We start from the raw sequence: 83,615 nt of genomic DNA on the forward strand, positions 1-83,615 counted from the left end.
GAGGCCACCCCGGACCACGAGATCGGCGTGTACGAACTCCGCTACGACGAGGCGAGCGACACCTGGATGCTGTCGCGCGCCTGGGACTGAACCCGCCGGCGTCTCGTAGTGTTCACGCGTGATCAATACGCGGGTGGTCCTGCGGCCCGTCACGCAGGCGGACCTCGATCTCTTCGAGGCCGAGTTCTCAGGCCCCGAGGGGACCGGCGTTCACCAGTGGTTCGGGTACCGCAGCCCCGTCGACCTGCGGCGCCGGTTCGCCGAGACGGGACTGCTCACGCCGGACGGCGGCACTCTCACGGTCTGTGCAGAGGACGGCGACGTGGCGGGCCGGGTCGAGTGGTTCAAGAGTTCGTGGGGCCGTCCGGAGACGTCGTGGTGCTGGACCGTCGCGATCGGGCTGCGGCCGAGCTGCCAGGGCCGGGGGATCGGCACGGAGGCGCAACGCCTCCTGGTGGCCTACCTGTTCGACCACACGCGCGCCCAGCGGATCCAGGCCTTCACCGACAGCGGCAACCTCGCCGAACAGCGGGCACTGGAGAAGGCGGGCTTCGAACGGGAGGGCGTCCTCCGCCAGGCCCAGTGGCGCGCCGGACACTGGCACGACCAGGTCCTCTACTCGACGCTACGTCCCACAACGGTGGGTGACGAAGGTCGGGGTGCTGACAAGCCGTGAGAACGGCCCGCAGGTTCTGGATGGGGCGCCGGCGCTTACGCGGGCACCATGGCGCGGATCGCCTTGAGGGTCGGTTCGTCCTTCACGCCGGCGATCAGCAGGGTGGTCACGGGGGAGTCCAGCCACAGCTCCAGCCGTTCGCGGATGCGGTCCAGCGGGCCGAGCAAGGAGATGGCGTCGGCCAGGGCGTCCGGTACGGCCTTGACCGCCTCGTCCCGGCGACCCGCGAGGAACAGGTCCTGCACCCGCGCGGCCTCCTCGGCGTACCCCAGCCGGCCGATCAGGTCCAGGTGGAAGTTGCGGTCGCGGGCGCCCATGCCGCCGATGTAGAAGGCCAGCGGGATCTTGGCCACCTCCAGCGCGGCCGTCAGGTCGTCGGTGACGATCGTGGTGACGGTCGCGGCGATGTCGAAGCCGTCCGGGCGGTCGCGCAGTGACGCGCCGAAGACCGGTTCGATGCATTCGGGGTCGACGAACAGCGGCAGCCAGCCCTGGGCGATCTCGGCCGACAGCGCGACGTTCTTCGGGCCCTCCGCGCCGAGGTAGACCGGGATGTCCGGGCGCACCGGGTGCGCGATCGACTTCAGCGGTTTGCCCAGGCCCGTCACCCCGTCGCCCGCCCCGTACGACCGCAGCGGCAGCGGGTAGTGCGGGCCGGGACTGGTCACCGGTTCGGCGCGTCGCCACACGTCGCGCAGGATCTGGACGTACTCACGGGTGCGCGCGAGCGGACGGGCGAACGGCACGCCGTACCAGCCCTCCACCACCTGCGGCCCGGACGCGCCGAGCCCGAGCGTGAGCCGTCCGCCGGACAGCGCGTCGAGGGTCAGCGCGTGCATGGCGGTTGCGGCCGGGGTGCGTGCCGACATCTGCGTCACCGCCGTGCCCAGGCCGATCCGCGAGGTGCGCGCGCCGTACCAGGTCAGCGTGGTGAAGGCGTCCGATCCGTACGCCTCCGCGGTGAAGACCTGGTCATAGCCCAGGCGCTCGGCGGCGAGCACGGTTTCGGTGTCGTCAACGGGGTCCCGCTGCCAGTAGCCGAGGTTGATGCCGAGCCTCATGCGCACCTCCGGAAGAAGTAGAACGTGTTCCATTCAAACAGGAACAGACCGGCATACACCTGTCGAGGACGGATCGGCTGTGTGCGATGCTGTGCGTCGGCGGTACGCGGAGGAACCCGGTGAGACTCCGGGGCTGTCGCGCAACTGTGACCGGGGAGTTCGCCCTCACCGACGGCCACGGCGTAAGCCGGAAGGCCGAGGGCGGGTGACGATCCGGGAGCCAGGAGACTCCGGCCGCCACCTGCAGGCCACCTACGGGCGCGCAACCCGAGGAAGGACGAACACCGGGTGAACACCTACCCGTTCTCCGCCGTGGCGGGGCTCGAGGACCTCAAGCTCGCCCTGCTGATCAACGCGGTGTCGCCGTCGGTCGGCGGCGTCCTCGTACGCGGCGAGAAGGGCACCGCGAAGTCGACCATCGTCCGTGCGCTCGCCGGGCTGCTGCCGGCCATCTCCGCCGTGGCGGGCTGCCGGTTCTCCTGCGACCCGGACGCGCCCGACCCCGAGTGCCCCGACGGCCCGCACGACGACGCGGAACGGCACGAGCGCCCCGCCCGGCTCGTCGAGCTCCCGGTCGGCGCGTCGGAGGACCGCCTCGTCGGCTCGCTCGACATCGAGCGGGCGCTCACCGAGGGCGTGCGCGCCTACCAGCCCGGCCTGCTCGCCGCCGCGCACCGGGGCGTGCTCTACGTCGACGAGGTGAACCTCCTCCACGACCACCTGGTGGACCTGCTGCTCGACGCCGCGGCGATGGGGCAGTCCTACGTCGAGCGCGAGGGCGTCTCGGTGCGGCACGCCTCCCGGTTCCTGCTCGTCGGCACCATGAACCCCGAGGAGGGCGAGCTGCGTCCGCAGCTGCTCGACCGGTTCGGGCTGACCGCCGAGGTCGCCGCCACGCGTGACCCCGACGAGCGCGCCGAGGTCGTACGCCGGCGCCTCGCCTACGAGGCCGACCCGGCCGGGTTCACGGCCGACTGGGCGCGCGCCGACGCCGAGCTGGCCTGGCACATCCAGGCCGCCCGCGACCGTCTCCCCGAGGTCGTGCTGTCCGACGGCGCGCTGCGGCAGATCACCGCGGTCTGCGCGGAGTTCGAGGTCGACGGGCTCCGGGCCGACCTGGTGATGGCCCGCGCCGCGATCGCGCTGGCCGCCTGGCACGACCGCGGCGCCGTCACGCCCGCCGACGTACGCCTCGCCGCCCGCCTCGCGCTGCCGCACCGGCGGCGCCGTGACCCCTTCGACGCGCCCGGCCTGGACGAGGACCGGCTCGACGACGTGCTGGACCGCACCGGCGACTACGACACCGAGGAGGACCCCCGGCCCGGCTCCACCCGGCCGAAGCCTCCCTCGCCGCCCGTCCCCGAGCCCCGGCCGCCGGCCGAGGAGGACGGCTCGGAGATCACCACCGAGGACCCCGAGCCCGAGCCCGAACCGGAACCCGACCCGGACACCGATCCCGACGGCCCGGGTTCCGGTACGCCCCTGCCCGACGCGGTGGACCTGCCGGCCGAGGGGGCCCTGGTCGACATCGGCCAGGCGCTGTCGGGCAACGCGGCGTCCCGCGCCGACCGGCCGAAGACCTCCCCGGCCGACGCCGCCTACCGGCCGCGGCTGTTCGTCGTGCCGGGCATCGGCGAGGGCGCGCCCGGCCGCCGCTCCCGCTCGCGCACCCCGTACGGCCGTACGACCGGCGCCCGGCCGGGCTTTCGCACCGTGCACCTCGCCGGCACCCTCTTCGCCGCCGCGCCCCATCAGCGGTCGCGCGGGCGCAGCGGACCGGGCCTGGTGATCCGCGCCGACGACATCCGCGAACCGGTCCGCGAGGGCCGTGAGGGCAACCTCGTGCTGTTCGTCGTCGACGCCAGCGGCTCGATGGCGGCCCGGCGGCGCATGCGCGCGGTCAAGGGCGCCGTGCTCAGCCTGCTCCTCGACGCCTACCAGCGGCGCGACAAGGTCGGCCTGGTCACCTTCCGGGGGCGCGACGCCGAGACGGCCCTGCCGCCGACCTCCTCGGTCGAGGCCGGCGCGCGCCGCCTGGAGGACCTGCCGACGGGAGGCCGTACGCCGCTCGCCGCCGGGCTGCTGCGGGCCGCCGGCGTGCTGCGCGCCGAGCACCTGCGCGACCCGGCACGGCGCCCGCTCGTCGTCATCGTCACCGACGGCCGTGCGACGCACGGCTCGGTCGACGACGCACTGCGCGCCGCCACCCTGCTGCGGGAGGCCGCCTCGGTCGTGGTCGACTGCGAGAGCGGCCCGGTGCGCCTCGGCCTCGCGGCCCGGCTCGCCGAACGCCTCGGCGCCGAGCTCGTCCGCCTGGAGGACCTGCCCGCCGACGGCCTGGCCGGCGTCGTACGCGACCGGAGGGTCGCCTGATGCCGCGCGGCAGGCCCGAGAGCGTGCCGGACGACGGGCTGACCACGAGGCAGCGGCGGAACCGCCCGCTCGTGATCGTCCACACCGGCCAGGGCAAGGGCAAGTCGACCGCCGCCTTCGGGCTGGCGCTGCGCGGCTGGAACCAGGGCTGGCCGATCGGGGTGTTCCAGTTCGTCAAGTCCGCCAAGTGGCGCATCGGCGAGGAGCGCGCGCTGCGCGTGCTCGGCGCGTCCGGCGAGGGCGGGACGGTCGCCTGGCACAAGATGGGCGAGGGCTGGTCGTGGATCCAGCGGCCCGGCACGGAGGACGACCACGCCGCGGACGCCCGCGAGGGCTGGGAGCAGATCAAGCGCGACCTCGCCGCCGAGACCTACAAGCTCTACGTCCTGGATGAGTTCACCTACCCGATGAAGTGGGGCTGGGTGGACGTGGACGACGTGGTCGCCACGCTGGCGGCGCGCCCCGGCCACCAGCACGTCATCGTCACCGGCCGCGACGCCGACCCCCGGCTCCTGGAGATCGCCGACCTGGTCACCGAGATGGGCAAGGTCAAGCACCCCATGGACGCCGGGCAGAAGGGCCAGAAGGGCATCGAGTGGTGATCCCGCGGCTCGTGGTCGCCGCCCCCGCGTCCGGGAGCGGCAAGACGACCGTCGCCACCGGGCTGATCGCCGCGCTGGCCGCGCAGGGCCTCGACGTCTCGCCGCACAAGGTGGGCCCGGACTACATCGACCCGGGGTACCACGCGCTCGCCGCCGGGCGGCCGGGCCGCAACCTCGACCCGTGGCTGACCGCCGAGGACCTCGTCGAGCCGCTGTTCCTGCACGGCGCGCGCGACGCGGACATCGCCGTCGTCGAGGGCGTGATGGGCCTGTACGACGGCGCGGCGGGCGCGGGGGAGTTCGCCTCGACCGCCCACGTCGCCAAGCTGCTCGGCGCCCCGGTGGTGCTGGTCGTGGACGCCGCCTCCGCCGGCCGGTCGGTCGCGGCCCTCGTGCACGGCTTCGTGACCTACGACTCCGGCGTGCGGATCGGCGGCGTGATCCTCAACCGGGTCGGCTCGGACCGGCACGAGGAGATCTGCCGCGCGGCGGTGGAGGAGACCGGCCTGCCCGTCCTGGGCGTGCTGCGCCGTCACGACGACGCGGCCACGCCGTCACGTCACCTCGGCCTGATCCCGGCCGCCGAACGCCGTCCCGAGGCCCTCGCCACCGTCGAGCGCCTGGGCGCGCTCGTCGCCGAGGGCTGCGACCTGCGCGGCCTGGTCGCGCTCGCGAACACCGCCGGGCCGCCGGCCGCCGAGCCCTGGGACCCGGCCGTCGCCGCGCCGGCCGGGCGCGCGCGGATCGCCGTGGCGGGCGGCCCGGCGTTCACGTTCGGCTACGCCGAGAACGAGGAGCTGCTCGCCGCCGCGGGCGCCGAGGTCGTACGCTTCGACCCGCTGCGCGACACCGCCCTGCCGCCGGAGACCGGCGGAGTGGTGATCGGCGGCGGATTCCCCGAGACGTACGCCGCGGAGCTGTCGGCCAACGAGCCGTTGCGCCGAGCGGTCGCGGCGTTCCGCGGCCCGATCTACGCCGAGTGCGCCGGCCTGCTCTACCTCGCCCGGCGGCTCGACGACCTGCCGATGTGCGGTGTGCTGGACGCGGAGGCGCGGATGACCCGGCGGCTCACGCTCGGCTACCGGGAGGCGGTCGCGGTGCGCGACTCGCCGGTGGCGCGGGCCGGTGAGCGGGTGCGCGGGCACGAGTTCCACCGCACCGTCTGCTCGCGGGGACCGGACACATCGCCCGCCTGGCAGTGGTCCGCCGAGGGCCCGGATGGCTTCACCTCGGCGAATTGCCTTGCCTCATACCTTCATCTCCACTGGGCTGGGATGCCACAGATGGCAACGCGTTTCGTGGGGGCCGCCGCATGACTTTCGACGAGGGTGTTCTGCTGGAGACCGAACGACTGCTGCTGCGGCCGTTCGAAGAGGACGACGCGAAGGACGTCCTCGCCGCCAGCGAGGACGCGGAGATCCGGCGCTGGATGCCATGGGCGGCGACGCAGACGATGCAGACCGCCGTCGACTGGTGCACGACGCACGCCCACACCGACCCGGCGCGGGCGATGAACTTCGCCATCGTCGCCGACGAGCGGTTCGCCGGCTCGATCGGCCTCGGCCGTACCGACTGGGCCGACGGCCGCGCCGAGGTCGGCTACTGGATGGCGCCCTGGGCGCGTCGCAGGGGGTACGCGGTCGAGGCGACGTGCGGCGTGGCCGCGTACGCCTTCGAGAAGGGCATGCACCGCATGGAGCTGCTCGCCGCGGTCGGCAACGTCGCCTCCCAGGGCGTCGCGGAGAAGGCCGGCTTCACCCGCGAGGCCGTCCTGCGCGAGGCGATGCTCATCGGATCCGGGCAGCGCTCCGACGCCGTGCTGTTCAGCCTGCTCGCGAGCGACATCCCATGACCGAGCGAAGCGAGGGAATCAACGACGCGTCCCTGTGGTCACGCTCCCCGACGAAGGAGGGCTCATGACCGAGCGAAGCGAGGGAATCGACGACGCGTCCCTGTGGTCACGCTCCCCGACGAAGGAGGGCTCATGACCGCTTTCGGACCCGTCACGTTGCGTACCGAGCGCCTGGTCCTCCGGCCGCCCGAGGAACACGACGCGCCCGACTGCTTCGCCGCCGTCGACCAGGTCGTGCGGCGGTGGATGCCGTGGGCGCACGGCTACACGCTCGAGAGAGCACGCCAGTGGTGCACCAAGGAGGCGTTCCGCGATCCGCGGCGGGAGACCTCCTTCGTGATCGTGCCGGACCGCACCGGCCGGGCGGGCGGCGTCATCGGAATCAACCGGGCCGACTGGGAGACGGGCGTGGCCGAGACCGGCTACTGGATCGGGCCCGCCGACCGGCGGCACGGCTACGTCACCGAGGCGGTGCGCGAGGTGGCCCGCTACGCCTTCGACCTCGGCCTGCACCGGCTGGAGCTGCTCGCCGCCACCGGCAACCTCGCGTCGCAGCGCGTCGCCGAGCGGGCCGGCTTCACCCGGGAGGGCGTGCTCCGCAAGGCGCGTCCCACACCGGCCGGACGGGCCGACATGGTGCTGTTCAGCCTGCTGAAGGGGGAGCTTTGACGACCGCCTTCGCGCCCGTGACGCTCCGCGCCGGCCGCCTCACCCTGCGGCCGATCGACGCGGGAGACGTCGACGCCTACCTGACCGCCGTGGACGACGAAGTCCGCCGCTGGATGCCCTGGTCGGAGGACTTCACCAGAGAGAAGGCCGTGCGCTGGTGCACCGAGGAGGCCTCCGGTGACCTGTCGCGGGCGCTCAACCTGGCGATCGTCCCGCCGGAGACCGGCCGGCTGGAGGGCGCGGTCGGCATCGGGCGCGCCGACTGGGACACCGGTGTGGCCGAGACCGGCTACTGGCTGGGCCCGGCCGCGCGCGGGCGGGGTTACGCCACCGAGGCCGTGCGCGCGGTGGCACGTCACGCCTTCGGGCTGGGGCTGACACGCATCGAGCTGCTCGCCGCGGTCGGCAACGTCGCGTCACAGCGCGTCGCCGAGCGGGCCGGCTTCACGCGGGAGGGCGTGCTCCGCGAGGCCCGCCCCCTGCCCGGCGGAAAGATGGCCGACATGGTGCGGTTCCGGCTGCTGGAGGGGGAGCTGTGAGGCTCGTCGGCGTCGGGGTCGGGCCCGGCGACCCCGAGCTCGTCACGGTCCGCGGCGTGCGCGTGCTGCGCGAGGCGGACCTCGTGCTCGTCCCGGTGATGGCGCCCGACGAACAGGGCCGCGCCGAGGCCGTCGTACGCGCACACGCCGACAAGGCCGAACGCGTCGTCTTCGCGCTGAACGACCGGGGCGGGGTGACCGAGCGCCGCGCGAACGCGTGGGACGCCGCCGCGCGCCGCGTCGTCGAGGCCTTCGAGCAGGGCGCCCGTACGGTCGCGTTCGCCACCATCGGCGACCCGAACGTCTACTCCACCTTCACCTACCTCGCCCAGTCCGTACGCGAGCGCGCGCCGGGCGTCGAGGTGGAGACCGTGCCGGGCATCACGGCGATGCAGGACCTCGCCGCGCGGTCGGGCACGGTCCTCGCCGAGGGCACCGAGTCGCTCACCCTCGTGCCGCTCACCGGCGGCGCCGAAGGGCTGCGGGCGGCGCTGGCGACCGGCGACACGGTCGTGGCGTACAAGTTCGGCCGGGTCGCGGACCAGGTGCTGGCCGCGGTCGCCGACGCCGGACGGCTCGGCGGCGCGGTGTACGGCGCGCGGATCGGCCTGCCCGACGAGGACGTCCGACCGGCGCGCGAGATCACCGGCCCGGTGCCGTACCTGTCCACCCTGATCGTGCCCGGACGCCGTACGTCCCTGGGCGGGAAACTGAAGGCGGGAGAGTCATGACCAGTGGCCGGGTGGTGTTCGTCGGGGCCGGGCCGGGCGCCGCGGACCTGCTGACCTTCCGCGCCGCACGCGCGATCGCCGAGGCCGACGTGGTGATCTGGGCGGCGAGCCTGGTGCACGAGGACGTCCTGACGCACGCACGCGCGGACGCCGAGATCGTCGACTCGGCGGCCCTGCCGATGGAGGGGGTGCTGCCCTACTACGAGCGCGCCGCCGCCGAGGGACTCACCGTCGCGCGGATCCACTCCGGCGACCCGGCGCTGTGGGGTGCGCTGCAGGAGCAGCTCGACCGCTGCGCGGACCTCGGCCTGGCCACCGAGATCGTCCCCGGCGTGTCCAGCTTCTCCGCGGTGGCCGCGGCGGTCGGCCGCGAGCTGACCATCCCCGAGGTGGCCCAGTCGGTCGTGCTGACCCGCCTCGGCGGCGGCAAGACGCCGATGCCGCCGGGCGAGGAGGTGCGGGAGTTCGCCCGGCACGGTACGACGATGGCGCTGTTCCTGTCGGCGGCCCGGTCGCGGCAGCTCCAGGAGGAGCTGCTGGAGGGCGGCTACCCGCCGGACACCCCGTGCGTGGTCGCCTACCAGTGCACCTGGCCCGACGAGCTGATCGTGCGCTGCCGCCTGGACGAGCTCGCCGAGACGACGCGCGCGCACCGGCTGTGGAAGCACACGCTCGTGCTCGTCGGCCCGGCGCTGGAGGCGGGCGGCACCCGCTCGCACCTGTACCACCCGGGCCACTTCCACGGCCACCGGCGCGCCGACCCCGCGGCGCGGAAGGTGCTCCGCGGTGGCTGAGCGGGCGACGTTCGCCGCCGAGCCGCGCCGAGCGGGCCGGGGGAGTGGTGATCAAGGACGCGGACCACGATCCTGACGTGATTCACGACGATCGAACAGGCGGTGGGGGAGTCTGTGGACCTGAAGACACGAGGAGTACGCGTCGTCATCTCGGTGCCCGACGGCGGGACGGCGGCCGGTGCGGCGCGCAGGACGGCGAACGGACGGCCCGCCGTCCTCGGCGGGATATCGAGCCTCGGCACGGCCGGGATCGTGCGCCCGTTCTCGACGGCGTCGTGGCGGGCGGGCGTCGAGCGGGCGGTCGCGGTGATGGCCGCGCGGGAGGAGCGCACGCTCGTCCTGTGCGCCGGGAGCGGCACCGAGAAGGGCGCGCGGCGGCTGCTGCCGCAGCTGCCCGAGGTGTGCTTCGTGGAGGCCGGTGACTTCACCGGCGCGGCGCTGCGCGGGGCCGTGGAGCACGGCGTCACCCAGGTGGTGTTCGTCGGGACGGCCGGCAGGCTGGCCAGGCTCGCGTCCGGCGTGCTGACGACGCACTACACGCGCTCGAAGGCGGACACCGACCTGCTCGCCGAGATCACGCGGACGATGGGCGGCCCGGACGAGCTGGCCGCGCGGGTCGCGGAGGCCGGCGCGGTGCCGCACGCGTACGAGCTGTGGGAGGGCGCGGGACTGCTGGGCCGGGCCGGGCGCGAGCTGTGCCGCCGGGTCGCCGAGGTGGTGGAGCGCCTCACCACGGAGGCCGGTCGCACGATCGCCGCCCAGGTCGTCCTCGTCGACCCCACCGGCCAGCGCATGATCGCGATGTACGGACGGCTCAGCAGATGATCACGGTCGTGGGCTGCGACGGGTCCCCGCTGCCGCGCCGGGCGATGGACCGTCTCTCCGCCGCCTCGGTGGTGGCCGGGGGACGGCGGCACCTGGAGGCGGTACGCCCGCCGGCGCACGTCCGTCAGGTGGTCATGGGCGACGTCGCCGCGGCCCTCGACCAGGTCGGCGCGGCCGGTGACGCCGTCGTGCTGGCCAGCGGCGACCCCGGGTTCTTCGGCATCGTACGGGCCCTGCGCGAGCGCGGCCACACGCCGGAGGTGCTGCCCGCGGTGTCCTCGGTGGCCGGCGCGTTCGCGCGGGTCGGCCTGCCGTGGGACGACGCGGTGGTGGTGAGCGCGCACGGCCGCGACCCGCGTACGGCGGTGAACGCGTGCCGGGCCATGCCCAAGACGGCCGTGTTCACCGCGCCCGGGTACGGCCCGGCCGAGCTGGGCGCCGGGCTCGCCGGCTGGGACGTCACGCTGTACGTCGCCGAGCGGCTGGGCTCCGGCGACGAGCGGGTCACCCGGTGCGCGCCGGCCGAGGCGGCGGCGCGCACGTGGGCCGAGCCGAACGTCGTGCTCGCCGTACGCGAGTCCGCGTCGGCGGCGCGGACGCACAACCAGCCCGCCGCGCCGCCGCGTACCTGGACCGGAGACGGCTACCGGCACCGCGCCGGGATGATCACCAAGTGGGAGGTGCGCGCGGTCGCCGTGGCCCGGCTCCGCCCGACCCTCGGCATGCTCGTCTGGGACGTCGGCGCAGGCAGCGGCTCGGTCGGCATCGAGTGCGCCGCGCACCACGCCGCCGTCATCGCCGTCGAACGCGACCCGTCCGCCTGCGAGCTGATCCGCGAGAACGCCGGCCCGGGCGTGCGGCTCGTACGGGGCAGCGCGCCGGAGGCCTTCGACGGGCTGCCCGACCCGGACGCCGCCTTCGTCGGCGGCGGGGGGCTGGACGCGCTCGGCGGCGTGCTGGCCCGGCGCCCGGAGACGGTCGTCGCCACGTACGCCGCGGTCGACCGCGCGGCGCAGGCCCGCCGCGCGTTCACCGACGCCGGGTACACCGTCGAGGGCGTGCAGCTCGCCGCCTCGCGCTTCGCCGACCTCCCGGGCGGCTCGTTCCGCCTCGACGCGCAGAACCCGGTGTTCCTGCTGGCGGGGAGGCTCTCGTGATCGGGGTGGTCGCCGCCACCGCGGGCGGGCGTACGGCCGCGGCGGCGCTTCAGGCGGCCTGGCCGGGTGAGGTGCGGCTGCTGACCGATCAGAAGGCCGCCGACGCCCTGCGCGAGGCATGGCGCACCTGCGACGCCGTCGTGAGCTTCCTGGCCGTCGGTGCGACGGTGCGGGTGCTCGCGCCGCTGCTCGGCCGCAAGTCGACCGACCCGGCCGTCGTCTGCGTGGACGAGTCGATGGCGTTCGCGGTCGCCGTGCTCGGTGGCCACCACGGTGCGAACGTCCTCGCCCACCGGCTGACCGACGTTCTCGGTTGCACGCCGGTGGTGACGACGGCGAGCGACGCGAGCAACGTGACACCGCTCGACTCCTACGGCGCCGACCTGGGGTTCACCGTGCACAACCCCGGGTTGCTCGCGTATGTCGGCGCCGCGGTCCTGTCCGGGAAACCGGTGCGGCTGGAGGGCGCGGAGGGCTGGCCGCTGCCGCCGCTGCCCCCCAACGTCTCCCCCGAGGCCGCCGATGACGGTTACCGCATCCTCGTCACCGACCACGCCGAGATCGCTTGCATGTGTCACAAGGACTGGTTCGACGGCGCGCTCGTCTACCGTCCCAAGTCCCTCGTCGTGGGCGTCGGCTCGGCCCGCGGTGTCGCCGCACGTGAGGTGGCGGCGCTGGTCGACGAGGCCCTGGCCGTCGGCGCCCTGGCCCCCGAGTCGGTTCGGTGCCTGGCGACCGCCGATGTGAAGGCCGATGAAGAGGGCATCCTCCAGGTGGCGCGTGAACGCGGCTGGGAGGTGATCACGCATCCGGCCGGGGCGCTCGCCTCCGTGCCGGTGCCGAACCCCTCCGACGTCGTGCGCGCCGAGGTCGGCACTCCCAGCGTCGCCGAAGCCGCCGCACTGCTGACGGCCGGTCCACGGGCGGAGCTGGTCGTGGAGAAGCACAAGTCGGCGAACGCCACCGTGGCCGTCGCCCGGCTGCGGCCGCGCGGACGCCTCTCGATCGTCGGACTCGGCCCCGGCGCCCGTGACCTGCTCACCCCCCGGGCGGTCGCCGTGCTCCAGCGTGTCTCCGTCGTCGTCGGCCTGGACCAGTACGTCGAGCAGGTGCGCGACCTGCTCCGCCCCGGCACGCGGGTGCTCGCCTCGGGCCTCGGCCAGGAGGAGGAGCGGGCCCGTACCGCCGTCTCGGAGGCGACGGACGGCCGGGCCGTGGCGCTCATCGGCTCGGGCGACGCGGGGATCTACGCGATGGCCAGCCCGGCCCTGGAGTTCGCCGGGGACGACATCGACGTCGAGGGCGTGCCGGGCGTCACCGCCGCCGTGGCCGCCGCGAACCTCCTCGGCGCGCCGCTCGGCCACGATCACGCGTACATCTCCCTGTCGGACCTGCACACGCCCTGGGAGGTGATCGAGCGCCGCGTCACGGCCGCCGCGGAGGGCGACTTCACGGTGTGCTTCTACAACCCGCGCAGCCGGGCCCGCGACTGGCAGCTGCCCAAGGCGCTGAGCCTCCTCGCCGCCCACCGGCCGCCCTCGACGCCGGTCGGGTACGTGCGCAACGCCGGCCGCCCCGACGAGTCGGTCACGCTGACCACCCTGGCGGAGGTCGACCCCGCCCGGGTCGACATGTTCACGGTCGTGGTCGTCGGCTCCAGCCGCAGCCGCACGGTGGCCGGGCGTTTCGTCACCCCCCGGGGGTACCGATGGGCGTGACCGCCAGGCCCGGCCCCGTAGACCCCACGAGGAGAGCATGAGAACCATCCACCCCATCGAGGCGCGGTCCATGGAGATCCTGCGCTCGCGCGTCGACCTCACCGCCCTGCCACCCCTCACCCGGGCCGTCACCGAACGCGTCATCCACGCCAGCGCCGACCTGGACTACGCCACCGACCTGGTCACCGACGAGGACCGCCTCCGGCAGGGGCTGCGCGCGCTGCGCGACGGCGCGCCGATCGTCACCGACGTCGCCATGGTCGCCGCCGGGATCACCGCCCGGCCGGTGATCTGCTCGATCGGCGACGTGAAGGAGAGGCCCGAGGGCCTGACCCGCTCGGCGGCCGCGATCCGGCTGTCCTACGCCAAGGCGGGACCGGGCGCGGTGTGGGTCGTCGGCAACGCGCCGACCGCGCTGGAGGAGATCATCGCGTACGGCGTGGAGCCGACTCTCGTGATCGGCCTGCCGGTCGGGTTCGTCGGCGCCGCCGAGTCGAAGGCCGCGCTGCGCGCCAGCGGCCTGCCCGCCGTCAGCAACGTCTCGGAGAAGGGCGGGTCGGCCGTCGCCGCCGCCGCGCTCAACGCCCTGCTCTACTTCGAGGAGGGCGCGTGATCGAGCGGAGCGAGCCCACGCCGCTGCTGGTGGTCGGCCACGGGACGCGCGACGACGCGGGAGTGGCCGAGTTCCACCGGTTCGTCGAACGCCTGCGCGGGCGGCTGCCCGTGGACGTCGCCGGCGGGTTCATCGAGCTCTCGCCGCCGCCGCTGACCGACGCGGTCGCCTCGCTGTACGCCGCCGGGCACCGGCACGTCGCGGCGGTCCCCCTCGTCCTCGTGGCGGCCGGGCACGCCAAGGGCGACATGCCCGCCGCGCTGGCCCGCGAACGCGCCCGCCACCCTGGCCTGACGTACGCCTACGGCCGTCCGCTGGGCCCGCATCCGACGCTGCTGCGGCTGCTGGAGGAGCGCCTGGACGCCGTACTGGACCCGGCCGAGCGCGCGGACACCGCGGTGCTGCTCGTCGGGCGGGGCTCCACCGACCCGGACGCCAACGCGGAGGTGTACAAGGCGGCCCGGCTGCTGTGGGAGGGACGCGGCCTGTCCATGGTGGAGACCGCGTTCGTCTCCCTGGCGCGCCCGGGCGTGCCGGAGGGCCTCGAACGCTGCCGGCGGCTCGGCGCCCGCCGCGTGGTCGTCCTGCCGTACTTCCTGTTCCCCGGCGTGCTGCCGGACCGCGTGGCGGCGGAGGCGCGGGCGTTCACGGGCGCCGAGGTGCGCCGCGCGGAGGTGATCGGCGACTGCGAGGGGCTGGCCGACCTCGTGGCCGAACGCTACGAGGAGGCGCTGCGCGGCGACATCCGCATGAACTGCGACACGTGCGTGTACCGGGCGGCGATGCCGGGCTTCGAACACCGCGTCGGCGCGCCCCAGCGGCCGCACCACCACCCCGACGATCCCACCCACGTCCATGCCCACTGACCGGCGTCCGGCGCGGGGCGCGGCGGAGTGCCGGACGCCGATCAGTCCGGCTTTCGGTCGTCCTCAGGAAGCCACTACTGACGTTGATCTGCGGCATCACGGCGACGCCGAGGTCGGCCCCGGGCTGGTCGACCTCGCGGTGAACGTGCGGCAGGGCACGCCGCCGGAATGGCTCGCCGCCCTGCTGCGCGACAGCGTCGCCGGCCTCGCCGCGTACCCCGATCCGGCACGCGCCCGGCGGGCGGTCGCGCGCCGCCACGGGCGGGACGAGGACGAGGTCCTGCTCACCGCCGGCGCCGCCGAGGCGTTCGTGCTGCTCGCCCGCGTGCTGCGGCCCCGTCACGCCGTGGTCGTGCACCCGCAGTTCACCGAGCCGGAGAGCGCCCTGCGCGCCGCCGGCCACGACGTCGCACGCGTCATCCTCACCGGCGCCTTCCGGCTCGGCCCGGTCCCCGCCGGTGCCGACCTCGTGATGATCGGCAACCCCACGAACCCCACGTCGGTCCTGCACCCGGCGCGGGAGATCGCCGCCCTCGCCGCGCCTGGGCGGACCCTCGTCGTCGACGAGGCGTTCATGGACTGCGTCCCCGGCGAGACCGAGAGTCTCGCGGGCCGGCGCCTGCCCGGCCTGGTCGTCGTGCGCAGCCTGACCAAGACCTGGGGCCTGGCCGGGCTCCGCGCCGGGTACGTGCTCGCCGAGCCCGGACTCATCGCGCGCCTGGCCGCGGCGCAGCCGCTCTGGTCGGTGTCCACGCCCGCGCTGGTGGCCGCCGAGGCCTGCGTCAGCCCGCGCGCGGTGGCCGAGGCCGACGCGTGGGCCCGCGACCTCACGCTGGATCGCGAACGGTTCGCCCGGGCCCTGACCGGCCTCGGCCTGCACGTCGTCCCCGGGGCACGCGCGTCCTTCCTGTGCGTACGGGTGCCCGGTGGTGCGGGCGTTCGCGCGGCGCTGCGCGAGCGCGGGTACGCCGTGCGGCGCGGCGACACGTTCCCCGGCCTGGGCCCCGACTGGCTCCGCGTCGCCGTGCGCGACGAGGCGACGGTCACGGCCTTCATCACCGAACTGACCGAGATCCTTCACTGACCGTCAGGAGACTCATGGACCTCATCGCCGAGACGATCGCCGCGATCCGTCCACTGGACGAGGCGGCCATGAACGCCGCACGGGCGCACCAGGACCGGCTGACCAAGCCGCGCGGCGCGCTCGGTGTGCTGGAGGAGCTGTCGGTGCGCCTCGCCGGCCTCGCCGGCGCCTGCCCGCCGCCCATGCCCGAGCCCGCCGCCGTCGCGATCTTCGCCGCCGACCACGGCGTCCACGCCCAGGGCGTCACCCCCTGGCCGCAGGAGGTCACCGGCCAGATGGTGGCCAACTTCCTCGCCGGCGGCGCGGTGGTCAACGCCTTCGCCCGCCAGACCGGCGCCGACGTACGCGTGATCGACATCGGCGTCCGGACCGACCTGCCCGCAGCGGACGGACTGATCGTCCGCAAGGCCGCCCACGGCACCGCGGACCTGACCCGCGAGCCCGCCATGACGCCCGTCCAGGTGCGCGCGGCGGTCGAGACCGGCATCGAGGTCGCCCGCGACCTGGTCGCCGCCGGCCACCGCTGCCTGGTGACCGGCGACATGGGCATCGCCAACACGACCGCCTCCGCGGCCCTCATCGCCGCGTTCACCGGCCGTGCGCCCGAGGAGGTCACCGGCTACGGCACGGGCGTCGACGAGGCCACCCACACCCGCAAGGTCCAGGTCGTGCGCTCCGCGCTGGAGCGCGCCGGCCTCGGCGGGAGCGTGGGAAGCGGCTCGGGCGAGCGGAGTGGCGCTGGTTCGGCAAGCGGCTCGGGCGAGCTGAGTGGCGGGGGTCTGGGGAGCGAGCCGGGCGAACCGGTCGGCCCGCTCACCGTCCTCGCGGAGGTGGGCGGCCTGGAGCACGCGGGGATCGCGGGCTTCATCCTCGGCGCCGCCGCCGCGCGGGTCCCGGTCGTGCTCGACGGCGTGATCGCCGGCTCCGCCGCGCTGGCCGCCGCCGCGCTCGCCCCGGACGTACGGGGCGCCTGCGTCGCGGGCCACCGGTCGGCCGAGCCGGGTCACGCCGCGGCGCTCTCGCACCTGGAGCTGCGCCCTCTCGTCGATCTCGAGCTCCGGCTCGGCGAGGGCACCGGGGCCCTGCTCGCGCTCCCGCTGGTCCAGAGCGCGGTACGCGTGCTGCACGAGGTCGCGACCTTCGACTCCGCCGGTGTGGCGGACAAGGCGTGACCAGGGACGAGTACCTTGGTGGCTGAACATGGTGACGAAGAACCCGTGAAGGCCGGTGCCCGTGGCCGTGCCTGACCCGAGCCCGACCCAGGAGACCCGAGAGTTGCCCCCCTACCTGCTCGGCCTGCGCCTCGACGGACGCCGTGTCGTGGTCGTCGGCGGTGGACGCGTCGCCCAGCGGCGCGTGCCCGCCCTGCTGGCCGCCGGCGCCGAGGTGCTTCTCGTCTCGCCGGAGGTCACCCCGGCCCTCGAGGACCTCATCGCGCGTGAGGAGCTGATCTGGGAGCGCCGCCCGTACCGTACGGGCGACTGCGACGGCGCGTGGCTCGTCCAGGCGTGCACCGACGACGGCAAGGTCAACGCCGCGGTCGCCGCGGAGGCCGAAGGCCGGCGGATCTGGTGCGTACGGGCCGACGACGCGCAGGCGTCCGCCGCCTGGACCCCGGCGAGCGGCCGGGTCGGCGAGACCTCGGTCGCGGTGCTGGCCGGCGGGGACCCCAGGCGCGCCGCCGGCGTGCGCGACGCGGTCCTCGACGGCCTGCGCGACGGCGGCATCACCGCCCGGCACTCGCGCCGCAAGCCGGTCGGCGTCGCCCTCGTGGGCGGCGGGCCGGGCGACCCGGGCCTCATCACCGTGCGCGGCCGCCGGCTGCTCGCCCAGGCCGACGTGGTGGTCACCGACCGGCTCGCGCCGCGCGAGCTTCTCGACGAGCTGCCCGGCGACGTCGAGATCGTCGACGCGGCCAAGATCCCGTACGGCCGGTCGGTCACCCAGGAGCACATCAACGCCGCGCTGGTCGAGCACGCGCGCGCCGGCCGGTTCGTCGTGCGCCTCAAGGGCGGCGACCCCTTCGTCTTCGGGCGGGGCGCCGAAGAGGTGCTCCACTGCGTACGCGAGGGCATTCCGGTCACCGTGGTGCCCGGCGTCACGAGCGCGATCGCCGTGCCCTCCGCGGTCGGCGTCCCGGTCACCCACCGAGGCGTCGCGCAGGAGTTCCACGTCGTATCCGCGCACGTCGCGCCGGGGGACCCGGCCTCGACGGTCGACTGGGAGGCGCTCGGGCGCTCCCACGGCACGCTCATCCTCCTCATGGCCGTCGAACGGATGCGTGTGATCGCGGACACTCTCATGCGCTATGGTCGATCGCCGGACACACCTGTCGCGGTGATCCAGAACGGTACGCTGCAGAGCCAGCGGACGCTCATGGCGAGCCTCGCGACTGTTGCGGACCAGATGACGGCCAGCGGAGTACGGCCACCGGCGATCATCGTCGCCGGAGAGGTCGTCCAGGTGGCTCAAGAGATCGAATTGCTGCGAGCGGATATGGGGCGGCTCCGTGACACCCCCGGCTGATCAGGGCACCGCCAAGCACAGGGCGGCGTCCCTCCCACTCGACGAGGTCCTGGCCGAGCTGCGGGACCAGATCGCCTCCGTCCGGTTCGTCCTTGACGCGCCGGGCACCGAAGAGGCGACGACCACTCAGCAGGACCTGCTGAACCAGCTCGACGACTACGTGCTGCCCAGAGTGCGGCGCACCGATTCCCCGCTGCTCGTGGTGCTGAGCGGCTCCACCGGCGCCGGCAAGTCCACGCTGGTCAACACGCTCGTCGGCGCCCGGGTGAGCGCCACGGGCGTGCTGCGGCCGACCACGAGCAGCCCGATCCTGGTCTGCCACCCCGACGACGCCGACTGGTGGCTGGACGAACGCTACGTCCTGCCGGGGTTCGGCCGGGTGCTCGGCCCGGCGCCCGACGCCGTCGTCGGCGACCAGCTCGTGATCATGAAGAGCGAGGTGCTGCCGCGCGGGCTCGCGCTCCTCGACAGCCCCGACGTCGACTCGGTGTTCGAGGACCACCACGAGTTCGCCGCCCAGTTCCTGGCCGCCGCCGACATCTGGATGTGCGTGACGACCGCCGCGCGGTACGCCGACGCGCAGGTCTGGCGGCTGCTGCACCGGGCGCGCGACCACGGCGCCACCCTCGGCATCGTCCTGTCGCGGGTGCCCGAGGAGGGCGGCGAGGAGGTCGTGGCCCACTTCGCCGAGATGCTCAAGGACAACGGCCTCGAACAGGCGGCCCAGTTCACCATCCCCGAGACCAAGGTCTCCGGTGGCATGCTGCCCAAAGAGATGTCCGACGAGGTGCACGAATGGCTGACCGGAATCACTGAGGACGAAGATGGCCGCGCCGAGGTGATCAGGTCTACGCTTGGTAGCGTGCTGGACACCTTCCGTACGCGCGTTCCCGAGCTCGCGAAGCGGGTGGAGGAGCAGGTCGCTCTGCGCACGATGCTGCGCGAGGAGGTCGAGGCCGCGTACGCCGGGGCCCTGGCCGAACTCGACGAGGCCACGCGCAACGGCTCGTTGCTGCGGGGCGAGGTGCTGGCGCGCTGGCAGGACTTCGCCGGCACCGGTGACCTCGAGCGCGCCCTGCAGTCGCGGGGCGGCCAGTCGGGCCACCGGGGCGGGCGCCGCCGTCGCGCTCCGGCCCGTGTACGCGCGCTGAAGATGGCGTTGCGCAGCGGTCTGGAGTCCCTCGTGCTCGCGGCCGCCGAACGCGCGGCGGAGGACGTCGTGGCCCGGTGGCAGGACCGCCCGGCGGGAGTCAACCTGCTCAAGGGACGCGCCGAAGAGCTCGGACGCGCCTCCGCCGAGCTGCCCCGGCGCGCCACCCGTGCGGTCAGCGCCTGGCAGGAGCACATCATCGACCTGATCCGCACCGAGGGGGTCACCAAGCGGTCCGTGGCCAAGTTCGTCTCCTACGACGACGAGGCGCTGTCCCTGGTGATGATGGTGGGACTGTTCGGGTTCGGCACGAGCGACGCACCCGTCGAGGCGGGCAACAGCGCCGTGCCCCAGCGATTGCTCAAGGCGCTGTTCGGCGCCGAATCCTTGCGTAGCATGAGCGCCAAGGCCAGGGCCGACCTGCGCGGCCGGATCGGGATGCTCTACGACGAGGAGGCGATCCGGTTCGGGCAGGCACTCGACGGCGCCGGAGTGCCGGACGAGACCACACCGGTCCAGCTCTACCAGGCCACATACAACCTTGAGGTCGCCCGGTGAGCCATTGCCGGGTGCTTTCCCGACACGACGAGGAGCGCGACCGATGACGGCGACGACACCGCCGGTCTCCTCGCTTGAGGAAACCCAGACTCCACCGCGGCCCGCGGCGTCCGGCCTGTCCACCCGCCTGGACGTCCTCGACCGGCTCGTCGCCCTCGGCGAGGGCCGGGTCGACCAGTCGCTCATGGACGACGCGGCGGCGCTGCTCGCCCGCGCGGGCGAGCGCCTGCGGCTGTCCGGCGAGCACACGGTGGTCGCCCTGGCCGGTGGCACCGGTAGCGGAAAGTCATCGCTGTTCAACGCGGTGTGCGGCCTGGAATTGTCACCCACGGGCCTGCGCCGCCCGATGACCAGCTCGGCCCACGCCTGCGTCTGGGGCCTCGGCGGCGCCGGCCCGCTGCTCGACTGGCTGGAGATCGAGTCGCGCCACCGTTACGCCCGCGCCAGCGCCCTCGACGGCGATGGCCAGGTGGGCTCCTTGCAGGGCCTGGTCCTGCTCGACCTGCCCGACCACGACTCGATCCGCGCGGCGCACCTGGCCGAGGTGGACAAATACGTCAGCGTCGCCGACCTCATCGTCTGGGTCCTCGACCCGCAGAAGTATGCCGACTTCGCCGTCCACCGGCGCTACTTCGAGCAGCTCGCCGGCCACACCGGCGTTACCCTGATCATCCTCAACCAGATCGACCGCCTGGAGCCCGAAGAGGTCACCGAGTGCGTCAAGGACCTCCGGCGCCTGCTGGAGGCCGAGGGCATGGGCGGTCCGACCATCCTGACCACCTCCGCCAAGGCCGGCACGGGCGTCGAGGGCTTCCGCGAGGTGCTCGCCGACGCGGTCGCCGCCCGCCAGGCCCGGCTCGACCGCCTCGTCGCCGACATCGACCGCCTCGTCAAGCGCTTCGAGGGCCAGTACGGCGCCGACGAGCCCCCGGAGAAGGTCGACGACCGCCGCGCCGCCACCCTCGTCGAGGCCCTCGCGGACGCCGCCGGCGTCCCGGCCGTGGCGGAGTCCATGGAGAGCGCCTACTCCCTGCGAGCCCTCGACTACGTCGGCTGGCCGGTCGGCCGCCTGGCCGTGCGCATGCACTCCGACCCGCTGCGCCGCATGCGGCTGGGCGAGCTGCGCCAGGAGCTGCGCGCGGCCTTCACGACACCGGTGAACGCCCAGCAGGCGCACGTGGACAACGCCCTGCAGGAGGTGACGGAGGGGGTCGTCGAGGGCCTGCCGCCGTCGTGGCAGCGTTCGGTCCGCGAGGCGGGCCGGTCGAAGGCCGAACAGCTCCCGGAGGCACTCGGCAGCGCGCTGCGCGAGGCCGTGCCGAGCTTCAACCAGATACCGGCCTGGTGGTGGATCGTCCGCGCCTGGCAGTACATCCTCATCGCCGCCTCGATCCTGGGCCTGGTCTGGCTGGGCGGCGTGGTGGCCTACGGCGCGCTGAAACTCGGCCACGCACCGCTGAGCATCCTCGGCGACACGGGCGTGATCCCGTACGTGTGCCTGTTGATCGTCTGCACCCTGGGCCTGGGCGCCTTCACGTCCTCGGCCGCGCGCAACATGGTCGCCTTGTCCGCGTCCCGCCACAGCGAACGCCTGGAAGAACGAATGCGCGAGGGCATCAACACCTCCGCCCGCACGCTGGTACTCGACCCGGTCGAACGCGAGCTGGCCGTGTACAAGACCTTCCGCGAAGAACTCTCCACCGCCATCGGCCCGCTCGTCCACTGATCCGCTGATCCTGCGTATCCCCGGCGCGACGCCGGAGCGGCAGGCGCCGACGGCGTGTTGCGGGCGTGTGCTGTGTCGGCCGGGCGTGTGCTGTGTCGGCCGGGCGTGTGCTGTGTCGGCCGGGCGTGTGCTGTGTCGGCCGGGCGTGTGTTGCGTTGGCCGGGCGTGTGCTGTGTCGGCCGGGGCGTGCCCTGCGTTGGCCGAGGCGGGGAGGGGGCGTCCCGAATTCTCTGATTACTTCGAGTTATCCACAGGTTACGCAGGGGTCTGGTGGTGCCCACCCGATGTCCGTCACCGTGGTCGTACAAACCACATCGGCGGTAAGGGACCGCCACGGACAGACCGGAGGACCCCTTCGTGAACGAGGCAGTCGTCACCGTGATCGGCTTCGTCGCCCAAGACCCCATCTTCGAGGTTCTCGCGAGCGGCACGTCGCTGATGTCGCTGCGGATCGGCAGCACCCCGCGCCGCTATGACCGGGAGATCGGCCAGTGGCGCGACGACGACCCGATGTTCCTGACGGTCACCTGTTGGCGCGCGCTCGCCGACAACCTGCAGTCCTGTGAGCTCCAGCGCGGCGACCCGATCATCGTCACGGGCAAGCTCCGCATCCGCGAGTACGTCAAGGACGGCCAAAAGCGCTTCTCCGCCCAGATCGAGGCCACCACGGTCGGCCACGACCTCAGCCGAGGCGTGGCACGCTTCCAGCGCGCCCAGCGCTCCGCCTTCCCGGAAGACCGCCGCCAGGCGGACGACGTGGCCGACCGCTGGCTCGAAGCCGGCCTTGAGGAGGACGCCGAAGAGCTCACCCCCCAGATCGGCGACAAGTCCGACGACGTCAACGACACGGACGACGACGGCGACACGACCCCGTTCCGCGCCGCCGCCTAACCGACAACCGACCGCCGATCGGCTGCTGACCGACGAGCCGCCCGCCGGCTGTTGGCCGACCGCGGACCGACGGGCCGCCTGTCGACTGGTGGTCGGCCACCGATCCCCCGGCCGCCGATCGAACCGGCGGGCCGCTGACCGGCTGGTGGTCGGCTGCTGACCGACGGGCCGCCCGCCGGCTGTTGGTCGGCCGCGGATCGGCGGGTCGCTGACCGGCTGTTGGTCGACCGCCGATCGACCGGCCGGCCGCCGATCGAACCGGCCGCCGATCGAACCGGCGGGCCGCCGACCGGCTGTTGGTCGACCGCCGATCGACGGGCCGCCCGTCGGCTGCTGGTCAGCCGCGGATCGGTGGGGCGCTGACCGGCTGGTGGTCGGCGGCCGATCGACCGGCCTTCGGCTCCCGCCGCCGGTTCGACCACGGCGGTTCGGCCGTCGGCCCACCCGCCGGTTCCCGCCACAGCGGACCTGCCGATCCGATTGGCCCCGACGCGCCGATCTCGCTCGGCCCGACGTGCTGCCCGATCCCCAAATGGAGGGCTGTCGCTTATGTCGGTCGAGTCGCGTACCGGTGAGGTGGGCCGAGGCTCGCCCGGGAGGCCAAGAGGGCCGGGGGTGCTGGTGGTTTCGGCTGACCGGTGCGACGGAGGGGCGCGCGAAGGTCCCGAAGCCAGCCCTCTGTCGGCCGCCGGTTCCCGGGCGTAGCGGGTGCGGCCGATTTCGGTTTGCTTGGCGGGCCGGTCCTGGCTTGGACCGACGCGCTGTCTGATTCCCGAATGGAGGGCTGTCGCTTATGTCGGTCGAGTCGCGTACCGGTGAGGTGGGCCGAGGCTCGCCCGGGAGGCCAAGAGGGCCGGGGGTGCTGGTGGTTTCGGCTGACCGGTGCGACGGAGGGGCGCGCGAAGGTCCCGAGGCCATGTAGTGCCGTTCTCCTTTGGCGGGGGAGATGTTCTAGCCCTCTGCCGATCGTCGGTTCTGATCGTCGGTTCCGATCGTGGCTCCGGCGGTTGTTTCCGACCGTTGGCTGCGGCCGTGGGTTCTGGCCGGGCTGGCGCGTCGAGCTTGGTTTGGCTAGACGTGCCGGTCCTGGCTTGGCCCGACGTGCTGCCCGATTCCCGAATGTGGAGCTGTCGCCTATGTCGGTCGAGTCGCGTACTGGTGAGGTGGGCCGAGGCTCGCCCGGGAGGTCAAGAGGGCCGGGGGTGCTGGTGGTTTCGGCTGACTGGTGCGACGGAGGGGTGCGCGAAGGTCCCGAGGCCCACGTAGTGCCGTTCTCTTTCGGCGGGGGAGATGTTCCAGCCCTCTGCCGACCGTCCGTTTCGATCGTTGGCTCGGCGGTTGTCTCCGACCGTTGGTTCCGGCCGTCGGTTCTGGCCGGGCTGGCGTGCCGGGCTCGGTTCGCCTAGACGTGCCGGTCCTGGCCTGGCTCGTTGGGCTGATTCCCGAATGGAGGGCTATCGCTTATGTCAGTCGAATCGCATACCGGTGAGGTGGGCCGAGGCGCGCCCGGGAGGTCAAGAGGGCCGGGAGCGCTCCAGACCTCGGCCGACCGGTGCGGCCAAGGGGCACGCGGAGACTTCACTGCAGGCCAGAGACCTCCATCCGCGGTTTCCACGTATGGGAAGGGGGAGGCGATGCGAATCCGGCGAGGCGTCTCCTGGATCTGAGAGCCGAGGCCCCGGGGAGGGAGAGAGCCCCGGGGTGAGAGATCTGAGAGGAGGTGTCCCCGCCGGGGTTGGGAGCTGGAGCCCCAGGGGAGGCCTGGGGGCTGGAGTTCCCGGGGCAGAGCTGAGCGCAGCTGAGAAGTGAACCCCCAGCGGAAGTCTGGGGACTGGAGCCCCTGAGATTTAGGAGGTGGAGTTTCCCGGGCCATGACCAGGCGGGTGTCGTCGCCGTGGAGACGGGCCAGCGAACAACGGAGCGTGCGGAGCGTGGCCACCGCTCCCTCGGCGGCTGTGACGACGAAGCCCGGCCGGTCCCGGTCGGAGGTCAGGCAGAGAAACCTGCAGGTGAGGCCCGGAGAGAGACCCGGGAGAAAGGAAAGAGACCCGGGCGAGATCTGACAGGCCAAGGCCTGGGGAGAGGGGGTGACTTCCGGACAGATCATTCGGCCGCAGAGGGGGCGCCGCGCAGCGGCCCTGCGGCGGTGCGCCTGACGGTGCTCCGTGTCGCAAGGCCCGCCGCGCGGCGGCGGGCCCACGGAATGGGGCATCCGGCCGATGCCGCCGAGGTGCCGCGGCGCAAGGCCTGCGGTTTGTTGGTGTGCAGGGTCTGGGGTGTGCCGGCTGGTAGGGCCTGCGGTTTGTTGGTGTGCAGGGTCCAGGGCGTGCCGGCAGGTAGGAACTGCGTGTGTCCGTGTGCAGATCCACGGTTGGCTGGCAGGCAGGGGCTGCGGTTGTGTGCTGGCAGGCAAGGCGTGGTGGCTCGGCCCGGGTGGACGTTGGCCAGCGGGGTCGGGCGGGCGGCAGGGCGGCGGCCCTGTCGGCGTCAGATCCAGGAGACTCCGCGCATCCTGATTCCCTTTCCGGAAATGGTGCGTCCCACCCGGCGTCGGTCCGGACGGGGGTTACGGGGCACTCAGGGGGGCGATGAGCGCCTGCGGGCCTGAGCGTACGCCCTTCATCCGCCGGGCGTCCTAAGAAGGTACAGCTTTTCCCGCCCCCTCCGCACACATTGCAACTATCCTATTACTGAATGTGATTCGATGATGAGGTGAGCGCGGGCGGCTCTCAGCCAGAGGGTGGTCCCGACGTGCGGCTCTGGCCCGATCCGTTGGGGGAATGATGACGGCACTGCATCAGTCGGCCGCCGAGGACCGGGGCGACGTGACCAGAAAGCCTCCACGCTGGCCACTGTTGGCCCAACCGGCGCCGATCATCGCGTACGTCGTCGTGGTCGTGGGGCTGCACTTCGTCCTGATCGGCATGCTCGCCGCGCGTACGGAGTGGCGGCCGGCGGCGCTGCTGACGTTCGCGGCTCTGATGGGGGCCGGCGCGCTCTGCATCGAGGCCTCGCGGCGGCTCGGCATGCCCGCGGGCATCGGGCGTGACCTGCTCTCCGCCTGGTGGCTTCCCGTGGCACTGCTTCTGCCACCGGTGTACGCGCTGCTGATCCCGATCCCGATGCAGGCGTTGCTGCAACTGCGCGTACGCCGCACGCTGTTGCACCGGCGGGCCATCGTCTCCGCCGCGCACGGCCTGGCGGGCGCCACGGCCTCGGCGGCCTTCCACCTCGTCGTGCCCGACCCGCTTCAGGCCGGCACGCGGTGGCTCGTCGATCTCGAGGCCGTCCTCCCGGCGATGGTCGCCTGCGCCGTGCTGTTCACAGTGATCAACACGGCGATCGTGGCGGTGGCCGCGCACAGCTCCGCGCCGGGCTGCCGGTGGCACGAGCATCTGCGCAACCGCGAGCACCTGGTTCTCGACGTCGTCGAGCTCTGCCTCGGCGTTCTCGTCACGATCGCCTGCGCGCTCAGTCCCGCGCTGATCCTCGTCGCGCTGCCGCCGGTGATGCTGCTCCAGCGCAGCCTCATGCACCAGCAGCTTCAGGCCGCCGCGCGTACGGACGCCAAGACGGGCCTGCTCAACGCCGCGGCCTGGCAGCGGGAGGCCGACACCGAGATCGCCCGCGCCAACCGTACGGGCGAGTCCCTCGCCCTCCTGTTGATCGACATCGACCACTTCAAACGGGTCAACGACGCCCACGGGCACCTGGCCGGCGACCAGGTGCTGATCGGGGTCGCCGGCACGCTCGTCAGCCAGTTGCGCGAGTACGACGTCGTCGGCCGGTTCGGCGGCGAGGAGTTCGTCGTCCTTCTGCCGGGCGCCGACATTCTGGAGGGCTGCCGCGTGGCCGAACGCCTCCGCAACCGCGTACGCCGGCTGTCCGTGCCGGCCGACGACGAGTCGGTCACCGTCACGGTCTCGGTCGGCGTCGCCCTGTTCCGTACCCACGGCCAGGACCTCCTCGAGCTCCTCGCCTCCGCCGACCTCGCCCTCTACCGAGCCAAGAAGTCCGGTCGCGACCGCATCTGCCTCCCCGCGACCCAGAAGGCCTGAGCGCACGTAACATCGATCACACCGACAACAACCCGATCATTCGGCGGGCGCGAGGACCGACACGGCGGAAACGGCGGAGAAACGACCCCACGACATCCGCTCAGGCCGGTAAGGCCATCGCCCCGGAGGCCATAGGCTTGGGTGCATGCCGGAGTACATCTACACGATGCAGCGTGCCCGCAAAGCACACGGTGACAAGGTCATTCTCGACGATGTCACCCTCAGCTTCCTGCCCGGAGCAAAGATCGGTGTCGTCGGACCCAACGGCGCCGGCAAGTCCACGCTGCTCCGGATGATGGCCGGCCTCGAGCAGCCCTCCAACGGCGAGGCTCGGCTGATGCCGGGGTTCACCGTCGGCATCCTCCAGCAGGAGCCTCCGCTCAACGAGGACAAGACCGTCCTCGGCAACGTCGAGGAGGGTGTCGCCGAGACCAAGGCGATGCTCGACCGGTTCAACGAGATCGCCGAGAAGATGGCGACCGACTACTCCGACGAGCTGCTCGAAGAGATGGGCAAGCTCCAGGAGCAGCTCGACCACCGCAACGCCTGGGACCTCGACAGCCAGCTCGAGCAGGCGATGGACGCCCTCCGCTGTCCGCCTCAGGACGCGGACGTCACGAAGCTCTCCGGCGGTGAGCGCCGCCGCGTGGCCCTGTGCAAGCTCCTCCTCGAGGCGCCCGACCTCCTGCTCCTCGACGAGCCCACCAACCACCTCGACGCCGAGAGTGTGCAGTGGCTGGAGCAGTTCCTGGAAAAGTACGAGGGCACCGTCCTGGCCGTCACCCACGACCGGTACTTCCTCGACAACGTGGCCGGCTGGATCTGTGAGGTCGACCGCGGCCGTCTCGTCGGGTACGAGGGCAACTACTCCACCTACCTGGAGAAGAAGGCCGAGCGCCTCAAGGTCGAGGGGCAGAAGGACGCCAAGCGCAAGAAGCGTCTGGAGCAGGAGCTCGAATGGGTCCGCTCCAACCCGAAGGCCCGTCAGACCAAGAGCAAGGCCCGGCTCCAGCGCTACGAGGAGATGGCGGCCGAGGCGGCCAAGACCCGCAAGCTCGACTTCGAGGAGATCCAGATCCCGCCGGGCCCGCGCCTGGGCACCACGGTGATCGTCGCCGATCACCTCACCAAGGGCTTCGACGACCGTCTCCTGATGGAGAATCTCTCCTTCAACCTGCCGCCGAACGGCATCGTCGGCGTCATCGGCCCGAACGGCGTCGGTAAGACCACGCTGTTCCGCATGATCGTCAATGCCGCCGGCGCGGGCGCCCCGGAGGGTGTCACGGCGGACGAGAAGCCCGACGAGGGCAGCCTCAAGGTCGGCGACACCGTCAAGATCTCCTACGTCGACCAGAGCCGTGGCGGCATCGCCCCGGACAAGAACGTCTGGCAGGTGGTCTCCGACGGTCTCGACCACATCAAGGTCGGCCAGGTGGAGATGCCGAGCCGTGCGTACGTCGCGGCCTTCGGCTTCAAGGGCCCCGACCAGCAAAAGCCCGCCGGCGTGCTGTCCGGCGGTGAGCGCAACCGCCTCAACCTCGCGCTCACGCTCAAGCAGGGCGGCAACGTCCTCCTGCTCGACGAGCCCACCAACGACCTGGACGTCGAGACGCTGAGCTCGCTGGAGAACGCCCTGCTGGAGTTCCCCGGCTGCGCCGTGATCACGTCACACGACCGGTGGTTCCTCGACCGCATCGCCACGCACATCCTGGCGTGGGAAGAGGGTTCGAGCTGGTTCTGGTTCGAGGGCAACTTCGCCGACTACGAGAAGAACAAGATCGAGCGCCTGGGCGCCGAGGCGGCCCGTCCGCACCGCGTCACCCACCGCAAACTCACCCGCTGACCACGCACGCCGGACACCCGGCGGCACGATCGGGGGAGCGCACCGCGCCGCCCCGGCCGTGCCGCCGTCGGTGTTCAGCGTTAGCCGAGGTGCGCGAGCACGTTGACCACCGTGCCGCCCGGGTCCTCCACGAAGAAGCGACGTACGCCCCAGGGCTCGTCGGTGAGCGGATACACCACGCGTAGCCCGCGGCGTACGGCCTCGGCGTACGCGGCATCGACGGCTGCCGGTTCACCGACGTCGATCCCGAGGCGCGGCACAGCGTCCTCCACACCGCGTAGCGGGATGATCACCTGAGCCGTGGGGTTGTCCGGCGATCTCAGCCCGAGGATCGGATCCTCCATCGCGACCTCGAGCCCGAGCACCCCGACGTAGAAGTCCCGGGAGGCGGTGACGTCGTCCGTATCGGCGTAAGGGTGGATTCTCCTGATCACATGCAGCATCCTCCCCGTCCCCGCCTCCCCCTGGCTTGGACGAATGGGAGCCCCGCCGTACCCCGGCGGAGGCGAGGCAGGGAGACTTGGGACGACCTGTACGGCCTCGCGAGATGGATGATGCATGGTTCAGCCTGCCCTCGACACCGATCGGCGCGATGGGGTTCGCCGCCACATTCACGAGTTCCAGGTGCGGTTCGGCGACATCGACGTGCTCGGGCACGTGAACAACTGCCGCTACCTCACCTACCTCGAAGACGCGCGCGTGTCGATGTTCCGGCTCGATCCCGTGCGTGAGGGGGCGGCGCCGCTCAAGGGACTGGTCGTCGCCCGGCATGAGATCGACTACAAGCGGCCGCTGCTGTTCCGCCCGGACCCGGTCCGTGTGGAGACCTGGGTGACCGAGCTGCGTTCCGCGTCGTTCACGCTCGCGTACGAGATCCGGGACGACGAGCACCTCTACGTTCGCGCGTCGTCGGTGATCGTCGCGTACGACCTGGAGAACACCCGCTCCCGCCGGCTCGGCAAGGACGAGATCGCCTTCCTCACCGCCTACCAATGAGCGAAACGCCGCTGGCGACATTTCAGTAACAAACCCGACAGAAGTACCTCTTTACCCATTCTTGCCCGTAATGTCACGCCTGCCCATTGGCGCGATCACATAGGGGTGAGAATGCGAAGGGTCTCACGAGGGTTGCTGGCCGTGGCGCTCGCGGCGGGTCTCAGCGGTGTCGCGGGCACCGCGCACGCGGCGACCACCAAGGCGGACGACGACATTCTGGCCAGGCTCAAGGCGATCCCCGGCATGACGGTGCAGGAGAAGACCTCCACCCTCACCGGCTACCGGTGGTTCTGGCTGGACTACCGTCAGCCCGTCGACCACCGGCACCCGGACAAGGGCTGGTTCGAACAGCGCGTGCTGCTCGAGCACAAGTCCGACGACCGGCCCATGGTCCTTTACACCAGCGGTTACAACACTCCCGAGACGATGTTCCTGTCCGAGCCGACCGCGCTGGTCGACGGCAACCAGATCTCGGTGGAGTACCGGTTCTTCGACCCGTCGATCCCGCAGCCCGCGCAGTGGACCAAGGACACGATCTGGCAGGCCGCGACGGACGAGCACGTGCTCGTCAAGGCGCTCAAGACGATCTATCACGGCAAGTGGATCTCCACCGGCGCGAGCAAGGGCGGCATGACCGCCACGTACCACAAGCGCTTCTATCCGAACGACGTCGACGGCACGGTGGCCTACGTCGCGCCGAACGACGTGAACAACAAGGACGACAGCGCGTACGACCGGTTCTTCAACACGGTGGGCACCGACCCGAAGTGCCGTACGGACCTGCAGGACCTCCAGCGCGAGCTGCTCAAGCGCCGCACCGAGATCGAGGCGCGGATGACCGCCGCCGCGCAGGAGGCGGGCTACACCTGGAACATCGTCAAGTCCGTCGACGTCGCCTTCGAGAACTCGGTGATGGACTTCGAGTGGGCGTTCTGGCAGTACCACCTGCAGGCGGAGTGCAAGGACGTGCCGCCCACGACCGCCTCTACCGATGAGATCTACGACTACTTCGACCTGGTCTCCGGTGCCCTGACCTACACGGACCAGGGTCTGCAGCAGTTCATCCCGTACTACTACCAGGCGGGCACCCAGCTCGGCTGGCCGTCGCCCAGCTTCAAGTACCTGCACCCCCTGCTCCGCCACGAGAGCACCTACCAGCCGCGGACGTACGTCCCGCGGGACATCCCGATGACGTTCGACCCGAACGCCATGAAGGACATCGACCACTGGGTGCGGACGAGCGCGACGCACATGGCGTTCATCTACGGTCAGAACGACCCGTGGGGCGCCGAGCCGTTCCGCGTCGGTCCGCACGCCCGTGACTCGAAGGTCTACGTGTCGCCGGGCCAGAACCACAGCGCCCATCTCATCGCGACGCTGCCGGCCGCACAGAAGGCGGAGGTGACCGCCGACCTGCTCCGCTGGGCCGGTGTCTCCTCGCCGGCGCAGCAGGCCAAGGCCCTCGTCGGCCCGCAGGTCACCGAGGACCCGATCCTGGCGCAACACCCGCGCCTCTGATCCGCCGGGAAACCCCCGCCGAGACGCTTGGGTTCAAGAGGTCGTCGCAACACCTCAGGTGAGGAGTTGCGGTGGGCTTCGAGGTCCGGGGTGACCGGTCCCCGCAGGGGCGCAGGAAGTTGTCGCGGGAGCGGGCGCACTACCTTGCTCTGGTGGCGCAGGGGTTGAGTAACAGCCAGGCGTGTCGTGTGGTGGGTGTGAACCCGCGGACGGGGCGTGAGTGGCGGAACGGGCGGCCGGTAGGCCGGGTGAAGAGGCCTCGGCCTCCGGCGCGGAAGGTGCTGGTGGCCGGGGCCTCGTCGCGGTTCTTGACCGAGGACGAGCGGATCGTGATCGCTGACCGGTGGCGGGCGAAGGTCTCGATCCGGGCGATCGCCGCTGAGCTGGGCCGTGCGCCCTCGGCCATCAGCCGGGAGATCGTGCGTAACGCTCATCCTGGCAGTGGTGACTACCGGCCGCACGCGGCCCAGGCCCGTGCCGATGCCCGGCGGCCGCGTCCCAAGGGCGGGAAGATCTCAGCCTGTCCGCGGTTGCGGGAGACGATTCAGGGCTGGCTAGAGCTGGAATGGAGCCCGGAGCAGATCAGCCGTAGCCTGCGGGTCCAGTTTCCGGACCGGCCGGAGATGCACGTGTCGCACGAGACCATCTACCAGGCCCTGTACCTCCAGGGCCGCGGCGAGCTACGCCGCGAACTCACCCGTGCGCTGCGGACCGGTCGCACCTACCGCAAACCCCACAAGCGACGTGACCAGCGCCAACCCCGGTTCACCGCCCCCATGGTCATGATCAGCGACCGTCCGGCCGAGGCCGCCGACCGGGCGGTTCCCGGCCACTGGGAAGGGCGACCTGATCATCGGCAAGAACCAGGCCTCCCAGATCGGCACGCTGGTCGAGCGTGCCACCCGCTACGTCCTGCTCGTCCATCTGCCCACCGACCGGGCCGCCGAGACCGTCCGCGACGCCCTGGCCGCCACCATGCAGACACTCCCCGCCGAGCTGAAGCGATCACCGACCTGGGACCAAGGCAGCGAGATGGGCCTGCACCACCAGTTCTCCATCACCGCTGACCTGCCCGTCTACTTCTGCGACCCGCACTCGCCCTGGCAGCGCGGCAGCAATGAGAACACCTATTGGTGCAGGGTGGCACTGCTGGGGCTTCTTCGACGGGAGAGGCTCCGGTCGGGCCGCTGGGTGACTCGGAGAACACGTGCCGGAAGGCGATGGTGACCGTGGGGATCGACCCGCACAAGCATGTGCACGTCGCAGTGGCCATCGGTGCCGACGGCCGGCGCATCGGCAAGCCGCTGACCGTCAAGAACGACGGCCTGCTGATCACCGCCCTGCTTCGGTGGGTCCGGTCGATCACCAACGACAGGGCCATCACCTGGGCCATCGAGGACGGCCGTGGGTTCGCCCGCCGCCTCGCCGATGGACTACTGCTCGCCGGCCATGAGGTGGTCTGGGTTCCCACTCGCCTGACCGCCGCTCACCGCAAGCTCCACGCCACCACCGGTGCAAAGTCTGACCTCATCGACGCGATTGCCGCCGCCCACGCCGCCATCGCCACCCCAGGCCTCGATCGGCACCGCATCGACGAGCAGGTCCGCGAGCTGCGTGTCCTGGTCGACTACCGCACCGACCTCATCAAGCGCCGGACCATGGTGATCAACCAGCTCAAGGCGCAACTACACATCTGGCTCGATCACACCCCGGGTGATCTTGCCAGGCCCAAAGGGCTGACCTCGCTCGCCAAGCTGCTGGACACAGCACATATCGGCACACACGTTCGCCAGGCCCTCATCAGCATGGCCACCGAGATAGCCGACCTCAACGAACGCGTCCGCGACCTGGACACCACCATCAAGGAACTCGTCACTCCGCTGGCCCCGACACTGCTGGAGATCACAGGGATCAGCCACATCTCCGCAGCGGTCCTGATCGCCGAGATCGGAGACATCACCCGCTTCTCCAGCTCTGCCAAACTCGCCCGCTACACCGGCTGCGCACCGATCCCGGTCTACTCCTCCGACAAGGAGCGCCACCGCCTTCACCGCGGCGGCAACCGCCGCCTGAACAGCGTCCTCTACACCGCGGCCATCGTCCAAAAACGCTTCCATCCCGCCGCCCAGGCACTCCTGGCCCGCCACGAACCGACCAAAGGCGCCCGCGGAGCACGCCGGGTCCTGCAACGACACCTCATCGACGTCATCTACCGGGCCATGACGGCCGATCGAGCCACCTGGCAACACCACATCACCCGGCACCAGCCCGCCGCTTGACATAGAAGCATCAACGGCCTGCTCCGCCAGTACTTCCCCAAAGGCACCGACCTGTCCGTCCACAGCACCGAACACCTCACCGCCATCGCCGCCCGCCTCAACGGCCCGCCACGCAAAACGCTCGACCGGGAAACCCCAGCCGAGCGTCTCGCTAAGCTCCTGGCAACAGCCAGTTGATCAACTTGTGTTGCAACGACCCCTTGAAAGCACCGACGCCTCGGCGGGGGCTTCTTTCACCCCGCAGTTATCTCGATATCTGAGACGTTAGTATCGCATTATGAACAGGCGGTGGTTGATCCTCATTGTCGGGCTGTTCGCGATGATCGCCGGATGCGCGTACCAGTACGGCCTTCCCTACCTGATCCCGGCGCTCCGGGCGGACCGGGGACTCTCCCTGCGCGACGCGGCGACGCTCATCTCCTGCCCCGTCGCCGGGCTGCTGATCGCGCTGGCGCTCTGGGGGATCGCCGCCGACCGCTGGGGCGAGCGGATCATCCTCTCCATCGGCCTGACCGTCGCCGGCCTCGCGCTGCTGGCCGCCACCACCGTGGCGAGCACCCCGGCGCTGGGCGCCTGCTTCTTCGTCGCCGGCGCGGGCGGCGCGTCGATCCACGCGGCCAGCGGCCGGCTGATCCTCGGCTGGTTCGCCGCGCACGAGCGGGGCCTGGCCATGGGCGTACGGCAGACGGGGCAGCCGCTCGGCGTCGGGCTCGCCGCGCTGACTCTGCCGCCGCTGGCGGCCCACGCCGGACTGCACGGCGGCCTGTACCTGCTGGCCGGCTGCTGTTTGGCGGCCGCGCTCCTCGTCGGGGTGCTGGTCCGCGACCCCGAGCGGCCGGAGGCGGGCGACGACGAGCATCGCGGGCGGTCGCCGTACCGCACGCCGGTGCTCTGGCGGATCCACGCGGCGAGCGCGCTGCTGGTCGTGCCGCAGTTCGCGGTGTCCGCGTTCGCCCTGGTCTACCTGGTCGACGCACGCGGCTGGGACGCCGCGACGGCGGGCCGGGTGCTGGCGGTCGCGCAGGTCGGCGGCGCCGTCGCGCGGCTCGTCGTCGGCCACTGGTCCGACCGGGTGGGCAGTCGCGTACGGCCCATGCGGACGCTCGCCGTGGCGATCGGCGTCATCGTGCTCGTGCTGGCGGTGGGAGCGCTGTCCGGCTCGGCCGCCGCCACCGCCGCGCTGCTCGCCGCCGCCGTGCTCACGGTGACCACGAACGGGCTCGCCTTCACCGCGGTCGCGGAGTACGCCGGGCGCTCGTGGGCCGGGCGCGCCCTCGGCATCCAGAACACCGGCCAGAACCTGCTGGCCGCGGCCACCCCGCCGGTGCTCGGCACGCTCGTCTCCGGCACGGCGTACGGTACGGCGTTCGCCGCCGCGGTGGCGTTTCCGCTGGTCGCCGCGCTGCTGGTGCCCGGCTGTCTCGGCACGGGGCGACCGGTCGCGGCGGCCGAGGCCGGCCTCGACCGCTCGTAAGCTCTCAGAGCCCGCACGCCCCTATCCGCGCGGGCTCTCAGTCCGGCGTGTTGATCAGGCTGTTGGCGGCCATGACCAGGTAGTCCCAGAGCATCTTCTCCAGCGGCTCCGGGAGGGCGATCTCGTCGACCGCGTCGCGCATGTGCGCCAGCCACGCGTCATGCTGGGCGCGGCCGATCGTGAACGGCACGTGCCGCATCCGGAGCCGGGGATGGCCGCGCCGTTCGCTGTACGTGCGGGGGCCGCCCCAGTACTGGATCAGGAACAGCCGCAGCCGTTCCTCCGCCGGGCCGAGATCCTCTTCGGGGTACAGCGGGCGGAGCACCGGGTCGGTCGCGACGCCCTCGTAGAAGCGGTGGACGAGCCGGCGGAAGGTCTCCTCGCCGCCGACCGCCTCGTAGAACGTGACTTCATCTGCCATGGCGCGCCCCACCCTACGCGGTGCTGAGCGCGGCCATGTTCACCCCGGCGGAGTCGAACGCCTTCTTCACGCGTTCGCGCAGCTCACGCGCGACATCCGACTGCCGGCCCGGCGCCGTCTTGCACACGACGCGCACCACCATGCCGTCGCTGGACAGCGCCTGGACGCCCCACACCGTCGGGTCGTCGATGATCATCTCGTCCCAGGGCGGGTCGATCGCCATCGCGCCCGCGGTCTCGGCCAGGAGCGTGCGGACCTTGTCCAGGTCGACGTCGTACTCCACCGGAACGTCGAGCACGACGCGGGCCCAGTTCTGCGATTCGTTCCCGACCCGCTTGATCTCGCCGTTCGGGACGTACCAGACGACGCCGTTGACATCGCGCAGCCGGGTCGTGCGCAGTGTCACCGCCTCGACCGTGCCCTTGGCCGAGCCCACGTCGATCACGTCGCCCACGCCGTACTGGTCCTCCAGCAGCATGAACATGCCGGTGAGGAAGTCCTTGACGAGGTTCTGCGCGCCGAAGGCCACGGCCACGCCGATGATGCTCGCGCTGGCGAGGAACGGCGTCACGTCCAGGTGCAGGTAGCGGAGAACGTTGATCGCGGCACTGCCGAGGATGATGATCGAGGCGACGCTGCGCAGCACCGAGCCCATCGTCTCCGCGCGTTGCCTGCGGCGTTCGCTGACCAGCACCGGGCTGCCGTCGAAGACGGTGCGGGTGCGTTCGCGGAGGCGTTCGGGCATCGTGCCCTCGGCCATCCGGAGCGTGATCCGAGTGATCAGCCGGTTCACGATGCGGCGCAGGAGCAGGGCGATGGCGATCGAGATGATGATCTTCAGCGCCAGGGTGAGGGGTGTGTCGATCCAGTTGCTGTATGTGCTGGTGACGTCGCCGTTGTGGCTGATGTTCCAGGTCAACCGGCAGGCCGAGGTGATCGGCTTCCGGCAGTAGGTCCCGGGGTCGCCCTGGTCCGCGAAGAAGATCATGGGAACAGCGGAAGACGCGAGCACAGAAAGAACCCTCCCCGGTCGGCCCTCGGGGACCGCCTAGCCTGCGAGCGTCTCCGATGTTAGGCGAACAGGAGGACCCGGACGGCCCGTACGGGTGTGCGCCATCTCATGCCGGGGCACGTGCGGATGCCGGGCCGTCCGTGGCGGAGCCCGGCGGTCTGTGGTGTGCGGGTCCGTGGGGGCCGGTCGTGCCGGCCGTCCGTGGCGGAGCCCGGCGGTCTGTGGTGTGCGGGTCCGTGGGGGCCGGTCGTGCCGGCCGTCCGTGGCGGAGCCCGGCGGTCTGTGGTGTGCGGGTCCGTGGGGGCCGGTCGTGCCGAGCCGTCCGTGGCGGAGCCCGGCGGTCTGTGGTGTGCGGGTCCGTGGGGGCCGGTCGTGCCGGCCGTCCGTGGCGGAGCCCGGCGGTCTGTGGTGTGCGGGTCCGTGGGGGCCGGTCGTGCCGGCCGTCCGTGGCGGAGCCCGGCGGTCTGTGGTGTGCGGGTCCGTGGGGGCCGGTCGTGCCGGCCGTCCGTGGCGGAGCCCGGCCGTCTGTCGTGTGTGGTCCCGCGGGACCGGTCGGTCCGCGCCACCGGCCGCGGTCCCGCGGGACGCGTTCCCCCCTCGAACGCTGCCTCGGAAGCCCCAGGGCCCCCCGACCGTGACGCGTCCCCCTCGAACGTGTCTCGGAGCCCTCCGAGGCCACCCCCCTAGCCGTGACGCGACTCCAGCACTCGCGCCACCTTCATCGCGGCGCCGTGCGGGTCGTCCACGACGTGCAGCGGCTCTCCCCAGGACCACCAGAAGTACCAGGACGGTTGGTCGGCGGCGCCGGGTGCCGGCGCGCACATGACGTTCTCCGACAGGCTCGCCGCCTCCGGATTGACCACCCGGCAGAAGGCCGGTCCGGAACGGGAGCGGATTACTTTGGCGACCAGACCCCGGTCGGCTAACTCGCGTACGAGGCCTTCGAGGTATCCGACCCGGCGTTCATCCGGCATCACCGTGACTTCCTTTCACGTTATGGACGCACGCGGCTACGCGCAGCGAGAATCGCAAGGTCGTCAGGGAGGGTCAAGGAACACCGGCGGCTCCCGGCGCACGATCATCTGACGCGGCGGAACGATTCTCCACCGGTGCATCACGAAGCTGCGCCGCGATCGCAGCGTCTCATGCAATCTCATGGTGATTAGGTTGGCGGAAGGCGACGAAAGCGTTACGCTGCGTACGCTCGTTGTCTCCCTCACGTAGCCGGTCGGCTCCTTCCCCCCGAGGAGGCCGGAGATGACAGAACCCGAGAAGGTCGGTCCGCCGAGGAAAGAGGCGGATCTGGCTCGCCAGATCCGTGCCCGCGGGCTCGCCCTCGGTCACGCGCCTCCGCAGATCGCCAGGGAGATCTACGAGGTCTGCGCGCCGATCCACGGCACCAGCCAGATCAAGGCGCAGCGCCTCGCGCACGGCATCGCGCTCTCCGACATCGTGGCCCAGGTCCGTGCCCTGTACGAACTCGAAGGCCGGCCGCCGCCCAAACTGGGCGAGACGCTCCTGTCCGCGTACGAGAGCGGTTACAAGCGGCCGGGCCCCGCCTATCTGCACGATCTGTGCCGCGTCTACCACGCCGAGCCCGCCGACCTCGGGTTACCGGGGCCTTGCGTCTGCGGACGCCCCCATGCCCGTCTCCTCGAGCCCGGCGTCGTGCTCCCACCCGACACGCTACTCATCGACCGTGACCGGACGACATCACGACAACCGTTCTCCGTGCCGCCCATCGCCGGGGTCCAGTACCGCGCCGAGGACCCCCGCGGCGGTGCCGGAGAGGAGGAGGAGACAGTGCTTCGGCGAACCCTTCTGCAGATCCTGGCCGGGGCGGGCGTGGCGCTCGATGGCCAGATCCTGGGCGCGGTGGACGGTGTCCGCCGCAAGATGGACGACACCCTGGTCAACGCGTCGGTCTCCCCGACGATGCTCGACCAGTGGGAGGAGACCGCGCTCGGCTACGGCAAGCAGTACACCTCGACGCCGCCGCTGCGCCTGCTCTGCGACGTCCTGCTCGACTTCAGCGAAGTACGCCGCATGTGCGAGCAGCGGCAGCCCATCGAGCTCCAAGAACGCCTCTGCCGGCTCGCCGCCCAGCTGTCCGGGCTGGCCGGCGCCCTGATGATCAACCTCGGCGACCATCGCCTGTCCCGCTCGTTCTTCCGTACGGCGCGCACCGCCGCGGACGAGACCGGCGACCGGAGCCTGCGGTCGTGGGTGAGCGTGCGTGAGGCGCTCGTGCCGATGTACTACGGCGACCCGCGCGAGTCGCTCCACCTGGCCCGGCGCGCGCAGGACCTCGCCGGCCGCACGCCGAGCGCCGCCGCCGCCATGGCCCCGATCGTGGAGGCCCGCGCGCTCGGCATGCTCGTCAAACGCGGCCGCACCGACGCCGCCGGCAGCGCCAAACGCGCCATCGCGCGCGGCCAGGCCGTCTTCGGCCAGCTCGGCAAGGAGCACGTGGCCGACACGGCGTTCGGCTACACCGAGCGGCAGCTGGCCTTCCACATCGGCGACACCTACACCAACATGGGCGACCACACCCACGCCGAGGAGGCCCTGCGCCGGGCGCTCACGCTCTACCCCTCCACCTCCGAGCTCGACCGCACCCTCATCTGGCTGGACCGCGCGACGTGCCGGCTGCAGAAGGGCGAGCCGGAGGAGGCGCTGCGCACGGCCAGGGAGACCGTGCTCGCGCTGTCGCCGGGCCAGTTCACCGACATCATCGCCCAGCGCGCCCGTCAGCTCGTCGGAGCCGCCGTCGCGCAGTACGGCGAGACCAGTGAGGCGAAGGAGTTCCGCGCGGCCCTGGCGTCACCCACCAGGAGCGGCACCGTCGAGAAGCAGACCTGATCGATGGCACGCGTGCTCGACGCCGGCGCACCGAGGCGCCGGCGTCTCGACCCCCCTGTCTGGACCTTCTGCACCATGCGCATCCGCCGCTACGCGCCGGCCGACCACGCCACGGTCCTCGCCCTCCACCGGGAGGGCCTGGCCCAGGTCGGCCTGCGGCCCGGCGACGGCATCTACTACGACGACGACCTGGCCGACGTGGAGGGCGTCTACCTGCGGGCCGGCGGTGAGTTCCTGGTCGGCGAGGTCGGCGGAGAGATCCGTGCGATCGGGGGCCTTCGCCGGGTGAGCGACCGGGTCGCGGAGATGGTCCGATTACGGGTGCGTCCCGACCAACAGGGCCGGGGGTACGGCGCGGCCGTGGTGACGGTGCTGGAGGAGCGGGCGGTGGAGCTGGGCTACCAGGCCTTACAGGCGGACACCACGGTGAAGCAGCCGGTCGCGATGGAGCTGTACCGCTCGTCGGGCTGGCACGAGCTCGACCGCCGGGTCACCGGCCCGACGGTCACCGTCTATTTCGGCAAACGCCTTACTCGCTGACCACGGCGGTCAGCCGCAGCCGCAAGCGCCTCCGCAGCAGCCGCCGCCGGCGTTCGGCGGGGCGGACGCCCCGCCGGTCACCGCGACGGTGGACAGCAACTTGACGGTGTCGTCGTGCCCGTCCGGGCAGGTGGCCGGGGCGGAGGCCTCGGCCATCGGGCGGCTCAGCTCGAACGTCGAACCGCACGCGCGGCAGCGGTAGTCATAACGTGGCACCCGCACAGGATACGTCGGGTGCCGGACACGCGGTCAGGCCGCGGGTTCGCGGACGTAGGGCGCCCACTGGGGGTCGCCGTCGTGGACCAGGCCGATGAGGCGCCAGTGGGCGCCTCGGGGCACGGCGGGCGTGACGGGCAGCTGCCAGCCCAGCTCCTCCAGCAGCTTGTCCGCCTTGCGATGGTTGCAGGGTGTGCAGGAGGCGACGCAGTTCTCCCACAGGTGCTTGCCGCCACGGCTCCGGGGGATCACGTGGTCGATCGTCTCCGCGCGCCGGCCGCAGTAGGCGCAACGGTAGTTGTCGCGCCTCATGAGAGCCGCCCGGGTGAGCGGCACCCGTTGTCGGTAGGGGATCCGCACGTAGCGGAGCAGCCGGATCACCGACGGCATCTCGAGCACCACGGTCGCCGAGTGCAGGCACGCACCCGAGACGTCGTGGTGGACGATCTCCGCCTTCTCCCGCAGGACGAGGCAGACGGCACGTCGCAGGGGCAGCGTGGTCAGTGGCTCGTAGGTGGCGTTGAGGAGCAGTACCTGTCTCATCAGACGGCCTCCGGGACGCAGGCGCCGGTCGCCCCGCGGGGCACGCTCCAGCGCGCCTCGAGACGAGGCTCGACAATCTTCAGCACCAGCGCACCCGCCACGAGGACCTCCTCACGGGTGATACTCGAACTGAAATCAGTGTGGCCGCTGAGATGCGGATTTCGCTACCCCATAAGACCGCAATCGCTGTAAAGGGGTCTTGATCCTGGATCGGTCCGCGAACGTCCGGGGCGGGTCACCGGGCCGCCGCGCCGACCCCGGTGACGCCCTGGGCGCCGGGTCCCGCGACGCCGGCGTCCACCGGGGACGGATCGCCGATCCCGGGGCGGACGCTCGGCGTCTCCCGCCACGTCACCTGGGCGTTGACGCGCAGCGTGCCGCCCGTCGCGGGCACCGTGGTCCTGATCCAGCCGCTGCGGCTCTCCCCGGGCTTGATCGAGTCGAACCGGCAGACGATGTCGCCCGCCTGACCGGCCGCGCACGGCTGGGAGACCCCGACGATCTTCTGGCCGGCCGAGACCCGATGGGTCGCGACGACGGTGTCGGCGCCACCGACACCCTTGTTCGTGAGCACCCAGTGCCAGGTGACGCCCGAGTCGGCCTTGGCGATCTCCGGATGCCCGTACTCCATCCGCAGGTCGGCCGCCGGCCGCGGAGCCGCGTACGCCGGCGTCCGGGCCGCCGGGACGGCCCCCGTGGCGGCCAGCGCCGGAACCGCGATGAGCGCGATGTGGCCTCTCATGTCCAACCCCCCCCGATCGACATGCACCGCCCAGGCTACGGCTCCCCGGACCCGCGGGGCCTTCCGGCGCCACCGGTGTCCGTCATCGTTCGGTCACGAACGCCCCGGGCGCCGGTCACCGCCCGGCCACGGGGGAGCCGCCGCGTACGGTCGCAGGGAAACGGCGGGTCGGCCCGGCCAGTATCGACAAAAGCCCTGGTGTCGAACATTTGGCGCTAAACCGCTATGCCGCGTCCTGTCCCGCCCGCCGACCTCATAGAGTGCGTCCATGAGCGAGCGGAGCGAGCGAATCGACGAACACAGCGCCTCTGGTCCCTCTTCCGACGAAGGAGGGCTCCCGAGCCGACAGCCGTACCCGTCCGCTCGCCGTGAGGACCTCGTCGAGGAGATCCACGGTCACCGCGTACCCGACCCGTACCGCTGGCTGGAGGACCCGCACGGCGAGGAGACCAAGACCTGGCTGACGGAACAGGACGAGCTGTTCCACCGCGAGGTGGACGCGCTGCCCGGCCGCGACCGCCTGCGCGCGCGCATCCGCGAGCTGCTGGGCGCGGGCACCGTGAGCACGCCCATCTGGCGCGGTGAGCGGCAGTTCTTCATGCGCCGTACGGCCGAGCAGGAGCACGCCGTTCTCTACACGGTCGACCCTCCGGCGCACGAGGGGGAAGAAGGCACCGAGCGGGCGCTCATCGACCCGATGGCGCTCGACCCGACCCACACCACGACGCTCGACCACTGGCAGCCCGACAAAGAGGGCCGGCTCCTCGCGTACCAGCTCTCCCACGGGGGCGATGAGGAGTCGAAGCTTTACATCATGGACATCGCCATCGGCGAGCGGGTCGAGGGGCCCATCGACCGGTGCCGCTACACCCCGGTCGCATGGCTGCCCGGCGGCGAGGCCTTCTACTACGTACGGCGCCTGCCCACCGACCAGGTGCCCGCCGGCGAGGACCAGTACCACCGCCGCGTCTACCTGCACCGGATCGGCACCGACCCGGAGACCGACGACGTGATGATCTTCGGCGCGGGGCTGGAGAAGACCAACTACTACGGCGTCTCGGTCAGCCGCGACGGCAACTGGCTCACGCTGTCGGCCTCGCAGGGCACCGCGCCGCGCAACGACCTGTGGATCGCCGACCTGCGCACCTCGCCGCTGGAGGCCCCCGAGCTCACGGCCGTGCAGGAGGGCGTCGACGCGGAGACCGGCCTCTACGTGGGCCGCGACGGCCGCGCGTACATCTTCACCGACCGCGACGCCCCCCGCAGCCGCCTGTGCGTGACGGACCCGGCCTCGCCGTCGCACGAGACGTGGCGCGACCTGATCCCGGAGGACCCCGAGGCGGTCCTGTCCGACTTCGCGATCCTCGACGACCTCGACCGGCCGGTGCTGCTCGCCGGCTGGACCCGCCACGCGCTCAGCGAGATCACGATCCACGATCTGGAGACCGGGACGCGCATCGGCGAGGTGCCGGTCCCCGGCCTCGGCACGCTCGGCGGCATCAGCGAACGCCCCGAGGGCGGCCACGAGGCGTGGTTCGTCTACACCGACAACACCACGCCCGTCTCGGTGCACCGTTTCGACGCGCGGACCGGCGAGCTGTCCCTCTGGGCGTCGGCGCCGGGCGCGGTGGAGGTGCCCGACGACGTCGAGACGCGGCAGGTCACCTACACCTCCTACGACGGCACCGAGGTACGGATGCTCGTCGTCGCGCGCTCCGGCGGCGAAGGGCCGCGCCCGACGATCCTGTACGGCTACGGCGGCTTCAACATCCCGCTGACCCCGGCGTACTCCGCCACGACGCTCGCCTGGGTGGAGGCCGGCGGCGTGTACGCCGTGGCCAACCTGCGCGGCGGCTCGGAGGAGGGCGAGGAGTGGCACCGGGCCGGCATGCTGGACAAGAAGCAGAACGTCTTCGACGACTTCCACTCCGCCGCCGAGAAGCTGATCGCCGACGGCTGGACCACCCCGGACCGGCTGGCCGTCTCCGGCGGTTCCAACGGCGGCCTGCTGGTCGGCGCGGCGATCACCCAGCGGCCGGACCTGTACGCCGCCGCGGTGTGCTCCGCGCCGCTGCTGGACATGGTGCGGTACGAGAAGTTCGGCCTCGGCCAGACGTGGAACGTGGAGTACGGCTCGGCCGACGACCCCGAGCAGTTCGAGTGGCTCTACGCCTACTCGCCCTACCACCGCGTACGCGAGGGCGTCGCCTACCCGGCCACCCTGTTCACGGTGTTCGAGAGCGACACACGGGTCGACCCACTGCACGCGCGGAAGATGTGCGCGGCGCTGCAGCACGCGACCTCGGACGCCGCGCGGCCGATCCTGCTGCGCAACGAGGCCGACGTCGGCCACGGCTCCCGCGCGATCAGCCGCTCGGTCGACCTGAGCGTCGACACGCTGTCCTTCACGGCCGCCCACACGGGGCTGGTGATCGGCAGTGCCCCCTGACGTCGATCGGGTGCTGAAGCTGCTCGCGTCGCCCCCGGCGCGTCCGGACGTCTCGCGTGGCTATCTGGACCTGCTGGGGGAGGAGGAGACCCACGACACGTTCGCGCAGCGGCTGATGCGCTCCTCCGGGCTGCCGCGGATCTACGAGCAGGCGTGGCGGCCGGTCGTCTTCGGACTCGCCAAGGGCGGCCTGCTCGGGCCGAGCACGGAGCAGGAGTACGCCCTGGCCCGCGCGTGGCTGGACCTGGCCGCGACACCGGGCGCGACCGTCCTGGACGTGGCCTGCGGCCCGGGCAACGTGACCCGTGCGCTGGCGAAGGGTGTCTCGGGGGGCGTCACGGACGGCGGCCTCATGATCGGCGCCGACGCGTCGGCCACGATGCTGAGCCGCGCCGTGGCCGACACGCCTCCCTCCGCACCGGGAACGGCGGAGGTGGCGTACGTCCGGTGCGACGCGGTGGACCTGCCCTTCGCCGGGGCGACCTTCGACGCGGTGTGCTGCTACGGCGCCCTGTACCTGTTCGCGGACCCCTGGGCGGCGCTCGCGAGCATGGCCCGGGTGCTCCGCCCGGGCGGGCGCCTGGTGGTGCTGACGACACACCGCCCGGGACTCCCGCTCCTCGGCGCCGGTTTGGGCGCCCTCAGCGGTGCGACGGGCATCCGCATGTTCGGCCCCCGGGAGCTCACCGATGGCCTGACGGCGGCCGGCTTCTCGGTCGTCCGCCGCAGGACCTACGGCCTCATGCAGTTCATCGGGGCGGTCCGGGGCGGGCCGGTTCCGGGGCCGTCGCGGGGCGCCTCGCCCGATCGCGGGGAGCCGAGCGAACCCACCGGGCCGCCGCGGTCGCGCTGAGGAGCAGCGCGGCCGCGGCGATCGCCAGCGACAGCCGCAGCCCGTGACCGAGGTCCCCGGCGACCAGCCCGCCGAACAGGGCCACCCCGACCGCGCCGCCGACCTGCCGGGCCGTGTTCAGCTCGGCCGACGCCACCCCGGCGTGCCCCGGCTCGACCGTCTCCAGCACCGCGCTGGTCATGGCCGGGACGACGGCGCCGGCCCCGATGCCGACCGGCACCGTGGCGAGCCAGATCACCGGGTTCGAGGCACCGGTCCCGGCCACCAGCAGGGTCAGCAGTCCTCCCGCGAACAGGAGCTGGCCGCCGATCATGGGCGCCCGCGGGCCGAGCCGCGCGGTCAGCCGGCCGCCGAGCATGTTGGACCCCATCGCGGCGATGCTCATGGGCAGGAAGATCAGGCCGGTGGCCAGCGCGGAGTCGCCCCGCTCGTTCTGCAGGAAGAGGCTCAGCAGGAAGACGATGCCGTAGTACGCGAAGTTCTGGGCGAAACCGGCCACGCTCGCGGCGGAGAAGACCGGGCGAGCGAACAGCCGCATCGGCAGCAACGGCTCCGATGCCCGCCGCTCCCACCACACGAAGAACACGCCGCAGGCCACGGCCGTCGCCAGGGCCGCCGCCACCGGCGGCGACGCCCAGCCGAGCCGGCCGGCCTCGATGAACCCGAAGGTCAGCCCGCACAGCGCCAGGACCACGGCGGTCTGGCCGGGCAGGTCCAGCGGGCGTCCCCGGGCCGCCGGCGTGGCGTCCGCCCGCGACGTCATCAGCAGGCCGACCCCGCCGATCAGCAGGTTCACCAGGAACAGCGACCGCCATCCCAGCGAGGCGAGGAGCAGGCCGCCCAGCACGGGCCCGGCCGCCACCGCCGCGCCGCCGGCCGCGGCCCACACTCCGATGGCCCTGCTCCGCGCGGACGCGTCCGGGTAGGCGTGCCGGATCATCGCCAGCGACGCCGGCAACTGCACGGCCGCGCCGAGGCCCTGGACGAACCGCGCGGCGATGAGGACGCCCGGCGTCCCGGCCAGGCCACAGGCCAGCGAGGCGAGCACGAACAGGCTCAGCCCGGTGGCGAACGCGCGCCGTGCCCCCAGCCGGTCGCTCAGCGACCCGCCGATGAGCTGGAACGCGGCGAACATCAGCGTGTAGCCGTCCACCACCCACTGCAGCCCGGTAAGGCCCGCTCCGAGCCGCCGGCCGAGCGTGGGCAGCGCGACGTTCACGATCGTGGCGTCCAGGCTGACCATGAGGAAGCCGAAGGAGGCGGCGAACAGGGTCGTACGCGCCCGTGACGGGGCCGCGACGACGGGATGGATCACGGTGCTCACCGCACCAGGTTCGGCGGTGCGCCGAGCGGAGGCAACGGATGAGGGTGCACCTGACAGGGCTACCCTGGCGGTCGGCGACGACGGAGGAAGGACGGTCGGGGACGTGGCCGGGCGGAGTCCGCGGGCGCACGAGATGGGTGCGTTCCTGCGATCACGGCGGACGCGGCTGACCCCCGGTGAGGTGGGCCTGCCGGACGGCGGAGTCCGGCGCACGCCGGGGCTCCGCCGGGAGGAGGTCGCGCGGCTGGCGGGGGTCAGCGAGGGCTACTACATCCGCCTCGAACAGGGCCGCGCGCCGCACCCGTCGGCGAGCGTGCTCGGCGCGCTGGCGAGGACGCTGCGGCTGTCCGCCGACGAGCGCGGGCACCTGTTCGCGCTGGCCGGCGAGGCGGGCCCGGAGCCCGAGCGGGCGCCCCTGGCGACGGGCGCCCACCGGATGCTCGAACTGCTGTCCCCGCCGACCGCGGCCTATGTGATCAACGGGCGAAGTGACGTGCTGGCCTGGAACGACACCGCCGCCGCGCTGTTCGGGCACCTGGTGGAGGGCGCGCGCCCGCCCAACAACGTGCGCTATGTGTTCACCGACCCGGGCGCCAGGGATCTCTTCGTCGACTGGCCCGCGATCGCGGCGGACTCGGTCGCTCACCTGCGCGCGGCCGCCGGGCACCGCCCCGACGACGCCGAACTCGCCGAACTGATCGCCCGGCTCCACGAGGTCAGCGCCGACTTCCGGCGGCTGTGGGCGGCACGCGGGCTGCGCCACAAGACCGGCGGGCGCAAGGAATTGAATCACCCCGTGGCGGGCCGGATGTCACTGGAGTACACGGTGCTCGCCGCCCCGATGGACGCGGGGCAGCGGCTGGTCGCCTACACGGCCGCACCGGGCTCGGCCTCCCACACGGCGCTGACCCGTCTGGGCGAGCCGTCCTAGGCCTGGCAGCCCCCGAGCTGGGAGATGTCGCGCGCGGCTCCCGTGGCGGCCGAGGTGGCCATCACGGCGTACGCCTGGGGCGCCACGCTCACGGCGGCGCCGGTCGCCGATTTCTCCGATGAGTAAACCTTTGTGAGGTCGCCGCTGTCTGAGTAGATGGGGCGGTCCTCGTCCCTCTCGTTCACAGCGGGATCGTTCTCATCGGAGAGTGAGAGTCACAGGTGAAGACCAGCATGACGATCGCCGTCACCGGAGTCGCCGCCCTCGCCGCAGTCGCCGCCATGGCGACGTCCGCGCAGGCCGCGACCCCGGGTGCGCAGCCCCACGCCTGCTCGTTCACCGCGGATCGGCTCACCGTCGCGTTCGCCCACCCGTACGAGACGGGCGACGGGCTGGACCAGCCGCTGTCCGTCACGGCCGACGGCGATCAGACCTGCGTGCTGACGGGCCGCGCCAAGATCCGGCTGCTCGACGAGAACGGTAAGACGCTTCCCTACCGGTTCCGCAAGGGCGCCGACGGGGTCACCACCGAGGTCGGTCCCGGCGAGCAGGCCGTGTTCGACCTGACCTTCGCGACGGGGAGCGGCGACCACGCGCGCCCGTCGAAGATCCGGATAACGCTGCCGGACGGCGGCGGAAGCCGCGTCATCGACTGGAGCTCCAGCACTCCCGCCGCCAAGACGATCACGGTCGACGGCTTCCGCCCCTGGCTCGACTGACCGGAGCCCGGCCGGTTACCGCTAGGACGCGCCGCCGAGCTGGGTGATGTCGCGGGCGGCGCCCGTGGAGGCGGAGGTGGCCATCGCGGCGTACGCCTGGAGGGCCACGCTCACCGGGCGGCGCCGGTCGCGGGGACGGTAGGAGCCCAGGTCCTTCAGCAGGCGCTCGCGGCGGGCGCGAAGCTCGTCGGCCGGCACGTCGAGGCGCAGCTCGCGGCCCGGGATGTCGATCACGATGCGGTCGCCGTCCTCGACCAGGGCGATGTCGCCGCCGCCCGCCGCCTCCGGTGAGGCGTGCCCGATCGACAGGCCGCTCGTGCCGCCCGAGAAGCGGCCGTCCGTGATCAGCGCGCAGGCCTTGCCGAGGCCACGGCCCTTGAGGAACGACGTGGGGTAGAGCATCTCCTGCATGCCCGGGCCGCCCTTGGGGCCCTCGTAGCGGATCACGACCACGTCACCGGGCTTGACCCGGTCGCCGAGAATGCCCTCGACGGCGTCCTCCTGGCTCTCGAACACCACCGCGGGGCCCTCGAAGCGCCACAGCGCCTCCTCGACGCCGGCGGTCTTGACGACCGCGCCGTCCACGGCGAGGTTGCCGTAGAGCACGGCCAGCCCGCCGTCCTTGGTGTAGGCGTGCTCGACGTCGCGGATGCAGCCCTCGGCGCGGTCGAGGTCGAGCGACTCCCACCGGTTGTTCTGGGAGTACGGCCGGGTGGTGCGCACCCCGCCGGGCGCGGCGTGGAACAGCTCCGTCGCCTCGGCCGACACGCTGTCGGAGCGCACGTCCCAGGAGTCCAGGAACGCCCCGAGCGAGTCGCCGTGGATCGTGTGGACCGTACGGTTGAGCAGGCCCCCGCGGTCGAGCTCGCCCAGGATGGCCGGGATGCCGCCGGCGCGGTGGACGTCCTCGATGTGGTACTTCGCGGTGGCCGGCGCGACCTTGCAGACGCACGGCACGCGGCGGGACAGCTCGTCGATCTCCTTCAGGCCGAAGTTCACGCCCGCCTCGCGGGCCGCGGCCAGCAGGTGCAGGATCGTGTTGGTCGAGCCGCCCATCGCGACGTCGAGCGCCATGGCGTTCTCGAACGCGTCGCGGGTGGCGATGTTCAGCGGCAGCACCGAGTCGTCGTCATCGGCGTAGTAGCGCTGGGCGATCTCCACGACCCGCCGGCCGGCGTCCTCGAACAGCTTCTTGCGGTCGGCGTGGGTGGCCAGCACCGTGCCGTTGCCGGGCAGCGCCAGGCCGATCGCCTCGGTCAGGCAGTTCATGGAGTTGGCGGTGAACATGCCCGAGCAGGACCCGCAGGTCGGGCAGGCGTTCTCCTCCATCTGCGCGAGCGTGTCGTCGGAGACCGACGCGTCGGCGGAGGCGATCATCGGGTCGATCAGGTCGAGCTTGGTGGTGCCTTCGACCGGCTTGCCGGCCTCCATCGGGCCGCCGGAGACGAACACGGTGGGGATGTTGAGCCGCATGGCCGCGATCAGCATGCCCGGCGTGATCTTGTCGCAGTTGGAGACGCAGATCAGGGCGTCGGCGCAGTGCGCGTTGACCATGTACTCGACCGAGTCGGCGATGAGCTCGCGGGACGGCAGGGAGTAGAGCATGCCGCCGTGACCCATGGCGATGCCGTCGTCGACCGCGATGCTGTTGAACTCACGCGGCACCCCGCCCGCCTCCTTGACGGCGGCGGCGACCACCTGGCCGACCTCGCGCAGGTGGACGTGGCCCGGCACGAACTCGGTGAAGCTGTTGGCCACGGCGACGATGGGCTTGCCGAAGTCCTCGCGGGCCACACCGGTGGCCCGGAGCAGCGCCCGTGCGCCCGCCATGTTCCTGCCGTGTGTAACCGTTCGTGACCTCAGCGGCGGCATGACCTCTCCATCCCTTGTGCTCAGACTCCGATCGTACGGGGTAGGAGCACAGGGCTGAGACAGTACGTCTTACATGGCGGGCACAACGAGGACGGTCATGACACTCGATCATCTCGTCTACGCGACTCCTGACCTGGAGGAGAGCGTCCGGCAGCTCGGCAAGCTGACCGGCGTACGGCCGGTGGAAGGCGGGCCGCATCCGGGCCTCGGCACGCGTAACCACCTCCTCGGCCTGGGCGAACTCCGCTATCTGGAGATCATCGGACCGGATCCGGAGCAGCCGGAGCCCGAGGGGCCCCGGCCGTTCGGCATCGACGAGCTGACCGAGCCGCGGCTGGCCGGCTGGGCGGTACGGGCCGCCGACATCGAGGCGCGTGTCGCGCGCTCCCGCACGCTCGGCTACGACCCGGGCCCGATCGAGCCGCTGTCCCGCCGCACCCCGGACGGCGAGGTGCTGCGCTGGCGGCTGACCTATCCGTACGAGGCCGTCGTGCCGTTCCTGATCGACTGGGGGAGGACGCCGCATCCGGCGCGCCACCTGCCGGTCGTGCCGCTGACGGCGTTCGGCGCCAGCCACCCCGAGCCCGCGCGGGTACGCGAGCGGCTGGCCGCCCTCGGCGTCGAGCTGGACGTGCGCGAGGGCGAGCCCGCGCTGGTCGCGATGCTCGGCGGCACCACCACCCTGACCTGAGGAGCTCGGTACTTCCGCAGCGTGAGACTGATCGGCATCCGGCGCTCCGCCTCGGACGCCGCTCAGTCCTCCGTCGGATACTTCGGCGGAAGCACCCGCTCGGCGGCCTCGTAGATGTCGTTGATGTCCGCCGAGGACAGGATCTTCGGGCGCCGGCGCAGGTAGTTGCGGGCGCGGGTGCCGGCGTACACGTCGACGTCGCGGACCATCAGGACCTTCCAGGAGATGGCCGGGCCGTAGATGGCGAGCGAGGGCTGTACCGGCACCTCCTTGCCGAGCTGCTCGCTGATCAGCTTGCTGGCCTGCTCGGACTCCCAGCGCGCCTCGTCGAGGCGCTCCTTCTTGTTGAACGGGCCGAGGAACAGCTTGCGGTGCGACATCGCGCGCACCGGCAGCCGCTTGTCCCACTTTTCGGAGTCGACCGCGTACACGCCGGTGGGTCCGATCACCAGGTGGTCGATCTGCCCGTCGCTGACGCCCTCGTCGTCGCGCGGGACGGCGCGGGCGTGCAGGGTGCGGTAGCCGGCCTTCTCCATGCCGCGCAGCTGCCGCTCGGTCTTGCGCTCGGCGACGGACGGCTTGCGCCACGCCTCGACGCTCGACTCCTTGCGGTTCTTCAGCACGACGTCGGCGACCACCACCGCGATGGCGACGAGGAGGCCGACGGGAAGGTTCACCAGCAGCGCGAACAGCAGCCCGAGGGCCAGCGCCCCGACGGACCGGCGGATCCACCTCTGGACCTGGGGATCGCCGATCATGTCGCCGTACGTTTCCTGCTTGGGGCGCTCGCGTTCGAACGGATCTTGTCCTTCGGAACGCTGGGATGCGTCATCCTGCTCGCGTGTGGAGGTCTGGGTGGATGTATCCCGCTCCACAGGGGCCATTTCCGACACTCCCTGCTCGATCGACGGCACCGAACATGATCTTCCTTGAGGAAGGGTAACGAGGCTTTGCGCCGAGTGCCTAGTCGTGCCATGTCGACAGTTTTGTCCCCCTGAGTCGTTGATTAGCGCGGTTGTGGCGAGGGTAGATTTCGCATCATCCCCCACGGTGGCCGTGCAACTTTCGGTGGGCGTACCGTCTTCACTTGTGACCCAGATTCATGACCTCAGCGCGCGCGAGCAAGCCGCTGCGATCCGTGACCGCGAACTCTCACCCGTCGACGTCACCGAACACTACCTGAACCGCATCGACCGGCTGGGCGATCAGGTGGGCGCGTTCGTGACGGTGACCGCAGATATTGCGCGTGAGCAGGCAAAAGCCGCGGAGAAGGCGGTCGCGCAGGGCGACACGCCGCCATTGCTGGGCGTGCCCGTGCCCATCAAGGACCTCAACATGGTGAAGGACGTGCCGATGACGCTCGGTTCGGCCGCCTTCGACGATTTCACGGGATTCGCCGACGACAACGTCGTCACATCGCTCCGTGACGCGGGCACGATTCTGCTGGGTAAGACCAATACGCCGGAATTCGGACTGCCCTGTTACACCGAGAACGACGTCGCGTCTCCGGCGCGTACTCCCTGGGATCTGTCCCGGTCCGCCGGCGGGTCGAGCGGGGGAGCCGCCGCCGCGGTCGCCGCGGGCCTCGCGCCGATCGCCCAGGGCAGCGACGGCGGCGGGTCGATCCGGATCCCGTCCAGCGTGTGCGGGCTGTTCGGCATCAAGCCGACGCGCGGGCGGGTCAGCCACGGCCCGATCGTGCCCGACCTGGCCGGGCTCGCCACGAACGGCCCGATCGCCCGTTCCGTACGCGACGCCGCGCTGATGCTCGACCTCATCGCCGGGAACCGGCCGGGTGACATGTATCACGCCGCGCCGCAGGAGGGCACCTTCCTCGAGGCCGCCGACCGCGCGCCCGGCCGGCTGCGCATCGGCCGCAGTATGGCCTCGGCCGTGCCCGGCGCGGAGATCCACCCCGACTGCGTGGCCGCCTACGATGCCACCACCGAGCTGCTCACCGAGCTGGGCCACGAGGTCGAAGATCTCGACATGCCGTGGGGCGCCGACCTGGTGCCGCACTTCGAGACGCTCTGGGCGGCGATGGCCACGCTTACCCCGGTGCCGCCGGACCGCGAGGAACGCCTCCGGCCGCTCACCCGCCACCTGCGCGAGCGCGGCAACGCCATCACCGCGCCGGAGCTGTTCATGGCCCAGGGCGCGCTACAGCTCGCCGTGCGCCTGGCGATGCCGGTCGCCGAGCAGTACGACGTGATCCTGCACCCGACGCTCGCGCAGCCGCCGGTGCCGATCGGCTACTTCGACGACGTCGATCCGGCCGAGAACTTCGAACGGCAGAAGCGCTTCACGCCCTTCACCTCGATCTACAACATCACCGGCCAGCCGGCCGTCAACGTCCCGCTGCACTGGAGCGACGACGGCCTGCCGATCGGCGTGATGCTCGTCGGCCGGATGAGCGACGAGGCCACCCTCATCTCGCTGTCCGCCCAACTCGAGGCCGCCCGCCCCTGGGCCGACCGGCATCCGCCGATGTGGGACTGACCGCCGGTTCGAGGCGGTTCCTCGGGGCATCGTGGAGACCGTGAACGACCTCACCGCACTGGCCGCCGCGTACGGCGTCGAGACGTCCTACACCGACTGGCGGAGGCGACCGGCCGACGTCCCGCCCGACACGATCAGGGCGGTGCTGACCGCGCTGGGCGCGGACGTCTCCTCCCCGGCCGCCATCCGCTCCGAGCTGGCGCGGCTCGACCACGAGCGGCGCACACGGCTGCTGCCGCCGGCGCTGGTCGCCTACCCGGGGGAGATGCTGGCCGCGCTGCCGGGTGCGGACGTGCGCGTCGAACCGCCGGACGGCGGCGAGGTCGCCCTCGCCCCGTCGGGCGCCGGGTCCTACCGCCTCCCGGCCGACACGCCACTTGGCGAGTGCACCGTCCATGCCTCTCTCGGCGACCGTACGGCGAGCGCTCCGCTGCTGGTCGCCCCGCCGCGGGCGCCCGATCCGGGGACGCGTGCCTGGGGGTTCATGGCGCAGCTGTACTCGGCGCGGTCGCGCGGCTCCTGGGGCCTCGGCGACCTGGCCGACCTGCGGAGCCTGGCGCGCTGGAGCGCGGAGGACCTCGGTGCCGGGTTCGTGCTGGTCAACCCGCTGCACGCCGGCGAGCCCGCCGCGCCGATCCGGCCCTCGCCGTACCTGCCGATGAGCCGCCGCTACACCAGCCCTCTCTACCTGCGCCCCGAGGACGTGCCCGAGTACGCCGCGGCAGGCCCGGACCTGCGGCGGCGCGTCGACGGGCTCGCGGCTCCCGCGCGGGCCCGCGACCACACGGCCGGCGCCCTCGACCGCGACGCGGTCTGGGCGGCCAAGGGCGCCGCGCTGGAGCTGCTGTACACGCTGCCGCGCTCGCCCGGCCGCGAGGCCGCCTACGCCGCCTACCGCGAACGGGAGGGCGAGGCGCTGACGGCCTTCGCGACCTGGTGCGCGCTGGCCGAGCTCCACGGCGCCGACTGGCGCACGTGGCCCGCCGCGCTGCGCGATCCGGCCTCGGCCGCGGTCGCCGCCGAGCGCGACCGGCTCGCGGACCGCGTGGGCTTCCACGCGTGGCTGCAGTGGCTCCTGGACGAGCAGCTCGCCTCGGTCCAGTCGGCCGCCCGCGCCGCGGGGATGCCGATCGGCGTCATCCACGACCTCGCCGTCGGCGTCGACCCCGGCGGCGCGGACACGTGGGCGTACCAGCAGTTGTTCGCCCAGGGCATCACCGTCGGAGCGCCGCCGGACGCCTTCAACCAGCGCGGCCAGGGCTGGGGGCAACCGCCGTGGCATCCGCAGCGGCTCGCCGCCTCCGGCTACGCGCCGTACCGCGCCATGCTCCGCCACGTCCTGCGGCACGCGGGCGGCCTTCGGCTCGACCACGCGATGCAGGTGTTCCGGCTGTGGTGGGTGCCCGACGGCGCGCCGGCCTCCGAGGGCACGTACGTCGCCTACCCGCACGAGGAGATGCTCGGGGCGCTGCTGTACGAGGCGCACCGGGCGGACGCGGTCGTCGTCGGTGAGGACCTCGGCACGGTCGAGGACTACATGCGTGAGGTGTTCGCCGAGCGCGGGGTGTTCGGGACGTCGATGGCCTGGTTCGAGCGCGACCCCGGAGGCGGGCCGCTGCCGCCCGGCAAGTGGCGCGAGCTGTGCCTGGCCACCGTCGGCACCCACGACATGCCGCCCATCGAGGGCTACCTGAACGGCGACCACATCGCGCTGCGCGAGCGCCTCGGCCTGCTGACGCGCCCGGCCTCGGCGGAGTACGAGGAGCTGGAGGAGGGCCTGCGGGAGTGGCGCGCACTGCTGACCTCCCTCGGCCTGGACCCGGCGGACATGACGACCGCCCTGCACGCCTTCCTCGCCCGCACACCGTCCCGGCTCGTCGGCGTCTCCCTGGCCGACGCGGTCGGCGAGCGCCGCACCCAGAACCAGCCGGGCACGACGGATGAGTACCCGAACTGGCGGGTCCCCCTGTCCGACGCCGACGGCCACCCGGTCCTCCTGGACGACCTTCCCTCCGACCGCCGTGTCCGCGCCACCACGGAACCGGTACGGCGCCGGGAGCCGTGAGGCCCGGGGACACCTCCCCGGGCCTCAAGCGCCGGCGTCCTGCCGGTCACCGGCTCGCGGGGCGTGGCGCAAGTGCCCCCGACGGCCGGTTACCCGTTCGCGGGGGCGTTGCCGTTCGGCGCGCCGCCGGGCGGGCCGCCCTGGCCGCCGCCCGGCGCACCGCTCGGCCGGAGGGACGCGCAGGCCTGGGTGGCCTTCTTCTGCTTCGCCGACATGGTCGGCGTGCCGCTCGGGCGGCCCGACGGCCGTCCCGAGGGCCGGGCCGTCGGCGTGCCGCCGGGGGTCCCGCCCGGCGCGCCGTTGCCGGGACCGCGGCCGGGCATCGAGACGCCCTGTTTCTGCATGCACTCGCGGTACGCGGCCATCGCGTCCTTCGAGCCGCCGCTCCGCGCGGCGCTCGAACTCTGCCCGGAGGCGCCGTCCGAGCCGCCGCAGGCCGCGCTGAACAGCAGCGCGGCCGCGACCGCCGCCCCGCCGAACAGCCGGACCGCCGCCTGACCATCGATCATTTTCTTCTCCTGATTGGATCGGGTACGTCAGCGGCCGGAGGCCCGGCCCTGGCTGACGGAGGTCGCGGTGACCGTGCCGTCCTCGGCCTGGTCACCTCGCACGACGACGCTGGTTCCGGCCTTGAGATCCGTGGCCGAACCGCTGCGGAGCACGCTGACGTCGGTGGTGCCGGTCACCGTGACCTTGACGACGTCGCCGTTCGCCGTCCGGACGTAGAGGGTCCGGCCGGAGATCTTCTGCACCGTTCCGGTGGTCACGCCGGCCGCCGGGGAGGCGCCCGGAGCGGCGCTCCCCGCCTGCCCGGTGCCCCGGGCGCCGCTCTGGCGCGGCGGCGTGCCGCCCGCCGCGCCCTGCGCGGTGGGCGCGGCGCTCTGGTGCGCGACGTGCCGGTCCACCTGGGCGCCGACGACGAACCCGGCGGCGACCAGCACGCCCGCGCCGAGGACGGTGGTCAGCCCCGGCCGCCTGCGGACGCGTGGCGCCCTCGCCAGCTCCTCGGCCAGGTCGTCGTCGAACGGTGGTTCGGAGAGCTCCTCGCTCTTCCCGGCCGGTGCGCGTCCGGCGGCGCGTCGTCTGCGGGGGCTCATCTTCTCTCTCCTCGCGCTCATCGGTGTCGCAGCGCCTCGATGGGGCGCAGCTTCGCGGCACGGCCGGCGGGATAGCCGCCGAAGAACAGGCCGATCGCCACGGACACGGCCAGGGCCAGGGCGATCGACGAGGGCACCAGCACGGGCTTCACGCCGGCGATGGGGAACAGGCTCGCGAGGACCCCGATGGCCACCCCCGACAGGCCGCCGAGCAGGCTGAGCACGGTCGCCTCGGCGACGAACTGGCCGAGGATCGCGCCCCGCGGCGCTCCGATGGCCTTGCGGATGCCGATCTCGCGCGTCCGCTCGGTGACGGTGACCAGCATGATGTTGGTGATGCCGATCCCGCCGACGAGCAGGCTGATCGCGGCGACCGCGCCGAGGAGCACGGTGAAGGTCTTGCTGGAGTCGCTCACCGCCGACTGCAGGCTCGCCTGGCTCTGGATCTGGAAGTCGGCCGTGTTGGACCCGGAGATGCCGTGCCGCTGGTCGAGGATGCCGGTGACCTCGCTCTGCGCCTCGTCGGTGACCTTGGCGCTCCGGGCCTCCACGACGATGTCGCTCAGCCCGCCGAACCCGGTGAGGTTCTCCTGGACGACGGGCAGCGGGGCGATCGCGACGTCGTCGGCGTCCTGCATGTCCGACGACCCCGACTCCTCCAGGACCCCGACGACGGTGAAGAGCGCGCCGCCGACGTTGATCTGCTTGTTCAGCGGATCGACGGTGCCGAAGAGGTCCTCGGCCACCGTGGTCCCGATCACCACGACCTCGCGGTCGCCCGTCACGTCGTCGTTCGTGAACGCCGTCCCCCGGTCGACGACCTTGTCGGCGGCGGAGAAGTAGGCCGGATACGTGCCGACGAACTGGCTGATCGCGTGGCTCGTGCCCGCGTACGTCGTCGTCACCGACGAGGAGGTCACGACCGGCGAGGCGCTCTTGACCGCGGGCGCGTTGACCGGGTCGACCAGGGCCTTGGCGTCGTCCACCGTGAGGTCGTGGGCCTGGGTCCGCGGGCCGCTGCTCTGCCCGCCGGCGGCGGCCCCGCCGAACCCGCCGCCCCCGCCGCCGGGTCCGCCCATGCCGCCGCGCCGGCCCGCGGAGGTCGACGGCGTGACGGTCAGGGAGTTGGCGCCGAGCCGGGAGATGCTGTCCTTGATCTGCTGGGACGAGCCGTTCCCCACCGCGACCAGGACGATCACGGCCGCGACGCCGATGAGGATGCCGAGCATGGTCAGCGCGCTGCGCAGCTTGTTGGACGTCAGGCCGCGCACGGCGAACCGCAGGATCTCCCAGGGGTTCACCGGACGCCGCCCGCCACCCGGGCCGCGGCGGGCGGCGGCCCGTCCACGGCCGCCTGCCGGCGATCGTCGATGACGCGCCCGTCGACCAGGCGGATCACGCGCTTGGCCCGTGCGGCGACCTCGTCCTCGTGGGTGATCAACACGATCGTGCGCCCGGACGTGCTGAGCCCGTCCAGGATGTCCAGGACGTCCTCGGTGGACCGCGTGTCCAGGTTGCCGGTCGGCTCGTCGGCCAGGACGAGCGCCGGAGCGGTGACCAGCGCGCGGGCCACGGCGACCCGCTGCTGCTGGCCGCCGGACAGCTCGTTCGGCTCGTGCCCCATCCGGTCGCCGAGCCCGACCTGGCGCAGCGCGGCCTCGGCCCGCCGCCGGCGCCGCGACGGCCGTACGCCGCCGTACGCCAGGGGCAATTCGACGTTCGCCAGCGCCGACATCCGGGGGATCAGGTTGAAGGACTGGAAGATGAAACCGATCTTGCGGTTGCGCAGGATCGACAGCCGGCGTTCGTCGAGCGCCCCGACGTCGGTGCCGTCGAGCAGGTAACGGCCGTCGCTGGGCACGTCGAGGCAGCCCAGGATGTTCATGAGCGTCGACTTGCCGGAGCCGGACGCTCCCATGATGGCGACGTAGTCGGACCGCTCGACGCGCAGCGAGACGCCCCGCAGGGCGTGGACGGCCGTGTCGCCCGCGCCGTAGACCTTGGTCACCTCGCGCACGTCCAGGACCGGCGCCGTCACGGCCGCCCTCCGCCGCCGATGCCGCCACCGGGGCCGCCGATGCCACCGCCCCCGCCGCCGGGGAACCCGCCGGAGGAGCCGCTGCCGCCGCTGCTGCTCGTCGTGGTGATCACGACCTCGTCGCCCTCGTTCAGCCCCGACTTGATCTCCGTCCCCTGGTCGCCGGAGACACCGATCCGCACCTGCTCGACGACCTGCTTCCCGCCCTGCTGGACGGTCACGGTGCTCTGTCCGCCGGCCGTCTTCACCGCGGCCGCCGGCACGTACAGCACGTTCTCCGCCGAGGCCGTGGTGACCCGCACGGTCGCGGTCTGGCCGAGCCGCAGGGACGACGGCGGGTCGGTCAGCTCCACGGTGGCGCCGTACTGGACCACGTTGTCGCTCGTCGTCGGCGACATGTCGATCTGGGTGACCTCGCCGGTGGCCGTCACGCCGGTGAGCGCGTCGAAGGAGACCGTCGCGGACTGGCCGGTCTTCAGCTTGGTCGCGTCCGACTCGGTGAACTCCCCGGCGACCTCCAGCCGGCTGGGGTCGGCCAGCTCGATGAACCCCGAAGAGCTCGACGCGTCACTGCCGGAGGACGCGGACGAGCCCGACGCGCCGGTGGAGCCCTGCCCGGACGAGGAGGAACCGGACGAGGAGGAGCCCGAGCCGCTGGAGGAGCCGCCGACGGTGCCGTTGACCGCGACGATCGTCCCGCCGAAGGGCGCGACGATCCTGGTGCCCTCGAGCGCCCGTACGGCCTGCTCGTAGGAGTTCTTCGCCGAGACGTACTGGGAGTGGCCCGAGGCGCTGGAGGTGTCGCCGGACTCGGCGGCGGCCAGGCTCGCCTTGGCCGACGTGACGTTCTCCTCGGCCGCGGTCCGGTCGAGCCGGGCCAGCACCTTGCCCTTCTCGACCTTGTCGCCGGCCGCCACGTAGATCTTGGTGACGGTGCCGGACGTGCCGAAGGTGAGCGACCGCGTACGGGAACTGGCGACCGAGCCGGAGGCGGACACCGATGACACGACGTTGCCGCGCGCGACCCGCGCGGTGCGGGTGGAGGACGCGCCGGCCGCGTCGTTCCCATCGCTGAGCGAGAGATATCCGACGCCGATCCCGACGGCCAGCAGTACGGCGAGCGCACCGTTGAGCAGGAGAACGCGGCGTCTCAGCAGACGTTTCACCCGGCCTAATCTGGAGACGTTCGATGGGACCAGGCTGATGTGACCATGAGAAATAGATGAGTGGCGTTTCAACGAGTCCACGCGAGGAGTCCCGATCGGGAGGAATCCCGTCCAGAGAGTGCCGCGTAGCCGTGTGGCAGTGGTCCGCAACGTCGCCGCGAACCATGCCTCTCGTCGCGCTTTCGGTGCCGGCGTCACGGGGAAGATGTCTTTGCAGCGCGTGGTTTATGGCGAGTTGAAGCAGTTGGGGTTGTCGGCTCAGCCGGCGATCCACGTGGTTCGGAAGGTTGCGGGGGCTTATGCGGCGTTGAAGGCGAATCTGAAGGCGGGGAACTACGGGCCCGAAGGCTCCAAGCGGCGCGCCAAAGCCGAGAGTACGCCGATCCGGTTCCGTAAGGACGCCGCCCAGCCGTTCGATGATCGTTGCTTGTCCTGGCAGCTCGATGCCCGCACGGTATCGATCTGGACCGTCCACGGTCGGTCAGGCCGTATCGGATTCCAGTGCTCCCCAGAACAGATGAAGCTCCTAAGCGAATTTCGGCGCGGTGAGTCGGATCTGGTGTTCCGAGGCGGAAACTGGTACCTGTACGCGACCTGCGACATCCCCGAACCCGACACACGCGAGCCCAAGGAGGGGTTCCTCGGCGTCGACCTGGGCATCGCGAACATCGCCGTCACCTCTGAGGGCACCGTCCACGCCGGCAAGCATTTGAACCGGGTCCGGCACCGCAACCGCCGCCTCCGCAAGCGCCTGCAGAAAAAGGGCACCAAGTCCGCGAAGCGCCTGTTGCGGAAACTGTCGGGCCGGGAAGCGCGTTTCGCGGCCGACACCAACCATTGCATCTCCAAGAAGCTGGTGACCGAGGCTGAACGCACCTGTCGCGGCATCGCCCTGGAAGACCTGGGCGGTATCCGCGACAGGGTACGGCTCCGCAAGCCCCAGCGGGTCACCCTGCACTCTTGGGGCTTCGCCCAGCTCGGCAGCTACATCGCCTACAAAGCGGCCCGTGCCGGGATTCCGGTGGTATTCGTGGACCCTCGCTACACCTCCCAGGGCTGCAGCGCGTGCGGCCACATCAGTAAGAAGAACCGGCCGAACCAGGCCACCTTCGCCTGCATGTCGTGCGGCTTCGCTGAGCCATTTTCACCGAAGTGCGGAGCGGACGACGCCGACGCCGTGGCGGAGCACGGCGCGCCGTTCGGTCGAGGCGCGTGGCCTGGTCGTCCGGTCGATCGCCGTATCGGCCGCCTTGGTGAGGGCGCGCGGCATTGGTCAGACGCTAATGAAAAAACCTAACTCTGCAGGATGGCGACCAGGTGGTCGGAGAGGTCGCGCAGCAGCGTGTCGGGGACGATCTCCTGCCCGGCCGCGACGGAGAAGAGCTCCGGCAGGCCCGGCAGGGGATAGTCGGCGACGTCGCCCACCACGCGCCCGCCCAGGGACAGCCGGCCCACCGAGGTGCGGGTGCGCGTCCAGGCGTCGGAGACCTCGTCCGGGTTGGGCACGCCGAAGCCGTGGCCGACGGGCGCCGCGTGCCGGAGGCGCACGAGAGCGCCGTCGGCGAACTCCTGCGCCACCCGGCAGCGCTCGGACAGGGCGGACAGCACCTCCGGGTTCAGGCGCGTGACGACGTCGCAGGGCGTGCGGCACGACACCGCGCAGGTGCACAGCGCCGAGGCGACCGTGCTGTGCTGGCGGTCGAGGTAGTTGCGCCAGCCCGGCCCCGGCTCGCGGGCGACCCGCAGGGCGCGCTCGGCGGCCGACTGCTGCGGCCGGGTCAGCGAGCAGTCGCGTGGCCGGGTGGCCCCGCCGGGCACGCCGAACCGGCTGCCCGGGCCCGACACCGACTCCGGCAGCAGCGCCGGGTCGCCGGCGTGCCCGAGCACCGGCTGCCAGGCGAGCAGCGGGAGGTATTCGGACGCGATGTGCACGGCGGCCACGAGCGGTGCCATCTCGCGGCGGTGCCAGCGCGCCTCGATCACCTCCAGCAGGAGGCCGTACGCGGGGCGCAGCGTGCGCAGCGCCCCGCGGGAACGTTCCTTCGCCGACTGCGGCATCCGGCTGGCGCGGGCGCGGGCCAGCAGGTGCTCCGGCACGCTGTACTCGTCGACCTCCGGGTCGCCGGTGCGCTCGGGCATGCCGAAGTCCTCGGCGTCCAGGTCGATCAGTCGCTGACCGAACGAGCACAGCAGCCGCGCCTCGGCCGCGACGCACGACGGCAGCCTCGCCACCCCGGCCTCGCAGAGCGCGGCCAGGTCGCCGAAGGCGTACCGCCGGGCGAGCGTCGTCAGAACATCGCGGGCGGTTTCCACCCGTTCACTCTGTCATGACGAACCGTGGCACAGCCGCATCAACCCGGTGATCAGCGTGCGGAACGGTCCTTCTCCTGGGCCCGGATCGCGCGGGCGACGCCGTCGCGGCCCTCAACGAGCAGCCGCCGCAGCGCCGGCGGGGGGTTCTGCTCGTCGAGGTAGGCGGTGGTGCGCTCGATCGTGCTCTGCTCGGTCACCAGGAACGGGTAGGCGTGCTCGGCGAACGTGCTGGACATGTCGCTGGACCACTCCGACCAGACCCGCCCGACCTCGGCGAAGTACTTCTCGACGTACGGCTCCACCAGCAAGGTGTCGTCCACGTCGAACATCCCGCCGAGCGTGGCGCGGAAGACGGCGTTGGGCAGGTCGCCGGCGGTGATGCGGTCCCAGGCGGCGGCCTTGGCCTCCGCGGTCGGGATCGCCGCCCGGTCGCCCGCCGCGTGGCGCTCGCCGGCGGCGGTCGGGTCGCGCTGGAGCTCGGCGGCGATCTCCGCCTCGCCGGCGGCGCCGCGTACGACGAGCCGCCGCAGCAGCCCCCAGCGCAGGTCGGTGTCGATCACCAGCCCGTCGAGGGTGACCGAGCCGTCGAGCAGCCCGCGGACGTAGTCGAGGTGCTCGGCCGAGGTCGCGACGGCCACGAACGCCTGCGCGTAGGTGAGCTGCCGGTCCGAGCCGGGCTCGGCCTCGAGCATCAGCTCGTGCAGCGCGTCCGCCTGCAGGCCGAAGCCGGTCGCGCGCCACTCCGGGTCGGCGTACTGCCGCGTCGCCGTGCGGGCCTGCCGCAGCAGCGACTGGGCGACGGAGACGTCGGTGACGCCGCGGATGCCGGACAGCACGAGGCGTACGTAGTCGCGCGCGGCCACCTCGGCGTCGCGGCACATGTCCCAGGCGGCGGACCAGCACAGCGCGCGGGGCAGCCCGTCGGTGATCTCGCCGATGCCGTCGATGAGCGTGCGCATCGAGTGGTCGTCGAGCCGGATCTTGGCGTAGGTCAGGTCGTCGTCGTTGACCAGCACGAGGTCGGGGCGGGCCTCACCGACCAGCTCCGGCACGTCGGTGCGGGCGCCGACCACGTCGAGCTCGACGCGCCTGCGCCGCACGATGCCCTCGGGCGTGCGGTCGTACAGGCCCACGGCCACGCGGTGCGAGCGCAGCGTGGGGTGCTCCGCCGGGGCCTCCTGCAGCACGGCGAAGGAGGTGAAGGCGCCGTCGTCGCCGACCTCGTACGCGGGGCGCAGCGTGTTGACGCCGGCCGTCTCCAGCCACTCCTTGGACCAGGACGTCAGGTCGCGGCCGGAGGTCTCCTCGAGCGCGTCGAGCAGGTCCGACAGCGAGGTGTTGCCCCACGCGTGCCGGTCGAAGTAGCTGCGGACGCCGCTGATGAAGTTGTCGCGGCCGACGTAGGCGACGAGCTGCTTGAGCACGCTCGCGCCCTTGGCGTACGTGATGCCGTCGAAGTTGACCTCGACCGCCCGGATGTCGGGGATGTCGGCCGAGATCGGGTGCGTCGACGGGAGCTGGTCCTGCCGGTACGCCCAGGTCTTCCACAGGTTCGCGAACGTGGTCCACGCGCCGGTCCACTGGGTGGCCTCGGCCTCGCACAGCACGCTCATGTAGGTGGCGAACGACTCGTTGAGCCACAGGTCGTCCCACCAGCGCATGGTGACGAGGTCGCCGAACCACATGTGCGCCATCTCGTGCAGGATCGTCTCGGCGCGGCGCTCGTACGCGGCGTCGGTGACCCGGGACCGGAAGACGTAGTCCTCCAGGAACGTCACGCAGCCGGCGTTCTCCATCGCGCCCGCGTTGAACTCCGGCACGAAGAGCTGGTCGTACTTGTCGAAGGGGTACGGCCGGGCGAAGGTCTTGCGGAAGAAGTCGAAGCCCTGCTTGGTGACCTCGAAGATCGCGTCGGCGTCGAAGTACTCGGCCAGGCTGGCCCGGCAGTACGCGCCGAGCGGAATCACCTGATCGTCCTGCCGGTACTCGTCGCGCACGACGTGGTACGGCCCGGCGACGAGCGCGGTGATGTAGGGCGAGATGCCCGGCGTGGCCGGGAAGTGCCAGCGGCCGCCTTCGGAGCGGTCGGGCGCGTTGTTGGTGATCACCTGCCAGTCCTCCGGCGCGGTGACGCTGAGCTCGAAGCGCGCCTTGAGGTCGGGCTGGTCGAAGCAGGTGTACATCCGGTGCGCGTCGCAGGTCTCGAACTGCGTGTAGAGGTAGACCTTGTGGTCGACCGGGTCGACGAACCGGTGCAGCCCCTCGCCGGTGCGGGAGTAGGCGGCGTCGGCGACGACCCGCAGTTCGTTGGAGGCGGCGAGCCGGGGGAGCGGGATGCGTCCCTTCTCGGCGTCGTAGGAGCCCGGATCGAGGCTCTGCCCGTTGAGCGTGATCTCGCGGACCTTCGCGCCGTGGAGATCGACGAACGTCGAGCCGCCGGGCTCCGCGCAGCCGAACCTGATCGTGGTGTCCGAGACGAACGTCTCCGAACCCGTCGTCAGGTCGAGATCGACGTTGTACGACTCGACGGTGAGCAGCCGGGCGCGGTCACGCGCCTCGTCGCGCGTCAGGTTGCCAGCCAAGTGAACTCCTCGCCTCAAGTGCATGAATGCGACGTCATTGTCCATCCCACCGTACGGCGCCCCCGCGGGCGCACGAAACGGCACGCCGTCACACCATCTAACCCGCCAAGCGGGGATCTTGGTCCAAACTCTCAGCAAACCCTAAGGTTGGAATGCTTCGGAGAGCACGCCGGTTGGCCCCCGTACAAGAAGACGTACGAATGCTGTGGAGGTTGCGGTGGCCGATGCCGTACGCACGCCGGTCGACTTCTGGTTCGACCCCAGGTGCCCCTGGGCCTGGATCACCTCGCGGTGGATCATCGAAGCGGAGAAACTCCGCCCGATCGAGGTCCGCTGGCACGTCATGAGCCTGTCGGTGCTGAATGAGGGGCGGGACCTGCCGGAGAACTACCAGAAGATGATGGCCGAGGCGTGGGGTCCGGTGCGCGTCTGCATCGCCGCCCAGGAGAAGTACGGCCCGGAGGTGCTCGGCAAGCTCTACACCGAGCTGGGCACGCGCTTCCACAACCAGAAGCTCGCGCAGAGCCGCGAGGTGATCGAGGACGCCCTGGAGGCGGCGGGCCTCGACCGCGAGCTGGCGGACGCCGCCGACACCGACGCCTACGACACCGCGCTGCGCGCCTCGCACAAGGACGGCATGGACCGGGTCGGCTACGAGGTCGGCACTCCGGTGATCTCGGTGGAGGGCGCGTCGTTCTTCGGCCCCGTCGTGTCGCCGATCCCGCGCGGTGAGGCCGCCGCGAAGCTGTGGGACGGCGTACGCCTCGTCGCCGGCACCGACGGCTTCTTCGAGCTCAAGCGCAGCCGCACCCGCGACCCGATCTTCGACTGACGGACCCGGCGGGCGCCGGAGGCCCCTCCGGCGCCCGCCGGGCTTCCAGACCGCGATCGCACCATTAACCCGTGTGGGTGGTCCCCGTACGTTCACCGGGGAAGGATGAACCCATGCGTGATGTGATCTATGCGGGCGGCTCGTGGGCGGACTCCTCGGCTTCGGACACCATCGACGTCGTCAATCCAGCGACCGAGGAGACGATCGACCGGGTCCCCGCGGGCACGGCCGCCGACGTCGACCGCGCGGTGGCCGAGGCGCGCCGCGCCCTGCCCGCCTGGGAGGCGACCCCGCCCGCCGAGCGTGCCGCCCTCCTGCGGGCGGTCCTCGACGGCATCACCGCCCGCCAGGAGCATCTCGCCACGCTCATCGCCACCGACCTGGGCGCGCCGTACCAGGTCGCGCTGAAGATCCACGTCGGCACGCCGATCGCCGTGCTGAGCGGCATCCTCGACATCCTCGACGGCTACGACTTCGCCGGCGAGCGCTGCGGCAACTCCCTCATCGTGCGCGAGCCCGTCGGCGTGGTCGGCGCGATCACGCCGTGGAACTACCCGCTGCACCAGGTCGTCGCCAAGGTCGCGCCCGCGCTCGCGGCCGGCTGCACGGTCGTGCTCAAGCCGAGCGAGGTCGCCCCGCTCGCCGCGTACGCCCTGGCCGACATCATCGACGAGGCCGGCCTGCCGCCGGGCGTCTTCAACCTCGTCTCCGGGTACGGCCCGGTCGTCGGTGAGGCGATCGCCGCGCACGAGGGCGTCGACATGGTCTCCTTCACCGGCTCGACCCGCGCGGGCCGGCGGGTGGCGGCGCTGGCCGCCGACTCGGTCAAACGCGTCGCGCTCGAACTCGGCGGCAAGTCGCCGAACCTCATCCTCGCCGACGCCGACCTGCCGCTCGCGGTCAAGGTCGGCGTCGCCAAGGCGTACGTCAACGCCGGCCAGACCTGCAACGCGCTCACCCGCATGCTCGTGCCCGCCTCCCGCTACGACGAGGCCGTGGAGCTCGCCGTGAAGGCGGCCGAGCGTTACACGCCGGGCGACCCGTTCGCCGAGGAGACCCGGCTCGGCCCCCTCGTCTCACGCACCCAGCTCGACCGCGTGCGCGGCTACGTCGACCGCGGGATCGCCGAGGGCGCGCGGCTCGTCACCGGCGGCACCGAGACCACGCTGAGCCGCGGCTACTACATCCTGCCGACCGTCTTCGCCGACGTCACGCCGTCCATGACCATCGCCCGCGAGGAGATCTTCGGGCCGGTCCTGTCCGTCATGGCCTACGACTCCGAGGACGAGGGCGTCCGCATCGCCAACGACACCCCGTACGGCCTGGCCGCCGCGGTCTGGTCGGCGGACCGGGACCGCGCGATCGCGGTCGGACGGCGGCTCAAGGCCGGCCAGGTCGAGATCAACGGCGGCCGGTTCAACCCGCTCGCGCCGTTCGGCGGCTACAAGCAGTCCGGCGTCGGCCGCGAACTGGGCGTGCACGGGCTGGAGGAGTTCTGCGAGATCAAATCGCTCCAGCTTTGACCTGGTCCCGTGCGCGTCGTCCGAAGCGCACCTGACAGACTCTGCGGCATGCACGTCTATCTCGGTTCCGACCACGCGGGCTTCGAGCTGAAGCGGCACCTCGTCGAGTGGCTGACCGCCCAGGGCCACACGGCCTTCGACTGCGGCCCGGAAGAGTACGACGGCGAGGACGACTACCCGCCGTACGTCCTGCTCGCCGCGGCCCGCACGGTGGAGGACCCGGGCGCGCTGGGCATCGTCATCGGCGGCTCGGGCAACGGCGAGGCCATCGCGGCGAACAAGGTCAGGGGCGTACGCGCGGCGCTGGCGTGGAGCGAGGAGACCGCACGTCTGGCGCGCGAGCACAACGACGCGAACGTCATCAGCGTCGGCGCCCGCATGCACACGCTGGAGGAGGCGACCCGGTTCGTCGAGATCTTCCTCACCACGCCGTTCTCGGGCGCCGAACGACACGCCCGGCGCATCGCGATGCTGGCCGCGTACGAACGGACCGGAGAGATTCCCGCGCCCTGAGAGCCCGGTCAGTTCGTCTTGGCGGCGCGGCGCTTGGCGAGCCGGCGCTTCTCGGCGCGGCGGAGCCGGGTGGGCTGGGACGTGGGCTCCGGGGGCTCGGCCGTCGGAGCCGCCGCGGGCAGGGGCGCCTCGTCCTGCGGCCGGATGCGCGAGACGTCGCGGGCCCGCATCGCCGCGTCGACCGTGACACGCATCCCCTGACCCATCGCTGCCTCCATCGCCTCGTCCGAGCGCCTGTCCGACGGGGCCCATCGCGGGCGAGACGTACGGAACAGGTCCTAATGATCTCCCCGGGGCGGCTCGGGTGAAACCCCGCGGCGCGGCGTACGGGGTGCCGAGACCGGGCGGTTACGGCTCTTCGGCCGGATTCGGCCACTACATTTCGGGCGGTCTTGATTTGGGTAAGGTGTGCCGCCTTCCAGCGAGGACACGGCGATGCTCGGTACAGTGCCCGCATCATGCTTAGCCGCCTCGTGCACCTGCTGCCGCCGAGAGTCCGCGCCTTCCTGCGCCGGATCCCCGTGCTCGTGTGGCTCTACCGGTGGGCGCGGCGGGGGCATCTCACCAGTGACCGAAATGCCCTGATAGGCCTGATCGTCATCACCGCGGCGCTCGCGATCTCCGCGCCCGTGTCGCAGACGTGGTTCTCCCCGAGCGGGGTGGTCCTCACCGTCCTCGCCGGCGGTCTGACCCTGCGCGTACGCGGCCTCGGCGTGCTGCTCGGCGTGGTCGCGGCGGCCCTGGCGTACGACGCCGTCGCCGTCGGCTTCCACAAGGTCGGGCCCGGCGTCATGGCGACGACCGTCGTCACCGCGATCCTGGCCATCGTGCTGGCCCGCAGCCGCCAGCAGATCGGCGTCAAGGGGCTGCGCGGCGAGCAGATGCTGCTCGAACTGCGCGACCGCCTCCGCCGCCACGGCGAGATGCCCGAGCTGCCGAAGGGCTGGGACGCCAAGGTCGTGCTGCTGCAGGCCGGCGGCTCGTCCTTCGGCGGCGACTTCGTCGTGTCGGTGTGCGACGGCAAGAAACTCGAGGTGGCGCTCGTCGACGTGTCCGGAAAGGGAGTCGACGCCGGCACGCGGGCGCTCATGCTGTCGGGCGCGTTCGGCGGCCTGCTCGGCTCGGTCGAGCCCGACCGCTTCCTCCCAGCGTGCAACGACTATCTCCACCGGCAGCGCTGGGACGAGGGGTTCGTCACCGCCGTGCACCTGGTCATCGACCTGACCACGGGGGAGTACACCGTCGAGTCCGCCGGTCACCCGCCGGCCGTGCAGTTCGACGCGGGCAGCGGCACCTGGCGGGTCAGCACCGCCAAGGGCATCGTCCTCGGCGTCGTACCCCAGATGAGCGCCCTTCCCGAACAGGGCACGCTCCGCCCCGGCGACGCGCTCATGTTCTACACCGACGGATTGGTCGAGGCGCCCGGCCGCGACCTCGACGCGGGCATCGACCGGCTGGTCGGCGAGGCCGAGCGCCTGGTCCCCCAGGGCTTCCACGAGGGGGCGGAGGAGCTCGTCGCGGAGATGGCGGCCGCGCGCGACGACGACTGCGCGCTGGTGCTGATCTGGCGTAAGTGAGAGCCCGCGCGGATCGGGACCGCGCCACCGCGCGCCGCTGTCCACGCGGGCTCAAGGTGACGCTCGTGTCGGCGAGCGTGGCGATCACATACCTGGCAGGCTGATCTCATGAGCACTGTCACGTTGCGGCCGATCGACGAGGAGCTCCTGCCGCGGGTACTCGAGGCGGCCGTGGGCGGCGCGGATCCGGCCGAGGCCATGCCTCCCGTTCCGGGCCCACCCGGGTGGACCCCCGAACGCCGCGCCGCGTTCGGCGACTTCCACCGTACGGTCGCCGGCACCACGTACGCCGTCATGACCGGCGGGGAGGTCATCGGTGCGACACGGCTCACCCCGGCCGAGGCCCCCGGCGCGGCCGAGATCGGCATCTGGCTGACCCGCGAGGCCCGCGGAAAGGGACACGGCGTGGAGGCCCTGCACCTGCTGATCGAGGAGGCCCGCGCGCGGGGAACGACGGCCCTGATCGCCGAGACCGACGCCGCCAACGCCCCCGCCGTCGGCCTCCTGCGCACGCTGGGCGCCAAACTGTGGGAGGACCCGGACACGGGCGCGGTCCACGCCACCCTCCGCGTCGGCGACTCGATCGAACACGGCATCGGCCGCTGACCGGCCGTCGCCCGTGGCCCCGGGACGGCGTGTACCGGTCGCGGTTCGAGACCGGCACGGGAAACGGGGGCTGACCGCCCACCCCGGCGGCGACCGGTGGCGGTGGGAGAGTCGGATCTCCGCCGGGCCTCTGACGACGGCCGGCGACGGGCCGGCCCAAGTACGGATCACTGAACTTCCGTCGGCGCCTGGCCGGGGGCTCACCGTGCTTCGGCTCGGCCCACCTGCGGCCGGCCGCCCGCACGCTGAGCCGCACCACGTTCTGCTACCCGGGCAGTGTGTTCGAGCCCCGGGACTTCGGCGCGGCGGCGAAACTGTCGGCGCTGGTCGCGCTCGCCGAGGCGGACGACAAGGACCCGCTCGTCGACTACATCGAGGCCCACCGGAGTGGTCGACCTCCGCCGAGACGTCGAAGCCCTCGTCCTCGACCCGTGCTACCGCGACACCCCGACAGCGACCGCGGCGCGGAGGCCGCCCTGCCCGATCGAGTGGCACGGCTGCTTCGCCCTGACCACGGCCGAACCGCGCCGCCACCCCGAGTACCGAGGCCCCGAGTACGCGGACCTCGGCGTATCCCTACTCGGCTGTCCGCACTGGCGAGACCTGACGGTCAGTCGAGTGCTGAGACGAACCGTTGGGCTTCGGCCTGCGTCAGGCCCGTCTCCGTGCAGACGAGAAGCTGCGCTTCGACGGAACGGCCGTCACGCCGCAGCCGGCGAACGCGGTCGGCAAGGGTTTCGCCGCTGCTCTCCGGGTCGCTGCTCTCCAGGTCGTGCCCGAAGACCCGCCCGAGAACCCCGGCCGATCCAGCCGATGGGGCTTTCGGCAAGGCGCCATGGCTGCTCTTGACGATCGCCAGTACAGCGCACAACACGGGAACCACGACAAGAACGCCCAGAAGGCTGAGCGCGAGCCATGAATCAGGGGGCTGTCCCATGGCCAGACCATACACTCGCCCTTCCGCGGCGAGAACCGATGCGATGGACGGACATCGGCGAACGCCCACGGGCATGGAAGCGAGAACAGGCCCGATGAAGATCGAAGGCCCAGGTCCCGGAGCACCGGTCGACCTGGGCCTTTGTCGTGGGAGCGGGCGACGGGAATCGAACCCGCGTAGCCAGTTCGGAAGTAGAGGCGCATCTCTGCGCGATTACCTGGGCGTTCGCTGACCTGCGGTGGCGCAGACCCGTCGCAGTCATTCCCCGTGACTCCTGCCGGTCGGTCTGGCACAGATCTGGCACGGTCCGGGATCGCTAGGCCTTGAGCTTTCACGGGTCCACGCCCCACTGCCGGCCTCTCGACTCCCCGATGTCCGCACAGAGCCTCTCAATTTTGCGCAGGTCAGAAATCCCTCCCGGAACTCCGACAGGCACTCACGGACTCGAGTGGCGGGCCGCGATGGTTCCGGGACGGTCGTGTTCTATATGGAGACCGAAAGGGTGATCATCTGTGTCAGATCGGCGTCCGCGCCCTCCGAGACGGCCGGTGACTCTCCGACGTCCGCACCGTGGCGTGGCAGGGCGTGCTGGGTGGGGCTCGGCCTGATCGGTTTCGGGCTCGCGCTGATCCCGTGGCTGTTCGTCCTGGCCGTCGGGCTCCCCGCCAGCACGACCGCCGCGCACTGGTCGACCGCGTGGGTGGGGCTGGACGGCCTGGAGGCGCTCGGCCTGATCGCGACGGGAGTGCTGCTCAACCGGAGACGCCCGCGAGCTCCCGTTCGGCGACGCTATATTCGACGCCGCGTACCTGGTCACGGCGCTCGGCGAAATCCCCGACCCGGGCCAGGCGCTGCGCGAGGCCGCCCGGGTGCTGACCCCCGGGGGACGGCTCGTGGTCGGGGAATTCTTCGACCGGCACTGGATCCCGTTCGGCCGGCTGCATCGCCTCGCCCACGCGTGCGGCATGTACCTGGACGTACGCCGCGGCATGACCTTCGCCTACCTCGCACGCTTCCGGCCGTATGCGCGGACAGGCCTAGAAAGCGCCGCAACGTGACGACCCTGCCGGGCGGTGACTCAGCGGCGTTGGTCGATAGGACCATTAAGGAGCCCGTTCTTCCACCTGAAGCGAAAGGACTTTCGCTATTTAATGCCACTCGCTTACGAATCTGGCGGCGACGGGCCTGTACTGGTCTTGATTCACGGGCTGGGGCATCACCGTCACGCCTGGGATCCACTGCTGCCGACACTCACCCGGCATCGTCGGGTAATTACCGTAGACCTTCCTGGCCATGGCCAGTCCGCCGCACTGGCGCTCGAGAGCGCCGTCGATCTAGCTGACTTGCTGGCCCCGCTGCGGCAGCTGTTCACCGAGCTTGGACTGGAGCGCCCACATGTCGCCGGCAACTCGCTGGGCGGACTGCTCGCTCTAGAACTGGCACGCCATGGCGAGGTGCGCTCGGCGACTGCACTAGCACCGGCCGGATTTTGGGAAAATGAGGCCAAGTTCCGTGCGGTGCGGCGGAAGCTGAGGCGAATGCGCGCCACCGGACGCCTCCTTTCACCACTGGCCCCGGTGATCTGTCGATCCGCTATCGGGCGCAGTCTCGCCTTCGCTCCGGTATGCGCCCGGCCCTGGTGTTTGAGCCCGCAATCGGCGCTGCGAGACGCCGCGGCTTTTCAGAGCTGCACGCACTTCGACGCCATCCTTGAGAACGGGACCAGTTACCAGGCCAACCCTCAACCAGAGGTGCCAGTGACCATCGCGTGGGGGCGCCGCGACTTCATACTCCCCGCCCGACAAGCCCGCATCGCCAGGGAAAGGCTGCCGCTCGCACGGCATGTCATCCTGAACGGCTGCGGCCACGTGCCGATGATTGACAACCCACACCAAGTCACCACTCTTCTCCTGGAAGGCTCGCACGAAGGCTCGTAACAACCGACGGTGCCGGGAACCTCAGAGGGTGTTTTGCGGGTTGATACCCCGTTCTTCGCTTGCGTTGCCGCAGGTGAGCATGTCCACGGCCTGTCGGCGACGCACCTCCCGTGAGTGTGGCCGCAAGCCCTGGAGCCCTTTGCCGGAGACGCTCACGTAGATCGATTTCGTGCGCGCAGGTCGGGGGGGTCCGGCTGCCCGAACCATCAACCGACATTCGGTGGCATTGGCGGGCAATAGCTCGCAAAACGCCCTCTCGGGCAGGCGGTCGATCCAGGGTGTTCGTCGGCCGAAGGGAGGCACACCCCGCCGCAGCAACTTCAACCGGATCTGGAAGCGCGCTCTGCGGGACGCTGGCGCTAACCCGGACCTGAACCTGATGATCGAAGGGAGGCTCACTCTGCCATCACCGGACGGCACCGGCGGGCCGTCGGGAACCCGTCCGGCGGCTTAGTCACTTCTCTCAGGTTGCCTTCCCAGCGAATGCCGCCAACAGGTCATTGCCGTGGCGGGCGCCAAGGCCCTCACACGTGCATCCACGGACAACTTAATGAAGGAGCCTCTCATGGCCGACAAGAAGAACACGACGGACTTCGTGTCCGTCGAGACCGACGACGGCATTGTCGAGGTCCCGCTGAGCTCCACCGAGACCAGCTCCACCGAGACCAGCAACTCCATACTGGTCAAGACCGACGACGGGATCGTCGAGGTCCCGCTGTCGTGGCTCGGCAGAGCTGCTAACGGGCCGCCCATGGCCTACTGGCCCCTTCCCCGAGGCTTCGGGGAAGGGGCTCTCTAGATCTTGTCTCGATCTGACACGAAGGCTTAAGAAGACCTGACGAAGACCGAAGGCCCAGGTCCCGGATTGCCGGTCCACCTGGGCCCTCATCGTGGGAGCGGGCGACGGGAATCGAACCCGCGTAGCCAGTTTGGAAGTAGAGCGGCGGACGGGAAGCTCTCTCCCGCAGCTCCGCGAGAACCCTCATCGTTCGCGTCGGGGTTTCCCGGAGCCCGGAGTCCCCTCCCGGAGGTTCGTTGCGGAGCCCGTCTGCCGTGGGGGCAGCCCTGTGATAGTGCTTGGCCATCTGGTTGCAAGACGTCACTGTCCTCGTCATGGCAACGAAGATCAAACGGGCGAGCGGCACGCGGCGCCTGATGGCTTACATCATCGACGGCTTTACCCTTTGGCTGCTGTTTTGGGTGTTCGTGAAGGTCTTCTTCACTGAGCCGGGGAACGGGTACGACAGGAACAAGCTATCGATTACAGCGTTCGTTCTCGCCGTTGTTTATCACTGGCTGTTCACTGGCTTGTGGGGTCAGACAGTCGGGAAGATGGCGCTGGGCATCCAGATCATCAGTAGGGACTTCAATCAGATCGGACTTGGGAGGGCGGCATGGCGGCTGGCGTTCACCTGGGTCCTCTCGTTCGTCACCGTTGGAGTCGGTGCGCTGATCGACGTGGCTTGGTTGCTGTGGGATCGCGACAGGCAGACGCTGCATGACAAGGCTGCTCGCACCTTGGTTGTCGAAGTGGGCTACGGCAACCCTGACCCGTATGGCTACCTGAACCGGAACCGGGCTAGACGCTCAGTTACGCGGGCTCGTTCAGTTCGGCCGGACCATCCTGGCGGCGGCGCGCCTCGTGACGACACCTGAGGACACGCAAGGCCCCTGCTCTATGACGCAGCGCTGCCCTCGCGTCCGTTTCCTGGACTCGAATACGCGCATAGTACGCAGGGCGGCGCGCGGGCATTCCTATCTCCGCGTCTTCGCGATGATCTGCCATGCTGTAGACGAGATAACCGCCCAACGCGGATATCGGTGCTGGAGGTACGGCATGCTCACCACTGTTCTCATCGTCGGTTTAGTCGTAGTCGGCTTGCTTGGCGGTCTGTTGGTGCTTCGATCTCGCAGCGGGCGGAACGGGTCTTCGGCGCTGCCCCCGTTGGATCCACACACTCACGCGCGGGACAACACCGACCCAGCGCGAGCGGTCGATCAACTGCGAAGCCAGGGGAATGCGGGAGGTATTGGAGGGGTGATCTAAGGGCGACGGATTGCCCGGTCCACACGGCGGCCCAGCGACCGAGTCGTACGGTGGCGGCGCGGGGCTGACGACGGCGCTGTAGAGCGTCTACGGCGGGGCGCGTAGTACGGCGGGCCGTCCGACCGGCACGGCCGTACGGACCGGCGCCCACGCCGCACGCTCGTAGGGCGTGCCGGAGCGGGGCGGGACGACGGCGGGACGCGCCGCCGCTTGATCTGGCACGAATCTGGCACGAACGCTCAAGAGGACCGGTTAACGATCGAAGGCTCAGGCTCCGGAACGCCGGATGACCTGGGCCTTTAGTGTGGGAGCGGGCGACGGGAATCGAACCCGCGTAGCCAGTTTGGAAGACTGGGGCTCTACCATTGAGCTACGCCCGCGTGGCCGTCGAGACCCCGGCCGGACGACCGGACCCAAGACGTCACCCGCGTAGCGTACCGGTTCCCGGCACCACGGCGCGCACCCCACGGGCATGATCGGCGACGCCGGTTAATGTGACCCTCTACCGGTACGAGCCGGGCTACACTCAACTCGTTCACGGGCTGTAGCGCAGTTTGGTAGCGCACCGCGTTTGGGTCGCGGGGGCCGCCGGTTCAAATCCGGCCAGCCCGACGAGGCGGCTACGCATGCTCGCCGCTGGGGCGGCTTCGCTCTGGCCCGCGATTTTGCCCGGGGGGACGACCCCCCGGAGCCCCCCGGTGTTCGCTCGCCTTCGGCTTTGCTCACCTCTCTCGGCTCGCGGCTTCGGCTCTCGCCTCTCGGCTCTCGGCTCTTGGCTCTCGGCTCTTGGCTCTCGGCTTCTCACTCTGGGCTCTCTGCTGGCAGGGGGTTATGGGGTTCTTTTGGGGGGTGGGTGGGGAGGCGGCGGCCGGAGATTAGTTCTGGGGTTATGGCTAGGTGGTCTTCTTTGGGGTGTAGGTGGGCGTGGCCGATGATCACTACGGACCAGCCGGCGGTGGCTTCGTGGTTGAAGTGGTCGATTTCGAAGGCGACCACGGTGTTCTGGGTGGCGGTGGCCAGTTTCGAGTCGGCTGAGGTCAGGATCATGACCTCGCCGTCGGACATGACGAAGTTGACCGGCTGGACGGCGGGGAGTGCTCGGTCGGTGTAGACGATTCGGCCGAGGGGGACGCTCGCGAGCAGTTCACGGCATTCCCGCTCGGTCAGTATCGTCAAGCCTTCCGCGTCGTACACGAGGTGTCTCCCGTGCTCGGTGCACGGTGGGGGTTCGGGTGGAGACGGTCTCTCGGCCGGTCTGGTTCGTACGCTAACGAGGATCAACTCGGTGGCGGCGGTCCGAAGCGCCCCGGTTGCAGGGACCAAGGTCCCCGCATCTCCGCCGGTCACCCTCACCTCTTCGACCACCGAGGTCACGCGGCTGCGCCGGCCGGACACCACCCCTCGCCGAACAGTCCGCCGGGTGGCGCTCGTAGAGTCGGTGGAGGAGGCCGGAGACGCCCTTTCGCAACACTTGGCGACGCATTGCCGCCCCAACTGTCCGCGCGCGGCCCGGAACACCATAGACTTGGCGCGCGAAGGCGCGGTGACGCACTTCGACGTGCCCGCGTCCCGGCTGAAAACGCAGCCGCCCACGACATCCAACGTGAAATCCGTGCCGCGGCCGGATCAAGGAGACCGCCCAAAGTGAAGACCGATGTGGAGGAGCTGAGCCCGACGCGGGTCAAGCTCACCGTCGAGGTTCCCTTCGACGAGCTGAAGCCCAACCTCGACAAGGCGTACAAGGAGATCTCGCAGCAGGTGCGCCTCAAGGGGTTCCGCCCTGGCAAGGTGCCGGCGCGCCTGATCGACCAGTACGTCGGACGGGGCGCGGTCCTGCAGGAGGCGGTCAACGACGCGCTCCCCGGCCTGTACGGTCGCGCCGTCGAGGAGAGCGAGGTCTTCGCGCTCGGCCAGCCCGACGTGGAGATCACCGAGCTGGAGGACAACCAGCAGTTCGCGTTCACCGCCGAGGTCGACATCCGGCCCAAGTTCGAGGTGCCCGACTACGACGGCCTGGAGATCACGGTCGACTCGGCCGAGGTGACCGACGAGGAGGTCGAGGAGACCCTCTCCAACCTGCGCGAGCGGTTCGCGACGCTGACCAACGCCGACCGGGCGGCGGAGGAGGGCGACTTCGTCTCGATCGACCTCGCCGCGACCGTCGACGGCGAGGACGTCGAGGACGCCCGTACGAGCGGCTACTCCTACGAGGTCGGCAGCCGCAGCTCGGTCGAGGGCCTCGACGACCAGCTCGTCGGCATGAACGCCGGTGACTCCAAGACCTTCACCACCACCCTGGTGGGCGGTGACCACGAGGGCCAGGAGGCCGAGGTCACCGTCACCGTGCACAGCGTGAAGATCAAGGAGCTGCCCGACCTCGACGACGAGTTCGCCCAGCTCGGCAGCGAGTTCGACACGATCGAGGAGCTGCGCGAGGACGTCCGCAAGCGTCTCGCCGACCAGAAGCTCCACCAGCAGCTCGGCCAGGCGCGTGACAAGGCCCTCGAAGCGCTCATGGAAAAGCTCGAGATCCCGCTCCCGGAGAGCGTGATCGAGAACGAGATCCAGCGCCGCAACGAGCAGCTCGACCAGCAGCTCCAGATGTACGGCATGAGCCGTGACAAGTACCTCGAGGACCAGGAGAAGTCCGCCGAGGAGTACGACGAGGAGCTCAAGGACGGCGCCCGCGACGCGGTCAAGGGCGGCTTCATCCTCGACCAGCTCGCCCTGCAGGAGAAGCTGACCGTCGAGAACGAGGAGCTGACCGACTACGTCGTCCGCAACGCCATGTCGATGGGCGTGCAGCCGGACGTCCTGGCCAAGCACCTGACCGAGAACAACCAGATCCCGGCCGTGGTCTCGGAGGTGCTGCGCTCCAAGGCCCTCAACCTCGTCGTCGAGCACGTCAAGGCCACCGACGACAAGGGTGCCGAGGTCGACATCGCGGCCATGCTGCGGCACGAGGCCGGTGAGGACGAGGAGCACGCCGAGACCCCCGCGACCGCCGAGGCCGAGACGGCCGAGGCCGCCGAGACGGCGGAGACCGGAGAGGCCGCCGACGACAAGGCCGACGCTTGATCGTTCCGCGACCTGACGGGCCGGCGCATCGCGCGCCGGCCCGTTCGCGTCTTCGGGGCCGGCCCACCTTCCACGCCGACAGCGAACAAGCCTCCCTCGCGGCCAAAGCCCTCGCCGCAGCGCGTTAATGTCGCAAGCAACCGACCACGACCACGATTCCGGAGCAGGTGACGCAGTGACCACGCCTCCGACCTTCGAACCGCCGGCGCCCGTGCGGGCGCGCACGGCCGAGGCGCCCCTCCTGCCGTTGGGCGACCAGCTTTACCAGCGTCTGCTGCGCGAGCGGATCGTCTTCCTCGGGCAGCAGGTCGACGACGACATTTCCAACCGCATCTGTTCGGAGCTGCTGCTTCTCGCGGCGGAGGACTCCCGGCGGGACATCTACCTCTACATCAACTCGCCGGGCGGCTCCGTGACCGCCGGTATGGCGATCTACGACATGATGCAGTACGTCCCGAACGACATCGCGACGGTCGGCATGGGCCTGGCCGCGTCGATGGGGCAGTTCCTGCTCTGCGCCGGCACGGCCGGCAAGCGCTACGCCCTGCCGCACGCGCGGATCATGATGCACCAGCCGTCCGGCGGCATCGGGGGCACGGCGTCCGACATCAAGATCCTCGCCGAGCAGATGCTGTACGTGAAGCAGACGCTCGCCGAGCGGATCGCCTTCCACACCGGCCAGTCGCTCGAGCAGATCCAGACCGACTCCGACCGCGACCGCTGGTTCACCGCCGACGAGGCCAAGGACTACGGGTTCATCGACCACGTCGTGCACAACGCCAACCAGGTCACCTCAGAGGGTGCGGTTTCATGAACATCGACCGGAGGGGACTGAACCCGATGAGCGATCAGATCCGGGCCGGTATCCAGCCCGTGGAGAGCCGCTACATCATTCCGTCGTTCGTCGAGCGCACCACGTACGGCGTCAAGGAGATGAACCCGTACAACAAGCTCTTCGAAGAGCGGATCATCTTCCTGGGCGTCCAGATCGACGATGCCTCCGCGAACGACGTGATGGCCCAGCTGTTCACGCTGGAGTCCATCGACCCCGAGCGTGACATCAGCATCTACATCAACTCGCCCGGCGGCTCGTACACCGCCATGACGGCGATCTACGACACGATGCAGTTCGTCCGCTGCGACATCCAGACGGTCTGCATCGGTCAGGCGGCCTCCGCCGCCGCGGTGCTCCTGTCGGCGGGCACGCCGGGCAAGCGCGCCGCGCTGCCGCACTCGCGGATCCTGATCCACCAGCCGGCCACCGAAGGCGGGTACGGCCAGGCCAGCGACATCGAGATCCAGGCCAACGAGATCCTCCGCATCCGCGAGGAAATGGAGACGATCTTGGCGCGGCACAGCGGGCAGGATGTCGAGAAGGTCCGCCGGGACATCGAGCGCGACAGATTCCTGACGGCCGAGGAGGCGAAGTCCTACGGTCTCATCGACGACATCATCGAGAGCCGCAAGAAGCGCGTTTCCGAGGTAGTGTCGTCGTAAGCGGCCCTTGAGTGACCCTCAGGTGTCGGGCATATCGACCAACACCGGAGGGCTCACTCACTGCCCGCCAGGCGGTAACGTCGAGACAACGTCGAGAGCCTCAGCACGCTCCCTCGTCCCGCGGTTCGAGGGTGAGCGGCCCCACGTAAAGGAGACAGGGTGGCACGCATCGGCGACGGTGGTGACTTGCTCAAGTGCTCGTTCTGCGGGAAGAGCCAGAAGCAGGTCAAGAAGCTCATCGCGGGTCCGGGCGTGTATATCTGCGACGAGTGCATCGATCTCTGCAACGAGATCATCGAGGAAGAGCTCTCCGAGTCATCCGACCTCAAGTGGGACAACCTGCCGAAACCGCGCGAGATCTTCGAGTTCCTCGACTCGTACGTGATCGGGCAGGACAAGGCCAAAAAGGCCCTGTCCGTGGCGGTGTACAACCACTACAAGCGGATCCAGTCGGGCAGCGGCGGCAGGGACGAGAGCGTCGAGCTCTCCAAGTCCAACATCCTGCTGCTGGGCCCGACCGGGTCCGGCAAGACGCTCCTCGCACAGACGCTCGCCAAACTGCTCAACGTTCCGTTCGCCATCGCCGACGCGACCGCCCTCACCGAGGCCGGCTACGTCGGTGAGGACGTCGAGAACATCCTGCTGAAGCTGATCCAGGCCGCCGACTACGACGTCAAGAAGGCCGAGACCGGCATCATCTACATCGACGAGGTCGACAAGGTCGCCCGCAAGAGCGAAAACCCCTCGATCACGCGCGATGTGTCCGGTGAGGGCGTCCAGCAGGCGCTGCTGAAGATCCTGGAGGGCACCACCGCGAGCGTGCCGCCGCAGGGCGGCCGCAAGCACCCCCACCAGGAGTTCATCCAGATCGACACCACCAACGTGCTGTTCATCTGCGGCGGCGCGTTCGCCGGTCTGGAAAAGATCGTCGAGCAGCGCGTCGGCAAGCAGGGCATCGGCTTCAACGCGGTTCTGCGCACCAAGGACGACGACGGCGAGGTGGCCGACCTCTTCGCCGACGTCATGCCGGAAGACCTCCTGAAGTTCGGGATGATCCCGGAGTTCGTCGGACGCCTTCCGATCGTCACGAGCGTGCACAACCTCGACCGCGAGGCACTGATCAGCATCCTCACCGAGCCGCGCAACGCGCTGGTGAAGCAGTACCACCGGCTGTTCGAGCTCGACGGGGTCGACCTGGAGTTCACCGACGACGCCCTCGAGGCGATCGCCGACCAGGCGATCCTGCGCGGCACCGGCGCGCGCGGCCTGCGCGCCATCATGGAAGAGGTGCTGCTGTCGGTGATGTACGAGGTGCCGAGCCGCGCCGACGTCGCCCGCGTGGTGATCACGCGCGAGGCGGTCCACGAGCACGTCAACCCGACGCTGGTTCCCCGCGAGCGCACCAAGCGGGAGCCGCGGGAGAAGTCCGCCTGATCAGGCCTTCTTCTCCATGTCGTCGCGCATCGACAGGAGCAGTCCGGCCGTCTGCGTGGCGTCGCCCTCGTCGGTCGTGATCACTCCGAGCGTGCCCTCGTCGGCCCAGCCGCAGGTCGCCAGCGTCGCCTGACCTGTGCTCAGCTGGTCGAGGCACATCACGGTGCCCTTGAGCCTGCCCGCCGGATAGGGCGTCGGCGTACGGCCACCCGACCCCGCGCTGATCGCCAGACCGCTGATGAACTCCCGCAGCTGCGCCGCCGGATCGGTGAGGTGCCCGGACGCCCCGATGAACAGCACGGTCGTGGTCGTCGCCGCGGACCGGTGGTAGACGGCGGTCAGCGGGTTCGGCATGCCGGCCGCCTTCAGCCGTTGCCGCTGCCGGTCGGTGAGCTGCCGCGTGCCGGGGGAGTCGTCGCGCTGGAGGCCGCCCGCCTGCGGCGGAGTGTTCAGCACCCGGGTCGGCGCCGCCATGACCGCCAGCAGCGCGACCGCGGCGGTGACCAGGGCGCCCATGCCGAGGGCCGCGCTGATCCCCGCTCCCACCCACATCGCGCGGGGCGACTCCGGGCGCGCCGCGGCGTACGGGTACGGAGGAGGCGCGGCGGGCGCCGGTGACTCCTCGTTCGCCGACTCGGCCGCCCGCGTACGCCGGATGGCGCCGGCGGCGAATCCGGCGGCCAGGCCCAGCATCGCCAGGCCGACGACGAGGACCGCGATGGCCAGGAGCGCCTTCACGAGAGTCGTCTCCCCCTGTGCCTCATCCCGAGAGTCCGTGCGGATGGTCGCTGCCTGTCACATTGTCCTCCGAAACCACGGCTCACCCCAGTGGCGCGGCCGTCATGGGTCGTGCTGTGAGGACCCTTCCACCGGCGCGTGGCATCGAACCCGGCATTCTGCCGTAGTCATCTCGATGTGCGGGGCGAGACCACGGTTCCCGGCGAACCTCCGTACACTCCGACGCGTGACTTCGCGTGATGCTCTGCCGACTCAGTACACCCCGGCCGACGTCGAGGGACGGCTCTACCAACGCTGGACCGACGGCGGCCTGTTCACGCCCGCCGTCGTACCCGGCGCGCCCGCGTTCTCGATCGTCATCCCGCCGCCGAACGTGACCGGATCCCTCCACGTGGGCCACGCGCTGGACCACTCGATCCAGGACGCGCTCGTACGCCGGCAGCGCATGCGCGGTCTGCAGACCCTCTGGCTGCCCGGCATGGACCACGCGGGCATCGCCACCCAGAACGTCGTGGAGCGCGAACTCGCCAAAGAGGGCCTGTCCCGCCACGACCTGGGCCGCGACGCCTTCGTCAAGAAGGTCTGGGAGTGGAAGTCCGAGTCCGGCGGCAAGATCCTCGGACAGATGCGCCGCCTCGGCGACAGCGTCGACTGGACCCGCGAACGCTTCACGATGGACGCGGGCCTGTCCAGCGCGGTTCTGACGATCTTCAAGCGCCTGTATGACGACGGCCTGATCTACCGGGCCGAACGCATCATCAACTGGTGCCCGCGCTGCCTGACCGCCCTGTCCGACATCGAGGTCGAGCACTCCGACGATGACGGAGAGCTGGTCTCCATCCGGTACGGCGACGGCGATGACGCGATCGTCGTCGCCACGACCCGCGCCGAGACGATGCTCGGTGACACGGCCGTCGCCGTGCACCCGGACGACGAGCGCTACGCCCATCTCGTCGGCCGCGAGATCGAGCTGCCGCTGACCGGCCGGCACATCCCGATCGTCGCGGACCCCCACGTCGATCCGGAGTTCGGCACCGGCGCCGTCAAGGTGACCCCGGCCCACGACCCGAACGACTTCGAGATCGGGCAGCGGCACGGCCTGCCGATGATGACGATCATGGATGAGCGCGGCACGATCACCGCGCACGGGCCGTTCCAGGGGCTCGACCGCCTGGAGGCACGGCCGGCCGTGGTCGCCGCGCTGCGGCAGGAGGGCCGCATCGTCGCCGAGACCCGCCCGTACGTGCACGCCGTAGGCCACTGCTCGCGGTGCAAGACGGTGGTCGAACCCCGTGTCTCGCTCCAGTGGTTCGTCCGGGTCGAGCCGCTCGCCCGGGCCGCCGGCGACGCCGTACGCGACGGCCGGGTGAAGATCGTGCCGGCCGAGATGGCCCCGCGATACTTCGAGTGGGTCGACAACATGCACGACTGGTGCATCAGCCGGCAGCTGTGGTGGGGGCACCGCATCCCGGTCTGGTACGGGCCGGACGGTTCCACGATGTGCGTCGGTCCGGGGGAGCAGCCGCCGGAGGACTGGACCCAGGACACCGACGTGCTCGACACGTGGTTCTCCTCGGCGCTGTGGCCGTTCTCCACGCTGGGCTGGCCGGAGGACACGCCGGAGCTGCGCGCCTTCTACCCCACGTCCGTGCTGGTCACCGGGTACGACATTCTGTTCTTCTGGGTCGCCCGGATGATGATGTTCGGCCTGTACGCGATGGACGGCGTCGAGCCGTTCAAGGTCATCGCGCTGCACGGCATGGTGCGCGACCAGTTCGGCAAGAAGATGTCCAAGTCGTTCGGCAACGTCGTCGACCCGCTGGAGTGGATCGACCGGTACGGCGCCGACGCGACGCGCTTCACCCTGCTGCGCGGCGCGAACCCGGGCGGCGACGTGGCGGTCAGCGAGGAGTGGGCGCAGGGTTCGCGCAACTTCTGCAACAAGCTGTGGAACGCCACGCGCTTCGCCCTGATCAACGGAGCGACGATCCGCGACCTGCCCGCGGACCTGTCGGTCGCGGACCGCTGGATCCTGTCCCGGCTGTCGTCGGTCGTCGCCGAGGTCGACGCCCACTTCGAGAACTTCGAGTTCGCCAAGGCGTGCGAGACGCTCTACCACTTCGCGTGGGACGAGTTCTGCGACTGGTACGTCGAGCTCTCCAAGGTGCCGGGCATGAGCGCCGACGCCCCGGCCGTGCTGGGACGCGTCCTCGACGTCCTGCTGCGCCTGCTGCACCCGCTCACGCCGTTCGTCACCGAGGAGCTGTGGACCGCGCTGGCGGGCGGCGAGTCGATCGTCACGGCCGCCTGGCCGGCCGCGGACGGCTTCTCGGACCCGGCGGCGGAGGCGGAGATCGCCGGGCTGATGCGCCTGGTGACCGAGGTACGCCGGTTCCGCGCGGACCAGGGCCTGAAGCCGGGCCAGAAGGTCGCGGCGACGATCGAGGGCCTGGACCCGGCGTACGACGAGGCGGTGCGCACGCTGCTGCGCCTCACGCCGGCGGGAGACTCGTTCACCCCGACCGCGTCGCTGCCGGTCGAGGGCGTGACCGTACGCCTGGACACGGCGGGAGCGATCGACGTCGCCGCCGAACGCGCCCGGCTGGAGAAGGACCTGGCCGCCGCGCGCAAGGAGATCGCCCAGGCGGAGCGGAAGCTCGGCAACGAGCAGTTCATGGCCAAGGCGCCGGAACAGGTGGTCGGCAAGACCCGCGCCCGGCTGGAACAGGCACGCGTGGACGTGGAGAGCCTGGAGGGGCGCCTGGCGGCCCTGCCCGCGCTCTGAGGCCGTCGGCTGGGAGCGGTCTGCCTGGTACGGGCCGCTCCCGGGCGCCGTTGCCGTACGCGCCCCGGGGGGCGACAGGTGCCCCGGTGAAGCATGTGGCGTGGATGCCGAGCCTCGTTCGTCCAACGCGTCGTCGTGCTCGACAGGCATCGGCCGTCCTGCGGTCCCGGCGTGAGCTGCCGGTCGTCCACGCCGCGGCGACGCGGGCAGGTCTCCTGGCCGGCGGTGGCGGGGAGCCGCTCGTCCTGTGACGACGATCCGCTCACGTCGCTCCGCACGACGGTCGTGGAGATCGGGAATACGGACCACGCCTCGTGGGTTGTTCCTTCGGTCGGCTCTGCCGACACGGCCTCTGGGCGGTGGCAGTGCCCACGGGTCGGCGAAGAAAATCCGGCGGCCGGGTTTAGGCGCGACGGCGCCGGGCATGAGTCCCAGAGCGCAGGAGTACGACCTGCGTCTACGCATACGCCCGTGTCGGGGAGTTGACCTCGACGCCCGGGTGTCCTAAGCTTGTCCGAGCCTGCGGGGGGCGGGACGTCGCAAGACGGCCGGTCCCGCGGAAGACACCCCAACGAAGAGCCACGATGGATCTCATCC

The 83,615-nt window shown here is 71.4% G+C and carries 75 protein-coding genes, 2 tRNA genes, 3 pseudogenes and 1 riboswitch (1 of these 81 cut by a window edge); of the genes and pseudogenes, 55 read left to right on the forward strand and 25 right to left on the reverse strand.

Features of this window, described 5'->3' with window-relative positions; all coding sequences use genetic code 11:
• Positions 1–90, forward strand: the 3' end of a protein-coding gene (locus OG417_RS14220) for a DUF6504 family protein (protein ID WP_329255444.1). The gene continues 186 nt to the left of window position 1, outside the view; only the last 90 of its 276 coding nucleotides appear in the window; its start codon lies off the left edge, out of view; it ends in the stop codon at positions 88–90.
• Positions 91–118: 28 nt separating this feature from the next.
• Positions 119–676 carry a GNAT family N-acetyltransferase gene (locus tag OG417_RS14225; RefSeq protein ID WP_329255447.1) on the forward strand — a complete coding sequence of 186 codons (558 nt, stop codon included), beginning with the start codon at positions 119–121 and terminating at the stop codon, positions 674–676.
• Between the two features lie 35 nt (positions 677–711).
• Here the strand turns inward: OG417_RS14225 and OG417_RS14230 are convergent, their stop codons facing one another.
• Complete coding sequence (locus OG417_RS14230) at positions 712–1,737, reverse strand: LLM class F420-dependent oxidoreductase (RefSeq protein ID WP_329255449.1); 1,026 nt, start codon at positions 1,735–1,737, stop codon at positions 712–714.
• Between the two features lie 109 nt (positions 1,738–1,846).
• Positions 1,847–1,968, forward strand: a riboswitch (cobalamin riboswitch).
• Between the two features lie 57 nt (positions 1,969–2,025).
• Here OG417_RS14230 and OG417_RS14235 point away from each other — a divergent pair.
• The 21 genes from OG417_RS14235 to ettA all read left to right on the forward strand — a co-directional run bounded on the left by OG417_RS14235 (position 2,026) and on the right by ettA (position 28,312).
• Entirely contained in the window at positions 2,026–4,110 is a 2,085-nt protein-coding gene (locus OG417_RS14235) for a magnesium chelatase subunit D family protein (protein WP_329255452.1), read from the forward strand.
• Entirely contained in the window at positions 4,110–4,712 is a 603-nt protein-coding gene (gene cobO / locus OG417_RS14240; RefSeq protein ID WP_329255454.1) for a cob(I)yrinic acid a,c-diamide adenosyltransferase, read from the forward strand. Before OG417_RS14235 ends, cobO begins: the two co-directional genes overlap by 1 nt.
• On the forward strand, positions 4,709–6,028 hold the full coding sequence (locus OG417_RS14245) for a cobyrinate a,c-diamide synthase (protein WP_329262279.1): 1,320 nt from the start codon (positions 4,709–4,711) through the stop codon (positions 6,026–6,028). The genes cobO and OG417_RS14245 overlap by 4 nt, the downstream gene beginning before the upstream one ends.
• Positions 6,025–6,564: a GNAT family N-acetyltransferase gene (locus OG417_RS14250; protein ID WP_329255457.1), complete on the forward strand. Its 540-nt coding sequence runs from the start codon at positions 6,025–6,027 to the stop codon at positions 6,562–6,564. The genes OG417_RS14245 and OG417_RS14250 overlap by 4 nt, the downstream gene beginning before the upstream one ends.
• A 132-nt stretch (positions 6,565–6,696) precedes the next feature.
• Entirely contained in the window at positions 6,697–7,233 is a 537-nt protein-coding gene (locus OG417_RS14255; RefSeq protein ID WP_329255462.1) for a GNAT family N-acetyltransferase, read from the forward strand.
• Complete coding sequence (locus OG417_RS14260) at positions 7,230–7,772, forward strand: GNAT family N-acetyltransferase (protein WP_329255463.1); 543 nt, start codon at positions 7,230–7,232, stop codon at positions 7,770–7,772. The genes OG417_RS14255 and OG417_RS14260 overlap by 4 nt, the downstream gene beginning before the upstream one ends.
• Entirely contained in the window at positions 7,769–8,503 is a 735-nt protein-coding gene (gene cobI, locus OG417_RS14265; RefSeq protein WP_329255466.1) for a precorrin-2 C(20)-methyltransferase, read from the forward strand. Before OG417_RS14260 ends, cobI begins: the two co-directional genes overlap by 4 nt.
• Positions 8,500–9,297 carry a precorrin-4 C(11)-methyltransferase gene (gene cobM, locus OG417_RS14270; RefSeq protein WP_329255469.1) on the forward strand — a complete coding sequence of 266 codons (798 nt, stop codon included), beginning with the start codon at positions 8,500–8,502 and terminating at the stop codon, positions 9,295–9,297. Before cobI ends, cobM begins: the two co-directional genes overlap by 4 nt.
• Before the next feature lie 90 nt (positions 9,298–9,387).
• On the forward strand, positions 9,388–10,122 hold the full coding sequence (locus OG417_RS14275; RefSeq protein ID WP_329262282.1) for a cobalt-precorrin-5B (C(1))-methyltransferase: 735 nt from the start codon (positions 9,388–9,390) through the stop codon (positions 10,120–10,122).
• Positions 10,119–11,279 (forward strand): precorrin-6y C5,15-methyltransferase (decarboxylating) subunit CbiE, encoded by a 1,161-nt coding sequence (gene cbiE / locus OG417_RS14280; RefSeq protein ID WP_329255472.1) that lies wholly within the window; start codon positions 10,119–10,121, stop codon positions 11,277–11,279. Before OG417_RS14275 ends, cbiE begins: the two co-directional genes overlap by 4 nt.
• Positions 11,276–12,997 carry a precorrin-3B C(17)-methyltransferase gene (gene cobJ, locus OG417_RS14285; RefSeq protein ID WP_329255475.1) on the forward strand — a complete coding sequence of 574 codons (1,722 nt, stop codon included), beginning with the start codon at positions 11,276–11,278 and terminating at the stop codon, positions 12,995–12,997. The genes cbiE and cobJ overlap by 4 nt, the downstream gene beginning before the upstream one ends.
• 37 nt (positions 12,998–13,034) lie before the next feature.
• Positions 13,035–13,610, forward strand: a complete 576-nt coding sequence (locus OG417_RS14290; protein ID WP_329255477.1) for a precorrin-8X methylmutase — start codon at positions 13,035–13,037, stop codon at positions 13,608–13,610.
• Positions 13,607–14,476 (forward strand): sirohydrochlorin chelatase, encoded by an 870-nt coding sequence (locus OG417_RS14295; RefSeq protein WP_329255480.1) that lies wholly within the window; start codon positions 13,607–13,609, stop codon positions 14,474–14,476. The genes OG417_RS14290 and OG417_RS14295 overlap by 4 nt, the downstream gene beginning before the upstream one ends.
• Positions 14,466–15,560, forward strand: coding sequence for an Rv2231c family pyridoxal phosphate-dependent protein CobC (gene cobC, locus OG417_RS14300; protein ID WP_329255482.1), 1,095 nt, complete (start codon positions 14,466–14,468; stop codon positions 15,558–15,560). Before OG417_RS14295 ends, cobC begins: the two co-directional genes overlap by 11 nt.
• 14 nt (positions 15,561–15,574) lie before the next feature.
• Positions 15,575–16,732, forward strand: coding sequence for a nicotinate-nucleotide--dimethylbenzimidazole phosphoribosyltransferase (locus OG417_RS14305; protein WP_329255485.1), 1,158 nt, complete (start codon positions 15,575–15,577; stop codon positions 16,730–16,732).
• 103 nt (positions 16,733–16,835) lie between these two features.
• Positions 16,836–18,086 carry a uroporphyrinogen-III C-methyltransferase gene (gene cobA / locus OG417_RS14310; RefSeq protein ID WP_329262284.1) on the forward strand — a complete coding sequence of 417 codons (1,251 nt, stop codon included), beginning with the start codon at positions 16,836–16,838 and terminating at the stop codon, positions 18,084–18,086.
• The gene (locus OG417_RS14315; RefSeq protein ID WP_329255487.1) at positions 18,070–19,794 is read left to right on the forward strand and encodes an AAA family ATPase; all 1,725 of its coding nucleotides are present in this window, start codon (positions 18,070–18,072) and stop codon (positions 19,792–19,794) included. The genes cobA and OG417_RS14315 overlap by 17 nt, the downstream gene beginning before the upstream one ends.
• A 43-nt stretch (positions 19,795–19,837) precedes the next feature.
• Positions 19,838–21,520: a GTPase family protein gene (locus OG417_RS14320; RefSeq protein WP_329255490.1), complete on the forward strand. Its 1,683-nt coding sequence runs from the start codon at positions 19,838–19,840 to the stop codon at positions 21,518–21,520.
• A 357-nt stretch (positions 21,521–21,877) separates the two neighbouring features.
• On the forward strand, positions 21,878–22,411 hold the full coding sequence (locus OG417_RS14325) for a single-stranded DNA-binding protein (RefSeq protein WP_329255493.1): 534 nt from the start codon (positions 21,878–21,880) through the stop codon (positions 22,409–22,411).
• Positions 22,412–25,266: 2,855 nt separating this feature from the next.
• A complete protein-coding gene (locus OG417_RS14330) occupies positions 25,267–26,469 on the forward strand; it encodes a GGDEF domain-containing protein (RefSeq protein WP_329255495.1) in 1,203 nt (400 codons plus the stop codon).
• Positions 26,470–26,614: 145 nt separating this feature from the next.
• Complete coding sequence (gene ettA / locus OG417_RS14335) at positions 26,615–28,312, forward strand: energy-dependent translational throttle protein EttA (protein ID WP_329255498.1); 1,698 nt, start codon at positions 26,615–26,617, stop codon at positions 28,310–28,312.
• A gap of 80 nt (positions 28,313–28,392) precedes the next feature.
• Here the strand turns inward: ettA and OG417_RS14340 are convergent, their stop codons facing one another.
• Positions 28,393–28,746, reverse strand: a complete 354-nt coding sequence (locus tag OG417_RS14340; protein WP_329255500.1) for a VOC family protein — start codon at positions 28,744–28,746, stop codon at positions 28,393–28,395.
• Positions 28,747–28,870: 124 nt separating this feature from the next.
• Between OG417_RS14340 and OG417_RS14345 the strand changes: the two genes are divergently transcribed.
• The 6 genes and pseudogenes from OG417_RS14345 to OG417_RS14370 all read left to right on the forward strand — a co-directional run bounded on the left by OG417_RS14345 (position 28,871) and on the right by OG417_RS14370 (position 34,579).
• On the forward strand, positions 28,871–29,308 hold the full coding sequence (locus tag OG417_RS14345; protein ID WP_329255503.1) for an acyl-CoA thioesterase: 438 nt from the start codon (positions 28,871–28,873) through the stop codon (positions 29,306–29,308).
• A gap of 111 nt (positions 29,309–29,419) precedes the next feature.
• Entirely contained in the window at positions 29,420–30,826 is a 1,407-nt protein-coding gene (locus tag OG417_RS14350; protein WP_329255507.1) for a S28 family serine protease, read from the forward strand.
• 71 nt (positions 30,827–30,897) lie between these two features.
• Positions 30,898–31,954: pseudogene (locus OG417_RS14355) on the forward strand (IS30 family transposase); the annotation flags it as partial.
• A 92-nt stretch (positions 31,955–32,046) separates the two neighbouring features.
• A complete protein-coding gene (locus tag OG417_RS14360) occupies positions 32,047–33,105 on the forward strand; it encodes an IS110 family transposase (RefSeq protein WP_329255511.1) in 1,059 nt (352 codons plus the stop codon).
• Positions 33,106–33,282: pseudogene (locus OG417_RS14365) on the forward strand (IS30 family transposase); the annotation flags it as partial. It lies immediately after the preceding gene.
• A gap of 100 nt (positions 33,283–33,382) precedes the next feature.
• Positions 33,383–34,579: an MFS transporter gene (locus OG417_RS14370; protein ID WP_329255513.1), complete on the forward strand. Its 1,197-nt coding sequence runs from the start codon at positions 33,383–33,385 to the stop codon at positions 34,577–34,579.
• Between the two features lie 37 nt (positions 34,580–34,616).
• On the opposite strand, the gene OG417_RS14375 is transcribed toward OG417_RS14370, so the two are convergent.
• The 3 genes from OG417_RS14375 to OG417_RS14385 all read right to left on the reverse strand — a co-directional run bounded on the left by OG417_RS14375 (position 34,617) and on the right by OG417_RS14385 (position 36,986).
• Entirely contained in the window at positions 34,617–35,000 is a 384-nt protein-coding gene (locus tag OG417_RS14375) for a globin (protein ID WP_329255515.1), read from the reverse strand.
• A gap of 13 nt (positions 35,001–35,013) precedes the next feature.
• On the reverse strand, positions 35,014–35,988 hold the full coding sequence (locus tag OG417_RS14380; protein ID WP_329255518.1) for a mechanosensitive ion channel family protein: 975 nt from the start codon (positions 35,986–35,988) through the stop codon (positions 35,014–35,016).
• Between the two features lie 707 nt (positions 35,989–36,695).
• On the reverse strand, positions 36,696–36,986 hold the full coding sequence (locus OG417_RS14385; RefSeq protein WP_329255520.1) for a hypothetical protein: 291 nt from the start codon (positions 36,984–36,986) through the stop codon (positions 36,696–36,698).
• A gap of 283 nt (positions 36,987–37,269) precedes the next feature.
• Here OG417_RS14385 and OG417_RS14390 point away from each other — a divergent pair, with 283 nt between their 5' ends.
• Together OG417_RS14390 and OG417_RS14395 are read left to right on the forward strand one after the other, a co-directional pair.
• Positions 37,270–38,874, forward strand: a complete 1,605-nt coding sequence (locus tag OG417_RS14390) for a tetratricopeptide repeat protein (RefSeq protein WP_329255522.1) — start codon at positions 37,270–37,272, stop codon at positions 38,872–38,874.
• A 75-nt stretch (positions 38,875–38,949) separates the two neighbouring features.
• A complete protein-coding gene (locus OG417_RS14395) occupies positions 38,950–39,414 on the forward strand; it encodes a GNAT family N-acetyltransferase (protein ID WP_329255524.1) in 465 nt (154 codons plus the stop codon).
• A gap of 9 nt (positions 39,415–39,423) precedes the next feature.
• On the opposite strand, the gene OG417_RS14400 is transcribed toward OG417_RS14395, so the two are convergent.
• The 3 genes from OG417_RS14400 to OG417_RS14410 form a co-directional block, all read right to left on the reverse strand.
• Positions 39,424–39,630, reverse strand: coding sequence for an FmdB family zinc ribbon protein (locus tag OG417_RS14400; protein WP_329255526.1), 207 nt, complete (start codon positions 39,628–39,630; stop codon positions 39,424–39,426).
• Positions 39,631–39,663: 33 nt separating this feature from the next.
• Positions 39,664–40,173, reverse strand: coding sequence for an HNH endonuclease (locus OG417_RS14405; protein WP_329255530.1), 510 nt, complete (start codon positions 40,171–40,173; stop codon positions 39,664–39,666).
• Positions 40,174–40,408: 235 nt separating this feature from the next.
• Positions 40,409–40,915 (reverse strand): hypothetical protein, encoded by a 507-nt coding sequence (locus OG417_RS14410; protein ID WP_329255533.1) that lies wholly within the window; start codon positions 40,913–40,915, stop codon positions 40,409–40,411.
• A 268-nt stretch (positions 40,916–41,183) separates the two neighbouring features.
• Between OG417_RS14410 and OG417_RS14415 the strand changes: the two genes are divergently transcribed.
• Together OG417_RS14415 and OG417_RS14420 are read left to right on the forward strand one after the other, a co-directional pair.
• Entirely contained in the window at positions 41,184–43,364 is a 2,181-nt protein-coding gene (locus OG417_RS14415) for a prolyl oligopeptidase family serine peptidase (protein WP_329255536.1), read from the forward strand.
• On the forward strand, positions 43,354–44,217 hold the full coding sequence (locus tag OG417_RS14420; RefSeq protein WP_329255539.1) for a class I SAM-dependent methyltransferase: 864 nt from the start codon (positions 43,354–43,356) through the stop codon (positions 44,215–44,217). Before OG417_RS14415 ends, OG417_RS14420 begins: the two co-directional genes overlap by 11 nt.
• Here OG417_RS14420 and OG417_RS14425 read toward each other — a convergent pair.
• Complete coding sequence (locus OG417_RS14425; RefSeq protein WP_329255542.1) at positions 44,114–45,541, reverse strand: MFS transporter; 1,428 nt, start codon at positions 45,539–45,541, stop codon at positions 44,114–44,116. The genes OG417_RS14420 and OG417_RS14425 overlap by 104 nt on opposite strands.
• A 103-nt stretch (positions 45,542–45,644) precedes the next feature.
• Between OG417_RS14425 and OG417_RS14430 the strand changes: the two genes are divergently transcribed.
• Positions 45,645–46,472 carry a helix-turn-helix domain-containing protein gene (locus tag OG417_RS14430; protein ID WP_329255545.1) on the forward strand — a complete coding sequence of 276 codons (828 nt, stop codon included), beginning with the start codon at positions 45,645–45,647 and terminating at the stop codon, positions 46,470–46,472.
• Here the strand turns inward: OG417_RS14430 and OG417_RS14435 are convergent.
• Positions 46,469–46,657: a hypothetical protein gene (locus OG417_RS14435; RefSeq protein ID WP_329255549.1), complete on the reverse strand. Its 189-nt coding sequence runs from the start codon at positions 46,655–46,657 to the stop codon at positions 46,469–46,471. The genes OG417_RS14430 and OG417_RS14435 overlap by 4 nt on opposite strands.
• A 36-nt stretch (positions 46,658–46,693) precedes the next feature.
• On the opposite strand from OG417_RS14435, the gene OG417_RS14440 reads away from it, so the two are divergent.
• Positions 46,694–47,191, forward strand: a complete 498-nt coding sequence (locus OG417_RS14440) for a DUF4232 domain-containing protein (RefSeq protein ID WP_329255553.1) — start codon at positions 46,694–46,696, stop codon at positions 47,189–47,191.
• 21 nt (positions 47,192–47,212) lie between these two features.
• On the opposite strand, the gene ilvD is transcribed toward OG417_RS14440, so the two are convergent.
• A complete protein-coding gene (ilvD, locus tag OG417_RS14445) occupies positions 47,213–49,063 on the reverse strand; it encodes a dihydroxy-acid dehydratase (protein WP_329255556.1) in 1,851 nt (616 codons plus the stop codon).
• A 97-nt stretch (positions 49,064–49,160) separates the two neighbouring features.
• Between ilvD and OG417_RS14450 the strand changes: the two genes are divergently transcribed.
• Positions 49,161–49,754 carry a VOC family protein gene (locus OG417_RS14450; RefSeq protein WP_329255558.1) on the forward strand — a complete coding sequence of 198 codons (594 nt, stop codon included), beginning with the start codon at positions 49,161–49,163 and terminating at the stop codon, positions 49,752–49,754.
• 62 nt (positions 49,755–49,816) lie between these two features.
• Here the strand turns inward: OG417_RS14450 and OG417_RS14455 are convergent, their stop codons facing one another.
• Positions 49,817–50,638, reverse strand: coding sequence for a nuclease-related domain-containing protein (locus tag OG417_RS14455; protein WP_329255561.1), 822 nt, complete (start codon positions 50,636–50,638; stop codon positions 49,817–49,819).
• A 205-nt stretch (positions 50,639–50,843) separates the two neighbouring features.
• Here OG417_RS14455 and OG417_RS14460 point away from each other — a divergent pair, with 205 nt between their 5' ends.
• Both OG417_RS14460 and malQ read left to right on the forward strand, forming a co-directional pair.
• Positions 50,844–52,253: an amidase gene (locus tag OG417_RS14460; protein WP_329262287.1), complete on the forward strand. Its 1,410-nt coding sequence runs from the start codon at positions 50,844–50,846 to the stop codon at positions 52,251–52,253.
• Between the two features lie 40 nt (positions 52,254–52,293).
• Entirely contained in the window at positions 52,294–54,318 is a 2,025-nt protein-coding gene (malQ, locus tag OG417_RS14465; protein WP_329255565.1) for a 4-alpha-glucanotransferase, read from the forward strand.
• An 89-nt stretch (positions 54,319–54,407) separates the two neighbouring features.
• Here the strand turns inward: malQ and OG417_RS14470 are convergent, their stop codons facing one another.
• From OG417_RS14470 to OG417_RS14490, 5 genes are read right to left on the reverse strand one after another with little or no spacing between them, the layout of a single operon-like run.
• Positions 54,408–54,827 carry a hypothetical protein gene (locus tag OG417_RS14470; protein WP_329255567.1) on the reverse strand — a complete coding sequence of 140 codons (420 nt, stop codon included), beginning with the start codon at positions 54,825–54,827 and terminating at the stop codon, positions 54,408–54,410.
• A 27-nt stretch (positions 54,828–54,854) separates the two neighbouring features.
• On the reverse strand, positions 54,855–55,415 hold the full coding sequence (locus OG417_RS14475; RefSeq protein WP_329255570.1) for a hypothetical protein: 561 nt from the start codon (positions 55,413–55,415) through the stop codon (positions 54,855–54,857).
• Between the two features lie 17 nt (positions 55,416–55,432).
• Positions 55,433–56,716, reverse strand: coding sequence for an ABC transporter permease (locus OG417_RS14480; RefSeq protein ID WP_329255573.1), 1,284 nt, complete (start codon positions 56,714–56,716; stop codon positions 55,433–55,435).
• Positions 56,713–57,453, reverse strand: a complete 741-nt coding sequence (locus tag OG417_RS14485) for an ABC transporter ATP-binding protein (RefSeq protein WP_329255576.1) — start codon at positions 57,451–57,453, stop codon at positions 56,713–56,715. Before OG417_RS14485 ends, OG417_RS14480 begins: the two co-directional genes overlap by 4 nt.
• Positions 57,450–58,619, reverse strand: coding sequence for an efflux RND transporter periplasmic adaptor subunit (locus OG417_RS14490; RefSeq protein ID WP_329255579.1), 1,170 nt, complete (start codon positions 58,617–58,619; stop codon positions 57,450–57,452). The genes OG417_RS14485 and OG417_RS14490 overlap by 4 nt, the downstream gene beginning before the upstream one ends.
• A gap of 139 nt (positions 58,620–58,758) precedes the next feature.
• Between OG417_RS14490 and OG417_RS14495 the strand changes: the two genes are divergently transcribed.
• Entirely contained in the window at positions 58,759–59,916 is a 1,158-nt protein-coding gene (locus tag OG417_RS14495) for an RNA-guided endonuclease InsQ/TnpB family protein (protein WP_329255582.1), read from the forward strand.
• On the opposite strand, the gene OG417_RS14500 is transcribed toward OG417_RS14495, so the two are convergent.
• Positions 59,913–60,932 carry a hypothetical protein gene (locus tag OG417_RS14500; RefSeq protein WP_329255585.1) on the reverse strand — a complete coding sequence of 340 codons (1,020 nt, stop codon included), beginning with the start codon at positions 60,930–60,932 and terminating at the stop codon, positions 59,913–59,915. The two genes, OG417_RS14495 and OG417_RS14500, sit on opposite strands and share 4 nt — an antisense overlap.
• Positions 60,933–60,982: 50 nt before the next feature.
• Positions 60,983–63,514, reverse strand: coding sequence for an aminopeptidase N (gene pepN, locus OG417_RS14505; protein WP_329255588.1), 2,532 nt, complete (start codon positions 63,512–63,514; stop codon positions 60,983–60,985).
• Positions 63,515–63,731: 217 nt separating this feature from the next.
• Between pepN and OG417_RS14510 the strand changes: the two genes are divergently transcribed.
• The 3 genes from OG417_RS14510 (at position 63,732) to OG417_RS14520 (ending at position 66,382) form a co-directional block, all read left to right on the forward strand.
• Positions 63,732–64,346, forward strand: a complete 615-nt coding sequence (locus OG417_RS14510) for a DsbA family protein (RefSeq protein WP_329255597.1) — start codon at positions 63,732–63,734, stop codon at positions 64,344–64,346.
• A 113-nt stretch (positions 64,347–64,459) separates the two neighbouring features.
• The gene (locus tag OG417_RS14515; protein WP_329255600.1) at positions 64,460–65,869 is read left to right on the forward strand and encodes an aldehyde dehydrogenase family protein; all 1,410 of its coding nucleotides are present in this window, start codon (positions 64,460–64,462) and stop codon (positions 65,867–65,869) included.
• Between the two features lie 48 nt (positions 65,870–65,917).
• Positions 65,918–66,382: a ribose-5-phosphate isomerase gene (locus OG417_RS14520; protein WP_329255603.1), complete on the forward strand. Its 465-nt coding sequence runs from the start codon at positions 65,918–65,920 to the stop codon at positions 66,380–66,382.
• An 8-nt stretch (positions 66,383–66,390) separates the two neighbouring features.
• Here the strand turns inward: OG417_RS14520 and OG417_RS14525 are convergent, their stop codons facing one another.
• Positions 66,391–66,588 carry a hypothetical protein gene (locus tag OG417_RS14525; protein ID WP_329255605.1) on the reverse strand — a complete coding sequence of 66 codons (198 nt, stop codon included), beginning with the start codon at positions 66,586–66,588 and terminating at the stop codon, positions 66,391–66,393.
• Positions 66,589–66,840: 252 nt separating this feature from the next.
• Here OG417_RS14525 and OG417_RS14530 point away from each other — a divergent pair, with 252 nt between their 5' ends.
• The 3 genes and pseudogenes from OG417_RS14530 to OG417_RS54305 all read left to right on the forward strand — a co-directional run.
• Entirely contained in the window at positions 66,841–67,959 is a 1,119-nt protein-coding gene (locus OG417_RS14530) for a PP2C family protein-serine/threonine phosphatase (protein ID WP_329255609.1), read from the forward strand.
• Between the two features lie 108 nt (positions 67,960–68,067).
• Complete coding sequence (locus OG417_RS14535; RefSeq protein ID WP_329255614.1) at positions 68,068–68,565, forward strand: GNAT family N-acetyltransferase; 498 nt, start codon at positions 68,068–68,070, stop codon at positions 68,563–68,565.
• Between the two features lie 188 nt (positions 68,566–68,753).
• Positions 68,754–68,837: pseudogene (locus OG417_RS54305) on the forward strand (hypothetical protein); the annotation flags it as partial.
• Positions 68,838–69,175: 338 nt separating this feature from the next.
• On the opposite strand, the gene OG417_RS14540 reads toward OG417_RS54305, so the two are convergent.
• Positions 69,176–69,502 carry a hypothetical protein gene (locus OG417_RS14540; RefSeq protein WP_329255617.1) on the reverse strand — a complete coding sequence of 109 codons (327 nt, stop codon included), beginning with the start codon at positions 69,500–69,502 and terminating at the stop codon, positions 69,176–69,178.
• A gap of 483 nt (positions 69,503–69,985) precedes the next feature.
• Complete coding sequence (locus OG417_RS14545) at positions 69,986–70,258, reverse strand: hypothetical protein (protein ID WP_329255620.1); 273 nt, start codon at positions 70,256–70,258, stop codon at positions 69,986–69,988.
• Between the two features lie 53 nt (positions 70,259–70,311).
• Here OG417_RS14545 and OG417_RS54310 point away from each other — a divergent pair, with 53 nt between their 5' ends.
• From OG417_RS54310 to OG417_RS14565, 4 genes are all read left to right on the forward strand, one after another.
• A complete protein-coding gene (locus OG417_RS54310; RefSeq protein WP_442875748.1) occupies positions 70,312–70,560 on the forward strand; it encodes a methyltransferase domain-containing protein in 249 nt (82 codons plus the stop codon).
• Positions 70,561–70,653: 93 nt separating this feature from the next.
• Complete coding sequence (locus OG417_RS14555) at positions 70,654–71,439, forward strand: alpha/beta fold hydrolase (RefSeq protein WP_329255626.1); 786 nt, start codon at positions 70,654–70,656, stop codon at positions 71,437–71,439.
• 565 nt (positions 71,440–72,004) lie between these two features.
• Positions 72,005–72,238: a hypothetical protein gene (locus OG417_RS14560; protein ID WP_329255629.1), complete on the forward strand. Its 234-nt coding sequence runs from the start codon at positions 72,005–72,007 to the stop codon at positions 72,236–72,238.
• 314 nt (positions 72,239–72,552) lie between these two features.
• Positions 72,553–73,095, forward strand: a complete 543-nt coding sequence (locus tag OG417_RS14565) for an RDD family protein (RefSeq protein WP_329255632.1) — start codon at positions 72,553–72,555, stop codon at positions 73,093–73,095.
• Positions 73,096–73,795: 700 nt separating this feature from the next.
• On the opposite strand, the gene OG417_RS14570 is transcribed toward OG417_RS14565, so the two are convergent.
• A tRNA-Gly gene (locus tag OG417_RS14570) sits at positions 73,796–73,866 on the reverse strand.
• Between the two features lie 158 nt (positions 73,867–74,024).
• On the opposite strand from OG417_RS14570, the gene OG417_RS14575 reads away from it, so the two are divergent.
• A tRNA-Pro gene (locus OG417_RS14575) sits at positions 74,025–74,098 on the forward strand.
• Positions 74,099–74,287: 189 nt separating this feature from the next.
• Here OG417_RS14575 and OG417_RS14580 read toward each other — a convergent pair.
• On the reverse strand, positions 74,288–74,680 hold the full coding sequence (locus OG417_RS14580; RefSeq protein ID WP_329255635.1) for a pyridoxamine 5'-phosphate oxidase family protein: 393 nt from the start codon (positions 74,678–74,680) through the stop codon (positions 74,288–74,290).
• Between the two features lie 450 nt (positions 74,681–75,130).
• Here OG417_RS14580 and tig point away from each other — a divergent pair, with 450 nt between their 5' ends.
• The 4 genes from tig to clpX all read left to right on the forward strand — a co-directional run bounded on the left by tig (position 75,131) and on the right by clpX (position 79,495).
• Positions 75,131–76,564: a trigger factor gene (tig, locus tag OG417_RS14585; protein ID WP_329255638.1), complete on the forward strand. Its 1,434-nt coding sequence runs from the start codon at positions 75,131–75,133 to the stop codon at positions 76,562–76,564.
• Positions 76,565–76,739: 175 nt separating this feature from the next.
• Positions 76,740–77,378 carry an ATP-dependent Clp protease proteolytic subunit gene (locus tag OG417_RS14590; RefSeq protein WP_329255642.1) on the forward strand — a complete coding sequence of 213 codons (639 nt, stop codon included), beginning with the start codon at positions 76,740–76,742 and terminating at the stop codon, positions 77,376–77,378.
• 26 nt (positions 77,379–77,404) lie between these two features.
• The gene (locus OG417_RS14595; protein ID WP_329262289.1) at positions 77,405–78,061 is read left to right on the forward strand and encodes an ATP-dependent Clp protease proteolytic subunit; all 657 of its coding nucleotides are present in this window, start codon (positions 77,405–77,407) and stop codon (positions 78,059–78,061) included.
• A 159-nt stretch (positions 78,062–78,220) separates the two neighbouring features.
• Positions 78,221–79,495, forward strand: coding sequence for an ATP-dependent Clp protease ATP-binding subunit ClpX (gene clpX / locus OG417_RS14600; RefSeq protein ID WP_329255645.1), 1,275 nt, complete (start codon positions 78,221–78,223; stop codon positions 79,493–79,495).
• Here clpX and OG417_RS14605 read toward each other — a convergent pair whose 3' ends face one another.
• On the reverse strand, positions 79,496–80,233 hold the full coding sequence (locus OG417_RS14605) for a hypothetical protein (RefSeq protein WP_329255648.1): 738 nt from the start codon (positions 80,231–80,233) through the stop codon (positions 79,496–79,498).
• Between the two features lie 175 nt (positions 80,234–80,408).
• Here OG417_RS14605 and OG417_RS14610 point away from each other — a divergent pair, with 175 nt between their 5' ends.
• Positions 80,409–83,018 carry a valine--tRNA ligase gene (locus OG417_RS14610; RefSeq protein ID WP_329255651.1) on the forward strand — a complete coding sequence of 870 codons (2,610 nt, stop codon included), beginning with the start codon at positions 80,409–80,411 and terminating at the stop codon, positions 83,016–83,018.
• Positions 83,019–83,615: the final 597 nt, after the last annotated feature.

The sequence above is a fragment of the Actinoallomurus sp. NBC_01490 genome (genome assembly GCF_036227085.1).
Lineage (GTDB): Bacteria > Actinomycetota > Actinomycetes > Streptosporangiales > Streptosporangiaceae > Actinoallomurus > Actinoallomurus oryzae.

What these genes read in the sequence shown, in the direction of transcription:
- cobM (WP_329255469.1), top strand. Translation starts at nt 8,500, where the DNA reads ATGACCAGTGGCCGGGTGGTGTTCGTCGGGGCCGGGCCGGGCGCCGCG.
- OG417_RS14305 (WP_329255485.1), top strand. Translation starts at nt 15,575, where the DNA reads ATGGACCTCATCGCCGAGACGATCGCCGCGATCCGTCCACTGGACGAG.
- cobO (WP_329255454.1), top strand. Translation starts at nt 4,110, where the DNA reads ATGCCGCGCGGCAGGCCCGAGAGCGTGCCGGACGACGGGCTGACCACG.
- OG417_RS14535 (WP_329255614.1), top strand. Translation starts at nt 68,068, where the DNA reads ATGAGCACTGTCACGTTGCGGCCGATCGACGAGGAGCTCCTGCCGCGG.
- OG417_RS14540 (WP_329255617.1), bottom strand. Translation starts at nt 69,502, where the DNA reads ATGGGACAGCCCCCTGATTCATGGCTCGCGCTCAGCCTTCTGGGCGTT.
- OG417_RS14515 (WP_329255600.1), top strand. Translation starts at nt 64,460, where the DNA reads ATGCGTGATGTGATCTATGCGGGCGGCTCGTGGGCGGACTCCTCGGCT.
- cobC (WP_329255482.1), top strand. Translation starts at nt 14,466, where the DNA reads ATGCCCACTGACCGGCGTCCGGCGCGGGGCGCGGCGGAGTGCCGGACG.
- OG417_RS14255 (WP_329255462.1), top strand. Translation starts at nt 6,697, where the DNA reads ATGACCGCTTTCGGACCCGTCACGTTGCGTACCGAGCGCCTGGTCCTC.
- OG417_RS14360 (WP_329255511.1), top strand. Translation starts at nt 32,047, where the DNA reads ATGGTGACCGTGGGGATCGACCCGCACAAGCATGTGCACGTCGCAGTG.
- OG417_RS14375 (WP_329255515.1), bottom strand. Translation starts at nt 35,000, where the DNA reads ATGGCAGATGAAGTCACGTTCTACGAGGCGGTCGGCGGCGAGGAGACC.
- OG417_RS14565 (WP_329255632.1), top strand. Translation starts at nt 72,553, where the DNA reads ATGGCAACGAAGATCAAACGGGCGAGCGGCACGCGGCGCCTGATGGCT.
- OG417_RS14455 (WP_329255561.1), bottom strand. Translation starts at nt 50,638, where the DNA reads ATGGCCCCTGTGGAGCGGGATACATCCACCCAGACCTCCACACGCGAG.
- OG417_RS14395 (WP_329255524.1), top strand. Translation starts at nt 38,950, where the DNA reads ATGCGCATCCGCCGCTACGCGCCGGCCGACCACGCCACGGTCCTCGCC.
- OG417_RS14350 (WP_329255507.1), top strand. Translation starts at nt 29,420, where the DNA reads ATGCGAAGGGTCTCACGAGGGTTGCTGGCCGTGGCGCTCGCGGCGGGT.
- OG417_RS14385 (WP_329255520.1), bottom strand. Translation starts at nt 36,986, where the DNA reads ATGCCGGATGAACGCCGGGTCGGATACCTCGAAGGCCTCGTACGCGAG.
- OG417_RS14470 (WP_329255567.1), bottom strand. Translation starts at nt 54,827, where the DNA reads ATGATCGATGGTCAGGCGGCGGTCCGGCTGTTCGGCGGGGCGGCGGTC.
- OG417_RS14230 (WP_329255449.1), bottom strand. Translation starts at nt 1,737, where the DNA reads ATGAGGCTCGGCATCAACCTCGGCTACTGGCAGCGGGACCCCGTTGAC.
- OG417_RS14475 (WP_329255570.1), bottom strand. Translation starts at nt 55,415, where the DNA reads ATGAGCCCCCGCAGACGACGCGCCGCCGGACGCGCACCGGCCGGGAAG.
- ilvD (WP_329255556.1), bottom strand. Translation starts at nt 49,063, where the DNA reads ATGCCGCCGCTGAGGTCACGAACGGTTACACACGGCAGGAACATGGCG.
- cbiE (WP_329255472.1), top strand. Translation starts at nt 10,119, where the DNA reads ATGATCACGGTCGTGGGCTGCGACGGGTCCCCGCTGCCGCGCCGGGCG.
- OG417_RS14555 (WP_329255626.1), top strand. Translation starts at nt 70,654, where the DNA reads ATGCCACTCGCTTACGAATCTGGCGGCGACGGGCCTGTACTGGTCTTG.
- OG417_RS14390 (WP_329255522.1), top strand. Translation starts at nt 37,270, where the DNA reads ATGACAGAACCCGAGAAGGTCGGTCCGCCGAGGAAAGAGGCGGATCTG.
- OG417_RS14530 (WP_329255609.1), top strand. Translation starts at nt 66,841, where the DNA reads ATGCTTAGCCGCCTCGTGCACCTGCTGCCGCCGAGAGTCCGCGCCTTC.
- OG417_RS14415 (WP_329255536.1), top strand. Translation starts at nt 41,184, where the DNA reads ATGAGCGAGCGGAGCGAGCGAATCGACGAACACAGCGCCTCTGGTCCC.
- OG417_RS14610 (WP_329255651.1), top strand. Translation starts at nt 80,409, where the DNA reads ATGTGCGGGGCGAGACCACGGTTCCCGGCGAACCTCCGTACACTCCGA.
- OG417_RS14405 (WP_329255530.1), bottom strand. Translation starts at nt 40,173, where the DNA reads ATGAGACAGGTACTGCTCCTCAACGCCACCTACGAGCCACTGACCACG.
- OG417_RS14370 (WP_329255513.1), top strand. Translation starts at nt 33,383, where the DNA reads ATGAACAGGCGGTGGTTGATCCTCATTGTCGGGCTGTTCGCGATGATC.
- OG417_RS14345 (WP_329255503.1), top strand. Translation starts at nt 28,871, where the DNA reads ATGGTTCAGCCTGCCCTCGACACCGATCGGCGCGATGGGGTTCGCCGC.
- OG417_RS14595 (WP_329262289.1), top strand. Translation starts at nt 77,405, where the DNA reads ATGAGCGATCAGATCCGGGCCGGTATCCAGCCCGTGGAGAGCCGCTAC.
- OG417_RS14450 (WP_329255558.1), top strand. Translation starts at nt 49,161, where the DNA reads ATGACACTCGATCATCTCGTCTACGCGACTCCTGACCTGGAGGAGAGC.
- OG417_RS14560 (WP_329255629.1), top strand. Translation starts at nt 72,005, where the DNA reads ATGGCCGACAAGAAGAACACGACGGACTTCGTGTCCGTCGAGACCGAC.
- ettA (WP_329255498.1), top strand. Translation starts at nt 26,615, where the DNA reads ATGCCGGAGTACATCTACACGATGCAGCGTGCCCGCAAAGCACACGGT.
- OG417_RS14410 (WP_329255533.1), bottom strand. Translation starts at nt 40,915, where the DNA reads ATGAGAGGCCACATCGCGCTCATCGCGGTTCCGGCGCTGGCCGCCACG.
- OG417_RS14290 (WP_329255477.1), top strand. Translation starts at nt 13,035, where the DNA reads ATGAGAACCATCCACCCCATCGAGGCGCGGTCCATGGAGATCCTGCGC.
- OG417_RS14525 (WP_329255605.1), bottom strand. Translation starts at nt 66,588, where the DNA reads ATGGGTCAGGGGATGCGTGTCACGGTCGACGCGGCGATGCGGGCCCGC.
- OG417_RS14250 (WP_329255457.1), top strand. Translation starts at nt 6,025, where the DNA reads ATGACTTTCGACGAGGGTGTTCTGCTGGAGACCGAACGACTGCTGCTG.
- OG417_RS14320 (WP_329255490.1), top strand. Translation starts at nt 19,838, where the DNA reads ATGACGGCGACGACACCGCCGGTCTCCTCGCTTGAGGAAACCCAGACT.
- OG417_RS14520 (WP_329255603.1), top strand. Translation starts at nt 65,918, where the DNA reads ATGCACGTCTATCTCGGTTCCGACCACGCGGGCTTCGAGCTGAAGCGG.
- OG417_RS14380 (WP_329255518.1), bottom strand. Translation starts at nt 35,988, where the DNA reads ATGATCTTCTTCGCGGACCAGGGCGACCCCGGGACCTACTGCCGGAAG.